This is a genomic window from Rhodococcus parequi, from assembly GCF_046042785.1.
In the GTDB taxonomy this organism is placed as follows: Bacteria; Actinomycetota; Actinomycetes; order Mycobacteriales; family Mycobacteriaceae; genus Prescottella; species Prescottella parequi.
This window is the reverse complement of record NZ_JBDLNV010000002.1, coordinates 627,350-742,692: the sequence shown is the minus strand read 5'-3', so window position 1 is coordinate 742,692 and position 115,343 is coordinate 627,350. Positions and strand designations below refer to the sequence as shown.

The following is a 115,343-nucleotide window of genomic DNA, read 5'->3' as shown; positions in this document are numbered from 1 at the left end:
TGCGGTGGTCAGTACCCTCGAACAGTCACCCGATGGTGAAGGATGCGCGCTGACTCCAGGTCGGTGCCCCGGATGCCGTGAGTGGCCCCCGGATTTTCCAGTGAAATGTTAGACCGACGCCGACCGGCGTCACCGATCTTCGAGGAGTGTTGACCGTGGCCAAGGGCAAGCGGACGTTCCAGCCGAACAATCGCCGCCGCGCGCGCGTTCACGGCTTCCGTCTTCGTATGCGGACCCGTGCGGGTCGTGCAATCGTTTCGGCGCGTCGCCGTAAGGGCCGCGGCGAGCTCACCGCCTGATTCGATCCTGACTTCAGGAGCTCGGGGTGTTACCTGAGCCGTACCGCCTGCGTCGCCGCGCGGATTTCTCCGCGACGGTGCGCGGCGGGCGTCGTATGGGTAGACGGGATCTGGTCGTCCATGCTCTCGAGCGCGGTGCGACCGACACCCTGGTGAGTTTCGGCGGGCCCCGTTTCGGGCTCGTCGTCAGCAAGGCTGTCGGACCGGCGGTGATTCGTCATCGAGTCGCCCGCCGGTTTCGTCATATCTGCGCCGGTCTGGTCGACACGCTCCCCGTCGACACCGACGTGGTGATTCGCGCGTTGCCGGGATCGGCGACCGCAACTTCCCGGGAACTCGACAAACAGCTGCGATCGGTCCTGCGACGGATGGATCTGCTGACTGACGAAGGCAAGCCGGCATGAGTAGCGAACACGATGAGGCGCGGACCGAGCCCGGTCCGCGCTCGTCGTCGTTTCTCGGCACTGTGTGGACCACGCTGCGAAGCTTTCCCGCGCGGGTCCTGATCTTCCTCATCGAGCTGTACCGAACATACGTGTCCCCACTCCGCCTGCCGACCTGTCGGTTCACACCGACGTGCAGCGAGTACGCGGTCGACGCGATGCGAACTCACGGTGCGATCAAAGGCTCGGCACTGACTGTCGTGCGGCTCGCGAAGTGCGCGCCCTGGCACCCTGGTGGATGGGATCCCGTCCCGGAACGACGCGGACGGCACATCCACTATGTGAGCCAGGAATGACGCGTCCCGCTCGCCCGGAACTTGCCCAACTCCACGGCGCGGTGAACGTGGACGAACAGAGGAGTGCTTAGAGTCGTGCTCGACTTCATCTACTATCCGGTGTCTTGGATCCTCTGGGTCTGGCACAAGGTGTTCGGTGCCGTACTCGGCCCGGACAACGGCTTCGCCTGGGCGCTGGCCGTCATGTTCCTCGTCTTCACGCTGCGTGCCATCCTGTACAAGCCGTTCGTGAAGCAGGTGCGCACCACCCGGCAGATGCAGGAGCTGCAGCCGCAGATCAAGGCGCTGCAGAAGAAGTACTCCAAGGACCGCCAGCGCATGGCGCTGGAGATGCAGAAGCTCCAGAAGGAGCACGGCTTCAACCCGGTCATGGGCTGCCTGCCGGTGCTGCTGCAGGCCCCCGTGTTCATCGGCCTGTTCCACGTCCTGCGCTCGTTCAACCGGACCGGCACGGGCATGGGCCAGCTGGGCATGACGCCGGAGCAGAATGCCGCGATCGGCAACTACGCGTTCAGCCCGGACGACGTCCAGTCCTTCCTGAGCGCCCGTCTGTTCGGCGCGCCGATCTCGGCTGCCATCACCACCCCGCAGGCGCAGCTCGAGGCGTTCGGCCTGTACGGCACGGTCCCGACGGTGCTGAACATCGCGGCAGTGGCGATTCCGCTGATGGTCATCGCGTCCGTCGCCACCCACTTCAACTCGCGCGCCTCGGTGGCCCGTCAGAGTGCGGCCGCTGCCGCGAACCCGCAGTCGGCGATCATGAACAAGCTCGCCCTGTGGGTCTTCCCGCTCGGCGTGCTCGTCGGTGGTCCGTTCCTGATGATTGCGATCCTCCTGTACTGGGTCTCGAACAACATCTGGACCTACGCGCAGCAGCACATCGTCTTCCGCCGCATCGATGCCGAGGAAGCAGCCAAGAAGCAGGCCGTGATCGAGCGTCGGGCCGACAACGCGCCCAAGCCCGGAGCGCGCCCCAAGCTCGACAAGAAGAAGACGTCCGCGCAGCAGCCCTCCCCCGTCGTGGACGCGGAGTCCGAGGACGCCGACTCGACGGACGACACGGAGAGCAGTGCGGGCTCGGGTGGAGGTGCGGCCGGTAACCGGCCCAAGCCGAAACCGCGGCCGGCCGCGAACCGTCCCAAGAGCAACAAGCGCAAGCGGCGCTGACCTCGAGAAGAGAGAACGACGATGACCAGTGAGCAGGACATCGCCCGGGAGGGTGAGGACAGGGAGAACACGGACGTGGTAGTCGAGACTCCCGATGTGGCCACCGACGGCGAGGACGACCTGATCGAGGAAGGCGAGATCGCCGGCGACTACCTCGAGCAGCTGCTCGACGTCCTGGACTACGACGGCGACATCGATCTCGACGTCGAGGGCGACCGCGCGATCGTGAGCATCGACGGCGGCGACGATCTGGCGAAGCTCGTCGGCCGCAAGGGCGAGGTCCTGGACGCGCTGCAGGAGCTGACGCGACTCGCTGTGCAGCAGTCCACCGGCGTCCGCAGCCGCCTGATGCTGGACGTCGCGGGATGGCGTGCCGGTCGTCGCGCGGAGCTCTCCGCGCTGGGCAAGGAGGCTGCCGAGCGTGTGCTGGAGACCGGTGAGCGCGAGTCGCTCACCCCGATGACGCCGTTCGAGCGCAAGATCGTCCACGACGCCGTCGCCAAGGTCGACGGTGTGTCGAGTGAGAGCGAGGGCGCCGAGCCCAACCGCCGCGTCGTCGTGCTCAAGGACTGACGCAGCGGGCGCGCCCGTACGCGAAAGGGCCGTGATTCCCCTCCGGGAGTCGCGGCCCTTTTCTCTTGTTGTGTGGTGGTGGGTTGGGGAGGATGTTTCACGTGGAACTGGTTGATGAGCAGTGGGATGTTGTCGGTGCGGTGGCTCGGGTGTTCGGTGAGCGGGGGTCGTTGGCGGAGGCGTATCACGCGTCGTTGGCGTCGGATGGTGTGGTGCGGGGGTTGATCGGTCCGCGGGAGGTGCCGCGGTTGTGGACGCGGCATGTGCTCAATTGTGGTGTGTTGGGTGAGTTGGTGGGGGCGGGTGAGTCGGTGGTGGATGTGGGTTCGGGTGCGGGGTTGCCGGGGATTCCGTTGGCGATTGCGCGTCCGGATGTGCGGGTGACGTTGGTGGAGCCGTTGTTGCGGCGTTCGGTGTACCTGCAGGAATTCGTGGAGTCGGTGGGTCTGTCGAACGTCACCGTGGTTCGCGGCCGTGCGGAACAGGAAGGCGTCGTCAAGGAGGTCGGCGGTGCGGATGTGGTGACGTCGCGGGCGGTGGCGCCGCTGGAGAAGTTGGCGCGGTGGTCGCTGCCGTTGGTGCGGGTGGGTGGTCGGATGCTGGCGTTGAAGGGTTCGAGTGCGGCGGAGGAGATTTCCCGTGACCGCGCGGTGTTGGCTCGTTTGGGCGCCGGGAAGCTCGAGGTGCTCGAATGCGGCGGGAACGTGTTGCCGGTGCCGACGATCGTGGTGAGCGCCGAACGCGTTGCGCACCATCGTCATCGCGGTCAGCGCCGCTGAATCCCCGGACCCCGGGCCCCTCCCCTCCCCCACCGCCGGTTCGGTCGTGGCGGGATCAACCACCCACGAACGGCGCGACGAACACGCACGGTACGGGCCGCGGATGCTCCGGATCCAGGGCGTTGAGCACATGGCCGGCCGTGACGCGGGATGCCAAGAGCGCGATGTGGTCCGAGTAATCCTGCGAACATCCGTCCTGAACCACGATGTTCGTCGCGTTGGGGCCCTCGACGTACCCACTGGTGTACGGCCAGATGCCTTCGTCGTGGCGGGTCATGATGTTGGTATAGGTGACTTCCGGCGCGTACAGGCCGCCCTCGTGCAGTTTCGCGATGAACTGCGACGCGGGCAGGAACTGGGGACACGCCTGGCAGAACGGCAGCACACCGCGGGCATCGTCGGTGCCGAGACCGAGAATCGTTGCGCCGCCGTCCGGTCCGGTGAGGGCACTGCCGTTCCACGCCGGACCGAGTGAAATGTACTTGTCTACCTTGGCCGCGCCGCCGAGATATTTGACGAAGTAGTTGGGCACGACCGATCCCTGCGAGACACCCAGGATGTCCACGCGTGCCGCGCCGGTCGCCGCGAGCACCTCGTCCACGAAGGCGCCGATCTGGACTGCGCTGTCTTCCGCGCGGATCATTCCCCCGATCGCGCTGATCGGGTACGGCTGGTCTGCGTAGTTCCCGAAGGTCGGCGCGAAGACACAGTAGCCCTCGTTGGCGAGCAACGGTGCAAATGTGGTCCAGTTGTTGAGTCGATTGCCGGCAGTGCCGTGCACGAGCACCACGGGGTTCGGGTGTTCCGCGGTCGGCGTGCACTCCCAGTCGTTGGATCCGGCCGCGGATCCGCCGGAGTTGGTGAACTCGTCCTGAACGAAAAGGAAGTAGGGAACCGGGTACGGCTGTCGCGCGCTGGCCGCCGCGGGGGCCGTTCCGACGGTGACGACGGATGCGACGAGCGTAAGCGCCGCCGCGATCACGATCTGCCATCCGCGCGGTTGCTGAGTGATTGTCATCGTGTCTGCCCCCTCGAATGACCCCGGTTTGAACGAAACAGTACGGGTCAGGCGGTTTCTCGGAGGGGATTCGGAAGATCGAGTCGTCGAGAAACCGAATCCTGTTGCACGACACAGTGAAACGATACGGCCGTGCCTGATGTACCGACGACGTCGCCTGCCCGCTCGTGGACGTCCGGTTATTTCGTCACTGTGACAGCAAAAGTCGGCGTTGAGGTCCGTCCTGCTCGCGTCGGGTGTAGTGACTGATCCGACGTCGGACTGTTTCACGTGAATCAACGCGGGTGGCCCTCCCCTCCCCTACGCCGGGAGGGGGTGTCCCGGATCGCGCGCGTCGAGAATGTGGCCGGCCGCGACGCTGGAGGCGATGAGCGCGAGATGGTGGAGCGGTCCTGCGAAGACAGCACGGTGACGCGGAGGGGCCGTGACGCCCAGGCGTGCAACGCGCCCCGGGCACTTTCGTGAGAAGCGTCGAGTCGTGCAGGGTCCGCGCGCATTCATTGCAGAACGGGGCGAGCCGGTATGCGTCGTCGGTACCTGGTCGATCAGGCAACGCCCGCCACTCTCGACCCTCCCCACGGCGCCGATCGGGCCGGGCCTGCCGGTGTTGATCCGATCGGCACTCGTGTCGGGTACGAGCCCAACATGGTCGGGGTTGTCGACGGCCGGCTTGCGCGACGGGGCAACGGATCCGGTCGCCGCCCCCTGGCGTCGTGCTGGGCGCCTCCGCCCCCGCCTCCACCTCCGTTCCGGAGTGATTCTCATCGTCCGCACGTCGAACCGCGGGCCCCCGGCTGACCGAAACGCTACACACCTAGGTCCCCCGCGGGCCCTTTCGGGCGATCTGCGGTATCTCACATGAATATTGTTGCGCAGCAAGGGAATACCTGATTCGAGCAGATCGGAAGGTGTGCGCCTGTCGTACACCCACCCTGGAGTACCGGGCGATTTCGTCACTGTGACAATCAGCCCGACATTCTGGGCGACGGAGCCGCTGGCGGGGGTCATGATCGACCGTTCGCAGACGCCCGAGGGGTGCCGAGGAGCGACCGTTTCACGTGAAACGGATCCTCGACCGGCAGATGGGGTTCCACGTGAAACATCCCGCGGCCACTCCCCCGCTGAATCGGATGACACCTGCGGTGAGTGCCTCCCATCCGAATACCCCCGCCCGGGTTTGTTGTGTGGTGGTGGGTTGGGGAGGATGTTTCACGTGGAACTGGTTGATGAGCAGTGGGATGTTGTCGGTGCGGTGGCTCGGGTGTTCGGTGAGCGGGGGTCGTTGGCGGAGGCGTATCACGCGTCGTTGGCGTCGGATGGTGTGGTGCGGGGGTTGATCGGTCCGCGGGAGGTGCCGCGGTTGTGGACGCGGCATGTGCTCAATTGTGGTGTGTTGGGTGAGTTGGTGGGGGCGGGGGAGTCGGTGGTGGATGTGGGTTCGGGTGCGGGGTTGCCGGGGATTCCGTTGGCGATTGCGCGTCCGGATGTGCGGGTGACGTTGGTGGAGCCGTTGTTGCGGCGTTCGGTATACCTGCAAGAGGTGGTCGACTCCCTCACGCTCGACAACGTGACCGTCGTGCGTGGGCGGGCCGAGGAGCCCGGCGTCGTCAAGGAGGTCGGCGGTGCGGATGTGGTGACGTCGCGGGCGGTGGCGCCGCTGGAGAAGTTGGCGCGGTGGTCGCTGCCGTTGGTGCGGGTGGGTGGTCGGATGCTGGCGTTGAAGGGTTCGAGTGCGGCGGAGGAGATTTCCCGCGACCGCGCTTCCCTTGCGCGACTCGGGGCTGGCAAGCTGGACGTCGTCGAGTGTGGTGGCGAAGCACTGCCGGTGCCGACGATCGTGGTGAGCGCGGAGCGTGTCGCCCAACACGGTCGCCGGCACCGCTGAGTTGCAAGCTTTCGAGGGCTCGAGGGTTGAGAATTACCCCATGAGTGGTCATCAAGTGAAGGAGCAGTAGATGTCGGCTGGATCGGAGTCCGCCGTTTCACGGGAAACGGTTTCACGTGAAACCGCCGCCTCGCCCGACGACGCCGCGAACGGCGACGGCGGCGAAGGCTATGCCCACTCCCCCTATTCCGGGATCTCCCTCGCGGACACACCGATCGGGGCAGCGGCGCAGCGGGCGAGTCAGGTGCTGCATCCGGGTTCGGTCAGTCTGCCGCGGCCGCCCGCTCGCCGCGTCTTCACGATCGCGAATCAGAAGGGCGGCGTCGGCAAGACGACGTCGACGGTGAACCTCGCGTCGGCCCTGGCGATCCAGGGACTCACCGTCCTGGTCGTCGACCTCGACCCCCAGGGCAACGCGAGTACCGCGCTCGGCGTTCCGCACACGTCCGGGACGCCGTCGAGCTACGAGTTGCTCATCGGCGAGGTGACGGCGAAGGAGGCGATCCAGCAGAGCCCGCACAACGAGCGACTCTTCTGCATCCCCGCGACGATCGATCTCGCCGGTGCCGAGATCGAACTCGTATCGATGGTGGCGCGCGAGAACCGCCTCAAGAATGCGCTGTCCGAGAAGGCCCTGGCCGACATCGACGTCGACTTCATCCTCATCGACTGCCCGCCGTCCCTCGGCCTGCTGACGGTCAACGCGATGGTCGCGGCCAAGGAGGTGCTGATCCCGATCCAATGCGAGTACTACGCACTCGAAGGCGTCGGCCAGTTGCTCCGCAACATCGAACTCGTCCAGGCGCACCTCAACCCCGACCTGCACGTGTCGACCGTCCTGCTGACGATGTACGACGCGCGCACCAAGCTGGCGGACCAGGTCGCCGAGGAGGTGCGCAAGCACTTCGGAGACGTGGTGCTGCGGGCGGTCATTCCGCGCAGCGTCAAGGTGTCCGAGGCTCCCGGCTACGGGATGACGGTTCTCGACTACGACCCGGGTTCGAGGGGGGCGATGAGCTATCTCGACGCCGGCCGCGAACTCGCGGCGCGCGGCATGTCCACCAACACTCAGGAGCAGTGAGATGGCGCAGACACGCAAAGGTGGCCTCGGACGTGGGCTCGCCGCACTGATCCCCACCGGCCCCGCGGGCGGCGGCCCGGGGCTCGGGACCGCCGCGGCGGACGTCATCATCGGCACCTCCGCACCGGCCGTCGATAACACGACCGAGACGGTGGCCGAGACCCCTGCTCCGGCCAAGGCGGCCAAGCCCGCCAAGAAGGCCCCCGCGAAGGCCGCGTCGAAGGGCGCCAAGTCCGACGACGTGGTGGCCAGCGCACCCACGCCGACGCCCGCGGTCCGCACCGACGAGGACCCCCTCTCCCCCACCGGCGCGGTCTACCACGAGATCCCGCCGCTGCAGATCGAGCCCAACCCCAAGCAGCCGCGTAGCGTCTTCGACGAGGAGGCACTCGGCGAGCTGGTGCACTCGATCCGCGAGTTCGGCCTGATGCAGCCGATCGTGGTGCGGCGGATCGGGCCGGAGCAGTACCAGCTCGTGATGGGTGAGCGCCGCTGGCGGGCCAGCCAGCTCGCCGGGCTCGAGACGATCCCCGCGATCGTCCGTGAGACCACCGACGACTCCATGCTCCGCGACGCGCTGTTGGAGAACATTCACCGGGTGCAGCTCAACCCGCTCGAAGAGGCTGCCGCGTACCAGCAGTTGCTCGAGGAGTTCGAGGTCACCCACGAGGAGCTGGCGTCCCGGATCGGACGCTCGCGTCCCGTCGTGACGAACATGATTCGACTCCTCAAGCTGCCGATCCCGGTGCAGCGTCGGGTCGCGGCGGGTGTGCTGTCCGCCGGGCACGCGCGGGCACTGCTGTCGCTCGAGGCCGGCGCCGACGCGCAGGAGGTGCTCGCCGCGAGGATCGTCGCGGAGGGCATGTCGGTCCGCGCCACCGAGGAAGCGGTCATGCTCGCCAACCGCGAGGGCCCCTCCCCTACCCCATCGGTGAAGCGTAAGCCGATCCAGATGCCGGGCCTGCAGGACGTCGCCGAGCGGTTGTCGAATTCGTTCGACACCCGGGTCACGGTGAGCCTCGGCAAGCGCAAGGGCAAGATCACGGTGGAGTTCGGCTCGGTGGACGACCTCGAGCGGATCGTGAAGATGATGGAGCAGCAGGCCGGAAACTGACGCAGCTGTGGCGCCCGCCGGCAGTATCGTCACAGTGACGGAACGGGTCGGGGTGGGCGGTCGGCATCCCGACACGGCGATGTCGGGCCCGGGCCGCCGGACGGGCGTACGGCACGAAATTCGGCGGAGGTCACTGGCGCGCCGACGGCGGAACTATCCCCTATTCTGGAAGGGATAGTTCCGTCGAGGCGGGTGAATCTCCCCGAGTGGTCTGGAGGCTGGGGGCATGGAGGCTGGCGTACACGGTGTCGACTAGCGTCACGTCTCTCACCCTCGACGGTCTCGACAAACTGTCCTCACACGCCCGGCGATGCGTCTTCTGGGAGATCGATCCCGCCGCGGTCCGCGCGGCGCGCGATACCGGCAACTTCTACGATCCCGAGTTCGAGAAGGAAGCATGGCTGTCGATGGTCATGCTCGAATGGGGATCCTGCGGTCAGGTGGCCCTCGTCGACGACAAGCCGGCCGGGTGCGCGCTGTACGCACCGCCGAGCATGGTTCCGCGTGCCGACCTGTTCCCCTCCTCCCCCGTCAGTGCCGACGCGGTGCTGCTCACCACGATGCGTCTCGAACCCATCGGCGACGAGCACGGTCTCGGCGCGACGCTGATCCAGGCCGCCGTCGGTGATCTCGTGCGACGCGGTGTGCGCGCACTCGAAGCGTTCGGCATCCGGGGGGAATCGACCAGCGACGTGCCGTCCGCGACCGCGGCCCTGGAGTGTTCCCCGCAGGAGTGCATGATCAGCGCGGACTTCCTCGAGGACGTCGGCTTCGAGGTGGTCGCACCGCACCACCGGTTCCCGCGGCTGCGCCTCGAACTCGATCGCGATCACCTGTGGAAGGCCGACGTCGAGGCGGCGCTGGACCGCCTGCTGGAGAGCGCGGCCCTGTCCATGCTCGATATCGGCGAGAAAAGCCCTGTAGCGGCTCGCTAGAGGGCTTTTCGGGCGTCCCGGGTGGTGTGCCGGACGGTTGGCGAACCGGGCCGGCGGGGAATCAGCGCGCCTGCGGTGCGCTCGACAGTTCCTCGGCGAGCAGCTCGGCGAACGTGAACGTGCCCGTCGGGGCGTCGTCCTGGCCCAGCAGATACAGACGCTTGACGGCGATGAGGACGGCCTCGGCGATCGTGTCCCGCGAGCGCGGATCCGTGAGCACCTTGATGTCGGATTCGTTTGTGAGATAACCGATGTCGACCTGAACGGTGGGCATCTTGGTGAGCCGCAACAGTTCCCACGTACGACCGTGAGTCCTGCAGTCCCGCAACGGAGTTCGCGCAACGATCTCGCGCTGGATGAATCCGGTGAGGATCTGGCCGATCATCGACGTGGAACCGTGCGAGTTGCCGAAGTGGTAGCTGGCCACGCCGCTCGCGGCGGGGCTGGAGTGGCTGTCGCAGCGCAGCGCGATCATCAGGTCCGCGTCGAACCCGTTGGACGTCTCGGCGCGATCGGCCTCGCTGGGATTGGCGTGCTGGGGCCGGGACAGGAACGTCTCCATCCCGGTCGCGGCCATCCGGCCCTCGAGCCGGCTCGCGAGATCCCACAGGATGTCGGCTTCGCTCATCGGGCCGTTCGGGGTCTGCACGATCAGCCCGGTGTCGGCGCCGCCCAGTCCGGGATCGATGACGATGCGCTTGCCGCTCAGCTGCGGGCCGGAGCGGCGGACCAGCTCCTCCTCGCTGATCGCGTGGGGCGAACCGCCGGAGACCCGGGTGCCGAGCAACTCCAGCGAGCGCAGCGTCGCCGGACCACAGATGCCGTCGGCGGCGATGCCGATCTCGCGCTGGAACGAGCTGAGCGCCTCGTGGGTCTGCGGCCCGAAGTAGCCGTCGACGCGTCCGACGTAGAAACCGAGGTCCTGCAGGCGCGTCTGCAGCGCCGCGACGTCGTCGCCGTACAGCGGCGCGGACAGCTGGTAGATGAGGGTACGGGCGCCGAGCCGGTACGACGCCTCCTTGAGGGAGCGGTACGTCGCCGGGCCCACGATGCCGTCTACGAGCAGTCCACGTTGCTGCTGGAACGCCCGGACGGCGGAGTCGAGGTGGTGGTCGAACATCGCGTCGGGGGACACCCAGTGCGAGCCGTTGACGGACTCACGGTGCGTCTCGGCCACCCCGTTGTGGAGGAAACCCAGGCCGGTCAAGGTACCCCGAATCTCGGCGACGGCGGGGCCGTGATCGCCGTGACGGAGTAGCTGCATGCTCGCGGGCCTTTCGTTGCGCGGACGTTTGTCGATTCTTTCAGACGGCGCTCGGCCCCGGAAATCTGCTCAGGCCACAGTGTGACAAGACTGTGGTGCCGGTCTGGTCACACTGTGGCCCGGCAAAGGGTCCAACGGGTCGAACGGGGCGCGTCAGAGGACGTCGGCGAGGTCCTTGAGGAGAGCAGCCTTGCCCTTCGCGCCGACGATGGTCTTCACGGCCTTACCGCCCTGGAAGAGGATCATCGTCGGGATCGACATGACCTGGAAATCGCGGGCCGCGCCCGGGTTCTGGTCGATGTCGAGCTTCGCGACCGTGAGCTTGTCGCCGTGCTCGCCGGCGATCTCCTCCAGGACCGGCGCCACCATCTTGCAGGGGCCGCACCAGGTGGCCCAGAAGTCGACGAGCACGGGCTTCTCGGAGTCGAGAACCTCCTGCTTGAAGGAGTCGTCGTTGATCGTGATGGTGTTCGCCACAGAATCCTCCTGGGATCCGATCCGGTTGGGTGAGGGTGGGGCAGGTCAGGCGTCGACGGCGACGGGCTCGCCCGCGGCGGCGAGGGTGTTCTCGGTGATGTCGCCCTGCTCGGACAGCCAGCGCTCGGCGTCGATCGCGGCGGAACAGCCGGTGCCGGCCGCGGTGATCGCCTGACGGTAGGTGTGGTCGACCAGGTCACCGGCCGCGAAGACGCCCTCGGCGGAGGTGGCGGTGGTCGGCGACTGCACCGTGACGTAGCCGGCGCCGTCGACGTCCACCTGGCCCTTGACGAGCTCGCTGCGCGGGTCGTGGCCGATCGCGACGAACATGCCGGTCACGTCGAGCGTGGACTGCTCGCCGGTGACGGTGTCGCGGATCACGAGGCCGGTGACGCTGTTCTCGCCGAGCACCTCGACCGGCTCGGCGTTGGTGACGAAGCGGATCTTCTCGTTCGCCTTGGCGCGCTCGAGCATGATCCGGGACGCACGGAACTCTTCGCGACGGTGCACCAGGGTGACGGTGCGCGCGAACTTGGTCAGGAAGGTGGCCTCCTCCATTGCAGAGTCGCCACCGCCGACCACGACGATGTCCTGGTCGCGGAAGAAGAAGCCGTCACAGGTGGCGCAGGCACTGACGCCGCGACCGAGGAGCTTCTCCTCGCCGGGGATGCCGAGGTAACGGGCGGCGGCACCCATCGCGAGGATGACGGCGCGCGCGTAGTAGGTCTCGCCGTTCGCGACGACCTTCTTGACCGGCCCGTCGAGCTCGATCTCCTCGACGTCCTCGGTGCGGATGTCCGCGCCGAAACGCTTGGCCTGCTCGCGCATCTCGTCCATGAGATCGGGGCCCATGATGCCCTCGCGGAAGCCGGGGAAGTTCTCCACCTCGGTGGTGGTCATCAGCGAGCCGCCGAACTGGGTGCCCTCGAAGAGCAGGGGCTCGAGCTCCGCACGGGCGGCGTACACACCGGCCGTGTACCCGGCGGGTCCGGAGCCGACGATGATGAGGTCACGGACCGTGGTCGGAGTAGTCATGCGGGCCTTTCCTGTCTGTCCTGCGCTGCGATGGTTCACGTGCTCACACGGATCTGCCGGGGACGGCACGGTTCGCGGAGTCGGTCAGGTCAACAACAGATTAGTGGGTGTTGTTCCCCGCGGGGCTGCGCCGCGGCGGGACCCCGGTGTCGAACGTTTCACGTGGAACCAGGGGTGTGGACCGCGTCATAGGGCGCGGTCCGCGTTCAGTCGGCCCGCCGGACGAGGTCGGTGACGTACGGGCGGACGAGGTCTGCGGCGGTACGGCGGACGAGTTCGAGGTCCTCGCCGCGCTCGACCTGCCGGGTCGCGGCGTGCAGCACCGCGTTGATCAGTTCGGACATGCCCGCGACGTCCTCCGCGCCCAGCTCGCGCAACGCGTCGGCCAGCGGGGTGTAGAGGTCCTCGTGCAGCGCGCGGCTCCGGGCGTCGATCTCGGGGCCGGGTGCGAGCTGCGTGAGGGCGGTCGCGATGGCATGCTCGCCCTCGGCGACGAGGACGAGGTTGGCGTCGATGTAGGCCAGCACCCGACGATCGGGGCCGTCGACCTCGGCCATGGCCTCGGCGACGCGGGCGGACCACCGGGGAAAGGCGTCCTCGATCAGCGCCTCGAGCAGGTGCTGCCGGGACTTGAAGTACTGGTACATGCTCGACCGCGCGAGCCCGGCCCGGGCGGCGACCTCACCGAACGACGGGATGTCGGTGGCCCCCTCGGCGAGAACCTCACGCGCAGCGTCGAGAAGGGCACGTTGCTGGGCGGCTCGATGCTCACCGACGGTGGGTGCATTGATCCGCGGCACGTGCCCTCCTCTCGCTGGGGTGTTCCGGACTACCGGGGCGTGAGCCGGCCGTCCGTCATCTCGACCACGCGGTCGCAATAGTCGAGGACATCGTAGTCATGGGTCACCATGACGGTCCCGACCCTCGATTCCCGGGTCTCGCGGGCCAGCAGCTGCACGATCTCGTGGCTGCGGGCCCGGTCGAGGGCCGCGGTGGGCTCGTCGACGAGCAGCAGCGACGGCGTCGACACCAGTGCACGGGCGATGCCCACCCGCTGACGCTCACCGCCCGAGAGCTGGTCGGGGCGGCGGTCGGCCTTGTGGCCCAGTCCCACCTGCTCGAGCAGTGCGAGCGGGTCGCGGAAGGTGCGGCCCTTGGTGCTGCCGAGGTGCGACACCAGGCGCAGCTGGTCGGCGGCGGTGAGCGACGGGATCAGGTTGCCGCTCTGGAAGACGAACCCGATCTGCTCGAGCCGGAACTTCGCCGCCTCGGCCTTCTTCATCGTCAGCAGGTCGCGGCCGCCGACGCGGACGGTGCCCGAGTCGGGGGCGGTGAGCGCGCCGGCGACGGCCAGCAGGCTCGACTTGCCCGAGCCCGACGGCCCGACGACGGCCACCATCTCGCCGGGGCGGACGGTCAGGCTCACCCCGTCGAGTGCGGTCACGGTCTGCTCGCCGTCGCCCAGGAGCAGGTCGGCGTCGACGATCTCGAGGGCGGCGGTGTCGACGCGGGTGTCCGAGCCTGTGGTCATGGCAGAAGTCCTTCCGGAATCGTTCCGGGCGCTCATCGCTGGCCTCCCAGCGCGTTCAACGGGTTGACGGAGGCGATCCGGACGATCGCGATCGCAGCACCGACCAGGCCGAGGACCATCAGCAGGACGGCTGCGACGGCCACCGCGCCGGGCTCGAGCAGGAACGGCACTCCCCCGCCGATCAGCGACCCGAAGCCGTAGCCGACCGCGGCGCCGACGGCGACCGAGCCGAGCAGCAGGATGAACGCCTGCGCCAGGCCGTCGCGCAGCAGGTAGCCGGTGGAGGCCCCCATCGCGCGCATGACGGCGATCTCGTGCTTGCGCTGGATCGTCCACACGGTGAAGAACGCGCCGACGACGAGTGCGGAGATCGCGTACAGGAACACCTTGATGAGGTTGAGCGTCATGGTCTCGGCGCTGTAGCCGGGCGACGACGCGAACGAGTCCTCGAGCGCGACAGTGGACGTCCCGGCGGCGGCGTCCCCGGCCGCGTAGTCGAGCGTCGCGCCGGGCTCGGTCTTCAGCGCGACCGCGGTGGCCTCCGTCATCGACTGGGCGGGGACGGGTTCACCCGGGCGCACCCCCGAATGCAGCTGGCGCCACATCTCGATCGGCAGGTATGCGACGTCGACGTGGCCGAACGTCTGCTTACCCTCGGTGATGCCGACGATCTTCAGTTCGGTGCCGAGACGATCGATCGTGACGGTGTCGCCGAGTGCGACGCCCTCGTCGAGCGCGCTCTTGCTGACGACGATGCCGTTCGGCTCGCTCAGTCCCGTGCCCTGGCCCGCGGTCGGCGCGAGGAACGAGTCGACCGGGACGCCGAACAGGGCGAGGTCGACCGGGACGTCCTTGTCGTTGTGGGCGTTGACGAGCATGTTGCCGAACGGCGCAGCCTCTTCGACGCCGGGCTGCTGACGCCACGCGTCGACCTGCTCGTCGGTGACGACGCTGCGTGAGAACGCCGAGTCGGTCTTGGTGCCCTCGTTGAAGGCGAATCCGTCGACGGGCGTGGCCTTCAGGCCGGAGACGCCGTCCTCCACGAGGCCGGAGGACAGGCCGGACAGCAGCACCATCAGCACGGAGATGAGCGCGATGACACCACCCATCAGGCCGAATCTGGAACGCGCGAACCGTAGCTCCCGCAGGGCGAGGAACATTCTCGAACTCCTGGGTCGGTGATGTGGGATGACAACCGCCCGCGATGCTCGACGAATCGATATCTTCCCGACGGCCTGTCGGCAAATATACCAACGCCGTGTCGGGAAGAGTCGTGACGTTCCTCTCCCCGCTCAGCGACCGCGACTCGCACGGCCGTTCTCCCTGCCGTGTCGTGCAATGAGGGAACCACTGGTCTCGTAAAACGAGAGGATGGCGCAACGGGGTGTCCGTGGCCGACAATTCGAGGCGATGAGTGCACACGTGAACGGCAGTTCCGTCCAGTCCGGACGGCCCCGGGACCCGAGAATCGACGCCGAGGTCCTCGACGCGACTCGCGACATGCTCGTGGAGGTCGGCTGGGACCAGTTGAGCCTGCGCGCGATCGCGACCCGTGCGGGGGTCAGTCGGGCGGCACTGTCGCGGCGCTGGCCGTCCAAGGCGCACCTGGTGCTGGACTCGATCCTGGGGTCGACTCCCGACCTCGCGCCGTTCGAGGGCACCGACCGGGCCGGCTGGATCGACTGGGTGGTCGCCGGTAGCGCGCAGATCTTCTCGCGCCCCGACGTCCGGGCCGCCGCGCCGGGCCTGCTGGCCGCCCTGCGAGACCACGACGACCTCCGAAAGGCGTTGTGGCAGGGGTTCAGTGGTCCCGCCGCCGAGCTCTTCGCGGCGCACGCGGGTCCGGGTGAATCGGAGGAGGCGCGGCAGCGGGATCTGCTCGACGCCAAGGCGGTACTGGTGATGGCCGCGGGGGCGGCGCTGTTCTCGAGCCTGGTGGTGGGTGACGACGCCACCCCCGAGCTGCGCGCCCGCATCCTCGAGCTGCTCGCTCCGGTCGCCGAACGAGGCGCGTCCGAGGCTGAAAGATAGTTCTGCTCAGCCGATTTCGGTTCTGTTGATCAGGTCGGGGTGCGTCGCGTCGCATCCGGCGCCGACGACCAGCGCCACCAGGGCGGGCGGGGTGGGACCCGCGACCAGGAGCAGCACGGCATCCGCGCCCTGGAATCGCACGGCACGCGTACCCAGGACGGGCCGGGTCGCACCGACACCGATGGCCGCCAGACAGGCCGACTGCACGTCGGGTCGCGCGAGCGCACCGGCGTCGTCGGGCGTGGACTCCGCGTCTCTCACCAGGGCGAGGAGCTGCCCGCGATCCATCTCGCCGGTCAGCTCGGCACGCGCGGGTGCGACGTCGGGCGGCGTCGTGGTGGCCGACGCGACCACCTCGGGCGCCGTCGAGTCGGAACGGTCGATCCCGGTGAGTGCGAACACCACTGCCAGGGCTGCTGCCGTCGCCGCGGCAGCGACGCCGAGCCATGCCGTCCGCCGTCGCCTGGCGGTCGCGTCGGCCAGCGACACGACGGCGGTACCGGAACTCGGAACGTCCAACCCCAGGGACGAATTGATGCGTGCGGCGATCTCGGGAGGAATGGGCGTCTCGACGCTGTGATCGCGGCCCGCCTCGGCGAGACGCGCACTGACCGCGTCCAGCGCGTCGAGCACGGCCACGGCCTCGGGGTCCTGCCGGACCAGCGGCCACAGCTTTTCGCTCACGGAGTGGGGCAGGACGCCGGCGTGCAGGTCGGCGAGCAGGTCGGTGGAGAACGGGGGGCCGAGAACGTCGTCGCCGTCGTGGAGCGTCATCTCACCTCCTACCCGCAGTTTCCGGGACACGATTGTGTCTTCAATCTGTTCTGACGCGGGGGAATCAAGATCGGTTCCCTACATCGCGCAAGTATTCCAAATGAGCTGCGAGCTTCGTACGCGCTCGCGCGCACCTGCTCTTGACGGTCCCCTCGGGCACCCCGAGCCGCCGAGCGGCCTCGGCAACCGAGTAGCCCTCCATGTCGACGGCCACGATCGCCGCCCGCTGATCGGGCGAGAGTCGCTGCAGCGCCTGGTCGACGAGGATCGACGTCTCCCGCTCGGAGATACGATCGCGGTCGTCGCCGGGATCCTCCGCGTCGTCGGTCGACAGCGACACCGTCTGCCGCACCCGGTTGCGCCGGATCCGGTCGAGACACGCGTTGACGACGATCGTGTGCAGCCAGCTGCGCACGGCCGCGTCCTCCCGGAACGAGCCCGCCGTCCGATGGGCCGACAGCAGCGCTTCCTGCAGCGCGTCCGCGGCGTCCTCGACGGTGTAACTCGTTCTCCTCGCAACATGCCAGAGATGGTCGTAGTGCCGGCTCAGCAACTCCGCGAACGCGCCCCCATCACCCGACGCGTGCGCTGCCAAGAGTTCCGAATCCGACAGACCAGCTTTGGCGACCCCCCTGAAGATTCGCACCGGCGGATGCTAGCTGATCAGTTGCCGGTCACACCGTGCCGGATCGGGTCGGACGGTATGTCAGGACGCTGCGGTGAACGAGACCTCGGCGATCCCGGACTGGTTCTTTCCGCTCGTCGCGCTCAGATCCGTGATCCACACGAGGACGTTCTTGGTGGCACCCTCCGCGGTGAGTGGGATTTCCGTCACACCGTCCTTCAGGGTCGCGTTCCCGATGACGCGCGTCTGGTCCAGCGACGTGTTCGGGGACGGCGCGGTGCGGATCTCCACCTGTGTGCCCGGGGTGGGCGAGGTGATCTGCATGCTGGTCAGCTTCGCCGCGTCGGGCAGCGTCACCATCAGTCCCACGCCGTTCTTGAGCGCCGGGAACGGCTGGAAGTACGCATCGGTGTTCCACACCGTCGCCGGGTTGCCGTCGATCGCCATGCCCGCGTTCGCGGCGTTGTCCGGCGTGCCCTGCGGCGAGAACACGGCGGCGTTCACGGGCCGGACCGGCGTGGTCGCGGACGGTGGTGCGGACGGCGATGCCTCCGACGACGACTCCGGAGCCACGGCGGACGTCGTCAGGCCCAGGTTCTGCTTGTTGAGCGGCTCGTCGGAGTTGCCGCCCGTCAGCATGCTCACGAGCCACCACCCGATCAGCGCCAGCACCACCACGGTCAGCACACCGAGGGAGACGAGCGCGATGAGCGTGCGGTCGGACTTCTGCTTCTCGGCGGCCACGGTCTCGGGGTCCTCCGGAAGCGCGTGTCCGGAGCTGCCGGGTACCCGTTGGCCCAGGCGCAGGGCCGGCATGAGGTCGGTCTTCTGGTCGACGACCGTCGCCTGGTCGAGGATGTGCTGCACCGTTCCGGCGGCGCGGATTCCGCTGTCGCCACCGAGCGCGCGGGCCGCCACCGCGGAGATCTCGAACGGCACGTCCGGGCGCACCTCGCGCGGCTCGACCGGACGGCCGGACGCGTCGCGATCGGCCGGAAGCATCGCGTCGCCGTCGTCGGACCGGTTGCCCGGGCCGTCGAGCGGCCAGCGATCGGTGATGAGCGCGTACAGCATCGCACCGAGTCCGCGCACGTCGGAGGCGGGGTCGGCGTCGGACAGTGTGCCGGGGAACGCGAGGACGGCGTCGCCGGCGGCACTGATCCGGATGCGGTCGGGGTCGTCGACGGACAGCGCACTGCCGCCGCGGTGTGCCGCCTCCGCCGCACCCGCGAGGGCGCGGACGGCGCGGGCGGCACCGATCGGGGACGGCTGGGTGGACGCCATCTCCTTGAGCGACCGGCCCGGTGTCCACTCGGCGACGACGATGCCGCCCGAGGATCCACGGACCACGTCGAGCACGCGGGCGAGGCCGGGCGAATTGATGCGTCCCAGACGCAGCGTGCGCGACAGGATCGCCTGCGGACCGTCGGGGCCGGTCGCGGCCGGACCCTCGGCCTGCTGGTCGGCGTCCACGAACGTCAGCGCCACCTCGCGGTCGAGCTTGATGTCGAGGGCCTGCCAGAACTGCAGTCCGCGCGCACCACCGTGCGGTGCGAGCAGCCGGTAGCGGCCGCCGGCGACGGACGCGCCCGGCACCAGCTGCGGTCCGCGCAGCGGACGGCGGGATTCCGGGACCGCACCGGTCACGCGCAGCGGCGGAAGCTGCGGCGAGCCGATCGGGAACACACCCGTGTCGACGTTGAGATCGCGGGCGCGGCGCCGTCGATCGGAGATCCGCTCGGCGTCGTCCGACTGTGGATCCGAGTCCGGCGAATCGGAAGCGTCTGCTGCCGAGTCGAGTTCGTTCGAAGCGGTTGCGCCGGACTGCTCGTCCGGCGAATCCGCCGAAGCTGCACCGGCATTGACCACCTTGGTGGTGCCGTCCTCGACGTCGGTGGACGTACCGTTGCGCTTGTCGGCACCGTCGTCGTCGCTCACACTCGCTCCTTCAATGAACTCGTCGGGAATGTAATCCGCGCCGACGTAGGCCTCGCTGCGTCCAGGGTACGGGAGACCATCTGGCCTATCGAGGGACCGTGGAAGGTCCCGGACAACCGGAATCAGTTCGGTATCAGCCTCGTACGGCCGCGGGGCTGCGGCGGTGTCCTCGTCCGATCCGGCTCCGCGTCCACGCAGCGCCGACACCTTGCGGCCCACCGCGACGGTGACGGCCATGACTTCCGGCACCTTCGCCAGCCACATCAGGACGAACGTGACGACCAACATGATCGCGCCGGTGAGCGCGACGCGGACCATCGCGCCGGGGCCGCCGAACGAGTCGGACAGCTTCTCGAGCCCGAGCAGCTTGTCGGCCGCGAACATCGCGACAGCGCCGGCCGCGGACGCGAGCAGCACCAGCCACACCGTCTTGCCGACGTTCGCCATCCTCAGGTCGCCGAGGCTGCGGTGCAGCAGGAAGCCGCCGATGAACGCGCCCGCGATGAACGCGACACCGTTGGCGGCACCGAGCAGGATCACCACCTGCTGGTTGTTCGCGGCGACGAGCGGGGTCAGCGCCGACAGTGCGATCTTCACGCCGGTGATGCCGAGGATGATCCACGTCGGGGTCCACGCCTGCTCGCGGGCGTAGAAGACGCGCAGGTGGATCAGCACCAGCGAGTACGGGATGAGCGTGAACGCCGACCAGCTGACCGCCTCGCCGAGCCGCTCGGCGTTGCCGGCGCCGAAGTTGCCGTAGCCGTACAGCGCGTGGCCCACCTGGGGACCCGCGAACGTCAGGAACGTGATGACCGGGATGAGCGCGATCATCGTCAGGCGGGTGGCCACCGACAGGTCGTCGACCACGGCGGGGGTGTCGTCGGCTGCCGCGTTCCGGCTCAGCCGCGGCATGATCGCCGTCAGGACGGTCACACCGAGGACGCCGTACGGCAGCTGCAGCAGCAGCCACGCGTTGTTGTAGATCGCCGGTCCGGCCTCGTCGGCGTGCGCCGAAACGCGGGTCGCGAACACCATGCCGGCCTGACTGATCAGCACGTACAGCACGATCGCGACGGCCATGCCGCCGAACTGCTTGAGCCGGTCGTCGAGCCCCCACAGCGGGCGCAGCGAGATGCCGTTGCGCTTGATCGCCGGAATGAGGCTGACCGCCTGCGTCACGACACCCGCCGTCACGCCCAGTCCGAGCAGCAACAGGTGCGGGTCGCTGATCCGGACCGGGTCGAGCGAGATATCCCCCGGGATCAGCCAGTACGCGGCGAGGATGCCGAGTACCACCATGTTGTTCAGGACCGGCGCCCATGCGCCCGGTTTGAAGTCTTGGCGCGTGTTGAGAATCGCCGTGAGCAGCGCCGACATGCCGTAGAACAGGATCGCCGGCAGCAGCAGGAAACACAGCGCCGTGGTGAGCGCGGTGTTGACCTCGCCGTCGTCCGGCAGGAAGACCTGGGTCGTGAGGATCGGCGCGGCCGCGGTAGCGAACAGGGCGGCCGTGCCCAGCAGGGCCAGGGCGGCCGTGAAGAGTCTTCGGACGAACGCCGCACCCTGGTCCGGGTCCTCCCGTTCGGCCCGGACCAGCACGGGGACGACGATCGCGGTGAGCACCGCACCGAGCACCAGCTCGGAGATCATGTTCGGGATCTGGCTGGCGACCGTGAAGGCACTGGCCACGGCCGGGCCGAGCGCGGTCAGCAGCAGCAACTGCTTGAGGAACCCGGTCATGCGGCTGATCAGGGTCGCGATCGCGATCGATCCTGTGGCCGCCAGAAGGCCCTTCTGCTGCTTCTTGGCCGTCGGCTCCGACGGCTGCTCGGGTTCCTTCTCGACCGCCGGCCGCGGCTGGGCCGGTCGGGGAACGGCCTGTGTTGCGGCCGCGCGCGGCGGCATCGGCATCGGGCGGGGCCCGCCCTGGGGCTGCGGGCGTCGCATGCCCGGCGGCACAGGACGCGGTCCCCCGGGCGGCATCGGACGCGGACCCGCGGGCTGACCGGGTCGCTGCGGTCCGGGTGGAACAGGTCGCTGGGCTCCGGGCTGAACAGCTCGCTGGGCTCCGGGCTGAACGGGTCGCTGCGCTCCGGGGGGCACCGGACGCGGTGCGCCCGGCATCGGGCGCGGCGGCACCCGGCGAGGCGCACCCGGCGGGACCGGGCCGTTCTGCGGCGGCGGTACCGGGCGTCGGACGGGCTGCTCGGGGGAGCGGCGATCGGAGCCGGGTCCGCGGTTCCACGGTTCCGGCCGCGCCGACGACCGAGCGCCCTCGTCGCGAGAGTTCTCGGTCATGGACGTTCATACCCTTCGTCGGCTTTATCGGGCTGGCCACGGAACCGGTGCCACAGACGTCGCCCGGCCAGGAACAGCAGAAGTGCACCAGCGCACGCCGTAATTATCGCCAAAGCTTGACCGTACGCATTCGATCGCACCGTGACGGAGGTCTGTTCGCCCAGGCTCTGGCCGCTTTCGGTGGCCAGTGAGAAGTCGACCACCATGGTGCGGGAGTCGGCGATCTCGGCCGGAACCTGCAACGAGCGGCTTCCTCTCGGGGGGAGCTGCTGCGGCCCGATGTCGGTGATACGCATCTCGGCGGGGGCATCGACGCGCAGTTGCACGGTGATAGCGACGGGCAGTTCGTTGCGGGCCACCAGCAGCAGCGGACTCTGCTCCGATGCGAGCGTGTACACCCCGCCCGGCGCGAGGATCGTGACCGACGCATACATGTCGTCGATCGTGGTGGTCACCGCGCTCACCCGCCGCTCCGCGATCGCGTCGGCCGCGATGTCGGCACCGTTCTGGTCGCGGCGCCCGGACAGCGTCATCGCGCGGAGCAGGTCCTCGCGCAGCGGTGCGAGGAACCGGGTGGGCGTCAGTGCCGCCTGCGGATCGTCGACGAGGGCATCCATCAGTTCGTCGAGGCGTGGTTCCTGCCGACCCACTCCCTGCTCGACGGACTGCGGCGTGCCGTCGACGATGGCCTGCTCGGGGTAGGCCAGCGACGCGGGCTCCGGGGATGTCGGCGGCTGCTCGGCCACGCGCGGCAGCGGCTTGGGCGTCGCCAGTCCCGACCGCAGCAGCGTCGACGCGGTCGCCAGCACGGCTGCGGCCTCGTCGCCGTCCGCCGACCACTGCTGCGGCGGCACGATCAGCATCGATCGGTCGGCCGCCCGGGTCGGGCCCTTCGTGGATCCGGTCGACTGCAGCGCCGTCCACGACATCGCGCCGAGGGCGTCCTGCAGGCGGGCGGTGCGGGAGTCACGGTCGACGTTGTAGCGCGCGCGGTCGGGCACGTACGACGGCGTCTGCGGATCGGCGCCGACGGCCGCGAGTGCCGCAGCGGCGGAGACGTCGAACAGTCCGGCGGTGACGGCGTCGGCTCCCCCGCCGGCGACGACGACCTTGCTGCCGGCCTGGACTGTCGACTCGACCGCGTTGGCGGCGAGCAGCGTCGTGGTCGGTCCGATCCCGTGCAGCAGTTGCGCGGACGCGTCGTCGAGCACCCCGGAGTCGGGCCACGTGACGTTTCGCAGCGACGTGACGCCCAGGATGGAGTCGACGATGTCGGCGGGTGCCCGCAGTGCGCTGTCGGTGAGGGTGGTCTCGTCGACGCGGCTCAGCGCGGACAGGTCCACCTGGCCGAACGGCACCGACGTGATGCACATCGTGCGGGCGAGCTTCTCCAGGCGGTCGAGCCACGCGGCCGCGGCGTCGCGCCCCGTGCCCTCGCGAGCAGACCCGTTCGGGACTGCCGGATCGTCGACGACGAGGTAGCCCTGTGTCATGTTGCTGACGGTGATCAGCAGATCCGGGTCGACGGCCAGACACAGGCTGTCGGTGAGACGGCGGTCGCGGTCGACGTCCGGCCCGGTCGCGTACTCGGCGGCGGCGAGGAGTTGGTCGAGGCGGCCACCCGAGGACAAAGAGCCGGCGAGGTCGTCGTCGACGAGCCGGACCTTCTCGGTGACCGATCCCGGAATCCCGGCCGCGAGTCTCGGCCGATCGGCGAGCGGCCACAGCATCGTCAGGGCGACGGGGGCGGACGTGTCGGGCGGTACCGGGGCGGTGGGCGAGTTCTCGGTGACCTGGGGTGCGGTTTCCGCGGGGCTTCCCGCGGCCCGCGGCAGACCGAGCACCGGGAGCAGGAAGCGGGCGTCGTCGAGCCGGGCCTGCCCGCCGTACTCGGGGGTGCCGTTGACGTTCACCAGCAGCGGGTAGACCCCGGGCTCGGTGACGTCGAGCGACCAACCGGTGAGTGAGCGCAGCGGCAGCGACAGCACGAACTGCTTGCGCTCCCCCTCGGCCAGCTCGGAGGTCACCTGCACGAACGGGCCGACCACGTCGAACGCGCCCTGATCCATGTCGAGCGAGGTCCGCAGTTCCTCGCTCGAGTCGACCCGGGGCGCGCGCTGCAGTCGCACACCGACGTCGGTCACCGGACGGTCGCCGATGTTCGCGACCGTGCCGGTGACGGTGACGACCGGCTCGGACGTGGTGGTGACGGTCGACGGGGCGACGTCGTCGATGTGCAGTTCGAGGAACTTGGGCTGGCTGCGCGCCTTCGTGGTCTGCGTGCGGTCCGGGATCGTCGCGGCGTCGGCGCGGCCGAGCGGGCTCGACGGAAGTGGTTGCGCGGACGCCGCACCGATCCCGGCTGCTGCGGTGACGGCGCCGATCAGCATCAGGACGAGCGCCAGCACCGTGTAGATCGCGGCACCGGGTCGTCTCCGTGCGGGACGCGATGCCAGGGTCATTCGGCGCCGGTCTCCCTCACCGGGGCGGCGCCCATCTCGGCGATGAGTTGGCCCGCGATCTCGGCGAGTTTGCGTTCGTCGGCGTACGCGAGCCGGGAATCCAGCTCCGACAGCGGTACCCACGCGACCTCGGTGACCTCGATGTCCGCGTCGGACAGCTCACCGCCGAGGGACCGCATCAGGTAGTGGTGCACGGTCTTGTGGACGCGCCGGCCCTCGGTGACGAACCAGTAGTCGATGCTGCCGAGCGACGCGACGACGGAACCGCGGATGCCGGTCTCCTCGGCGACCTCGCGCATCGCGGTCTGCTCGGCGGTCTCGCCCTGCTCGATGTGCCCCTTGGGGAGCGACCACAGCAGGCGCCCGCGCCGGTCGGTTCGGCCGATGAGGGCCGCGCACAGCTTGTCCTCGGGGCCGCCGAGACCGTCGACGACCAGTCCGCCGGCGGAGGTTTCGCGGACGGTCCGCAGGTGCGGGGTCTTGGATTTGACGGGATCCGCAGTCGTGCCACGACGCCGCGAGGAGCGGCGGTTGCGGTTGGCACGTTCGGCGGCGGACACCTCATCGATCGTAGTTGACCCGGGGCGACCTGCCGGACTCCCACGCCAGAGGCCCGGCCGCCTCGCGCGGCGTCCGCGCTGGAGGTGCGTTCGGTGCCGTGACGACCTCGGTAAGGTTTGCTGACGTGAATGCCCCCACCCCCGATGCCGAGCGGCGCGCCCGACTGCTTGACGGTGCGCACCGAACCCTGAGCAGTCTGTCGGACGTGCTGAATCCGCTCGGTGCGCGTTTCGCCGAGGCCGGGCACGAGCTGTACCTGGTGGGCGGCAGTGTGCGCGACGCGGTTCTGGGCCGCCTCGGCACCGACCTCGACTTCACCACCGATGCGCACCCCGAGCGGGTGCAGCAGATCCTGCGCGGTTGGGCCGACAACCAGTGGGACACCGGCATCGCGTTCGGCACGATCAGCGCGGCCAAGGGCGCCGACCAGATCGAGATCACGACCTACCGCACCGACACGTACGACGGCGTCACGCGTAACCCGGAGGTGCAGTACGGCACGACGCTGGACGAGGACCTGGTCCGTCGCGACTTCACCGTCAACGCGATGGCGGTGCGGGTCGACGGCAGCGGCACGTTCGAGTTCGTCGACCCGTTGAACGGTATGGACGCGCTCCTCGCGGGCGTCCTCGACACCCCCGCGGCGCCGGAGATCTCCTTCAACGACGACCCGCTGCGGATGCTGCGCGCGTGCCGCTTCGTCTCGCAGCTCGGATTCACCCTCGCCCCGCGCGTGCAGCAGGCGATCGTGGAGATGTCGGGACAGATCGAGCGGATCACCGCCGAGCGGGTGCACACCGAGCTCGACAAGCTGATCCTCGGCGAGTTCCCGATCGACGGCATCAACGTCATGTGCGAGACCGGCCTCGCGGCGCGGGTGATCCCGGAGATCCCGCAGTTGAAGCTGGAGATCGACGAGCACCACCAGCACAAGGACGTGTACTGGCATTCGCTGACGGTGCTCAAGCAGGCCATCGACCTCGAGGACGGCGACCCGGACCTGGTGTTGCGCTGGGCGGCGCTGCTGCACGACATCGGCAAGCCGGACACCAAGCGCAACGAGCCGGGCGGCGGCGTGAGCTTCCACCACCACGAGGTGGTCGGGGCGAAGATGGTGCGCAAGCGGATGCGGGCGCTCAAGTACTCCAAGCAGATGGTCGACGAGGTGGGCCAGCTGGTGTTCCTGCACCTGCGTTTCCACGGCTACGGCGAGGGCCAGTGGACCGATTCGGCGGTCCGCCGCTACGTCACCGACGCCGGCGACCTGCTGCCCCGGCTGCACAAGCTGGTCCGTGCGGACTGCACCACCCGCAACAAGCGACGCGCGGCGAAGCTGCAGGCCACCTACGACGACCTGGAACAGCGGATCGCCCGGATCGCCGAACAGGAGGACCTGGCGCGGGTGCGCCCGGACCTCGACGGCAACGCGATCATGGAACTGCTCGGCATCCCGGCCGGCCCGCAGGTGGGCAAGGCCTGGAAGTTCCTCAAGGAGTTGCGCCTGGACCGCGGTCCCCTCGAGCGCGACGAGGCCGAGGCCGAGCTGCTGAAGTGGTGGGCCGACCAGCCGAAGGGCTGAGTGGTCGCATCTGCGGAGTGAAATCTTTGAAGGGTCCGAAGATGCGGATCTAGACTCCTGTCATGCCTGACATCCGAATACGCGACGCGGCCCAGCTACTCGGTGTCAGCGACGACACCGTCCGACGATGGATCGACGCCGGCACGCTCGCCTCGCACAAGGACGACGCCGGCCGCATGGTGGTCGACGGCCGTCAGCTCGCCGAGTTCGCGCGGGCCTACGCGGCCCCGGCGCCGGAGAATCCGCTCGGGGTGGGCAGTTCGGCGCGCAACAGGTTCACCGGGCTCGTGACCCGGGTGGTGGCGGACGGCGTGATGGCGCAGGTGGAGATGCAGTGCGGGCCGTTCAGCGTCGTCTCGCTCATGAGCGCCGAGTCGGCGACCGAGCTGAATCTCGAGCCCGGCAGCATCGCGGTGGCCGTCGTGAAGGCCACGACGGTGATCGTCGAAACGCCGGCGGTGTCGGCGTGAGGCGCGCGCGGGCGACCGCGGTGGCCGGGGTGTTGGCACTGACGACGCTGCTCGCCGGTTGCAGCGACTCCGCCGACTCCGGGACCGCCGACTCCGGCGCCACGATCACGGTGTTCGCCGCGGCGTCGCTGAAGTCGACCTTCACCGAACTGGGCCGGCTGTTCGAGGGCGAACACCCCGACACCCGGGTGGTGTTCAACTTCGCGGGCTCGTCGGACCTGTTCACCCAGATCGACCAGGGCGCGCCCGCCGACGTGTTCGCGTCCGCGGACACGGCGAACATGACCAAGGCGGTCGGGGCGGGGCTGACGGCGTCGGACCCGGTGAACTTCGCGACCAACACCCTCACGATCGTCGTGCCGCCGGGCAACCCGGCCGGCATCACGTCGTTCGCCGACCTCGCCCGCCCGGGCGTCGACGTCGTCGTGTGTGCGCCGCAGGTGCCGTGCGGCAACGCAACCCAGCGGATCGAGGACCTGACGGGGGTGCGTCTGGCCCCCGTCAGCGAGGAGTCGTCGGTGACCGACGTGCTCGGCAAGATCGTGACGGGGCAGGCGGACGCCGGTCTGGTGTACGTCACCGACGCGGCGGGTGCGGCCGGCAAGGTCGAGGCGGTCCCGTTCCCGGAGTCCGCGCGGATCGTGAACACGTACCCGATCGCGGTGCTGCAGAAGTCCGGTGATCACTATGCCGCAGGCGAATTCGCTGCCTTCGTGATCGGCCCCGAGGGGCGGCAGGTGTTGTCCGCCGCGGGATTCGGCGCGCCGTGACGGCGGCGGCGCGGGTGCGGGTTCCGGCCGGACTGCCGGCCTGGATCTACGTGCCCGCGGCCGCCGGTGGCCTGTTGGTGGTGCTGCCGCTGCTCGCGATGCTCGCGGGGGTGGACTGGGCGAACTTCCTGAGTCTGGTCACCTCCGATTCCTCGGTGGACGCGTTGGTGCTGAGCCTCGAGACGGCGTCGGTCAGCACCGTCCTGTGTCTGCTGCTCGGGGTGCCGATGGCGCTGGTGTCGGCCCGGTGCGAGTTCCCCGGCCTGGCGGCGCTGCGCGCACTCGTGTTGCTGCCCTTGGTTCTTCCGCCCGTCGTGGGTGGTCTCGCGCTGCTGTACACCTTCGGCCGCCGCGGTCTGATCGGACAGCACCTCGAGGTCGCGGGCATCCAGATCGCGTTCTCCACGACGGCGGTGGTGCTGGCGCAGACGTTCGTGGCGTTGCCGTTCCTGGTGATCAGCCTCGAGGGCGCGTTGCGCACCGCGGGCCGACGCTACGAGGCCGTCGCCGCGACGCTCGGTGCCCGTCCGACGACCGTGTTGCGCCGCGTCACGATCCCGCTCGTGCTGCCCGGACTGATCTCGGGGGCGGTGCTGTCGTTCGCCCGCGCGCTCGGCGAGTTCGGTGCGACCCTCACGTTCGCGGGAAGTCTGCAGGGCGTGACCCGGACGCTGCCGCTGGAGATCTACCTGCAGCGGGAGACCGACCCCGAGGCGGCGGTGGCGCTGTCGCTGGTCCTGGTGGTGGTGGCCGTGCTGATCGTCGTGGGGGCGCGGACCCGGCGGGTGGTGGGGGCGCTGTGAGTGGCCTGGAACTGCGGGCCCGGGTCGCCGCCCGCGGTCTCGATGTCGAGCTGTCGGTGGCGCCGGGCGAGGTCGTCGCGCTCCTGGGGCCGAACGGCGCGGGCAAGTCGACGCTGCTCGACGTTACCGCCGGACTGCTGCGCCCCGACGAGGGCCGCGTCGTGCTCGGCGGCAGAGTCCTCGTGGATACCGCGAAAGATGTTGCGGTGCCTCCACATCAGCGATCGGTGGCGTTGCTCGCGCAAGAGGCACTGCTGTTCCCGCACCTCACGATCCGGGAGAACGTCGCGTTCGCGCCGCGCAGCGCCGGCGCCGGACGGCGGGAGGCGTACGCCGCCGCGGACCGGTGGCTGGACGAGGTGGACGCGACGGAACTCGCGGGCCGCCGGCCCCGGAAACTGTCCGGCGGGCAGGCGCAGCGCGTCGCGATCGCGCGGGCACTCGCGGCCGGTCCGGAGCTGCTGCTGCTCGACGAGCCGATGGCCGCCCTCGACGTCGGTGTCGCGCCCGCCGTGCGAGCGTTGCTCCGCCGTGTCCTGCGGACCGGAGACCGTACCGCCATCCTGGTGACCCACGATGTCCTGGACGCTGTTTCGCTCGCTGACCGGGTGGTGGTGCTCGACGCCGGCCGGATCGTCGAGGAGGGCGCGGTGGAGCGGGTGCTGGCCCGCCCGCGCAGCGTGTTCGCGGCCCGGATCGCGGGCATCAACCTGGTGGCGGGCAAGGTGCGCGACGGCGTCCTCGACACCGTCGTGGGGGCCGTGCACGGTATCGCGGAGGACGGTTGCGACGACGGCGAATCCGCGGTCGCGGTGTTCAGCCCCACAGCAGTCGCGGTGCACCGCAAGCAGCCGGAAGGTAGCCCGCGCAACGTGTTCCGGGTGCGTATCGCCGAGATCGAGGGGCTCGGACGGCACGGGCAGGCGATCCGCGTCCGCGCCGTCGACCACCCCGACGGGTCGGCCGGCCCGGTCGCCGACGTCACCGCGGCCGCCGTCGCGCAACTCGACCTGGCTCCCGGCGACGACGTGTGGTTCGCCGTGAAGGCCACCGAGGTCGCGATCTATCCGGCCGCGTGACATTCGGCCGAATCGCGGGATCACTCGAGGTGTGCCCGCATGAGATAGACGTTGTAGCTGTCCCACTCGGACATCGTGAAGTACAGCGTGTCCCGGGTCGACCAGGGATGCATGAAGCCGCCGTACATCCGGGGGTACTCGTCGTCGTCGACGAGGGTGGCGCCGTCGGACCACTCGCCCTGCGGGCTCGCGGAGCGGCGCAGGACGATTCGCCCGGCCATGGGGTCGAGGTAGCTCATGAGCCACTGCTTCTCGACGGCGTCGTAGCGGACGGACAGTTCGCTCGCGGCGCCCGCGACGAGGGGCGTCGCGAGGTGCTCGACCACCGGCACCCACGACCCGTTCACCCAGTACTGGTAGGCGCCGGGATCGAGCAGCGCGTCGACCGGGACCCGGGCGAGGCCCACGGCGCCCATGCGCCCGTTGGGGGTGCCGAACATGTACACGTGGTCGCCCTGCGGCACCATCGCCGTCACCTGGAAGCGTCCCAGTCCGAAGATGTTGTCCCACTGAGCCTGCCGTTCCTTGGTCCAGGTGCGGCCGTCGTCGTCGGAGTGGGCGATGCCGCCGTAGTTCGTGTACCACATGCCGGGTACGACGCTCCAGCGTCGCACCGACATGTAGCTGAGGTACTGGCGGTCGCCGATCGCGAACCCGGACGTCGGGATCGTGGTGGTCTCCCAGTTGGGGATGTGCCGGGAGGCGATGATCTCCGCGGCGTGGCAGCGGCTGTCCTGCACCATGGAGTCGATCGTCAGGCCGTCGGAGAGGTCGGTGTCGGTGCTGCGCCCGAGCACGTTGCTGCGCCAGTCCTGCCCGTTCGCGCCGGGCGGGGACCAGTCGAGCCCGAAGGTGTCGCCGAAGACGACGGAGATCTCGCCCGGACGGCTCTCCCACGTGATGCCGAGGTCCGTGCCGCTCACCTGCCAACGCTTGTCGGTGCGGTTCTCGGAGCCCGGGCCGGTCACCTGCGACACCAGATCCACCTGCCGGACCCGAGGCGCGCCGATGGGCGGGGTGAGCGGGCCGGGTTCGATCGCCCCGAACCGGGGCGGCGGCGCCGGTTGCGGTGCGGGGCCGGGGTCGCCGCCCGGCACCGGAATCGGAATCGTCTCCGGCCGGGGCTGGATCTCGATCCGCGGCAACGAGAACGAACCCGAACCGGACGACCCCGGCGGCGTGGCGTCGGGTGCCTCGGGCTCGCCGCCGGGATCGGTGAGGTCCGGACACGGGTCTGCGCACGGGTCGTCCGGCAGCGGATCCTGCGGCACCCGGGTCCGGTCGGGGGCCGGGTCCGGCAGCGGCACGGGAACGAAGTCGGGATACGGCACCGGCACACCGACGACGGGCGGATCGGCTGGGGGCGGTCGAGGATCCCGGACGGACGGGTCGAAGCCCTGCTCTCCGCACGCGTTGGTGAGGGCCGTCGAATCCGGCGTCTGCGCCGCGGTCGGGGCCGCGGCGAGCGTCAGGGCTGTGGCGGCGGCGAGTAGCGACGTCAGAATCCGTGGCACGACCATCAGTTCCGTCCGGCAGCGATGTCCGCCGAACCTAGCACCGGCGGGCCGCTCTGCTCCGCCGCAACGGCGTCGACCGTGACGGAACCGTGTCGCGCCGCGGTGCGTCGAAGAAGGTATGGAGGGACTCGAGTACTGGTTCGGATCCGGGGACGGCGCGACGTCGACGTGGACGTCGCCGGCGGACCTCGACGTCGACGCGGACGGCGGATTCGACGCGGTCCGCCTCGACTTCGACGGCGACGGTCTGCTCGACGACGCCATGTGGGACAGCGACCACGACGGGGTCGTGGACCGCGCGGTGCTCGACGTCGGTGCCCCGGAGGCCCGGTACTTCGCGGATCCGGTGCGCAACGGGGTGTGGGGGCAGCAGGTTCCGGCCTCGGGTGCGATCGAGGGCCCGCGCGAACGGGGTGGCGTCGACTTCGACGACGACGGCGAACGGGACGACGAGATCGTGGACCGCGACGGTGACGGCCTGCCCGACTACGTGCTCGTCACGGCGCGGGATGCACCACGGTACGACACGTTGCTGGTGCCCGAGGAGGACCCGGAGCGGATGACGGTGCGGATGAGCGACACCGACGGAGACGGGCGTCTCGACACGGTGCGCCGGGAGGGCGGCTAGCCGGCGTGCGGGGCCCGGCGCGAGTTGAGCCCGATTCCCGCCAGGCTCAGCGCGTACACGCCACCGGCGGCGAGGACCAGGCCGAGGGAACGGCCGTCCGGGGCGACGACGGTGGCGGCCGCGGCGATGGCCGCACAGAAGGCGACGTTGAAGACGGTGTCCTGCAGCGCGAACACCTGGCCGCGGCGGTCGTCGTCGATCTCGATCTGCATCGCGGCGTCGCCCGTGAGTTTGACGGTCTGCCCGGCGAATCCGAGGAGGAACGCGCCGGCCAGCAGCCAGATCTGCGACAGCGTCGCGATCATCGTGACCTGCACGACGAGGGCGAATGCGATCGCGACGGTGACGGTGCGGGGGCGTCCGAGCCGGGGAATCAGCCACGGGGTGACGAGCGCGGCGAGCAGCAGACCGGCCGCCGTCGCGGCCACCGCCACACCGAATCCGGCGAGCCCTCCCGGCAGTGCTCCGCCGGCCGCCGGGTCCCGCAGGATCAACACGAACAGAAGGGTGTTGACGCCGAAAGCGATGCGGTGCGCCCCGATTCCGAGCATCGCGGTGGTGACCCCGGGCGCCTGCCACACCGCCGTCGCGCCCACGCGCAGACCCTCGAGGATTGCGAGGGCGGTGCCACGGGTGTCCGTGACGGTGTCGGTGGGTCCGAGGGCGTGCCGGGCGAATCCGCGTGTCGCCCAGACGGCGATCACCGAGCCCACGGCGCCGACCGCGACGGCGGTGCCGGACCCGACGTCCCCCGCCCCCACGATGCCGATCACCGCGACCGCCGTCCCCGCGCCCAGCGCCGAGAACACCGAGCCGGCCGTCGCGAGCACCGAATTCGTTGGTACCAACCAACTCTGCCGAACCACGTGCGGCAGCGACGCGGAGATGCCGGCCAGGACGAACCGGCTGACGCCGATCGCGGCGAGTGCCAACAGCAGCAGCGTCGTCTCCCCCGCCCCGGCCACGAGCGTTGCCGCGATCACGAGGATCAGGATGCCGCGCAGGGCATTCGCCCACAGCAGGACGGCGCGGCGGTCCCAGCGGTCGAGCAACGCACCCGCAAAGGGGCCGATCACCGAGTACGGCAGCAGCAGGACCGCGAAGCCGGCCGCGATCGCCAGTGGTTCGGTCTCCCGCTCCGGGTTGAACAGGATCGCACCGCCGAGCGCGGCCTGGAACAGTCCGTCGCCGTACTGGCTGGCAAACCGGACCGCGGTGAGGCGGGCCAGGCCCGGCGAGTGGCGCAGCGTCGTGGCGGCGGCCGCCCACGACCCGCGAACCGAACTCCATCTGCGCACACGGCGACCCTATCGGGACGCCGGCGTGGCCATTTCGTTCCGCCACCACCGCACCGTCGCGCCCGCGGCGTCGGCGAGCGGGGTCGGTGCGAGGCCCAGCGACTGCTCGCTGCGGGCCGAGTCCATCACGAACGGCGACTCGAACTGGTACAGCGTCTCGGCCAGTTCCCGGGTGGGGCGATGCACGACACCGACGGCCCGCAGCAACCACCCGGGCAGCGTTCCGACCTTGGGCTTCGCAACCCCGGCCGCGTCCGCGAACGCGGCGACCATCTCGCGCTGGGTCACCGCGTGTGCCGTGGGGGCATGCAGCACCGTGTTCCACAGTCCCGGGTCGTGGGCGGCGGCGATCATCGCCGCCGCGAGGTCCGGGACGTAGGTGAACGAGTGCGGGACGTCCGCGCGGCCCATCACCCGGATGGTTTTCCCGCCCAGCACCGACGGCACCATCCGCTCCCCCGCATGGGCGGTCAGTACGTGCGGACCGAAGAAGTCGGACGCGACGACACTCACGGTCGGCACGGGATGCGCGGCGCGGGCGGCGAGCAGGCGGGTGCGCACCCCGAGCTTGCCGGTGGACGCGTCGCGTGGGCCGGCCTCGGTCATGGGCCCGGCTGGGCGGCCGTACGCGTACAGGCTCTCCGGGAACACGACGACCGACCCGACCCGCTGCGCGGCGTCCATCACCACCTGCTCGGCGGCGGGCAGCTCCCGCTCCCACGCGCGGGCGTCGTACGCGGAGCCGTGGATGCAGTGGAACACCGCGGTCGCGCCGTCGATCGCCGGGGCCAGGGCGGCGGGATCGGAGACGTCCACCCGGCGGCGTTCGATGCGCGGATGCTCCGGTCCGCTGCCCGAGCGGGTCAGCACCCGGACGTCGTAGCCGGCGTCGGCGAGTTGCTCGGCGACGGTCCAGCCCACCGGTCCGGCCCCGGTCACTACCTGCAGATTCGACATGACGAGCTCGCTTCCTCGAGTGGGATTCCGAAACGAGAGCACTGCTCTCTGTTCTCACCATGCGCCCCTCCGTTCGCGATGTCAAGAGCACTGCTCTCATTTGTTGACAGTGCTCTCGTTTCTCCGGCAGGGTTGGGGCATGACCGTCACCCCGCGCGAACGCGCCCGCGAGCAGACGCTCGCCGAGATCACCCGCATCGGCCGCGAGCACCTCGCGACGCAGGGCGCCGCCGCGCTGTCGCTGCGCGCGGTCGCCCGGGACCTCGGGGTGGTGTCGTCGGCGGTGTACCGGTACGTCGCGAGTCGCGACGACCTGCTGACGTTGCTCGTGATCGACGGCTACACCGAACTCGGGGCCGAGGTGGACGCGGCCGTCGACGCGCTCCCGGCCGACGACCATCGCGGCCGGATGCACGCCCTCGCCCGTGCGGTCCGTGCCTGGGCGGTGCGGGAGCCGGCGCGGTACGCGCTGCTGTTCGGCAGCCCGGTCCCCGGCTATCACGCACCGGCGGAGCGCACCACAGGACCGGGCACGCGGGTGATCGTCGCGCTGGTCGGCATCATCGAGGACGCGGAGCGGGCCGGGGCGCTGGCGGTGCCGGACGGGGTGGTCGACCCGGCGCTGGCCGCGGATCTCGACCGGATCCGTGCCGAATTGGCGCTGACCGTGTCCGACGAACTGCTCGCCCGCGGCGTCCTGGTCTGGGCGGCGCTGTTCGGCGCGGTGAACTTCGAGGTGTTCGGGCAGTACGGCGCCGACACGTTCGCGGATCCGGGCGTGCTCTTCGAGCATCACCTCGCGGTGCTGGACGGCATTCTCGGATTGGAATGAGCGGACGAGCCGTGGCCGACGACACGTCGCCGTCATACCCCTAGGGGTATAAAGTCGCGGGTGGAGAAAGGATCCCCCCAGGGGGTCTGGAGAGAGCGGGCCGGGTGGCCCTACTGTCGACGTTCGTGGGCATCTTTCGAAAGTCGTACGGAACGGTCGACGCGAGCAGGGCGCAGGCCCTCGTCGAGGACGGCGCGCTGCTGCTGGACGTGCGATCGCGTCCGGAGTGGGACACCGGCCACGTGCCGGGAGCCACCCACCTGCCGCTGCACGAGGTGGTCGACCACGGCATCGACGTGGTCGCGGGGCGACCCGTCGTCGTGATCTGCCGATCCGGCGGACGTTCGGCGAACGCGGCGCGTCAGCTGTCCCGGCTGGGCGCCGAAACCTACCTGGTGCGCGGTGGCATCGACGCCTGGCGCCGCGCCGGCCTCGCGATCACCACTCCGGACTGACCACCACGTCATACGAGGAGCAACGAACATGGCACTACCGAAGCATTCCGGTTGGACCGTCGAGCGCATAGTCCCCCTGCTGGGCGGATCCGTCGTGGGCACGAGCCTGCTGCTCGGCCGCAAGCACTCGCCCAAGTGGCGGGGCCTGACCGCGTTCGCGTCCGCGAACCTGGTGCTCTACGGGATCGTCGGCTGGTGCCCGATGAGCCTGCTGCTGCAGAAGCTCGGTGTGCCACGCGGGGCATCCTGCCCCGTGCCCGCGACGCGCACCGACACCGACGCGGCGTAGCCCGTTCGTCGTCGCACCTCCCGTCCCGGTCGCGTCGGTGAGATGATGGCCCGGTGGCGCACTCGGACGAACCTGAGGACCGCACGGCATCGGCGCAGCCGGTGGTGCGGCCGGGCACCCTGCTGGTGTCCTCGACCGAACTCTTCGAGCCGACGTTCCGGCGGACGGTCGTCTACATGCTCGAGCACAACGACGCCGGCAGTCTCGGTGTCGTCCTCAACCGGCCGAGCGAGACGTCCGTGCAGGAGGTGCTGCCGCAGTGGGCGCCGCTCGCGGCCGAGCCGCAGGCGCTCTACATCGGTGGCCCGGTCACCCGGGACGCGGCGCTGTGCCTGGCCACGGTTCGTGCCGGTGTCGAGGTCACTGGGGTGCCGGGTTTGCGGCGGATCGACGGCCGGGTCGTGATGGTCGACCTCGACGCCGATCCGGAACCGATCGCCGCGGTGATCGACGGGCTGCGCGTCTTCGCCGGCTACGCGGGCTGGACCATCGGTCAGCTCGACGCCGAGATCGAGCACGACGACTGGATCGTGCTGTCCGCCTTGGCGTCCGACGTCATCAGCCCGCCCCGCGTCGACGTGTGGGGGCACGTGCTGCGCCGGCAGCCGATGCCGCTGGCCCTGCTCGCGACGCACCCCATCGACGTCGACCTGAACTAGTTCCGCCGCTCAGCCGTGGAGCGCTCGTCGCACCGCATCGACCGCGAGCGTGCGCGCCACCACGGTCGCCCTGCAGTCCCGCAGGCTGTCGAGCATCAGGAAGTCGTGCACCATGCCTTCGACGCGGACGGCGGTGACGTCGACGCCCGCGGCCCGCAGCTTCGCGGCGTACGCCTCCCCCTCGTCGCGCAGGACGTCGGCCTCGTCGGTGATCACCACCGTGGTCGGCAGTGCGGCCAGGCGCTCCTCCGACGCCTGCAGCGGTGACGCGTACACGTCGCCGCGCTGCTCCGGATCCGGAATGTACTGGTCCCAGAACCACTTCATGCCGTCGCGGGTGAGGTAGTAGCCGTCGGCGAACTGGAGATACGACGCCGTCTCGAAGTTCGCGTCGGTCACCGGATACAGCAGCACCTGCGCGCGCAGATCCACGTCGCCGCGTTCGGCGGCCATCAGCGCCAGCACGGTCGCCATGTTGCCGCCCACGGAGTCCCCGCACACCGCGAGGCGGGACGTGTCGAGACCGTATTCGCGGCCCTGTGTCGCGACCCACTGCGCAACGGCGTAGTTCTGCTCGATCTGGACGGGGTACTTCGCCTCCGGCGCCCGGTCGTACACCGGGAAGACGACGGCCACGCCCGCGCCGACGGCGAGTTCGCGCACCAGCCGGTCGTGGGTGTCCTCGTCGCCGAACACCCAACCGGCGCCGTGGATGTAGATCAGCACGGGGGGATCACCGGACGCATCGACCGGACGCACGATGCGGGTCCGCACGGTGCCGCGGTCCCCCGCATCGACATTCACCCACTGCTCCTCGACGAGTGGCTTGTCCACGCCGTCACCGGCCTGCAGGTCGGCGAGGATCTTGCGGCCCTCTTCGGGCGGAACCTCGTAGATTCGCGGATGCCCGGCGGTCGCGTCGGCGAGTTCCTGTGCGGCGGACTCCAGTACGGGATCGGGCGGATCGGGCAGTGAGGACATAGCGGGCTCCTTCGGGTCGGTGTCTCGATTCCGGTACCCGTTCGGATGGCGGCGCAAACGCCGGTCAGTGCGCGAAGTGCTGCGCCTTCGAGTGGATCGCGACGCCGTCCTGACGCAGGTAGTCGAGCACCGTGCGGATGTCGTCGAACAGCAGTCGGGCGAGGTCGGCGCTGAAGCCCTCGCGGACGACGACGCGGAGCACCGCGACGTCGGTGGCATCGGCCGGCATCGTGTACGCGGGGACCTGCCAGCCGCGGGCCCGCAATTCGTGGGAGATGTCGAAGACGGTGAAGTCCTGTTCGCCGGTGAGCTCGAAAGCGAGGACCGGGATGGCCGATCCGTCGCTGATGACGCGGAAGTCCCCCTCGTCGGCGAGCTTGCCGCTCAACCACATCGCGGTGCTCCGCAGCGATTTCATGATGTTGTGATAGCCGGAGCGCCCCAGCCGCAGGAAGTTGTAGTACTGCCCCACGATCTGATTGCCGGGCCGCGAGAAGTTGAGGGTGAAGGTGGGCATGTCGCCGCCGAGGTAGTTCACCCGGAACACCAGCTCCTCGGGCAGGTGCTCGCCGTCGCGCCACACCACGAATCCGATACCCGGATAGGTCAGACCGAACTTGTGGCCGCTCACGTTGATCGAGACGACCCGCGGAATCCGGAAGTCCCACTCCAGTTCCGGATTGAGGAACGGGATGACGAAGCCGCCGCTGGCCGCGTCCACGTGCAGCGGGACGTCGGGACCGCCGCCCGCCGCGACGGCGTCGAGGGCCTCCGCGATCTCCTTCACCGGTTCCAGTTCACCGGTGTACGTGGTGCCGAAGATCGCGACGACACCGATGGTGTTCTCGTCCACCGCCGCCGTCACCTGCTCGGGGGTGATCACGTATCGCCCGGGTTCCATCGGCAGGTACACCGGTTCGACGTCGAAGTAGCGGCAGAACTTCTCCCACACCACCTGGACGTTGCTGCCCATCACCAGTTTCGGCTTGGACGCGTCGAGTCCGTCCCGTTCGCGTGCCTGGCGCCACCGCCACTTCATCGCCAGCCCGCCGAGCATCACGGCCTCACTCGAGCCGATCGTGGAGACGCCCGTCGCCGACGTGGGATCGTCGTCGACCAGGTCGGGGGCGTTGAAGAGCGCGGCGACCATGTTGACGCAGCGTTGCTCGATCGCGGACGTGGCGGGGTACTCGTCCTTGTCGATGAGGTTCTTGTCGAACGTCTCCGCCATGAGGGTGCCGGCCTCGGGGTCCATCCACGTCGTCACGAACGTCGCCAGGTTCAGTCGCGAGCTGCCGTCGAGCATCAGTTCGTCGTGGATGAACCGGTAGGCGGCCCGCGGGTCCATGTCGTCGTCGGGCAGCCGCAGCGCCGGAACAGGATTGGTCGCGATGCGGCCCGTGTAGGCGGGCATGATGACATCGCGGGATTCGTGGTGATGGTGATGGTGGTGGTGGTTGTTGCTCACGCTCGCCTCCGATGGGACTGCGGCTACCTCGGACACACCTGAACTGACCCCATTGAACCCCAGGAGCGTCGCCGGTGTGCGCGAACGCGAGTGCGGTCAGGTGGTGACCGGGTCCGGATCCGTCCGCTTCGCGTAGCGCTGGGCGAGCGCCGCGCACACGATCAGCTGGATCTGATGGAAGATCATCAGCGGCAGCACGATCAGGCCCACGGGCTGTCCCGCGAACAGCACCGACGCCATCGGCAGGCCCGTCGCGAGGCTCTTCTTGGAGCCGCAGAAGATGATGACGATCCGGTCGGGCAGCGAGAACCCGAGCTTTCTGCCGGCAAACGCGGTCGCCCCCAGCACGACCGCGAGGATGCCGCAGCAGACCGCCACCACCGCCGCGACCTCGAGCACCGTCACGGTGCTCCAGATGTGTTCGTTCATCGACTCGCTGAACGCCGAGAACACGACGAGCAGGATCGACCCGCGGTCGACCAGCTTGGTCGGTTCCGCGTACTTCTTCAGCCAGTCGATGACGAGCGGGCGGATGAGCTGGCCGACCAGGAATGGCAGCAGCAACTGCAGCACGATGTCGAGCACCGACGAGAAATCGACCGTCGCCTCACCGGTGGTGTTCATGAGCAGGATCACCAGCACCGGGGTGACGAACACGCCCAGCAGATTCGAGAACGACGCGCTGACGATCGCGCCCGCCACGTTGCCGCGCGCGATCGACGTGAACGCGATCGACGACTGCACCGTCGACGGCACCAGGCACAGGTACAGGATGCCGGTGTACATCTCGTCGGTGATGACCGTCGGCACGAGGATGCGCAGCGCCAGCCCGATGAGCGGGAACAGCACGAACGTGGACGCGAACACCACCGAGTGCAGGCGCCAGTGCTTGAGTCCCTGCAGAGCCTCGGCCGGCGACAGGCGCGCGCCGTAGAGCAGGAACAGGAAACCGATCGCGATCTTGGTGGCCCAGTCGAGTACGGTCTGTCCGCTGCCGGATACGGGGAACAGGCTCCCGAGGATCGCCACCGCGATGATGGCCAGGATGAATCCATCGATGTAGAACCTGCTCAGAAACTTCACCGGTCAACGGTATCCGCACCCGACTTGATCATGAAAGCCGTTCAACCCGTTAACTGTGATCACGTTTCGTGATAGGCAGTTGTCATGTTCGATCCGGTACTCCTCAGGACGTTCCTCGCCGTCGAGCAGACGGGCGGCTTCACCGCCGCCGCCCGGCAGCTGGGTCTGCGGCAGTCGACGGTGAGCGGGCACATCGCGCGCCTCGAGAAGGCCGCCGGGCGCCACCTCCTCAGCCGCGACACCCACACCGTCGAGCTCACCGCGGACGGAACGGCGATGGTGGGCTTCGCGCGTTCGATCCTCGACGCCCAGGACCGCGCCGGCCGCTACTTCGAGGGCTCGACGCTCACCGGACGGCTGCGGTTCGGGGCGGCCGAGGACCTGGTCGCCAAGGGGCTGCCGCAGATCCTGCGGGACTTCCGGCGCACCCATCCGCTCGTCGACCTGCAGCTCACCGTCGGGCTCAGTCGCGCGGTGCACGCGCAGTTGCGGGCCGGTGACCTCGATCTCGCGTTCGTGATGCGTCGGCCCGGTGAACCGCACGGCGACCTGGTGTGGCGGGACCGGCTGGTGTGGGGCGGTACCGCCGAGGCGGAGTGGGACCCGGCGACGCCGGTGCCGCTCGTCGCCTACCCGCCGCCGAGTATCACCCGCGCGTGCGCGCTGGGCGCCCTCGAGGCGGCGCGGCTGCCGAGCCGGATCACGTGCCTGGCGAACAGCCGGGCCGGGCTGCGGGCGGCCGTCCTGGCCGGGCTGGGGTTCATCGTGCACGCGCAGTCGCTGCTGCCGACCGAGCTGCGGCCCGTCGGCGAGAGCCTGGGCCTGCCGGACCCGGGCGACGTCGAGTTCGTGCTGCTGGGGCGCGCGAGCACCCCCAGCGAGCCCGAGGCGGCACTCATGGAGGCGATCCGCGCGTCGGCGCTGTGAGGGATCAGGACCGTGCCAGGCGCCGGTCCGCGAGCGTGTTGAGCGCGCCGGCGATCTCCTCGGCGCGCGCCGTGGTCACGGTGAGCCGGTCGCCGCATGCGAACGTGATCACGACGGCCGGGCCGGTGCGGGTGACGACCCCGCAGTTGCCGCGGCCCTTCACCTTGATCCCCCAGCCGCCGAAGTCCTGGAAGGGACGGATCTCGTCGACCCGCGCGCCGAGCACCTCGTCGGTGCCGTACTCGATCGCGGACATGCCGAGGTTGCGGACGCGGATGCCGTCGGCGTCGACGACGAGCCGGAACTGCAGCAGGCTGACGGCCAGCAGCACCACCGGCAGGTACACGCCCAGCGGCCACCAGGCGTCCGCCAGCCAGCACACGAGGGCGGCCGGCGCGGCGAGGACGAGTGCCGTGGCGAGCAGGCCACCGGCGGTCATCCCCACCTCGTCGGCGACGGGCAGGTCGACGGCGCCGCGCGGCAGGTCCGCAGCGGGCGCCTCGGTGGCCGGGGTGCGCACCCGGTAGTCGCGCAGGGCGGATGCGCCGAGCAGACCCACGGCGGTGCCGACGACCAGTCCCAGGACCACCGCGTCGGCGGACATCGAGGCCCCCGCCGCGTCGGCCAGGTCGACCTGTCCGAAAATCATGGCGAACTCGGCGGCCACGATGATCCCGACGACGGCCGAGCCGATCAGCAGCATCATGCGGCGCGTCATCAGGCGGGCCTGCGCGAGCGCGGCGATGGCGCTGCACCCGCCGCCGACGAGCAGCACCATCGCGGCCATCGACCACGCGCTCGCGGTCGGCGTCATGAACCCGTCGGGCGAGCTACCGGACCAGTGGGTGGCGATCTGCGTGGGCAGGCGGGGGGCCAGGAAGTACGTCGCCACGACGCCGGCCGCTGCGGCCAGCACCGGAACGACGATTCCGAAGACGACACCCGCGGGGTCGACGACGCGCGGGCCGGTTGTGGGTGTGCTCACACCCGGGATTCAACCAGTCAGGCCGGTTCGCACGCGCCCTTGAGGCTGCACGCGCCGCACGAGGTGCCGCAGCCGCTGGTCTCGGGCAGCGCTGCGGCCGCCTTGGAGCCGAGCGTGCCGCCGGCCGCGGCGGTGAAGAGCGCCGCGACGAGGGCGACGACCACGGCGACGATCGGGAGCACTCCGTCGAGCAGGAGGGCGGCGAGACCACCGATCACCAGGACGCCGGCCGCGGCCAGCAGCGTGGGGCCCGCGACCTTGTTGGCCAGCGCGAACGTCTCGTCGTCACGCAGCGATTGGGGGGTGCGGACGCCGAACCAACGGTTACGTTCGAGCCGACCGGTCAGTCCGGCGACTCCGATGGCGCCGAGCGCGAGAGCGGCGATGAACAGCACGACAGCGACGATGACCACGCATCCACGATAGAGCCTGGTGGCGCGGGCGTGGGTTCCCGGGTGTTCCTGGCTGTCCTCGGGCTCCGCCGACGCTTTACCCTGGTTGACGGTATTCCCGTCATCCAAGTAGATAGCGACCACAGTGACCGAGCCAGTTCAGCAAGCCTCATCCCCCGACGACTCGACGCCGCAGCACCGCTACACCGCGGAGCTCGCCGGCCGGATCGAGCAGCGCTGGCAGGACCTGTGGAGCGAGCGCGGGACCTTCAACGCCCCCAACCCGGTGGGCCCGCTCGCGGGTGACGTGCCCGCGGACAAGCTGTTCGTGCAGGACATGTTCCCGTATCCGTCGGGTGCGGGTCTGCACGTCGGCCATCCGCTCGGTTACATCGCCACCGACGTCTTCGCGCGGTACCACCGCATGCAGGGCCACAACGTCCTGCACACCCTCGGCTACGACGCGTTCGGTCTGCCGGCCGAGCAGTACGCGGTGCAGACGGGCACGCATCCGCGCACCACCACCGAGTCGAACATCGCGAACATGCAGCGTCAGCTGCGTCGTCTGGGCCTGGGCCACGACGAGCGCCGCTCCATCGCGACGACGGATGTCGACTTCTACCACTGGACGCAGTGGATCTTCCTGCAGATCTACAACGCCTGGTACGACACCGCGCAGGGCAAGGCGCGCCGCATCTCCGAGCTCGAGGACGAATTCGCTTCGGGCGAGCGCACTCCGGGCGACGGACGGGACTGGGCGTCGCTGGACGCGGTCGAGCGCAGCAAGGTTCTGGACTCGTACCGCCTCGTCTACCACTCGGATTCGATGGTCAACTGGTGCCCGGGTCTGGGCACGGTGCTGGCCAACGAGGAGGTCACCGCGGACGGCCGCAGCGAGCGCGGCAACTTCCCGGTGTTCCGTAAGCACCTGCAGCAGTGGATGATGCGCATCACCGCGTACTCCGACCGCCTGGTCGACGACCTCGAGTACCTGGACTGGCCCGAGAAGGTCAAGTCCATGCAGCGCAACTGGATCGGCCGCTCGCACGGCGCGCAGGTGAAGTTCGATTCGAACGGTCACGACATCGAGGTGTTCACCACGCGTCCGGACACGCTGTTCGGTGCCACGTACGTGACGCTGGCTCCCGAGCACGAGCTCGTCGACCAGCTGGTGGCAGCCGCGTGGCCCGAGGGTGTCGATCCGCGCTGGACCGGCGGGGCCGCCACGCCGGCCGAGGCCGTCGAGGCGTACCGCGCGTCGATCGCCGCGAAGACCGATCTCGAGCGCCAGGAGAACAAGGAGAAGACCGGCGTCTTCCTCGGCGTCTACGCCGTGAACCCGGTCAACGGGCACAAGCTGCCGGTGTTCATCGCCGACTACGTGCTCACCGGCTACGGCACCGGCGCGATCATGGCCGTGCCCGGCCACGACCAGCGCGACTGGGAGTTCGCGACCGCGTTCGGCCTCGACATCGTCGAGGTCATCAAGGGCGGCGACCTGTCCGAGGCCGCGTTCACCGGTGACGGACCGCTGGTCAACAGCGACTACCTGGACGGGCTCGACGTGGCCGACGCCAAGAAGGCCGTCATCGCGCGGCTCGAGGCGGAGGGCGTCGGTACCGGCACCATCCAGTACAAGCTGCGCGACTGGCTGTTCGCGCGCCAGCGCTACTGGGGCGAGCCGTTCCCGATCGTGTACGACGCCGACGGCGTCGCGCATCCGCTGCCGGAATCGGCTCTGCCGGTGGAACTTCCGGAGGTCGAGGACTACGCGCCGGTGTCGTTCGATCCGGACGACGCCAGCTCCGAGCCCTCTCCCCCGCTCGCGAAGGCGTCCGACTGGGTCGACGTCGAACTCGATCTCGGTGACGGCCTGAAGAACTACACCCGCGACACCAACGTCATGCCGCAGTGGGCGGGCAGCTCGTGGTACCAGCTGCGCTACATCGACCCCACCAACAGCGAGCAGTTCGTCGCGCCCGAGAACGAGGCCTACTGGACCGGTCCGCGTCCGGACATCCACGGACCCAACGATCCCGGTGGCGTCGACCTGTACGTCGGCGGTGTCGAGCACGCGGTGCTGCACCTGCTGTACTCGCGGTTCTGGCACAAGGTGCTGTTCGACCTGGGCTACGTCAGCTCCAGCGAGCCGTACCGTCGCCTGTACAACCAGGGCTACATCCAGGCGTACGCGTACACCGACGAGCGTGGCGTCTACGTGCCGGCCGCCGAGGTGACCGAGAGGGACGGCAAGTTCTTCTACCAGGGCGCCGAGGTCAAGCGCGAGTACGGAAAGATGGGCAAGAGCCTCAAGAATTCCGTTGCGCCCGACCAGATCTGCGACGAGTTCGGTGCCGACACCCTGCGCGTCTACGAGATGGCGATGGGGCCGCTGGACACCTCCCGCCCGTGGGCGACCAAGGACGTCATCGGCGCGCACCGCTTCCTGCAGCGCGCGTGGCGCGTCGTCGTCGACGAGGAGACCGGCGATCTGCGGGTCACCGACGCGGAGCCGTCCGAGGACACGCTGCGGGCCCTCAACAAGACGATCGCCGGCGTGGCCGAGGACTACGCGGCGCTGCGGGACAACACCGCGGTCGCGAAGCTGATCGAGTACACCAACCACCTCACCAAGGAGTACCCGGCCGGTGCGCCGCGGTCGGTGGTGGAGCCGCTCGCGCTGATGCTCGGCCCGATCGCCCCGCACCTCGCCGAGGAACTGTGGTCGCGCCTGGGTCACACCGAGTCGCTCGCGCACGGCCCGTTCCCGACGGCCGACGAGAAGTGGCTGGTCGAGGACACCGTCGAGTACCCGATCCAGGTCAACGGCAAGGTTCGCAGCCGCATCAACGTCGCCGCCGACGCGGCCCGTGAGGACATCGAGAAGATCGCCCTCGCGGACGAGAAGATCGTGGCGCTGCTCGACGGCAAGGATCCCCGCAAGGTGATCGTCGTGCCCGGCAAGATGGTCAATATCGTCCTCTAGGCGCTTCGCACCCGTGCGCCTTTTCGGTAGTTCCAGCTACCAAAAAGGCGCACGGGTGGCGCAGCCGCCTCAGCACTCCGACGGTGCGGGTTCGCCGCGCAGGCGGGCGTCGACCCACTCGAAGGCACCGGAGTTGCCGAGTGCTTCCCCCAGGAAGTGCTCGCCGGGCACCTGCCGGTAGACGGCGGCGACACCGTAGCCGCACTGCTCGTCGTACAGGTTGCGGGCGCCGAGGGCGGGGATCCAGAAGTCCTGCCCGCCGTTGTAGATGTACAGCGGGGTGCCGGAGACCAGGTCCGCCATCTTCATCTTTGTGTAGATGTCGTGGGCGACAGGTGAATTCAAAGCGTCGACGACGTTCGCGAGCGCCTCGGCGGGGATCCCGAACACGCCCGACGCGCCGAGGTTGAGCATGCACTGATCCTTGATCGACGAGATGCCGATGCGCTGGCCCAGGCCGTTGATCAGCGGCAGGATCTCGAGGTTCTCCCGGGAGATCCCGAACACCGCGGCGAGGAACAGGCCGCTCGCGAGGTTGCCGTTCATGGTGCGGCCGAGCATCTCGAAGTCGGCCGGCACCCCGCCCATCGCGGCGCCGACGATGTCGGGGGCCAGTTCCGGGGCATACCCGTCGAGCAGTTTGGCCGCGCCGTGCGTGGCGATCGCTCCACCGGAGTAGCCCATCATGGCGATCTTGCTGGTGCCGAACTCGGCGGGGAACACGCTGCGCATGCCGCGGATGGAGTCCAGGATCGCGTGCCCGGCGACGTACGGTTCGCCGTAGGCCATCGAGGGGCCCTCGTGGTCGGGGATGAGGACCGCGTAGCCGCGTTCCTCGGCCTTGGTCGTGACGGGCCGGAGGAACTCGATGAAGTTGGTCGACGGCGTGATCCCGTTGGCCAGGGTGTGGGAGGGCGTACAGGCCCGCCCGAGGCCGTTGATCGGCACGTTGTTGACCAGGACCGGACGCGGGCCCGGGCCTGGCCACACCCCGGCGGGGATGACGAGCGTCGCGGTGGCGAACGACGGTGCACCCGACGCGTCGGTGGTCTTGACCTTGATCTGCTTCACCTCGCGCACCGGCCCGAGCAAAAGATTCTTCGCGACCGGTGTGACGTCGCGGACCTCGACGACCTCCCCGTTCGCCATCCCGGGCAGACCGGGCGGGTAGAGGTCGAAGAACGGTTCCCCGATCGGTGAGGGCAGCGATTCCTGGTGCAGGGTGTCGAGCGGCGGCGGCGCCAGAGCGGGTTCCGGGACCACCGAGCCGACCAGGCCGGGTATCCACGAGCCGAACGCCGACCGGGCCAGCGACGCGGTCCCCCACGACCCGGTGATCGGGGTGGTGCCGTTGGAACCGGTTCCGTCCGAACCTGTTCCGTCGGTCAGGGAACCGGGCCCGATGAACCCCTGCCCGGCCGCGCTGCCCGTCGATCCCACGCCGCCGATGCTCGTGTCCGGAAGCGCGCTGCCGCTCGACTGCGCGGCCGCGGCGCCGGAACCTCCCCCGACCACGACACTCACCGCGAGTACGGTGACCACCATCCGACCCCAGAATCCCCCACGCTGGTTTGGCATGCGCGGGAACCTACCCAAGGCACTTCGTGCCCGTGCGCGTTTTCGGTAGACCCGGCTACCGAAAAGGCGCACGGGTGCCGAAGGCGCCTCAGTAGTAGACGGCGATCGGCCCGTTCGGTCCGGTCATGCACGAGACCGGGGTGTCGAAAACCTGACTGAGTGTCTCGTCTACCAAAATCTCTGCGGGCGTTCCGAACTCGACGACCTGGCCGTTCTTCATCGCGCAGATCCGGTCCGCGTAGTGCGCGGCGAAGTTGATGTCGTGCAGCACGATCACCACGGTGCGGCCGAGCTCGTCGGCGACCTTGCGGAGATGCTTCATCATCTGCACCGAGTGCTTCATGTCCAGGTTGTTGAGCGGTTCGTCGAGCAGGATGTAGTCGGTTTCCTGGCACAGCACCATCGCCACGTAGGCGCGCTGGCGCTGCCCGCCCGAGAGCTGGTCGAGATACCGGCCCTCCAGCTCGGTGAGGCCGAAGAACTCGATCGCGCGGGTGACGGCGTCCTCGTCGACGCGCGTGAGCCGCCCCTTCGTGTGCGGGAAGCGACCGAAGCCGACCAGCTGTCGGACCGTGAGTCGGGTGACGAAGTGGTTCTCCTGGCGCAGGATCGAGACGATCTTGGCCAGCTCCTTCGAGCGGGTGCGGGAGACGTCGTGGCCGCCGATCTCGATGGTGCCCGCGTCCGCGCCCAGCAGGCGCCCGATCATGGTCAGCAGCGTGGACTTCCCCGCCCCGTTGGGGCCGACGAGCGCGGTGATGCCGCCCGCCGGGATCCGGAGGTCGACGGGCCCGATCGTCACCGTCGAGCTGTAGTCCTTGCGGACACCCTTGATCTCGATCACAGTTTGCCCTTTCGCAGAATCACAATGAGGAACGTGGCGCCGCCGACGGCCTCGATGATGATCGACACCGCGCCCTGGGCGTAGAAGACGTTCTTGAGCACGAAGTAGGCGCCGGCGAGGATCACGAAGCCGGTCAGGACGGCGACCGGGAAGATGTAGCGGTGGTCGTGGGTGCCCGCGAACTGGTAGGCCAGCGTGGCGACGAGGAAGCCGAGGAAGGTCATCGGCCCGATCAGCGCGGTGGACACGGCCATGAGCACGGAGACCAGGAACAGCACGAGCATGATCTCGCGGCGGTGGTCCAGACCCAGGTTGGTGGTGACGTCCCGGCCCATCGCCACCAGGTTGAGCCGTCGGGCCCGCCACCACAGCGCGCCGGCGGCGGCGATGCACAGCGGGAGCGCCAACGGCAGGTAGGCCACCTCGGCGTTCGAGATCGAGCCGAACAGCTTGGCGGTCAGGACGTCGAACTCGCTCGGCGTCAGCAGCCGCTGCATGAACGCCGACACCGACCCGAGTCCGCCACCCAGAACGATGCCCACCAGCAGCATCACCTGCATGTTCCCGTACTTGCCGGACAGCAGCCAGCCGTACAGCAGCATCGCGAAGACGACCATGATCGTCAGTTGCAGCGCGAACTGCGGGACACCCTGCAGCGCAACCACTCCGGCCGCGCCGAGGAAGAACACCGAAGCGGTCTGGACGGCGACGTAGAGCGCCTCGAATCCCATGATCGACGGCGTGATGATCCGGTTGTTCGTCGCGGACTGGAAGGCGACGGTGGCGACGGCCTGGCAGACCACGACGATCGCGATGACGACCAGGCTGGTCGCACGCAGCTCGGCGACCCGCCAGAAGCCGGGACTACCCAGCGGCAACGGGTTGTCCCACGCCAGCACGCCGAAGGCGAACGCCACGGCGAGTACCGCGAGGGTGCCCACGACGATCCAGTAGCGACGACGGCCGCCGGCGGTGGCGAAGGCGCCCGTTCCGGTTTGCCGGACCGCGGCCGGTGCGTCGACGACGGCGGGGCTCGGCTGGATCTCAAGCATGGCGGCGGCTCCGGAGCAGCATGGCGACGAACACGATGGACCCGACGACACCGAGGATCAGTGAGACGGGAATCTCGAACGGCGCGATGATCGTTCGGCCCACCAGGTCGCAGACCGTGACGATCGCGATGCCCAGCAGGCACACCCAGGGCAGATTGCTGCGGAGGTCGTCGCCGCGGATCATCGAGACGATGTTCGGCACGATCAGCCCGAGGAAGGGCAGATTGCCGACGACGACGGTGACGATGCCCGTGGCCACCGCGATCAGGCCCGTGCCGAGCAGGATGATGCGGTTGTAGTCGAGACCGACGTTGGTGGCGACGTCCTCGCCGAGTCCGGCGACCGTGAACCGGTCGGCGGCGACGAACACCACCACCGCGACGATCGCCACGATCCACAGCACCTCGTACTGGCCGCGGATGGCCGAGGTGAAGCTGCCGGCGAACCAGATGCCCATGCTCTGCAGCAGGTCGGTGGCCAGCGCGAGGTACGTGGTGACGGCGCCGACGACGGCGCCGAGCATGATGCCGACGATCGGCACGATCAGCGAGGACGTCAGCTGGACGCGGCGCAGGAACAGGAAGAAGATCATGGTGCCGACGAAGGCCGCCACGACGGCGCCGATCATCCGCGGCATGAGACCGGCGCTCGGCGCGACGATCATCATGATCATCAGACCGAGTCCGGCCCACTCGGTGGTGCCCGTCGTGGTGGGTTCGACGAACCGGTTCTGCGTCAGCAACTGCATGACCAGGCCGGACATCGCCATCGCGGCGCCGGCGAGCACCAACGCGACGGTGCGCGGGATGCGGGTGATGTTGAACATCTCCCAGCCGGCGTCGCCGTCGAAGACGTCGAAGACGCCGGTGAAGAGCGAGAGCGTCAGCAGAACGCCGACGCCGAGGAAGCCGAGCATCAGCTTCCAGTCGAACAGGCGACCCTTGTCGCGGGCCGGGGCGGTCGGTGCACTCATCGGAGAAAACTTCCGTACTGCGATCGAGCCTGCGCTACCCCGTGGTCCGGCTCGGGGCCGTCACCACGGGGTAGCCGGGCGCTCAGCTGTTGCTGTTCTTCTCGAGCAGGTCGGCCAGCGCGTCGAAGAACGCGGTGTACGTCTGGATGCTCTCGTTGGTGTACGTGTCGGCGGGCATGTAGATGACGTTGCCCTTCTTGATCGCGTCCACGTTCTGCAGGGCGGCGGAGCCCTCGATCACCTTGGCGGCCGGCATGTAGCCGTCCTTCTTGGCGTCGGTGGTGGCGGCGTCACGATCCATGACGATGATCAGGCCCGGGTTGGACTGCGCGATCGCCTCGACCGAGATGTCGTCGCCCTGATGGTTGTCGGACCCCTGCGGCACCTCGAGTGCAGGCTTGAATCCGAAGATGTCGAACATCGGGCCGATCGTGCGCCCGGTGTGGGGGGCGACGTAGCCGATGTTGCCGCCGGAGACGATCACGCCCATCACGGACGTGCCGGTTCCGTAGGCCGCCTTCACCCGGGCGATGGATGCGTCGAACTCGTCGTTGAGCTGCTGTGCCTCCGACTGCTTGCCGAAGATCTCGCCGAGGACGGTGGTGCCGCGCTTGAGTTCGGCATCCAAAGGCTGGTCCTTGCGGGGCGTGACGTCGACGATCGCCGCGTTGGGGGCGAGCTTCCGGAAGTCCTCGCGGAACTGCGCGAAGCGGTTGCCGTTGAGGATCAGACCCGGATCGGCGGCGACGATCGCCTCCAGGTTCGGTTCGCGGTGGGTGCCGAGGTCGACGATGCCCGAGTCCTGCTTGTACGAGATCGTGTCCGGCATCAACGCCACCGCACCGGCCTTCAGCGGGACTCCCCAGTCCGCGAGGGTCTGGAAGGTGGTGTTGTCGGTGGCCACGACCGACGACGGGGGCACGGTGACGGTCTGCTCGCCGAAGTTGTCCTCGACCGTGACGGTGGTGGTCTCTTCAGCGGCGGCCTCGTCGGAGGTCGTGCTCGAGCAGGCGGTCAGGGCGAGGGCGGCCAGTGCGATGGCAGCCGCGCTGCGGTACAGCCGGGGCGCTTTCATCTTCGTGATTCCTTGCTTCGTGCCGATGGGACGTGCCACGCCGCAGCCCCCCGTCCGCGACGGTGGTGAGCCTAACCTAAGGAGTGTAAAAGGGATGATTCGGGCTGTTGCCCCACGATGTGCCAGGTGGGTGCGAGGTCGACCGGGCCGCCGGTGTCCGGTGGGCGGGATCGAACGGTGTGCGCGCTGTGTGAGCCGGGTTACGCTCCGCCCGAGATTCGTTCCACGAGCAAAGGTCCAGCGAGCATGGCATCCGCAGAAGACATCAAGAACACCGTTGCCTCCTACATGAAGGCACTCGAGAGCAAGAGCGCCGACCGGGTTGCCGCGCTGTTCGCGGAGGGCGCCACGGTCGAGGATCCGGTCGGCACCGAGCCCAAGCGTGGCGTCGAGGAGATCCGCACCTTCTTCAAGGCCATCGAGGCGATGGATCAGACGGCCGAGCTGCTCACGATCCGCGTCGCCGGCAACAGCGCCGCCTTCCACTTCCGCACCGTCTCCAAGGTCGGCGACGCCACCTACGTCATGGAGCCGATCGACGTCATGACCTTCGACGACGATGCCAAGATCACCAGCACCCGCGCGTACTGGGCGCAGGAGGACATGATCGTCAGCTGACGAGTCGTCGCCGCTTCGCTGTCGGTGGGGTGCGGTCCGGTGCCGGGTACGGCACGGGCTGTGCCCCATCGGCGTTTGTTGACCGCCCGAAGTTGTCTATACAAGACTGGACAGGCAATGGTGGGCGATGGCAGCGGAGGAACTGTGAACGACGGACCGTACTCGCCCGGGGCCCCCGCGCTCCGGACCACCCGAGACGACCGCGAATCGGTGCGGTGGCGCAACGGCCAGGGCACCACGCAGGTGGTCGCCGAGACCGAGCTGTGGCGGGTGAGCATCGCGGACGAGCCGACGTCCTCGACCTTTTCGGTGATCGACGACCACGACCGCCTGTTCATGCCGATCGGCGAGGTCTCGATCGAGCTGACGGGCGCGGACGCCGTGCACCACGTCGTCGCGCCGCTCGAAACGATCGAGTTCCCCGGCGAATGGGCGCCGGCGTGCCGCGTGGACAGACCCACCCGCGCATTGAACGTCATGGTCCGGCGTGGCCACGCCACGGCGACGATGCATTTCGGTGAACCGCCACGAGACGTCGATCCCGCGGCGCTGGTGGTTCTCGTCGATCCTGCGACGGAGGACGCGGTGCTGCTCCCGCCCGGGTGCGTCGATGCCGCCGAGACGGCCGGGCCCTGCGCGGTCGTCACCATCACGACTCTCGACCGTCCCTGACGGGACACCGTCAACGGGGTACGGGGCGCAGCACGATCTCGGTGGGGTGGGCGTCCCGCGGCGTCTCGACGGCGCTGCGGACCGCCCGCGCCACCGTCTCGGGGGTGAGGAAGGCGTCGGCGTCGTACTCGCCGCCCTCGGACGCGACGATCGCGCGCTGCATGTCGGTGTCGATGCGCCCGGGATGGATCGAGGTGACCCGCAGCGCCGGTTCCTCGAGGCGCAGCGCGTCGCCGAACGCGCGTAGCGCGAATTTGCTTGCGGCATAAGCGCCCCAGCCGGCGTTCGCGCGCAGCCCGGCACCCGAGTTGACGAGCACCACGTGCCCGTTGGCGGCGCGCAGCGCCGGCAGCAGCAGCCGTGTCAGTTCCGCGACGGCGACGACGTTGGCCTCGAACGTCCGCCGCCACGCGTCGGCCGACGTCTCCTCGATCGTCCCGAGTTCGGCGACGCCGGCGTTGTGGACGAGCACCTCGAGCCGGTCGATGTCGGCGACGGCGTCCGCGACGGCTGCGTGGTCCGTCAGGTCGACCGGCCACGGCGCCGCCCCCAGCTCGCCCACGATCTGCTCGAGCGATTCGGCGCTGCGACCGCCGAGGATCAGCTGGTGGGAGGGGGCGAGTTCGCGGGCGATCGCGGCACCGAGACCGCGACTGCCGCCGGTGATCAGGGCTGTCGGATGCTGGGAGACCATGCCCCCGACACTAGACCGATGATCATCCGGCCGGAGTCGTGAGTGTCGGCTGCACCGCGCCTCGCGCCGGGAGACCGGGGCCGCCCGGCAGAGGCGGACCGGGGTTGTCGAACGGGTTGTCGTTGAACGGCCCCGGGGCGCCCGGCCCGTTTCCGTTGGTCGGCAGCGTCGTCTCGTGTTCGGGGATGTATCCGAAGGAATTGGTCTGCTGCAGACCGGTTTCGTCGCTGGTCGACGTCTGTTCCTGGGGGTAGCCGTGGTTGACCGCCTCGGAGGTCCGGTCGCAACCCGTCAGCCCGAGGGACAGGGCCGCGAGCGCGGCGACGGCGCCGACGGCGATCAACCGGGGAAGCGGTGAGTGGTTCGTCGGGGTCATGGGTCGCCTCCGTTCATCCTGCCGGCGTGGTGAGGGTCGCGTCTGCGGGCACCGGAACGACGACGGCCGGAGCCATGCGCCCGCCACCGAGCTCGAACGGGTCGTCCTCGATGCCGCCACCTTCGGGTTCGATGGGATCGGTCTCGAGGGTCGTCTCGTGTTCGGGGATGTAGCCGAAGGAGTTGGTCTGCTCGAGACCGCTCGGGTCCTCCGGCGAGTCGGTGCCCTCCTCCTCGGTGGTGAGCGTCGCGGGGTTCGATTCGACCTCGTCGTCGCCTCCGGCGACGGCGACTCCGAGCAGCCCCGACGCGACGGTCGCGGCGGCCGCTGCCGCGACCATCCACCCCTGGTGTTCGATCGTCTGCTGACTCATGGCTCTGCCTTCCGTGCATGTCCTCGGCAGCCCTTTCTCCAGCATGGCACCGGCACACGGCATCTGCAGAGGTAGGTTGTGCACAATATTGTTGTGGTCTACATTTGTGAGGTGACCGACGACCTCGCACTGGACCGGCAGGTGTGCTTCGCGCTGTATTCGGCGTCCCGCGCCACCACCGCGGCCTACCGGACGCTGCTCGCCGACCTGGGCATCACCTACCCGCAGTACCTCGTGATGCTGGTGCTGTGGGAGCGCGACGGCCGGGGCGTCCAGGAGATCTGTCACGCGCTCCAACTCGACACCGGAACGCTGTCCCCGCTGCTCAAGCGCCTCGAGTCCGCCGGTCTCCTGGAGCGGCGACGGCTGGGCGGCGACGAGCGGCGCGTCACCGTCGTGCTCACCGATGCCGGGACGGCCCTGCGTGAACGCGCGTCCGACATCCCGGCCCGGCTCGCCCGGGCCACCGGCCTCGGTGGGCCGGATCTCGAACGGTTGCGCGACGTCCTGCTGGCCGTCGGCCGCAATCTGCACGCCACCGAGTTCGGCGTTCCCTGATTCCCCCGCCCCCCTGATTCCCCTGCCCGACAACCGAGAAGAGGCACCGTGAACATCGTCTACACCGCAGAAGCACTGGCCACCGGAGAGGGCCGCAACGGCCGCGCCCGGACGTCCGACGGACGCCTCGATCTGGAGCTCGCCATCCCGACGGAGATGGGTGGCAGCGGCAACGGCACCAATCCCGAACAGCTGTTCGCGGCCGGGTATGCCGCGTGCTTCCACTCCGCGCTCCAGCTGGTCGCGCGGCAGGCCGGCGCCGACGTCACGGATTCGGCCGTGGGTGCGCGGGTCGGCATCGGCCCCAACGGTTCCGGTGGCTTCGGCCTGGCCGTGACCCTCGAGGTCTCGCTGCCGCACCTGGACCGTGACGAGGCGCTCGCGCTCACCGAGAAGGCGCACGAGGTGTGCCCCTACTCGAACGCCACCCGCGGCAACATCGAGGTCACCCTGACCGTGGCCGACGACGAATAGTCGTGCCGTGCGCCGGTCCCGGAGGCACCATGGAGGCATGGTGAATCCGGGGCCGGTCGAGGCGTTGCGGGAGGTCGCGTTCTGGCTCGAGCGCGACCGCGCCGACACGTACCGGGTGAAGGCTTACCGGCGGGCCGCGGACGTCGTGGCCGGTCTGACGGACGAGCAGCGTCGGGCCCGTCAGCGGACCCGTGGGTGGACCGAGCTGTCGGGGGTGGGCGCGAAGACCGCCGCGATCATCGAACAGGCCGCAGCGGGTGAGGTGCCCGATTACCTGCGACAGCTTCGGGATGCCGCCGCACCCATCGGATTCGGCGGCGATTTGCAGCCGGCGCTGCGCGGCGATCTGCACGTGCACTCGGACTGGTCGGACGGCGGCAGCCCCATCGACGAGATGATGCGCACCGCGGCGGTGCTCGGACACGAGTACTGCGCGCTCACCGACCACTCACCGCGGCTGACCATCGCGAACGGCCTGTCCGCGGAGCGGCTGCGCACCCAGCTGACGGTGGTGCGCGACCTCAACCGGGAACTCGCGCCGTTCCGGATCCTCACCGGCATCGAGGTCGACATCCTCGACGACGGTTCGCTCGACCAGGACCCCGAGCTGTTGGCCGAACTGGACGTCGTGGTGGCGAGCGTCCACTCGCACCTGCGGGCCGACCGGAACGAGATGACCCGGCGGATGCTCGGTGCCGTCCGGAACCCGCGGGTGAACGTGCTCGGTCACTGCACCGGGCGGCTCGTCGAGGGGTCGCGTGGTGGCCGTCCCGAATCGACGTTCGACGCCGAGAAGGTGTTCGAGGCGTGCCGCGACCACGACGTCGCGGTGGAGATCAACAGCCGCCCAGAACGCCGCGATCCGCCGAGCCGGCTGATCGACCTGGCCGTCGACATCGGCTGCCTGTTCGCGATCGACACCGACGCGCACGCGCCCGGGCAGCTGTCGTGGCAGGGCCTGGGCTGCGAGCGGGCGATCCGCTGCGGGGTCGAGGCCGAACGCGTCGTCAATACGTGGCCGGCGGACGAATTGCTCACCTGGACGCGCGCGTTCGCCGGGTGAGTCGCAGAATGGGACGATGATCGACCCGGGATTCACGCCCACCCAGCTCGCGGCGCGTGCCGCGTACCTGCTGCGCGGCAACGACCTGGGGACCATGACGACCGCCGCGCCGCGCCTGTACCCGCACATGTGGAGTTGGGACGCGGCGTTCGTGTCCGTGGGGTTGGCGCCGCTGAGCGTCGAGCGCGCCGTCACCGAACTCGACACGCTGCTGTCGGCGCAGTGGAGCAACGGGATGATCCCGCACATCGTGTTCGCCAACGGGGTCGACGGCTACTTCCCCGGTCCCGCACGCTGGCAGTGTCGGGAACTGGCCGGGTACGCGCCCATCGGCGTCGACACGTCCGGCATCACGCAGCCGCCCGTCCATGCCATCGCGGTGCAGCGGATCCTCGATCACGCCCGGAGGCACGGCCGCAGCACCCGGGCGGTCGCGGAGGAGTTCCTGGACCGCCGGTGGCCCGACCTGATGCGTTGGCACCGGTGGCTCGCGCGGGCCCGGGACCGCGACGGCAACGGGCGGATCACCCTGTTCCACGGGTGGGAGTCCGGAATGGACAATTCGCCCCGCTGGGATACCCCGTACGCCAACGTCGTTGCCGGTCCCGTGCCGTCGTATCGGCGCGAGGACGTCACCGTCGTCACCGATGCCTCGCAGCGACCCAGCAACGGCGAGTACGACCGGTACCTGTGGCTGCTCGAGGAGATGAAGAGCGTCCGCTACGACGACGAGGCGCTGCCGGAGAAGATGAGCTTCGCGGTGGAGGACGTGTTCGTCAGCGCGGTGTTCGCTCTCGCGTGCGAGGTGCTCGCCACCATCGGCGAGGAGCACTCGCGCCCCAACGCCGATGTCCGCGAACTGCACTACTGGGCCGACCACTTCCGCAAGGGCGTCGTGGCGACCACCGACGCGCGCTCCGGCGCGGCCCGCGACCTCGACCTGCGGACAGGGCGGTGGATCTCCTCCGACACCATCGCGATGTTCGCTCCCCTGTTGTGCGGTGGCCTGGACCGGCAGGCCGAGCGGGCCCTGCTGCACACGTTCGAGGGTCCACGCTTCTGCACGCACCCCGACCTGCGGTACGCGGTGCCGCCGTCCACATCGCCGGTGTCGGGCGACTTCAGGCCGCGCGAGTACTGGCGTGGCCCGGTGTGGCCCGTCATGACGTGGTTGTTCTCGTGGGCGTTCGCCCGACGCGGGTGGGCCGAGCGGTCGCTGATGCTGCGCGCGGAGGGACTCCGGCAGGCCGCCGACGGCAGTTTCGCCGAGTACTACGAGCCGTTCACCGGGGAACCGCTCGGCAGCATGCAGCAGTCGTGGACCGCGGCGGCGGTGCTGGACTGGCTCGGCTAGTGAACCGCGTCGGACGAAGCTGTGAACTGTCTGTAAGAAACGCGTGATCGGCACGGAATCGGCGCGCGCGGTGAGGGAGTCGTCTAGTCTCGGGCAATGCCGAGGAACCGCCGTCGCTCCCTGTCGCGTGCCGCCGTACTGGCCATTGCCGGGGCGGTGACCCTGGCGGCACCCGCCGTCGCAGTGGCGGCGCCGCAGGGCGTCGACGTGGCGTCGTGGCAGCATCCGAACGGCGCGCCCATCAACTGGGGTGCGGTGCGCGGCGCGGGCTACGAATTCGGTCTGGTCAAGGCCACCGAGGGGCTGTTCTACACCAACCCGTACTTTGCGCAGGACTCCATCGCGATGCGGATCGCCGGCGTGGCCCGCGGCGCCTACCACTACGCGGATCCGTCTGCGTCGCCCGAGGCGCAGGCGGCCTTCTTCGCGGCGAACGCCCTGGCGGTCAACCAGATCGGCGGCCTGCCGCCCGTCCTGGACCTCGAGAGCACCGGCGGGCTCGCCGCGCCGCAGCTCATCGACTGGACGCGCCGCTATCTCAACGCGGTGCAGGCGCTCACCGGCCGTCAGCCGATCATCTACACGTACCCCAACTTCTGGCGCACCGCGATGGCGAATACGTCCGAGTTCTCCAACTACCCGCTGTGGATCGCCGACTACAACGGCGGCAACTACCCGGGCGCGCTGCCCGGGGGGTGGAAGAACTGGGCCTTCTGGCAGTACACCGACAGCGGCCGGATCCCGGGCGTAAACGCCGCCATCGACCTCAACGTCTACAGCGGCGCGATGGGCGACCTCAACATGTACGCGCGCAACTTCTTCGGAAGCTGAGCGTCGGCACATGACGAACAAGCTGAGCGGCAAGACCGCAATCGTGCTGGGCGTGGCCCCCGGCAACGTGGGCCACGCGATCGCCCGGCGCTACGCCGACGACGGTGCCGCCGTGCTGGTCGCGGGGCGGCGCCCGGACGCGGTCGCCGCGGTCGCCGACGAGATCGGCGCGCAGGGGCAGCAGTGCGACATCACGTCGGAAGCCGATCTGGACCGGCTCGTCGAACACGCCCGGAACCTGTTCGGGCACATCGACGTGGGCGTCAACGCCACCGGTTGGGGTCTGCTCGCCCCCTTCGAGGAGACCACACGCGAGGATCTCGAGCGGATGGCGGCGGTCCAGTTCACGGGGCCGTTCCAGTTCTTCCAGCGGCTGGTCGCGAACATGCCGAACGGTGGTTCGATCATCCAGATCTCCTCGGTCACCGCGTCGATCATGTTCGAGAACCACGCCGCCTACATGGGCACCAAGGCCGGGATCGACCACGTGATCCGGTGTATCGCCAACGAATACGGGAACGGGGGGTCCGCGCCAACTCCATCGCTCCCGGCGGCGTCGCGGACGCCCCGATGTCGGGCGGCGGACTGAACTATCCCCCGATTCGTTCGCTCTACCTGCGGGAGATCCCGCTCGGACGGGTCGGTATCGCCGAGGACGTCGCGAACGTGGCGGCGTGGCTGGCGGGCGACGAATCCGGGTTCGTCACCGGCCAGATGCTGCACGTCAGCGGCGGACAGACGCTGCGCCGCAACCCGTCGATCGCGGATCTGATCGGTGCGGCCACGCCCGATCAGGCGTAACTCTCAGCCACCCGGGGTGAGCTGACCGGTCACCCGGTAGAGCCGCCACATCTCGGGTTCGGTGCCGCCGTCGTTGCGCATCTCGAGGACAAGGGCGCCGACGCCACCCGAGCCGGTCTCGAACATCGTGGGGTACCGGCGGTTCACGGCGTCCGCGACGCCGCGCTTGGTGTTCGGGACGGCCAGGATGTACTGGACGCCGTTCCCGGCCGGGTCGTCGAGGATCTCGGCGAAGTCGGTGTCCGACGTGATGACGAACTGTCTGGGGTTGGCCGACGCCGTCACCACCGCGAAACCCTCGACGGTGTCGAGCAGGACCGAACCCTCCGGCAGGTCGAGGCGGTCGAGGTAGTCCGCGATGCGCCGCTCGGCGCCGAAGGTGCGCAGGATCGCCAGCTCGGCGGGATCCTGCCGGCCCGGGACGATCGCGCTCGCGATGGAGTGCTCGAGCGCAGCCAGTCGGGCGTTGCCCATCGCGACGGTCGTCACCGCGGTCGAGCCGACGAGCAGGCACACCGCGAACGCGACCAGCGGTGACGGGCCGGGATACGCCGGGATCGGTCGCGGCTTCGGTGCGAAATGCCCTGGGCGGTGCGAGATCACGGGCGCCCGGCTCGGTGCGAGCAGGACGACGAGGACGAACGCGAACGGGATGATGGTGATGTAGAAGCGCAGGAACGGGAACGTCGAATCCATCAGGTACAGCAGCGACTGCGTGCCGAGGACCGCGCCGAAGATCGTGAACGGAACCAGGATTTCGGCGTCCCGCCGGCGGAAGGCGAGAACCGCCGCGACGATCAGCAACAGCGGGACCGCCGGCCCCAGGACCGCCATCTCCGTCAGCGAGAACACCGCCCGGTCGACGCCCGTGGTCGTGGCGCCGCCGCCGGACTGTTCCAGGATCGCGCTGTTGCCGTACACCGACGAGAACTGTTGGAACGCGGTGCCGGTGATGAGCCAACTCGTGAACGACCACGCGACGAAGGCCGCGATCCCGGGCCCGACGACGATCGACACCTCGACCGCGGCCGCCCACCACCGGTCCCCCCGCGCCGACTGCGCGGTGGGTCGATGGCGGATCACGGTGACCAGGCCGACGAGGGCACCGGCGACGAACATCGGGGCGATCGCGTCGTAGCGGGTGAGATACGCGAGGGCCAGCGCGATGCCCGCTGCGATGAGGTCGTGCACACCGTCGCTGCGCATCCACCGCATGAGCCGGCGGACGGCCCAGCACACGAAGAACACGAACGGCGCCTCGCTCATGCCGTTGGCCGCGTACATGACGATCATGGGGTTGAGCGCGAACAGCGCGGTGAGCACCACCACCAGAACCGTCGAACAGCCACGGTCGCGCGCGATTCCGCGGATCTGGACGACGGCGCCGGCCATGAACGCGGCCGACATCACCACCGCGGTCAGGTTCCAGCGCAGCAACTCCGGCCACCAGTGCCCGAGGAACCCGAGAGGCAACTGCGCGAACGCGGTCAGCGGTGTGAAGACGAATCCGATCGCCGCGAGGTGCGGATCCCGGCTCAGCAGCACACCCGAGACCGCTGCGACCCGGGAGAGCGAATCGGTGAAGATGAAGCCGACACCGACGTTCATCCATACGCCCACCGCGACGTAGGCGGTGAACAGAATCCCGTACAGCGTCCACGGCTTCCGCCGCACGCGGACGCGTGGGGTCTCACGTCCGGTGCCCCCCTGGGAAGGCGCCGGACGCAGGGCCGTCGTCGAGGTCACGACCGGCGCCGGCGCAGCCACACTGTCGCGCCGACCACGATCACGGCGAGGACCGCGGTCCCCGCGACGATCGCGACGATCGCGCCGGCGCCGATACCGGAGTCCTCCTCCGAGTCCGCCTGTGCGGCGACATCGGTGACCTTCACCCCGATCGTGAACGGTTGCGCGTCACGCGGACCGATCAGGACGTCGCCGGTGAGGCGCGGGAACTGCGAGGGGTCGGCGTCGAGCCAGCCGAGCAGTGCGTCGAGGTCCCGGGGTTCGCCGTTGGACGTCGCCAGCACGACCGTGCGGTTGCCCTCCTCGATCACCTGCAGCGTGCCGTACGGGGTGGTCCCGGCGACACCCTGCAGGGCGAGCAGCGCGGGATCGGCCGAGGCGAGGGGCTGCCGCACCGACTGCGGCAGATTGCCGTCGGCGGCGACCAGGATCGCCGGCAACGTGTCGGTGGCGGCCTCCGTGAGCGGTCGCACGCGCGGCTGCAGCGGGAGATAGCTGCTGTGCTGCATCTGGACCAGCAGCTGGTTGGCGCGGCGCAGGTCGCCCAGGTCGTTGTCGCCGAGGCCGACGTCGACGGTGGGCAGCAGCGTCTGCGGCAGCGACGCGAACCCGCCGGGCAGCGGTGGCGTCGCGAGGTGCGAGGAGACGGTGCTGCGCGGATCGACGGTGAGCGACGACGCGTCGCTGGTACCGCACTGGAAGTCGCCCGTGATGTCGAGCGCCACCGTGAGCGTCATGAATCGGGACAGCAGGTTGTTCGGCACGTCGGCGCGGACGTCGAACCTACCCGTCGAGTCGAGCGGCGCGCTGGCCAGCTGGGTCCCACCGAGGCTCACGGTGAGGATGCCGCTGCGGGACGGCGGTAGCGGGACGTAGGTGCCGAACAGGTGTGCCGACAGGTCGCGGATCGGCCGGCCGAGCTGGGTCTGGTTGACCTCGATCGGCACCGCGATGCGGTTGAGGCCGGACGCCGAGAGCGAGCCGATCTTCAGCTGCTCGAGCGTCACCACGTCCTGGGCCACCTCGGGCACCTTCACCTCGGCAGCCGCGATCGCGCGACTCGCGGCCGCGTAGCCGTCGAGATTCGCGACGAACAGGTCCACCTGCGACGACAGCGCGGTTTCGTTGCCGGTGATGCGCAGCACCGGCGCACCGGCCGGCGTCGGCTCCAGCCCGATACCCGCGTCGGAGGCGCCGCCGACGGCGATCGAACGTTCGAACAGCGCCGGGGCCACCGACGGTACGCCGGCACCGGCGGGAGCCTGCGCCACCTCGACGCGGGTGGGCTGGTTGCCGTAGTGGTTGACGACGGCCGTGCTCAACGTCAGTGCCGCGTTCTGTTCGGCCGCCGACGACGGGTCCGCGACGTAGACCGTCAGCTTCCGGAGAATCGGGGGCAGGAACTCGGCCGGGGACGCCGGCTGACGCTCGGCGCCGGCGTAGTCCACCGCCGCGTCCCGCACGGTCAGCGGCGCGAACTGGCTGCGGTCGTAGCAGCGGTTGTCGATGGGAATGTAGTGGCTCGTGATCGTCAGGTTCACGGTCCGGTCGGTCACCGGCAGGCCGTCGAGCGGCACCGACAACGGGATGCCCGCTTCGCTGGCGCCGGGGATCTCGACGCGCTGGACCACGCGGCCGTCGGAGCGGACCTCGAGCCACCCCTGGCGGAAGTCCATTGGGGTCGTGAGAGTTCCGGTGAGACGGCGGGCCTGCAGCCCGTCCGGCACCGGAAGGGTGACGGCCACGGGCGCGGAGTCCGACACGAACTGCAGGTCGGCGGGGCGTCCCAGTTCAGGGAACGGAACTGACTGTCCGGTACCGACGGTCGTGTCGTCGGAGTCCTGAGCCGATGCCGCACCGGCTCCCGGCAGAAGCGCCGCGATCGCGACGAGAGTGCCCGTCACGAGCGTTGCGAGCCTGCGTCGCGGCGCGCGCGAGGGCGCCCCCGTCCTTGCCATGAACTCTCCCCAGATCGTCCTCTACGTACTGCCGGCATCCGGTCGAGTGGGTCGACGACGGTCGGCTGAACGAAGGAACCCGAATCCGAAACTTCTTGTGCGCAGGCAGGGCCCGTGGGAACGGACGTTGCGCTCACCTTCGTCGCGACCATTCAATCACGGGTTTGTACCAAACGCTGGTTCAAAAGTTGAAGTTCCATCCGTGTGATTCGGAGAGGTTGGTCACGGAGCGACACCTGTCACTCGGTGTAACACTTCGATCACCGCCGGGATGAGTCAAGATGGAACTGCAAACGGTCCGGTGTAGACCGCGTCGCTCGACGATTGCGAAATAGTCTCGACTGCACATGTGTTCGAGCGCGCGGGGAGGAAATTCACGATGACGCATGCCACTCCGGGCATCGATGCCTCCCCTGTCGGCGACGGCGAGGACGTCCAGGGTGCCCCGGCGCCGCCGTCGACCGGCGGCGGGAAGTCCTCGGCGCCGGCCCCGTTCACCAGCGCGTCGATCTTGTTGCGGTGGCTGCTCATCGGCGGTTGCTCGCTCGCTGCCTTCTGGCCCTCGGTGCTCCGGACCGTCGACGATCTCCGGGGTGGCGACTTCCTCGGTTACATCCTGGTGATGCCGTTCCTGGCCGCCGTGGCGGCGATCGGCGTCGCCCGCCGCCGCGTCGGTGAGTTGCCCATCCACGACCGGCAGATCGACAGCCTGGTCGGCGGGATGGCCCTGCTGGTCTCCGTCGCCGTCCAGTGGTTGCTGCTGCCCCGATACGAGGCGCAGTTCAGCGTCCTGCGGATCGATCTGCTGTCGTGGCTGCTGTTCGTCATGGGTGCCGCGGTCCTGCTGTTCGGGCTCCGGCCGGTGGGCCGGTTCTGGCCCGTCTGGCTGATGCTCCTCCTCATCGCTCCCCTCCCCTACCGCATGGTGGTGGTGATGCTGGGCGGCCAGTCGCAGCACGTGAGCGTCGTGCTGACGGTGTTCGCGGCGGCCGCCACCGGAATCGCGGTCGGCCGGACGCGTCGACGCGGCATCGTGGGCGCAGTCGCGACGATCGCCGTGGGCCTCGCGGTGCTGGCGTTCATCTGGTTCGTCTTCCCGGACGTGCCTCGCCCGGTCGTGCAGTTCGTGCCCGCCGGCGTCGCGGCCGTGACGGTCGGCATCGGCATGTACGTGCAGCACGGGTACTACTTCACCGACCGGCGTGCCGCGTACTCCGTCGCCCCGCAGCGCCCCACCGCCGTCCGCACCGGGCTGGTCCGCTCCGGCCTGGTCGTCGTCGCGGTCGCCTTCGTACTCTCCCTCATGCCGCTGCCCGATCCCCCGGCCACCGTCGTCGCCGACGGTCCCTCGGGGTCGGGCTCGGAGCTCGCCGTCCCGGCGGGTTGGACGCAGGAAGGCGTCGAGGAGTTCGACTGGGCCGACCGCTTCTTCGGGCGCCGCGCCACGCTCGTGCGGCAGACGATCGTGGCCGACGAGGGGAACGCGGACTGGGATTCGAAGTTGCGGCCGCGGCGCGTCGTCATCGACACGCTCGACACGCATCGCCCCGCGACCCTCACCGTGTACCCCACCGACACGCTCTACCGCCTCAGGGACGCCCGCCGCAGCCCCGTCGTGCCCGTGGACCTCGGTCACGGTGTGCAGGGCGAGTTCTCGACGATCGTCGACGAGGAGGCACTGCTCACGTGGAGCCTGCTGTCGTTCACGTGGACGCGCGGTGACATCAGCCAGCGGGTCAACCTGGTCACCGTCGACGATCATCGCCCGGACGCGATCTTCCCGCAGCCGACGCCGTCGATGGCGTCCGACGTCACCAACACGTTCAACGTGCTGATCCGCGGCAACGCGGTCACCGTCGACGACAACTCCGAGTACAAGGATCGCGACATGCTCGGCGTCGTGGGTGCCGAACTCGTGGACGCACAGTGGAAGGCGGACGAGGCATGAGCGCCGACCGTTCGGTGGCCGTCACCGACGAGTTCAAGGCCGCGGCATTGAACGACGCCGTCGACGGGCTGCGGGAGCGGCACCCGCTCGCGTCCGCCGCGGTGGCGTTCGTGCCGTGGCAGCGCAATCTCGCACTCGTGGTGGCGGCGCTGGTCGTGGTCTGCGCGGTGTTCGTCCCGATCGGCACCTTCACGGTGCTCATCGCGGTGTGCACGATCGCGTACGTCGCCACCATGGTCGACCGTCTGATCATCTTCGCCCGCGGGCTCGACCGGGAAGCCATCGTCACCGTCACCGACGAGGACGCGCGGGCGATCCCGGACGACGACCTGCCCACCTACACGATCCTCGTGCCCGCGTACGACGAGACCGAGGTGATCTACGACCTCGTCGCGGGCATGACCGCGCTCGAGTACCCGCGGGACAAGCTGCAGGTGCTGTTGCTGCTCGAGGAGGACGACCACGGGACGGTGGAGGCGGCCAAGGACGCGATCGCCGTGCCGGGCGGCGAGATCGTGACGGTGATCCTGGTGCCCGCCGCGCAGCCCCGCACCAAGCCCAAGGCGTGCAACTACGGACTGCACTTCGCGACCGGTGAGATCGTCACCATCTACGACGCCGAGGACAAGCCCGATCCGCTGCAGCTGCGCCGGGTCGTCGCCGCGTTCGCGCGTCAGCCCGACGACGTCGCCTGCGTACAGGCGAAGCTCGCCTACGACAACGGCCGGCAGAACCTGCTCACCGGCTGGTTCACCGCCGAGTACGCGGTGTGGTTCAACTTCCTGCTGCCCGGGCTGATGAAGACCAAGTCGCCGATCCCGTTGGGCGGCACGTCCAATCACCTGCAGCGCTGGGTGCTCGACGAGATCGGTGCGTGGGATCCGCACAACGTCACCGAGGACGCCGACCTGGGCGTGCGGATCGCGGCGTCCGGCTACTCGACGGCCGTGTTGGACTCGACGACCATCGAGGAGGCCAACAGCGATCCGATCAACTGGATTCGGCAGCGATCCCGTTGGTACAAGGGGTATCTGCAGTCGTGGCTGGTGCACACCCGACGGCCGCTCGACGCGTGGCGCTCGCTCGGTGCGCTCAGCTTCATCCGATTCACGCTGCTGCTGGCCGGCACGCCGATCATCGCGTGCCTCAACCTGGTGTTCTGGTTCATCACGTTCACGTGGCTGCTCGGCCAGCCGCTGATCGTGGCGGACGTGTTCCCGCCGTACATCTACTACGGTGCGCTGATCTCGCTGGTGTTCGGCAACGCCGCCGCGATCTACATGAACATCGTCGGCTGCCGCGAGACCGGGAACTCGCATCTGTTGCTCGCGTGCGTCACCGTACCGATCTACTGGCTGATGATGAGCATCGCCGCCGCCAAGGGCTGCTGGCAGTTGCTGCGCAATCCGTCGTACTGGGAGAAGACCTTCCACGGCCTGGGGACGCCGTCCCCCGCGGCCCCCACAGCCCCGCCGTCCTCCCCCGCGGTCGAGTCGCCCACCCCCTGACCCCTGACTCCCCCCTGACATCCCTCCGCCCCCCTCCCGCGTTTTGCGCACTTGTCGCGAACTTCCGGCCTCGGCCGGCGCGACAAGTGCGCAAAACGCGAGGGAGATCAGCCGAGGGTGTTGAACCCGGCCATCAGGGGGAAGAGCGGATCGTCGACGCCGACGTCCATCGTGCACTCGTTCAGTCGCGGGTCCGGGACGAACGCCCACAGCAGTGCGCCCGCGGTGCCGGCAGCACGCTGGCCGGTGATCTTCTGTCCGATGCTCGACGCGCGCGCGGACAGCGTCTTGCACGACCCCGCGTTCTCGCCGATCTCGGCCACCAGCAACGGCTTTCCGGCGGCCTCGGCCTGATCGATGCGACGGGCCAGCCCGTTCCACTGGTCACCCGGCAGCGGGATGCCGTCGGCGCCGTAGTCGTGGTACTGCACGAAGTCGACGTTGTCCGATTCGGTGACGAACTGGTAGTCGTCGCCCCCGGTGCCGCACTGTCCGCCGCCGATCAGGCCCGCGGTGACCAGGTGCTTCGGCGCGATCGTCTTGATCTCGCCGCCGGCCTCCTCCATGAAGTCGCGCAGTACCTGCGCGGCGTCGGTCGGGCAGGTGCGCACCCACCAGTCGCAGTTCCCGTTCACACACTCACCGGGATCCGGTTCGCCCACCAGCTCCCACGCCGCGACCGACGGGGAATCCTTCCAGCGGCTCACCGCGGTCTGCACCCAGTCCTCGAAGCTGAGCCGGGTGCCGTTGTCGTCGTCGGTCTTCCAGCCGCCCACGTACCACGAGCGGTCCTTGAACTCCTCGCTCTCGCACGCGCCGTCCTGCGCGGACAGCACCGGGATGATCATCTGATCGGTGCGTTCCGCCTCGGCGAACACCGCGTCCATGGCCGTGAAGTCCAGTTCGCCCGTGAACTTGTTGATCGCGAGTTCCTGGAAGGCGTTGAACCGCGTGAGCGAATGCGGCGGTTGGGATTCGAAGTAATCGGGCAGATTTACCATCCCGCCGCAACCACGGTTGATGCCCCAGTTCGTCGACAGCTGGTAGGCGTTGAAGCCTGCCGGCCACCATTTCTCACCGTCGAGGTACAGGCCGTCCGAGGCGGCCTCGACGCGTCCCTGCGCCTGGGCTTGCGGGGCCAGGCCCGCGCCGCAACTGGCCATCGTCACCACCGACAGCACCGCTACCAGCAACCATCTCAATCTCGGTGTCGTTTTCAGAACTGCCTCGCTTCGTCGACGCGTGGCCGCGGGATGGATCGATTGCCTCTCCCCGACTCCCCGGCGATCCACGGCGTATGGGACCCATTCGCGCCACACTCTAGAGAACTTCGGACAGAAAGGTCTGTAGTCGCGGTGTCTCCGGGTTGTCGAACATTTGCTCGGGAGCGCCCGACTCGACCACCACGCCGCGGTCCATGAACAGCACCGAGTCCGACACCGAGCGCGCGAACCCCATCTCGTGGGTCACCACGACCATCGTCATACCGGTGGTCGACAGGTCGGCCATGAGCGCCAGCACGCCCTTGACCAGTTCCGGATCGAGCGCCGACGTCGCCTCGTCGAAGAACATCACCTGCGGTTGCATCGCCAGCGCCCGGGCGATCGCCACCCGCTGCTGCTGTCCGCCGGACAGGTTGCCCGGGCGGGAGTCGGCCTTGTGCGCCAGGCCCACCAGCTCGAGCTGTTCCAGCGCCAGCCGACGGGCCGCCTCCTTCGACAGCTTCTTCAGCTTGCGCGGGCCGAGCGCGATGTTGTCGGCGACGGTGCGGTGCGGGAAGAGGTTGAAGTGCTGGAACACCATGCCGATCCGCTGCCGCAGCCGATCCGGGTTGTCCGCGAGCACCGACCGGCCGTCGAGCAGGATGTCGCCGGCGTCGGGCTCGTGCAGCCGATTGAGTACGCGGAGCAGCGTCGACTTCCCGGAACCCGACGGCCCGATCACCGTGACGGTCTTGCCGGCGTCGACGTGCACGTCCACGCCGCGCAGCACCTTGTTGGACCCGAAGGCCAGGTGCAGGCCGGTGCCGGTGAGGGAGACGGAATCGTCCACGCGTCAGCCCCTTTCCACGACGATGGACTGCTCGAGATCGTCGAGCGTGCCGGATGTGTCGGCCCGACCGGTGCGCAGCCGCCGGTCGATGTAGTTCACCAGGTGGGTGAGCGGGATGGTCAGCGCCAGGTAGAAGAGTCCGGCCGCGACGAGCGGCGACAGGTTGCCGGTCTGTGCGTTGAGGTCCCGGCCGACGGCGAACAGCTCCCGCTGCGTCACCAGCAGGCCCAGGAAGTAGATCAGTGACGAGTCCTTGATGAGCGAGATGAACTGGTTCATCAGCGCCGGCAACACCCGGCGCACGCCCTGCGGGATCACCACGAGCGCCATCGATCGGCGATACGAGAAGCCCAACGCGCGGGCCGCTTCCATCTGTCCCGGTTCGACGCTCTGGATGCCGGAGCGGAAGATCTCGCCGATGTAGGCCGCCGCGAGCAGGGACAGCGCCGCGGCGCCCAGCCAGTACGGGTTGCTGCCGGTGATCCCCTTGACCACCGGGCCCACACCCAGGCCGACGAGCAGGATGATCACCACCGCGGGCAGGCCGCGGAAGATGTCGGTGTAGACCCGGGCGGGCCAGCGCAGCCAACGGGTGCGGGAGATGCCGGCCACCGCCAGCAGCATGCCGATCACGGTGCCGACGATGCCCGACGACAGCGCGAGGATCAGGGTGTTCGGGAGACCGGTGCGCAGCAGATCCGGGAACGCCCGCTTGTACAGCTCCCAGTCGAAGAACGTCTCGCCCAGCTGTTGCAGCGTCGACTTGGGCTGCGCGGTGGACGGTTCCGCCGTCGCCGCGTTCTGCTCCGCGATGGCCGCGAAGTCCGGCAGCTGCGGTTCGGGCGCGGCCTTGCTGCCCGGTTTCCAGCCCGCGGGTAGTTCCCGCGGTACCCAGTCCGAGTACAGCCGCGACCAGGTGCCGTCGGCGATCACGGCGTCGAGACCCGAGTTCAGTGCGTCGATCAGCGGCTGGCGGTCCTTGGCCACCGCCCAGCCGACATAGTTGTTGAGGCTGAACGTGTTCTGCACGATCGACGCCGGATCACCCGGGGCGATCGCGCCCTGCGCCTGCTGCGACGGCGCCACCCACGCGTCGATCTGGCCGGTCTTCAGGTTCGCGTACGCGGTGTTGTAGTCGGGGAACTTCACCGGGTCGAGGCCCAGGGTGTTCACGACGTAGTCGTCCTGCACGGTGCCCTGCACGACACCGATGCGGACCGACGACGTCAGGTCCGGGAAACCCTTGATCGCACTCCCGTTCGGCACCACGAGGGCGAAGTAGCCGAAGTCGTAGCCGTTGGTGAAGCCGACGAGGTCGCGTCGGGCGTCGGTGGTGGTGATCGACGACGAGCCGACGTCGAACCGGTGTCCCGCCACCTGCGCGAGCAGTCCCGCGAAGTCCGTTCCGACGAATTCGACCTGCAGACCCAGCTTCGCCGCGACCGCCCGCAGCAGTTCGTTGTCGAATCCGGTGAAGACGTTCTGCGAGTTGACGCAGATGCTGGGCGGTGCGTCGGACAGCGTGCCGACCGTCAGCGTCCCGGGTTTGGCCAGGTTCAACTTCGACGCGTCGATGTCGGCGAGCGGCAGCGTGTTCGGTGTCGTGTACTTGTCCTCCGCGGCGGATGCGGTTGCGGAGTCCAGGTTGCTCGGCAGCGCGGTGGCACTGTCCACACCGGGCGGGGCGCACAGGTCGGCCGTCGACTCGGTGCCCGACGAGCAGGCGACGAGCGCGAGAAGGGGCAGCAGTACTGCGAGCAGCACCGCCACGGCCCGGGGGCGGGAGGTGGCGGCGGCGGTCATCGGACTCTCGGGCTACGCGAGGCCGGACAGCTGCGGCGGGGTGTGCTCGTCACGCCAGGCGACGGCCTCACGCAGGGCGGTGAGGTCGTAGTCCGGGCCGCTCGCGTTGACCGTGAAGAGCGTGACCCCGGCGTCGACGTAGGCCGCGGCCTCGTCGACCCCGTGCCACCACGTCGACCGTTCGATCTCGTGCGGATCACGCTGCACGTCGCCGCAGTGTTCGCCGAGGATTGCCGACTTGCGGACGAATTCGTCCCGGTCGCCGAACCCGTGCCAGATGTCGGCGTACTCGGCGACCAGCCGCAGCGTCTTCTTCTCACCGCTGCCGCCGATCATGAGTGGAATGTCCCGCGTCGGTGCCGGATTGAGCTTGTCGAGCCGAGCGGTGATGCGCGGCAGGTACTCTCCCAGCAGTTTGATCCGGGAACCCGGGGTGCCGAACTCGTAGCCGTAGGCGTCGTAGTCCTTCTCGAACCAGCCGGCGCCGATGCCGAGGATCAGGCGTCCGCCGCTGATGTGGTCGACGGTGCGGGCCATGTCGGCCAGCAGGTCCGGATTACGGTAACCGGCGCAGCTCACCAGCGCGCCGATCTCGACCCGCTCGGTCTGTTCGGCCCACGCCCCGAGCATGGTCCAGCACTCGAAGTGCGCGCCCTCCTGATCGCCGTACAGGGGATAGAAGTGATCCCAGTTGAAGACGACGTCGGCGCCGGCGTCCTCGGCGCGCAACACGGCGTCGCGGATCATGCCGTAATCGGGGGCGTGCTGAGGCTGCAGCTGGATGCCGATACGCACGGGACGGGTCATGGGAACTCCTTCGCGGCGAGACTGCATCTCACGGTAGACCCAGGGTCGTGGCACTGCACGATGTTGAACGCCGCAAGGCCGCGAGTGCCGGGCCGAATGCGGCGATGACGTCGATCTGGTTCGTGCGTGGTCGGGCCGGAAGCGGCGTCCGGCAACACTTTCCGGCCCGAGCCCGAAGCTCCTACAGGCGTCCCGAATCGGCGGCCTCGGGTTGCCGGCCGAGCATGCGCCCCGACGCGAGGACGCGTGCGGCGTCCGACACTTCCATCTCCATCAGGGTGTTCGCGGCGAGCCACTGCTCGACGCCGCGGAATCCGAGGGTGTCGAACGAGATGCCGCGCCTGTCGATTTCGGCGACCGCCGCAACCAGCAACACTTCGAGGCGTTCGATCTCCCTGGACATCTCGACCGCCGACTGCAGCAACGAGGTTTCGGGGAGAGCGATCCCCGCGCCGGTCGGCGGCACGGTGGCCGCGACGCCCGCATTGTTCAGTTCCCCCGGTTTCATGACCCGAGCATAGTTCGAACTGGTGTTCGAGTCAATCGCGATCGGGCGCGAGGGCGGAGTGCGTGGAGCACACTGAACACATGCGGAACACGCAGCGCCCCAGCCCGCCGACCGGCGTCAAGCGCCGGTTCCTCCGCGCGCCCATCACGCTGTACCGGTGGCACCTCGGCGGCCTGCTCGGGCACCGGTTCCTGCTCCTCGAACACGTCGGACGCCGCAGCGGCAAGACCCGCCAGGTGGTGCTCGAGGTGGTCGATCACGACGACGCCTCCGACAGTTGGGTCGTCGCGGCGGGCTACGGGACGGCGTCGGACTGGTACCGCAACCTCGCGGCGCACCCCCGGGCGCGGGTGCAGGTCGGCCGGCGCGGTTACGAGGTGGAGGCCGACTTCCTCGGCGCCGAGGAGGGCGGCGACCTCATGGCGTACTACGGCAGCGTGCACCCGAGGATCGGCGTCCGCCTGTGCAAGACCATGGGCTTCGAGGTCGACGGCAGCCTGGACGACTTCCGCGAGGCGGGCCGTCACATCCACTTCGTCCGGCTGCGACCCGTGCGCGCTTGATGGTTCCGGGCACTTCGGACGCCTATGCTGTGGCCCGCACACCCGTGCACCCTGACTCGGATCGTCCGGCACGTTCCTGCCGGTGAAGGGATCGTTCCACCATGGCTTCGGTGACGTTCGACAAGACCACGTGCCTGTTCCCGGGCGCGACGACCCCCGCGGTCGACAAGCTGGACCTGCACATCGAGGACGGCGAGTTCCTTGTGCTCGTCGGCCCGTCGGGCTGCGGCAAATCCACGTCGCTGCGCATGCTCGCGGGCCTCGAGGAGGTGTACGACGGCCGCATCCTCATCGGTGACCGCGACGTCACCGGCCAGGAGCCCAAGGAACGAGACATCGCGATGGTCTTCCAGAACTACGCGCTGTACCCGCACATGTCGGTGGCGGAGAACATGGGCTTCGCGCTCAAGCTCGCCAAGACGCCCAAGGACGAGATCAAGCGCCGCGTGCAGGAGGCGGCGAAGATGCTCGACCTCGAGCCGTACCTCGACCGCAAGCCCAAGGCGCTCTCCGGTGGTCAGCGCCAGCGCGTCGCGATGGGCCGCGCGATCGTCCGCAGCCCGCAGGTGTTCCTGATGGACGAGCCGCTGTCGAACCTCGACGCGAAGCTGCGCGTGCAGACCCGCACCCAGATCGCGCAGCTGCAGCGACGGCTGGGCACCACCACCGTCTACGTCACGCACGACCAGGTCGAGGCCATGACGATGGGCGACCGGGTCGCGGTGCTCAAGGACGGTGTCCTGCAGCAGTGCGCGCCGCCGCGCGAGCTCTACGCCCGTCCGGTCAACCAGTTCGTCGCCGGTTTCATGGGCTCGCCGTCGATGAACATGCTGACGCTGCCGGTCACCGACGGCGGTGTCGCGCTCGGCGACGCCGTGATCCCGGTTTCCCGTGAAACCATCGCCGAGATTCCCGAGGGCCGGGTCGTGCTCGGCATCCGGCCCGAGCACCTCGAGCCGGCCCCCGGCACGACAGGTATCTCGCTGGACGTCGACGTCGTCGAGGAACTCGGTTCCGACGCGTACGTCTACGGACGCACCGGTGTGGACGGCTCGGGCGAACACCAGATGGTCGCGCGGACCGACTGGCGCAACCCTCCGCGGCGTGGTGAGCGAGTGAACCTGCACGTCGACCCGTCCGAGGTGCATTTGTTCTCGGTGACCGACGGTCGTCGGATCGGGTGACCCTGACCGATCCAGTCCGGGGGTAATTCCCGAAACCAACCGTATTTCGTGCCAGAGTAGGCGGCGACATATGCCTCGGTCCGGTCGAAGTTCACGTCCGCAGTGTTCGTTCGTCGGCCCGGAGACGTCTATCGGAAAGGTGGACCATGCGTTCTTTCAACACGCGCTCGCGGGTTGCAATCGCGGCCTCGGCGGTCGCGATGCTGGCACTCGCCGGGTGCTCGAGCGACGACAGCGGCAGCGCCAGTGCTGATGATGCCGTCAAGCAGAATCTCGACGGCCGCGGTGCGATCTCGTTCGCGATGGGCAAGAACGACACCGACAAGCTGCAGCCGGTGATCGACAAGTGGAACGCGGCTCACCCGGACGAGAAGGTGTCCCTCAAGGAGCTGCCGGGCGAGGCCGACGACCAGCGCAACAAGCTGGAGCAGTCGCTGCAGGCCGGCAACGCCGACTACGACGTCATGGCTCTCGACGTCGTGTGGACCGCCGGCTTCGCCGCGAACGGCTGGCTGCAGCCGCTCGAGGGCGGCCTCGCGATCGACACGGCGCCGCTGCTGCCCGCGACCGTCGAGTCCGCGACCTACCGCGGCACGCTGTACGCGGCCCCGCAGAACACCAACGCGCAGCTGCTGTACTACCGCACCGACCTGACGCCGACGGCTCCCGCGGACTGGAAGGCGCTCACCGACAGCTGCCAGATCGCCAAGGACAAGGGCGTTCAGGACTGCATGGTCACGCAGCTCAAGCAGTACGAGGGTCTGACCGCCAACACCACGCAGTTCATCAACTCGTGGGGCGGCTCGGTCGTCGGCACCGACGGCAGCACCCCCGAGGTGGACTCCCCGCAGTCCAAGGCCGGCATGCAGGCCATGGTCGACGCCTACCAGGCCGGCCAGATCGCCAAGCGTTCGACGGGCTTCACCGAGGAGGAGACCAACCTCGCGTTCGTCGGTGGCGAGTCGATGTACGCCTACAACTGGCCGTACATGTGGGACAACACCCAGAAGGACGGCTCGAAGGTGAAGGGCAACGTCGCCGTCGCCCCGATCGTCGGCCCGAACGGCGCCGGTGCATCCACCGTCGGTGGCTACAACAACGGCATCAACGTCTTCTCGAAGAACAAGGCGACCGCGCGTGACTTCATCGCGTTCGTCCAGAATGACGAGAACCAGATGTCGTTCGCTGACGCCGCGTTCCCGCCGGTCCTGAAGTCGGTGTACGACGACGCGGCCCTGCAGGCGAAGTACCCGTACCTGCCGGCACTGAAGGCGGCCCTCGAGTCGGCCAAGCCGCGTCCGGTCACGCCGTACTACACCGCGATCTCGAAGGCCATCCAGGACAACGCGACCGCGGCCCTCAACGGCAAGGTGACCGTCGACCAGGCGGCGACCGACATGACCGCAGCGATCAACAACGCGGCCAAGTAGTCACCGCACACACGAGAGATCAGGTAACGCACGATGGCTGACTCTGCTGAGCTGAGGCGAGCAGACGAGGCCCGCGCCGTGGTCGGGATCGACGATCCCGACCACGGCGGTCGCGCTTCCGGGCCCGGGCCCGGGACGGCGCGCACGGGTCACGACGACGAACCACCGGCGGTCGCTCCGCGCAAGAAGCGCGACTTCCGCCCGATCTGGCTGATCGCCCCGACAATGGTGATCCTGGCCGTCGTCATCGTGTATCCGGTGCTGCGCGCCGTCTACCTGTCATTCCAGGCGAACAAGGGCATCGATCCCGATACCGGCCGCTTCACCGAGGGCGGGTTCGCCGGTTTCAAGCACTACCTGCAGTGGCTGGTGCAGGACTGCGGCGGCGGCGCGGGAACGTGTCCGCCCGGCACCCTGGCGCACGATTTCTGGTCCGCTGCGGGCGTCACGATCTTCTTCGCCGTCGTCACGGTCGCGATCGAGGTGCTCCTCGGTCTGTGGATGGCGACGGTCATGGGCAAGACCTTCTGGGGTCGGTCCCTGCTCCGCGCGAGCGTGCTGATCCCGTGGGCCATTCCCACCGCGGTCACCGCGAAGCTGTGGTTCTTCATCTTCGCCGAGAACGGCATCGCCAACAAGATGCTCGGCACCTCGATCGCGTGGACCACCGACCCGTGGGCGTCGCGGTTCGCGGTCATCATCGCCGACGTGTGGAAGACGACGCCGTTCATGGCGCTGCTGATCCTCGCGGGCCTGCAGATGATCCCGCAGGACGTCTACGAGGCGGCCAAGGTCGACGGCGCCAGCGCGTGGCAGCGGTTCACCCGGATCACGTTGCCGCTGGTCAAGCCGGCCCTCATGGTCGCGGTACTTTTCCGCACCCTCGACGTGCTGCGCATGTACGACCTGCCCGCCATCCTGTCCGGCACCTCCGGCGCGACGCCGAACACGACGTTGTCGATCCTGGTGATGGCCGACATCCGGCAGGGCAACTTCCAGAGCGCGTCGGCGCTGTCGACATTGATCTTCCTTCTGATCTTCGCCGTCGCGTTCGTGATGGTGAAGTTCCTCGGCGCCAACGCCGTGCGCACCCAGGACGAGCAGCGGAAGGGAGCTGATCGCTGATGGGCCGTCACCGCAAGCCCGAGGAACTCGACGACCACGCGACGACGCCCACGTCGTCGGTGCCGACGGCGACGGCCACGGCCGTCGCTCCCCCGCCGGAGCCGGAAGCCGGCACCACCCCGCGTCGCCGCACCGACCGCGGCAAGATGGCCCGCACCTACCTCGGTGTCGCGATCATCCTCATCTGGGGTCTGGCGCCGTTCTACTGGATGGTCGTCACCGCGTTCCGGCGCGTCGATCACACCTTCGACACCACGCCGTGGCCCACGTACCTCACGCTCGACAACTTCCGTGCCGCGCTGTCGACCGACAAGGGCAACGACTTCCTCGGTGCGATCGTCAACAGCCTCGTCATCGGCGTGGTCACCACGGCCGTCGGCCTGCTGCTGGGTGTGTTCGCGTCGTACGCGCTGGCCCGGATCGAGTTCCGCGGCAAGTACATCGTCACGGGCATCATCCTGGGCGCGTCGATGTTCCCGACGGTCGCGCTCATGACGCCGCTGTTCCAGCTGTTCGGCGACTTCGGCTGGATCGGGCAGTACCAGGCGCTGATCATCCCGAACATCTCGTTCGTGCTGCCGCTGACGATCTACACGCTCACATCGTTCCTGTCGGATCTGCCGTGGGAGCTCGAGGAGGCCGCCCGGATCGACGGTGCCTCGCGTTTCCAGGCCTTCCGACTGGTGATCCTGCCGCTGGCCGCGCCCGCGCTGTTCACCACCGCGATCCTCGCGTTCATCGCGACGTGGAACGAATTCATGCTCGCCAGCCTGCTGTCGACCGAGAAGACCGAACCGGTCACCGTCGCGATCGCCCGTTTCGCCGGCGCCAACTCGTGGGAGCAGCCGTACGCGGCGATCATGGCGGCCGGCACGATCGTCACGATCCCGTTGGTGATCATGGTGCTGCTCTTCCAGCGCCGCATCGTCTCGGGCCTCACCGCGGGCGGCGTGAAGAGCTGACATGCCGCCCGGTAGGCCGCCGCGGGGCCGTCAGCCCCTCGAGATGCTGATCGGCATCCTCGGTTTCTTCACGTTCATCGCGTTTCTCGCCGCCGTCGTCCCGATCGTGCGCGGTGAGCCGTCGGTGACGGCGTCCCTGGTGCTCCTGGCGTGCGTCGTGCTGCTGGGCGGCGTCGTCGTCCTGCATCGGCGCACCTGACCGACCCCTTCTTCCGCCCCTCCCCGCGTTTCGCGCACTTATCGCGAGGAATCGGGCTCCGGACTCGCGACAAGTGCGCAAAACGCGAAGTCTGACGGCCTAGAAACCCGATCCGATCTCGATGCTGCCGACGATCGAACCGTCCGCGGCATATCCGGTGAGCGTCGAACTGCCGAGCGAAGGGATCGGGTACCAGCCGAAAAAGCTGCCCTCCGCGAACACGGTGGGAAGCACCTGACCGGTGCTCGTACGGAGGTCGGCGCGCACCGCCGCGCCTGCAGCCGCGTCGAAGTAGTGCGCGTTCAGCCGCTCATCGGTGTCGGCACCGGCGCCTATTGCTCCGACAATCCATGTGCCGGCTCCTTCACCGAAGGCGGCTGTGTCGGTTTTCCGTCGGCACCGGTCGATCGTGCCGCTGAACTCGGACGGGCCGGGCATCGCAGCGCTGGCAGCTGTCTCGAAGACCGGAGCAACGCAGCGCTCGCCGTCGGTGCCGTGCGCGACGAGGACGGTGAAGACGGTGCCGTCCGGCCCGGGAATGGAGCCGATCCGCTTGGCAACGGCCGGATCTACCGGTGTTTCACCCGGTGCCCGGTCCCGCCAGTAGTAGAACGTGTCGGTGAACGCCTTCGGCATCACTCCGGACGCGGCCGCTGCCCCGACTCCGCCGGCAACGACCAGCGCCGCGACGGTGACGACGGAGGCCACCCGCCGGGAGCGGCGCCGTGGCGCAGGCGGCGCGGAGACATCTGCCATGACACGCGCGCACACGGCGGCTCGCTGATCGGCGGGCCACAGCGCGTCGTCGTCGGGCCGCATCCTTTCGAGAGTCCGCAGCAGGTTCTTCGTCATCGGATGCTCCTCGGTGCGGGGACGACCCGAAGCGGGGCCGGTTCGACGGATTCGGTTGCTCCGGCGCGCAGGCGTCGTCGGGCGCGGAACAGTCGGACGTGCATGGCCGGGACGGAGCAGCCGACGACCCGGGCCGCTTCGGAGGCGCCCAGGCCGTCCCACACGGTGAGCAGCAGCGCCTCGCGTTCCGTCTCGGTGAGGGCCGCTAAGGCGGCGAGCACCTCGGCGCGATCGGCAACGGTGATGTCGGCGCCGGGCGCGGATGTGGTGAGTTGCTCGAGACGGCCCACCTTCTCCGTCAAGGCGTCGCGGCGCCGATCGGTGCGGCGACGATTCGACAGGGTGTTGCGCGCGACCACCAGTAGCCAGGGCAGCGCCGGCTCCGGCACCTCGGACAGCCGTCGCCACGCCACCAGGAACGTCTCCGACACCACCTCCTGCGCGTCGTGGTGGTCGACGTGTCGGCTGGCATAGGCGAAGACCCGCCCCGCGTACGCGTCCCACAGCGTCGTGAACCGCTCGCTGTCCCCCGATGCCGGTGGTCCCGGCTGTTCCTCTCCCATACGAAGAAGTGTCCGGGCAGTCGGTATTTCTTACGGAGATCGCCACGACCTCCTTCCGCCCTCCCCGCGTTCTGCGCACTTATCGCGCTTTTCGGGCCCCATTTCTCGCGATAAGTGCGCAAAACGCGGAGGGGCGGCGGAGGGACGGGAGCGTCGGGTATGCCGGGTCCGTCCTCGCACCTCGCGCAATCACATGTTCTCGTGACCTCGAGGTGCGACCATCGGAAGACGACCGGATCCGACCGACCCCGGTTGGGGGACACGGCCGGATCGCCGATTTCGGACCGGAAGTAGTGCGCGTGAGTTCCACGAGCAGCCCGACACCCGAGAAACCCGAGCGGCGGCGTGCGCCGCGATCCCGTCGCAGGACGGTGCTGAGAATCGCCGCCGTTGTCGTGATCGTCCCGCTGATCCTGCTGGGCGTCGCGTATGTGCTGGCGGACGTGCCGAGCCCGTCGGAGATGCGTCCGGCGCAGGTGGCGACGATCCTCGCTTCCGACGGCACCAGCGTCGTCGCGAAGGTGGTGCCGCCGGAGGGCAACCGGACGGAGGTGCCGCTCGATGCGGTGCCCGGATCCGTGCGCAACGCGGTCCTGTCCGCGGAGGACCGGGACTTCTACTCCAATCCCGGGTACTCGATCTCGGGTTTCCTGCGAGCCGGCCGGGACAACGTCCTGGGCCGGGAGAGCGCCGGCGGCGGGTCCACGATCACGCAGCAGTACGTGAAGAACGCGCTGGTCGGCACCGATCGCAATGTGGTCCGCAAGGCCCGCGAACTGGTGGTGTCGGCGAAGATGGCCCGACAGTGGTCCAAGGACGAGATCCTCGGCGCCTACCTCAACACCATCTACTTCGGCCGCAACGCGTACGGGATCGCACAGGGCGCGCGCGCGTACTTCGGCAAGCCGGTCGAGGAGTTGACGCTCGCGGAGGGCGCGGTGCTGGCGTCGGTTATCCAGAGTCCGTCACTGCTCGATCCGACGAACAACCACGACGGGCTGCGAGCGCGGTGGAACTACGTGCTCGACGGCATGGTGGGGATGGGTGTTCTCGCCGCCACCGAGCGCGCGGCCACCGAGTTCCCGGAAGTGCTGCCGGTCGCTCCCCCCGATCCCGACGACGTCGCGCCCGGGCCCGAGGGCCTGATCCGGACCCGAGTGGCCGGTGAGCTCGAGGCGGCGGGGATCAGCGAGCAGGATCTCAACACCGGCGGGCTGCAGATCACCACGACGATCGACGCGAAGGCCCAGCAGGCGGCCGTCGACGCCGTGGACCGCACCCTCGACAAGCAGCCGGACCAGTTGCGGGCGTCGGTGGTGTCGATCGATCCGCGGTCGGGAGCGATCCGCGCCTACTACGGCGGCGCGGACGGCACCGGGTACGACTTCGCGCAGGCGCCGCTGCAGACCGGGTCGTCGTTCAAGGTGTTCGCGGCCATCGCGGCGCTGCAGGACAAGATCCCGCTCAGCGCCCAGTACAGCAGCGCTCCGCTGACCGTGGGCGACCTCACCGTCAAGAACGTCGAGGGCGAGACGTGCGGGACGTGCAGCCTCGCCGAGGCCCTCAAGCGTTCGCTCAACACCAGCTACTACCGGCTGACGCTGTCGATGGAGGACGGCGCTCAGAAGATCGCCGACGCCGCACACCAGGCGGGTATCCCGAAGCAGATCCCGGGCCTGGACCACGAGACGCTCACCCAGGCCGGCGGTCCCCCGGAAACCGGAATCGTGCTGGGGCAGTATCAGACCCGGCCCATCGACATGGCGTCGGCCTACGCGACGCTGGCTGCCGCCGGCAAGTTCCACGAGCCGTATCTGGTGCAGAAGGTCGTCGACGCGGACGGGCGGGTGCTGTTGGACCGGGCGCCGAACGACGGTGAGCAGCGGTTGGATCCGGCGATCGCGGACACCGTGACGCAGGCGATGGTGCCGATCGCGGGGTACTCGCGCAATCACGGCCTCGCGGGCGGCAGGATATCGGCCGCCAAGACCGGCACGACGCAGCTGGGCGACACCGGCGAGAACAAGGACGCCTGGATGGTCGGGTTCACACCGTCGCTGTCCACCGCGGTGTGGGTGGGCACCGCGGACGGTAAGGCCATCGAAACGAGCTGGGGTGGAGCGGTATACGGGGCCGGTCTGCCGTCGGACATCTGGAAGGAGACGATGGACGGTGCTTTGAACGGCACGTCCAACGAGCAGTTCCAGGCGGCGCAGCAGCCGCAGTCGGGCGGTCAGCAGAGCCGCGCCCCCGCCACGACCGGCGGATCCGCCACCACCGAGCAGCAGTACTCGGAGTCCGCACCGACCCGGCAGCGGTCGGCACAGACGCAGCAACAGGAGGCGCCCGCCTGGACGCCTCCCGTGCAAACCTATCCGCAGGACCCGGTGCAGCAGGCGCCGGTCCCGCAGCAGCAGAGCGCACCCCAGCAACAGTGGAATGCTCCTGCGCCCCAACAACAGCAGCAGGCGCCTGCTCCAGTTCCGCAGGCGCCTGCTCCCCCTCCCCCACCCCCGGCACCGGCCCCCGCACCGGCGCCGGGGATTCAGATCCTCCCGGGGGTCACCATTCCCCTACCGGGCTGACTTCTCCTCGGCGCGTAGCCGATTCGTAGTCGTCAGCCCGCGGCGACCAGCTCGTCGCCGTCCGTGGTCCGGCCCGTCATCGAGGCCGGAACCTCGACCTGGGCGATGTTGCGCGGCAGGAGGAAGGCGACGACGGCTCCGATCAGTGCGAACACCGCGCCGATCCAGAAGGCCACCTGGAAGCCGGCGTTGTCGTAGAAGACGGCGCCCTGCAGCGTCGCCTGGATCTCCGGCGGGAACTGGACGATGTGCGAGTTGTTCATCACCGCGAACGCGACCACCGGCAGGATCGCCGGGAAGATCGACTGGGACACGCCGACCATCGAGGCGGAGCTGGCCTGCAGCTGCGGCGGCACGGCCTCGATCAGCAGGTTCGGGATGGAGGCGTAGCCCATGCCCATACCGAAACCGAAGACGGCACAGATGATCATGACGATGCCCTTGGTGTCGTGCGTCTGTGCGATCAGCGCGAACGCAACGGCGTTGAGCAGCAGGCCGGTCACCAGCAGCGGCCGGGGACGCATGTTGCGGCCGACCAGGATGCCGACGAGCAGACCACCGAGGACCACCGCGCCACCGATCGGCACCTGGTACAGGGCGAAGCCCTCGGCATCGACGCCGAAGCCGTAGCCCAGGCCGAACAGGGCCGGGGTCATGACCATCATCGGAAGCAGGATGGTGAACAGGCCCGACGACCCGTAGACCACGCCGGCGCTGATCGTGGTGAGTAGCACGGGACGCTTGCCGAGCACGTCGAGGTCGATGAGCGGTTCCTTGATCATGCGCGCGGACACCACCCAGCCGATCAGCAGCACGATGCCGCCGATGAGGTACGCGAGGGTGCCGCCGTCGGTCCAGCCCCACGAGGGGCCGAAGCTGACCGAGATGAGGATGCCCGCGATGCCGCCGCCGAGCAGGACCGCGCCGACGAGGTCGATCCGCGAGCGCAGGCGCACGTTCGACTCGGGCGTCGTGAGCTGGATCAAACCGCCGAGCACGGCCAGGCAGATGACGAAGAACCAGAAGATGGCGCGGAAGCCGTAGTCGTCGAGCAGCCACCCCGTCAGGAACGGCGCGGCGATCGCGATCAGGCCCATGCCGCTGGTGGCGATACTGACGGCCAGTGCAACGGTCTTCTGCGGGAACACGTCCCGGATGAGCGAGTAGCTCAGGAACAGGGTCGGCACCATCAGGCCGGCCAGGCAGCGGCCGGCGATCATCATCGCGTACGACGTCGCGATGGCCGAGAGGAACGAACCGACGAGCGAGATCCCGACGCAGGCCAGCAGCATCTTGCGCTTGCCGTACATGTCGGCGAGCTTGCCGATGAGCGGCGCCGCCATCGCGCCGACCAGCAGGAATGCGGTGAGCAGCCACGCGCCCTGCGTGGTCTGGTAGTGCATCGAGATCGCCGGCAGGGCCGTCGAGATCATCATGTAGCTGACCGCGAGAAGCTCGAGCAGAAGCACGATCGACAGCAGTGAGAGGGCGAGGCGGGGGCTCCAGCCTTCCTCGGCGTTCCGACCCGACGGGTCGGTGGGCGACGGCGCGGGGCCGCCGGTCGGGGTGGTGACCATCCGTGGAATCCTTTCAGACACCAATAAACAACGGGACCAGAGGTTTTCGGTCCCTGTGAGGTTTCCGGAGACGGCGGGTGCGCAGGTTCCCGCCGTTTGGCACCTTCGGTCTGCCGACGGCGCTCTCACATCACACTGATCGAGAAACCGTGACGCCAGTCACATGCCCGTTCAGTGGGACATTTGTGGCCGGGATCGGAGAGTTGCCCTACTCGACGAATGTGCCTTGTTTGCAGTGCTATTGAGCACCTGAGTGCCACAAGTGGTCGAACTTGGGTGGTTTGTCGGGATTGCCGAACGAGTCGACAACGTCAAACGCTCGACACCGGAACCGGTGTCGAGCGTTCGAATGGTGCGAGACGGGCTCGTCAGGGGCGCAGTCGGCGCACCGCCCACAGCGAGGGAATGATCAACAGAGCCGAGAGCATCAGGGCCAGGGAGGCTTCGATGACCTGGAATCGGCGGAAGAGGCTGTCGGGGTGGTACCGGACCTCGTAGCGATCCAGTCCCTGGGCGCGCTGACATGCCGCGAATTCACGGTCCTGCATGCCGATCATCGTCGCTTCACGCGCCTCGTAGGCGGCCAGCGTCTCGTCGGGGCGCTGACTCCATTCGTAGTTCTCGCCGATCTGATTGCACTTCCGGTAGTCGAACTCGGCCCGCCGACCCTGTGCATCGACGTACCCCTCGCTCAACTGCCAGATGGTTTCGTCGTCCGTCGTGTAGGCGACCCGGTACTGCGAGTCGAGCGACCGCGCCTCGACGACGGGGCTCGCGTAGTGCGGCCGCGCGCCGAGCTGGAACCCCACCATCAACGCCGTCATCGCGATCAGCGTTACCGCCATCGCGCCGAGAAGATTCCGCAGAAGCAGCCCGACGAGGCTGCCGAGGATCAACGCCAGCAACGTGTAGGCCCCGACGGCAAGTCCGCTGGCCTGGAACTGAGGAAACGTGAGCTTCGAGTACCCGTACCACCTGGTCGAGATGTACGCGTAGTCCGGCCCGGCGGCTGCGGACCGGGCCCACTCGAGCGTGAATCCGAGGGCGACCGCGGCGAGGGTGATGGGGGTGAACACCACGAGGACCCGCGACCAGTACCAGCGCAGTCGGCTGACGGACTGGGACAGTCCGAGCACGTGGGTGCCGCGCTCGATGTCGCGTGAGAACACCGTGACGCCGACCAGGGCCCCGAGCACCACGGGCAGAACGGCGGTGGTCAGCGTGGTCAGTGTGATCAGCGACTCGGACCAGCACGCGGCCGAACCGTCGCCCGTTTTCGGACATCCGAATGCGGTGCCGAACGGCACCGCCCTGTCGGACCCCCGGATGCCGAGTCCGCAGATCAGTACAACCACTGCCAGCGCCAGGATCCCCCCGGCGGCTGCGAGGATCGTCGTTCGGAACTGCCGCCAGGTAACCCAGATCATGCTGCCTCTTCGTCGGTGGTGGTCAGGTAGGCGAGGACGATGTCGTCGAGGTTCGGCGGTTCCGCGCGCCACCCGTCGACGCCGGCGGGGCGGGGGCCGCGCACCAGGTGGGAGCGTTGGTACGACTCGACGATCGAGCCGGTGCCGACGATGCTGCGCGGGTCGCCGCTGCCGCTGAGCAGGTAGTGGTCGTCGAGCAGGTCGTCGAGTGCGCCCGACAGCCGGACGCGGCCGGCGCCGAGGATGAGCAGCCGGTCGGCGATCTCGGCGACCTCGGACAGCACGTGCGACGACAGCACGATGGTCGTTCCCCGCTCGGCGGCGTCCTCCATGAGCGTGCGCACGACGGAGCGGCGTGCCACCGGATCGAGCTCCGCGAGCGGCTCGTCGAGCAGGAGGACGTCGGGTCGCCGGCCGAGCGCGACGGCCAGGGCCACGCGGGCGCGGTGCCCCGGGGAGAGCGTCTTGACCCGAGCCGACAGCGGGATCTGCGCGTCGCTCACCAGGCGGGTGGCGTACTCGCCGTCCCACGTCGGGTTGGTCTTCTCGCCGAACAGCAGCATGTCTGCGACGGAGAACCCGCGGTAGAGGGGCTTGTGCTGGGCGACGTACGCGAGTCCGGGGCAGATGCCGCGGCGGTCGGGCCGACGCCCGAGGACGGTCACCTCACCGGAATCGGCCTCGAGCAAGCCGACGGCGATGGACATCAGCGTCGACTTGCCGGCGCCGTTCGCGCCCACCAGCGCGGTGATGCTGCCCCGTTGGACGTCGAACGAACATCCGTTCAGTGCCTCCGTGCGGCCGAACCGCTTGTACACGTCACGCATCGTCAACGCCGACGTCGTCGACTCACTCATGGTTGCCACCCATCTCTTCACCGAATTCGTTGTCCAGCGCCGCTGCGACGAGCGCCTCGAGGTCGGGCCGGTCCAACCCAGCCGCTGCGGCCTGCCGCGCCCAGTCCGCGAGGGTGCTCTGCAGGGCGTCGCGCTCGGCCATGCCCGGCTTGGCCAGCGACTGGGTCACGAACGTCCCCAGCCCGGCGCGCGCTTCCACCAGTCCCTCGTTCTCGAGTTCCCGGTATGCCTTGAGCACCGTGTTCGGGTTCACAGTCACGGCTCCGACCACCTCCTTCGCCGTGGGCAGCTGGTCGCCCGTCTGCAGGTCACCGAGACGCAACGCCTGTTTGACCTGGAGGACCAGCTGCACGTAGGCGGGGATCCCGGAGCGACGGTTGATGTGGAACTCGACCATCGAATCTCCATTTCACTACAACATTAGTGAAATAGAGGTTGCAGGAGCGGGCGCGCACTGTCAACCTGTTGAGGACGTCCCGGGGAGGCATCGGCACACTGTGTGGTGGTCGCTGCGTGTCGCATCAAATGCGGCTCGAAGCCGCTGAGCAGTGCGAAAATTCGTAAGCAGTGCACTGATTGAGACGGAAGTTCGATTGTGAATTCAACCAATACCGGCGGCGCCGGTGGGCGGCATGTGGCCGACCAGGCGCCCAAGGCCCGCACCCGTAAGCCGCGCCGGAAGGGCCGCCGGATTGCGCTCTACGTGAGCCTCGTCGTCGTCCTGCTCCTCGTCGCGACGCCGTTGGTGGTGTTCGGCGTCGCTTACAAGAACGCCGACGTGCCGCGACCGAGCGACATGGTCACCAACCAGGTCTCGACGATCCTGGCGTCCGACGGCACCGAGATCGCTCGTGTGGTGCCGCCCGAGGGCAACCGCACCGAGGTCACGATCGACCAGATCCCCGGGCACGTGCGCAACGCCGTGCTGTCGGCGGAGGACCGCGACTTCTATTCCAACCCGGGCTTCTCGGTCTCCGGGTTCGCGCGTGCCGCCCGCGACAACGTGCTCGGCCGCGACAGCGCCGGCGGCGGGTCGACCATCACCCAGCAGTACGTGAAGAACACGCTGGTGGGGTCGGAGCGGTCGGTGACCCGAAAGATGAAGGAACTCGTCATCTCGTCGAAGATGGCGCGCGAATGGTCCAAGGACGAGATCCTGGCGGCCTACCTCAACACCATCTACTTCGGCCGTGGTGCGTACGGCATCTCCGCCGCCGCCACCGCGTACTTCGGCAAACCGCTCGGCGACCTCACGGTCGCGGAGGGGGCGGTACTCGCCGCGGTGATCCAGAGCCCGTCGAGCCTCGATCCGACGACCGATCCGGAAGCGCTGCAGGCCCGCTGGAACTACGTGCTCGACGGCATGGTGACGATGTCGGCGCTGGCGTCGACCGAGCGTCAGTCGATGACCTTCCCGGCGGCGCTGCCGTCCGCGCCGAACGCCGACGCGGGTGCCGCCCCCGGCCCGGAGGGCCTGATCCGGGCACAGGTGCTGCGTGAACTCGCCGAATCCGGCGTCAGCGAACAGGATCTCAACACCGAAGGCCTGCAGATCACCACGACGATCGATCCCAAGGCCCAGCAGGCGGCTCTCGACGCGGTGGCCGACACGTTCGAGGGCGAGCCCGAAAACCTGCGTACCGCGGTGGTCTCGATCGATCCTGAGTCGGGTGCGGTGCGCGCCTACTACGGTGGCGACGACGGCAAGGGCTTCGACTTCGCGCAGGCCGCGCTGCAGACCGGCTCGTCGTTCAAGGTGTTCGGCCTGGTCGCCGCACTCCAGCAGGACATTCCGCTGTCCCAGACGTACGACAGCTCCCCGCTGTCGATCTACGGGGTGACCATCAACAACGTCGAGGGCGAGTCGTGCGGCAAGTGCACCATCGCCGAGGCGCTCAAACGGTCGCTCAACACCAGCTTCTACCGGCTGACGTTGTCGATGGAGGACGGCGCACAGAAGATCGCCGACGCGGCCCATCAGGCGGGCATCCCGGAGACCGTCCCCGGCTGGCAGTATCCCACGCTCACGCAGGAGGGCGAATCGCCGGAGAACGGAATCGTGCTGGGGCAGTACCTGACCCGGCCGATCGACATGGCCTCGGCGTACGCGACGCTGGCGGCGTCGGGCATGTACCACCAGCCCTACTTCGTGCAGAAGGTCGTGACCGCCGACGGTGAGGTGCTGCTCGACCGACCCGCCTCCGAGGGGGAGCGTCGGCTGGACGCGGCCGTCGCCGACAACGTCTCGCAGGCGATGCTGCCGATCGCCCAGTACTCGCGCAGCCACGGACTCGCCGGTGGGCGCCCGTCGGCGTCGAAGACCGGCACCGCGCAGCTCGGTGACACCGGGAAGAACAAGGACGCGTGGATGGTGGGCTACACGCCGCAGCTGTCCACCGCCGTGTGGGTCGGTACGGCCGACGCCAAGGCGATCGAGAACAGCTGGGGTGGCCTGGTGTACGGATCCGGGCTGCCGGCGGACATCTGGAAGAAGACGATGGACGGCGCGCTCGAGGACGCCCCGGTGGAGAAGTTCCCCTGGCCCGCGCCGATCGGCGGTCAGGCCGGTGTGCCGGCCTTCACCGGCGTCGGGTCCGGAGCCGGGACCGGGACGCCCAGCCCGTCGGGTGCCCCGGCGCCGCCCGCGCCGCCGGCCGCGCCCGCACCGCAGTTGCCGCCACCGCCGGCACCCCGGGTCATCGAGATCCTCCCGGGTGTGAAGATCACGCTGCCTGGATAGCGGGGGCACGCGTCACATTCTTCGGGTGTATTGCTCCGAAGCGGAACGTGCCTGGGGGATATTGGATCGCGTGAGCGATCGAGACAGGCCCCGCAGACCCTCTCGGATCCGCCTCGGTGCAGCGCTTGCCTGCGGCGCGGTGGTGACGCTGGCGACCGCCGCTCCCCCGGCCGGCGCCGAGCCTGCTTCCCGGCCCGCGTCGTGTGTACCGTTCGGTACCGCGCAGCTGCCACCGGGGGTGCCGTCGACCGGCACGCGGGACGGGTTCGCGGCGCTGCCGGAGGCAGTCGGTGTCGCTGCGCCTGCGTCGGTCGAGCTGCGCACGCAGACAACGCAGTTCAACCGGTTCTGGGACTTCGCGCTCGTCGACGGTGCTGTGCTCGCCCGGCCGCGGGTACACGGCGGGACGGAACCGTGGCGGTACGCGCCGCTCCCGGAGTGCCTGCGCGGGATCCTCGTGGGCATCTCGGTCGACGACGACGAACTGGTCGCGATCGACGGCGACGGCTGGATCTACACGCTCGACAACGTGTCGCACTCGCCGCTGCTGTGGAACTGGACGTCGGCGTTCGGCGCCCCGCTGTGGGCGGGCTCGGGCCAACGCGTCGCCGGCCCCGTCCCGGGGACGTGGGCGCTCAGCGTGTCGTCGCCGTGGGACAACCAGACGTATGTGGACGCGGACGGCCGCATCCATCACGTCGGGCTCGGGAAGATGACGATGGTGCCCTCGCTCACCGGGGACGGCAGCCGCATCACATACGCGGACCCGTGGCTGCCCAACGACGACAGCTACGAGATCGGTGGACCGCTCGGCGGCCGGTTCCGGGCGGTGGCGCTGTCGTCCGCCGGATCGACGACATTCGTCACGAACGAGTTCGGCGACATGTACACCCGCAATTTCGATTTCGACGCCGCGGGCTCGGATTCGGTGTTCTTCCGCTACAGCTGGGACAGTCAGGACGGTAAGCCCTCGGCGCCGAACCTGTTCGCGGAGTTGCTGAACCGCGACTATGCGGCGATCCGGCTGCCCGCGCAGGACTGGGTGCACCAGCCCAAGATTCCCGGCGAGATCACGTCGGCCGTCAGTGTGCACTCGACCGGCGTCGGCCCGGGTGCCCGGGAGTTGCGCGTCGCCGGCCGCAGCGGCGGGACGACGGGCTTCTGGCACAAGGATCTGCACGCCGACTCGTGGCAGTTCACCGCGACCGGCGTCGAGCTGCCCGGTGCGCCGCTGGAGAACTCGCCGCACGACCGGTCGGCGGAGACCCTCGCGCCGCCCGCCCCGTGGAACCTGTCGACGTCGCTGCCGGCGCGGGACACCCTCGTCGACGGACAGTTCCTGCTCGATGTCGGCCTGCCGTACTCGCTGGTCGATCCGCGCCTGCTCGACCAGGCCGGACTGCATGCCGGTCCGTCCGGCTACCGGCTCTCGATCGACCACTTCGATCCCGCCGCCACCACGCGGAACGGCGTCGTGACCGCACCCGACGGTGCCGCGATCGATGTACTCGTGCACACCGCGGACGGTCTTCGGTTCGCGCCGCGCGGTGCCGGACTGGACGCGGATCCGCGGCACCTCGTCGGAGCGATCGAGGTCCCCCAGGAGCAGTTCGACGCGCGCGGCGGCGATCCGGCGCTCGACGCGTTCGTCCGGGACTGGATGCGCGGCGAGCGGATCGCACCGATCACGCTGAGCGCCACCGACACCGACCTGGTGGTCCGCTGACTCACCCGCCCGCGTTCACGGGCAACAGCGGCGCACCGAACTGTGCCAGCAGCAGCGCCATCGTCCCGGCCTCCTGGCTTTGCTCGGTGATCATCTCGCGGGCGGTTCGGCGGACCGGCCCGTCCGTCAATCGCTCGTCGGCGGCCTGCGCCATCGCCACGCCGCCGACATGGTGGCGCTGCATCAGCTGCAGGAACAGCATCGCGGCGTCGTGCCCGCGCGCGGCGGCCAGGGCGTCGAGGTCGGCGCGGGTCGCCATGCCGGGCATCGGATCCGACGATTCGGCGTCCGACGCTCCGTGTCCGTGTCCGGGGGCAGGGCGTGGTCCCCGCATCCACGCCATCGGCTCCGGGTTGGTGGGCGTCACCCCCGCCAGGCGCAGCCAGCCGAGCATCGTGCCCATCTCGGTGTTCTGAGCGTCGCGGATCTGCTGCGCCAGGCGGACCACCACCGGATCGGTGCCGGGATCGAGCTGCTGCGCCATGATCAGCGCCTGCTCGTGGTGGGCCACCATGTCCTGTACGAAGGCGATCGCGGTGGCGTCCAGCGCGGCTGGGGAGTCCGGGGCGTCGGCGACCACGAGTGGTCGCAGCGCCGCCCCCAGCACCATCGACAGCAGGACCAACGCGGCGAGGGCGATTGTCCGGAGCCACGCGGGGACTGTGGTCACGAGCCCACCGTCGAACGCTGATCGGCCGGCGGCGTGTAGGTGGACGGGTCCAGGCGCAGCGTCATGAATCCGTTGTCGGCGCAGGTGACCCACAGTTCGTTGCCGCGCCACTCCGGCGGTGAGAAGCACCAGTCGGTGGACAGATCGCCGAACGCGACCATGCCGGAGCGCGGGCTCAGTGCCTCCGCGGGATCGAACACTCCCTGCTGGATTGCCTGCGTGACGGCGCCCGCCTCGAGGACCGGAACGCCGATGATCGAGGCCAGAGCGTGCGGGGAGTTCCACAACTCGGTGTTCTGCCCCTTCTTCGCCGGCGGGTTGTAGTAGGCGATCTCGCGGACGTCGAACGGGTCTCGGACGTCGAAGACCCTGATGCCGGAGGAGATCCAACCGCAGGCCAGTGCCGTCGGGTCGACCGGGCGGTCGGCGGCACAGTAGTGCGAGTCGTACGCGAACAGCGAACCGCCGGAGGCGGACGCGAGCATGCTGTCCTGGTGCTGCGGCAGGTTCACCTCGAGCTTGATCGAATTGACCACCTTCGGCGCGGCGTCATCGGCGACATCGACGAGTTTCACACCGCCCGAGCCGGCTTCGTCCACGGTGAACAGGTAGGGCCGGTCACCGTAGCTGACGGGGACGCTGTGCTGGGTGGCCCAGCCGTCGGACCAGTGCAGTTCCGCGACGACCGGCACCTGCGGATCGGGGTCGCGACGCTGGACCGCCGACGCGTCGAGAACGGTGATGCCGCCGAGGATGTTCGACAGGTAGACCCGATTGCCGTCCGGACTGACCCCGATCCCGTGCATCGACAGGCCGGGCAGTCCCTGCCAGACGACGCGTGGGTTCGCCGGATCGGTCAGATCGACGGCGCTGACGATCCCCGGCGCGGTGCCGGACGCCCAGTACGTGTTGCCGTCCGGGGAGAATCCGCCCTCGTGCGACGTGATCGGCAGCGGCAGACGCAGGTCGCTGCCCGGCCCGGTGTTGAGGAGCCGGGGGTGGGCGCAGTCGGAGATGTCGTACACGGACAGGAGGCCGGCGCCGGTGAGAGCCGGCACACCCATGCCCATCAGTAGCTTTCGTGCCGCGTTGACCTTGAGGCTCTCCCAGGTGCCGGCGAGCATCGCCGGCTCCGTGAGCGTCGCCGTCAGCACCGGGTTCGCCGGGTCGGAGACGTCGAGCACCTGGACGCCCTGCGCGGGGCCGAGCAGATTGCCGGGGAAGAAGCTGCCCATGTACGCGCAATGGTCGTAGCTGGTGGAGGTGATGCCGCCTCCGCGCCCGGCGTAGCCGCCGAGTCGTTCGAGGTTGCACCGGTATCCGGCGGCGCTGCGTCCACTGTCGCGGTCGGCGGCGGGTACGTCGCCCTGCAGACCGGTTTCCGGAGTGGATCCCGGTCCGCAGTCGGCCCGGGCAACGGCGGTGTCGGCGACGTCGTTCGTGGACCGGACGGGGTCGGGGGGACTCGAAACCGACTGTGCCGAAACCATTCCGAACGGCGACATCAGCAGTGCTGCGGCAGCGACGACGAGTGCGCGCCACGACCGTCGAGTGACCGATGCTCTCCCCATGGCGCACCCCCACCTCTCGAGCCGGACAGGTGTCCGGTCACGTAGGGCTGAGTGAACACGACCCCGAGGCGCCGCGTCAACGAAAGTCGGAAACCTCCGAATGCCGCGGGCTCAGCCGATCGGCAGGGCCGCCAGCGCCCGGTCGACGACGTCGTCGACGGTGAAGACGGGGTCGGTGGTGCGGTCGATCGCGAGGCTTTCCACCATCGACCACCACGCGCGCAGCAGCATTCGCGTGCCCGGCGTCGGGTCGGTGCCGGCGGCCGCGAGGGTGCGCTCCACCATGGTGTTCTTCATGTTCTCGCGGATCTCCTGGATCTGCGGGTCGGCGCCGAGGCCGCCGTGGAAGAACGACTGGTAGTTGTCGCCGTGCCGGTCGATGAACGAGACGAACGCGTGCACGACGGCGCGGAGTTGATCGTCGGTCGGCTCGGCCGCATCCGGCACCGCGGCCCGCAACAGCCTCCGGGCGGCCGCGCCGACGACCGCGACGTAGTAGTCCTGCTTGGTCGGGAAGTACCGGAACAGCAGGCCGCGGGAGATCCCGGCCTTCTCGGCCACCTGGTCGATGGACAGTGCGTGGATGGGTCGCGTGGACAGTTCCTGCAGGCCGATCGCGACGAGCTGCCGCTTGCGCTCCTCGGGCGGGAGTCGCCGCCGGGGGGTTGCGGTTTCGATCGACACGAGATGGCACCGTCCAGGTTCTTGATTGCGGGGCAAGTCTACGTCTAGGTTAACTGAGCAATGCTCAGTTAGTCGACGTGACGGAGGCAGGCATGGATTTCGCCCCGAGCGCGCGGTCGCAGGAGTACCTCGACCGATTGCGTGAGTTCATCGCGACCGAGGTCGCCCCCGTCGAGGAGCGGCTGCGAGCCCGACGGGTCGCTCCCTTCGCGCAGCGCGCCGACGTGTCCGCCGCCGCGATGTGGCAGGTCTCCGACGAGTTCCGCGCGCTGCAGGCGAAGGCCAGGGGCCAGGGTCTGTGGAACCTCTTCCTGCCCGATGCCGAACTCGGCGCCGGCCTGAGCAACGTCGAATATGCGCCGCTCGCCGAGGAGATGGGCCGCTCCCCCTTCGCCTCCGCGGTGTTCAACTGCGACGCCCCGGACACCGGGAACATGGAGGTGCTCTACCACTACGGCAGCGCCGCGCAGAAGGAACGGTGGCTGAAGCCGTTGCTGGACGCCGAGATCCGCTCCGCGTTCTGCATGACCGAGCCCGGCGTCGCGTCGTCCGATGCCACCAATATGGCCGCCACCGCGATCGTGGAAGGCGACGAGGTGGTGTTGAACGGCCGCAAGTGGTGGAGCACCGGCGTCGGCAGCCCGGACTGCAAGGTGCTCATCTTCATGGGCCTCACCGACCCGGAAGCGCACAAGTATCAACGGCATTCGATGGTGCTGGTCCCGATCGACACCCCCGGGGTGAAGGTCGAGCGGATGCTGTCCACGATGGGCTTCTACGACGAGCCCGGTGGTCACGGCGAGGTGTCGTTCACCGACGTGCGGTTGCCGCTCGACGCGATCATCGCGGGGCCCGGACGCGGCTTCGAGATCGCGCAGGGCCGGCTCGGGCCGGGCCGCGTGCACCACAGCATGCGTCTGGTCGGTCTCGCTGAGGCCGCGCTCGAGCTGGCGATCCGCCGCGGCACCGAGCGCCTCGCGTTCGGTAAGCCGCTGATCAATCTGGGCGGCAACCGGGAACGGGTCGCCGACGCCCGCATCGCGATCAACCAGCTGCGGCTGCTCGTCCTCCACACCGCGTGGTTGCTCGACACCCAGGGCATCGCCGGCGCCCGGTCCGCGGTGTCGGAGATCAAGGTCGCCGCGCCCCGCGTCGCGCAGCGGGTGATCGACTTCGCGATCCAGATCCACGGTGGCGGTGGGCTGTCGGACGACTTCCCGCTCGCCGGAGCCTGGACCGCGGCCCGGGCGCTGCGGCTGGCCGACGGCCCCGACGAGGTGCACCAGGGCCTGGTGGCCCGCTTCGAGATGGGCAAGTACCAGTGACGGCGCAGCTGCCCGACAACGCACGCACCGTCCGCGACGAGGACGCGTTCGACGTCGACGCCGTCGCTCGGTGGCTGCGCGACAACGCTTCCGGGGATCTCGAAGGCGTTCCCGTGGTCCGCCAGTTCGCCGGCGGCGCGTCGAACCTGACGTACCTGCTGCGCTACCCGGATCGCGACCTGGTGCTGCGGCGTCCCCCGGCCGGCGCGAAGCCGTCGTCCGGGCACGACATGGCCCGCGAATACCGGATCCAGTCGCTGCTCGCGCCGGTCTACCCGCACGTGCCGGCGATGGTGGGACTGTGCACCGATCCGGCCGTGCTGGGCAGCGACTTCTATGTCATGGAACGTGTCGACGGCACCATCCTGCGGTCCGCTCCCCCCGCCGAACTCGGGCTCACTCCCGGCAGTACGCGGGAGTTGTGCCTGCGGGTGATCGACCTGCTGATCGAACTGCACGCCGTCGATCCGGCGTCCTCGGGTCTCGACCAATTCGGCCGCGGCACAGGCTACGTCGCCCGTCAGGTGGCAGGGTGGACCAAACGGTACACGGCCGCCCGCACCGACAACGTCCCGGATTTCGCACGGGTGACGCGTTGGCTCGCGGACAACCAGCCCGCCGACGTCGGGGCGGCCGTGATCCACGGCGACTTCCGGCTCGACAACGTGGTCCTGGGCGACGGGCAGCGGCCGCGCGCCGTGCTGGACTGGGAGCTCGCGACCGTCGGCGACCCGCTCATGGACCTGGGCTCGAGTCTCGCCTACTGGGTGCAGGCCGACGACCACCCGATGATGCTGGCCACCAAGCGTCAGCCGTCCGACCTGCCCGGCATGCTCACTCGCCGGGAGATCGTCGAATACTACGGCGAGCGAACCGGTCTGCCGATCGACAACTGGCGCTTCTACGAGGTGTTCGGGCTGTTCCGGCTCGCGGTGATCGCGCAGCAGATCTACTACCGCTTCCATCACGGACAGACCACCAACCCGGCGTTCGAGCACTTCTGGATCGCCGTGGGATACCTGGACACGCGCTGCAACGAACTGATCGACACGGAGGACAAGTAGTGAGCCGTCGCACGATGCGCAGGAACATTCTCATCACCGGCGCCAGCTCGGGCCTCGGCCGCGGGATGGCCCGCGAATTCGCCGCGCGCGGACGTAATCTCGCGCTCGCTGCCCGGCGCACCGAGAGGCTCGAGGAACTGCGCGACGAACTGCTCGCCGCGCACCCGCAGATCACCGTCGCGATCCGGAAGCTCGACGTGGACGTCCACGACCAGGTGTTCGACGTGTTCCGGGAGTTCGACGAGGAACTCGGCGGGCTGGACCGGGTGATCGTCAACGCCGGCCTCGGCAAGGGACAACCGTTGGGCACCGGTTACTTCCGCGCCAACGCCGCGACGGCCCGCACCAACTTCCTGGGCGCGCTCGCGCAGAGTGAGGCCGCCCTCGAACTGTTCCGGCCGCGCAACGCGGGCCACGTCGTGCTGATCTCGTCGGTGAGCGCGATGCGGGGCATGCCCCGCAACCTCACCACGTACGCGGCGTCGAAGGCCGGGGTCGCGGCGCTCGGCGAGGGTATGCGCGCGGATCTCGCGAAGACCGGCATCGACGTCAGCACCATCTTCCCCGGCTTCATCCGCTCGGAGATCAACGAGAAGGTGAAGAAGGTGCCGTTCATCGTCGATACCGAGACCGGCTGCCGCGCTCTGGCCGCCGCCATCGAGAAGGAACCGGCCAAGGCGTACGTCCCGGCGTGGCCGTGGCTTCCGGTGTCGATGGCGATGAAGGTGCTGCCGCTGTCGGTGGTGTCGAAGATGGCGTAGATGCGCTGGAACTGAGCGGGTGGAGGAGGTAAACCTTCTTCCATGGACAAGCGCCATCTCGTGCACTTTCTTTCCGTCGTGGACGAGGGCTCGATCTCGGCCGCCGCTCGGCGGCTGGGACTGAGCCAGCCGTCGGTGTCCCAGACCGTCCAGGAACTCGAGCGGGAACTCGACTGCACGCTGTTCACCCGCGGACGTGGCATGAGCCCCACGTCGAGTGGTCGGGCGCTCGTCGGACCCGCGCGGGCGGCGCTGCGTGCGATGGACGCCGCCCACTGGGCAATCAAGGAGATCTCCGAGCTTCGTTCGGGGGAACTCGACGTCGGCAGTGCGGTCAATCTCGCGGTGGACCCCCTCGTCGACCTGGTCCGACTACATCGGGCCCGTCACCCCGGTGTGACGATTCGTATTCGGAATGTGCAGCCCGGTGCCCGCGGCTTCGACGCTCTGGCGAGGGGCGAGATCGAACTGCTGCTCGCGGAGCACCCGCCGGCAGCGACGGGCTTTGCCGAGATCCCCCTCGGGGAACGACCGCTCGTGGCGGTGTTCCCACCCGGAACTCGCCTCGCCGAACGCCCCCTGCGGCTCGACGAGTTCGTCTCGCACGATCTCATCACCGCGCCGTCGCCGGGCGCGATCGGACGCTCGCACCTGAACCGGCTGCTCGCCGACCAGGGACTGGGTAGCGTCGTCCCGGTGCTGGAGACCGCGCACCGCCACATGCTGATCCCCCTGATTCTCGCCGGCGTCGGCGGCACCCTCCTCCACGGCACCGAGGCGGAGATCGCGGAGCGGTTGGGGGCGGTCGTGAGACCGTTGGACGCGGACATACCGACCGCCCACGCCTTCTATTTCCGCTCGGAAGATCTATCGCCCTCGGCGAGTTCGTTCGTGGCGCTGATACGTGAATCGACGCCGAAGTTATAAGCAGACCCGATACTTCGTATCGGGCAACTGGGTCTATACCTATGAGCTGTTCGATCGTAGGGTCGTCGAACGAGGAGCCCCCGCATGGTGCATCGGCACCGGCGCGCGGCGGAGTCGCCGCGCGATGCGTGCCGCCTTCTCGACTCCCCTTCGTCGACAGATCGGACGATCATGATCCACAGCCCACTCGAGGGAATCCGTGTACTCGACTTCGGCCAGTTCGTCGCCGCGCCCGGCGCATCGCAGGCCCTGGTGGACCTCGGTGCCGACGTGATCAAGGTGGAACCGCTACAGGGTGACTGGGTTCGCACCGGCACGTCGTTCGGTGAGGCCATTCTTCGCACCTACAACCGGGGAAAGCGTTCGATCGCGGTGGACCTCAAGGACCCTCGCGGCCTGGAGCTTGCCGAACGCCTGATCGCCGACGCGGACGTGCTCATCCAGAACATGCGTCCCGGTGCGATGGCGGCGCTCGGCCTCGGGCCGGAACGGGCCCGGGAACTGAACCCGCGGATCATCTATGCGACGGTCAGCGGGTTCGGACTACGCGGGCCCTCCCGCCACCGTCCCGGTCTGGACATCGCGGCACAAGCCGAGAGTGGTCTGATGTCCATCACCGGAACCGCCGACGGGCCCCCGCTCAAGGTGGGCACGACCATCGTGGATGCCGCTGCAGCGCATGTCCTCACAGAGGCCGTCCTGGCCGCGCTTCTCGACCGGGAACGGTTCGGGCGGGTGGCTACGGTCGAGGTGTCGCTGCTCGAGGTCGCGTTGCACCTGCAGTCCTCCGACTGGACCGGGCACTCGATCACGGGGACGGCACCCCGCCGGCGCGGAAACGCCCAGCCGGGTGTCGCCCCGGCCGCCGATCTGATCGAGACGGCGGACGGCCACATCGTTCTGTCCGGCTACTCCGCGCACCACTGGCCGCGTCTGTGCGAGGTGCTCGGACGTCCGGAGCTCGCCACCGACCCGCGGTTCGTCGACAACGATGCGCGAGTGGCTCACCGCGACGAGCTGCTCCGGGAGCTGTCCAGTGCACTGAGCGGGCGCACGAGCGAGGAATGCGTGCAACTTCTCTCGACCAACGGACTCGTCGTCGGAGCTGTCCGGACCTACGACCAGGTTCGTGCCTCGGAAGACGTCGTAGCGGGTGAGATGTTCACGAGTGGAGAGCATTTCGACGGGTCGTCCTTCGACGTCGTGAGGCTTCCCTTCCGGTTGGGCGCGGACGCCGACCGTAGTGTGCGGAGAGTGCCGCGCCTGGGTGAGCACTCGATCTCGGTGGCCACCGAGGCCGGATACAGTGCTGCGGAGCTTGATTCGCTCGAGCAGGACGGCGTTCTCCGGCGGGATCTCTGACCGCGGACATCGGCGTGGCCGGGCTGTCACGGTGCCCATAACCCCATCCGATGGATCGCATCGCAGTTACGTCTTTGTACGGCACGTGTGGACCTGATTGGTTTGAGTCCGAGACGAATCAAGCAGCACGAAGGAGCAAGCAGTGCGGGACGCAGTCATCGTCGATGCGGTACGAACACCCATCGGAAAGCGCAACGGTTCTCTGGCGGGGGTGCACCCCGCGGACCTGTCCGCGCATGTACTGAAGGCTCTGCCGGAGCGTACGGGAATCGACCCCGGCCTCGTCGACGACGTGGTGTGGGGTTGTGTGGGCCAGGTCGGAGACCAGGCCAACAACATCGGCCGCAGTGGAGTGCTCGCCGCAGGGTGGCCGGTCTCCGTCCCCGCGACGACCGTCGACCGTCAGTGCGGATCGAGCCAGCAGGCGCTGCACTTCGCGGCTGCCGGGGTGATCGCCGGTCACTACGACGTGGCGGTCGCCGGCGGTGTCGAATCGATGTCCCGCGTACCCATGGGCACCAGCCGGCAATCCGGATTTCCCTTCGGGCAGACGGTCCTGGACCGCTTCGCTGTGGACACGTTCAACCAGGGGCTCGGGGCCGAGATGATCGCGGCGCAGTGGGACCTCTCCCGCCGCCGACTGGACGAGTATGCGGCGCGCTCGCACGAAAAGGCCGCCCAGGCAGCCAAGTCCGGCGCCTTCGACTCGCAGATCGTCCCCGTGCCCGGCGCAGCTTCGGCGGACGAGGGCATCCGGATCGGCACCACCGCGGACACTCTCGCGAGTCTGAAGACGCCCTTCCGGGCCGACGGAGTCATCCACGCCGGCAACGCCTCGCAGATCTCGGACGGCGCGGGCGCGTTGTTGGTGACGACCAGCGAGCACGCACGGAAGCTGGGCCTGAAGCCGATCGCGCGGATCCACACCGCCGTGACCGTCGGCGACGACCCCGTGATCATGCTGACCGGCCCGATACCGGCCACCGCGAAGGTGCTCGAACGTTCGGGCCTGGCGATCGCCGGCATCGGCGCCTTCGAGGTCAACGAGGCCTTCGCCCCGATTCCCCTCGCCTGGATCGCCGAAACCGGCGCCGATCCGGCCTTGGTGAACCCGGCCGGGGGTGCGATCGCCCTCGGGCATCCACTCGGCGCATCCGGTGCCGTCCTGACGGCACGCTTGATCAATCACATGCGGGACAACGACATCCGATACGGATTGCAGACGATGTGTGAGGGCGGCGGCATGGCCAACGCCACGATCTTCGAGCTGCTCTGACGGTCGCGATACAGAAAGTCGGTCACAGTGAAGAGAACCATCTACAACGAGGACCACGAGGCGTTCCGAAAGGTGGTCCGCGACTTCCTCGTCAAGGACGTACAGCCGAAGTTCACCGAGTGGGCCGAGGCGGGCAAGGTCGACAAGGCCGTGTTCCGCAAGGCCGGCGAGATCGGCATCCCGGGTCTCCAGATCCCCGAGGAGTACGGCGGGGCAGGGCTGAAGAGCTTCAAGTTCAACGCCGTCGTGGCGGAGGAGCTCGCGCGTTCCGGCGCGAGTCTGGGCGGACTCGCCCTGCAGACGAACGTGGTGCTCCCCTACTTCCTCGAGTATGCGACCGATGCCCAACGAGCGCGGTGGCTTCCGGGCATGGCGGCCGGCAGCATCGTGGGCTCGATCGCGATGACCGAACCCGGTACGGGTTCCGATCTCGCGGGCATGGCCACGACCGCGCGGCGCGACGGCGACACCTACGTACTCAACGGTGCCAAGACGTTCATCACCGGCGGTATCAACTGCGATCTGGTCGTGGTCGTGGCACGCACCGCCAAGGGCGAGGACCGCCGGGACGGCCTGACACTGTTGGTCGTCGAGGACGGCACGCCAGGATTCGAACGTGGCCGGAACCTGGAGAAGATGGGGCTCAAGGCCCAGGACACGGCCGAGTTGTCGTTCGAGGACGTTCGAGTCCCGGTGGAGAACGTACTCGGCGAGGAAGGCAAGGCGTTCGGGTATCTCGGCTTCAACCTTCCGCAGGAACGGTTGTCGACGGCGCTGAACGCGCAGGCATGTGCCGAGACCGCGCTCGCTCTGACGGTCGACTACGTGAAGGAGCGTCGAGCCTTCGGCACCACCATCAGCAGCTTCCAGAACACCAAGTTCGAACTGGCGTCCTGTGCCATCGAGATCGAGGCGGGGCGGACGATGGTGGACCGCGCGCTCGAGGAGCTCGACGACGGCGCGCTCACCCCGGCCGACGCGGCCAAGGTGAAGGTCTTCACCACCGAGCTGCTGTCCAGGGTCGTCGATCGTTGTCTGCAGCTGCACGGGGGCTACGGATTCATGTCGGAGTACCAGATCTCCCGCATGTACGCCGACGCCCGTGTCACCCGAATCTTCGCCGGCACCACCGAAGTATGTAAGTCGATCATCAGCAAATCGCTCGGTCTGTAGGGGTAAGGAAGACCATGATCAAGACACGATTCACCGAAATGTTCGGCGTGGAGCACCCGATCGTCCAAGGCGGAATGCAGTGGGTCGGCCGTGCCGAACTCGTTGCCGCAGTGGCGAACGCGGGTGCTCTCGGGTTCATCACCGCGCTGACGCAACCCACGCCGGAGCATCTTGCGGCGGAGATTGCGCGCTGCCGGGAGATGACGGACCGGCCGTTCGGCGTCAACCTCACGATGCTGCCGTCGATCACGCCCCCGCCCTATGCCGAGTACCGCGACGTCATCATCGAGTCCGGTGTGAAGATCGTCGAGACCGCGGGCAACAGCCCGGCACCGCACATGCCGGCGTTCCTGGCGGCCGATGTGAAGGTGCTCCACAAGTGCACGAGTGTGCGCCACGCGCTCAAGGCGCAGGCGCTCGGTGTTCACGCACTGAGCATCGACGGTTTCGAATGTGCGGGTCACCCCGGGGAGGATGACGTTCCCGGACTGGTGCTGATTCCCCTCGCCGCCCGCGCACTGGGCGTCCCGTTCATCGCGTCGGGCGGCTTCGCCGACGGCCGCGGGCTGGCGGCGGCGCTGGCGCTGGGCGCGGACGGCGTCAACATGGGCACCCGGTTCATGTGCACGGCGGAGGCGCCGATCCATCACACGATCAAGCAGGAGATCGTCGACGCCTCCGAGCTCGATACCGAACTCATCTTCCGGCCCCTGCGCAACACCGCTCGCGTCGCCAGCAACACCGTCAGCCGTGAGGTCGTCGGTCTGCTGGCCGCCGGTGCGGCGTTCGAGGAGGTTCGCGGCCTGGTGTCCGGCGCACGCGGCAGGCGGGTGTACGAGTTGGGCGACCCCGATGCCGGTATCTGGTCCGTGGGCCTGTCGCAGGGCTTGATTCACGACATTCCGACCGTCGCCGAGCTCGTCGACCGAATGGTCGGTGAAGCGACGGAACTGATCCAGGGGCGCCTCACCGCGCTCTGCGACAGCACCGCGCCGGCGCTCCTCGACTCCTGATGACCGCAGCATCGAGAGGGGACGTGCGGGTCCGGCACCACCGGAGCGGTCGCCTGGACATCGAGTTGCACCGTCCCGAGCGGAGGAACGCGCTGACGGTCCCGATGGTGGCTCGGCTCGCCGAGGCGATCCGTGAGGCCCAGGCGGACGACTCCGTCACCTCCGTTCTGCTGTACGGGGCCGGCGGCTGCTTCAGCGCGGGAGTGGACCTCGTCGAGATGCAGTCGGACGGGCCCGCGATCTCGGCGGCGATCGAAGATCTGCACCGCAACCTGTCGCGACTGGACAAGCCCCTGGTGGGCGCGCTCGAGCGAGCGGCTGTGAACGGTGCGGCGGCCGTCGCGCTCGCGTGCGATCTGCTCGTGGTCGGGGAGCGGTCGTTTCTCGAGATCGGCGAGGCCCGGATGGGCATCGCCGCGCCGAACAATCTGCGGTGGCTGCTCGCCAAGTACAGCCCGAACCAGGCGTTGCAGCTCACGCTCGCGTGTGAGCGGCAGTACGGCCCGGACCTTCTGCGCCGCAACATCGCCTACGCGGTGGTCCCGGACGGGGAGGTTCTGGAACGGGCGACGGCGCTCGCAGAGGGGATCGCCGGCTATCCCGCGAATGCGGGAGCCGCGATGAAGAGGTCGATTGCGGCCGGCGGTCCGGGAACCGAGGTGAATCGACCGCTCCCCCGCCCTCCTGCAGATCCCCTGTGTTGTAGAGAATTACGAAGGAATACCGAATGGCTATGACGACAACCGCGGAGCACCGCGCACTCCGTGCGGCGGTCCGCGAGTACCTGTCGCGGACGAGTGACGCGACCGACATGCTGGCCCTGCAGGAGACCGACCTCGGATATCGCCCCCAGGACTGGGCGACGATGGCGGACCAACTCGAACTGCAGGGACTGCTGGTCGGCGAGCAGTACGGCGGCTCGGGCGCGGGCGTCGGGGACGTCGTGGTGGTGGCGGAGGAGTTCGGTCGCTTCGCGACGTGCAGTCCCTTCTTCGCGAGTTCGGTGCTCACGACCCTGGCGTTGGTCGAGTGCGTCGAGGACGAGCGCGCCCGAGATCTGTTGCCGGAGCTTGCGGCAGGAACGCGCATCGGGTGTCTCGCTTTCGCCGACTCCGACGGATGGCTTCGCGCCGGCGCCGAGCCGGTGCGCGCGCATACCGGTGACGGCGGCTGGAGACTCGAAGGGACGGCCCACCATGTGATCTTCGGACACTGCGCCGACACCGTCGTCGTCGCTGCCCGGAGCGAGGACGGGCTCGCGCTCTTCGTCGCGGATCCCGCGGACGCCGACCTCACGTGTCGCCGCGAGCCCTCGTTGGATCAGACCCGGCCGTTGAGCACGATGACCTTCGACGGTGTCGGTGCGCAACGCGTGAGCCGTCCGGGAGATGTCTCCGCCTCGCTGTCGCGCGCCCTCGACAAGGCGCTCGTCGTGCAGGCGGCCGAACGTGTCGGCGGTGCTCGACGGTGTCTGGAGCTGACCGTCGACTACGCCAGGACCCGGCACCAGTTCGGTCGACCGGTAGGGGCCACCCAGGCGGTGAAGCACGGGTTGGCAGACCTGGTTCGTGCGCTCGAGCCGATCGCCGCTGCCGTCGACGTCGCGGCGGAGGCTGCGGACACCGACGGGCCGGACCTGGCGAGGGTGGTGAGCCTCCTCAGCGTCGCGGGGTCGGACCGCTACCTGCAGATCGCGGGAGAAACGATCCAGCTGCACGGCGCGATCGGTTTCACGTGGGAGCACGAGGCCCACGTGCACCTCAAGCGCGCGAAGACGGATCAATTGTTGTTCGGTTCGCCCGCGTGGCATCGCGAACGTGTGATCTCGTCGGTTCTCGACGGCGGGACGAGTACCGCAGCGCCGGCACGGACCGACGAATCCGACGTGCTCGCGCAACTGCGGGAAGAGGTGCGTACCTGGTTGGCCGACAACCTGTCCCAGGGCGCCCCGCTCGAGTACGCGCAGGAACCGTTCGCGCACCGCGAGACGGCCGCGGAGGCGCACTGGATCGACCTGCTGAGGAAGGGCCGATGGCTGTGCCTGTCATGGCCCGAGGAGTACGGTGGCCGGGAATTGTCGCCGGCCGAAATCCTCGTCGTGGAGGAGGAATTCGCTCGGGCAGGGCTCCGACGTCCGCAACTGGGCATGGGCGAGATGCTGCTGGCGCCGTCGCTGTTGGCGCACGGTACCGCGGACCAGAAGCGCAGGTTCCTGCCCCGCATCCTCTCTGGGGAGGACACCTGGTGCCAGGGATTCTCCGAACCCGAGAGCGGTTCGGACCTGGCCTCCCTGCGTGCCACCGGCACCATCGAGGGCGACGAGTTGCGAATTCGTGGTGACAAGATCTGGACCAGCAACGCGGATCAGGCGAACATGATGTTCCTCCTGTGCCGCACCGACCGTGACGCGCCGAAGCATCGGGGTATCTCCTTCGTGCTGGTACCGATGGAGGACAACGGTTTCGAGGTGAGTCCCATCCGCATGGCCTCCGGCGACCGAGGCTTTGCGCAGGAGAAGATCACCGACGCGCGGGCATCGCTGGACGACGTCGTCGGAGGCCTCGGTAACGGCTGGGCGGTGGCGATGACGACACTGGGAGCCGAGCGGGCAGGCAAGGCCGCGACACAGTATGTCGGCTACCGCCACGAGCTGGGAACGTTGATCCGCCGACTCGACGAGAAGGGCAGACTCGGTGACGACGGCGTCCGACAGCGATTGGCGGACCTGGCCGTCGAGGTGGAGCTGATGCGCGCCGTCGGGTCCGTCATCAGTGCCCGCATCGTCGCGGGAGAGAACGTCGAGGATCTGCTGGCGATCGACAAGCTCAATTGGTCGGAGTACCACTGCGAATTCGGTTCGGTCGCGCTGGAACTGCTCGGAGCCTCGGCTCTGAGCCGGCCTGCGGGAGACGGATACGAACTGGACTCGCTGCAACGTGTGTTCCTGGAGAGCCGTGGGCGCCGTATCGCGCGGGGTTCCAACCAGATCCAGCGCAACATCATCGGCGAGCGCCTTCTGGGACTTCCGAAGTAGTGAGGCCCGTCCATTTCGGCGCATAAATGTCCGTTCTCGGGAAGCGATTCTTCGGTGCAATTGACGTGCGTTGTCGCGGCCGAAGTGTTTTCCCGCGAATTTCGGCAGGCTGACCCGAGGCATATCGGCGGCCTATCATTGCGATAGGCCGCCGATATTTGTTCTCTGTGATGCGCACCATTTCAATTGACTGGTATGAGCACAGTCACAATCGACCAGGTGGGAGCGCTGCATGAGCATCACTGACAGACGGAACGCGACGGGCGACGACGCGGCCCCCGCCTCCTCCGCGGGCTCCGCATCCGCGGGAACCTGGACAGCGCGAACTGCTTGGAGCATCACGCTTCTCGTCATGATCCTGCACACCGTGAACTTCGCGGACAAGGCTGTTCTGGGCGTTGTCGCGCGGCCCATGGCGGAAGACCTGGGGCTGTCCAACGCGGACATCGGTCTTCTCGGAAGTGTGTTCTACGTTCTGTTCGTCGTCACCGGACTCCTGGGTGGCTTCATCGCGGACCGCGTGAAGATCGTCTGGGTGCTGCTGACAATGGCACTTCTCTGGTCTCTGGTGCAGATACCAATTCTACTGGTCGGTACTTTCGGCGCCTTGATCGTCAGTCGAATTCTTCTGGGCGCGGCTGAGGGGCCGGCCGCTTCACTCGTCAACGTCGCGGTATTCGGATGGTTCCCGAAGAGCAAGCGCGGGTTCCCCTCCGCCGTCGTCTCGTCCGGGTCCTCGGTGGCCAAGATTCTCGTCGTGCCGGCCCTGACGGTCGTCGTCGCGACGTTCGGATGGAAGTCGGCCTTCTTCACCATGATGGTCGTCGGCGTCATCTGGGCGGTCGTCTGGTTCTTCGTGGGTAAGGACGGCCCCTACTCGGTGAACAGTGCACGGGAGCGTGCGAAGGCGAGCGGTCAGGCGAACGTCAAGCGGGTGAGCATTCTGCGAATCGCCGCGTTGCCCACCTTCTGGGGCGGAGTGCTCGGTCTCTTCGCGATCTACGGCATGGTGACGGTCGTCCTGACCTGGTTGCCTTCCTACTTCGAGGAGGGACTCGGCTACAGCCGCATCAATTCGGGCCTGCTGTTCGCATTGCCGAGCGTCGCCGGTATGGGAGCAATGCTGCTCGGCTCCTTCGTCACCGATCGGCTCTCGGTACGCGGCATGACGGTTCGCGCTTCGCGGGGCATGGTGTCCGTCGCGGCCCTTCTCCTGTGCGGTGCCTGTCTGGCCGTGATTCCGTTCGTCGGGCCGTCGTGGGCGGTCGTGACCCTGCTGGTCACCGGCTACGGCATCGGCGTCGGCGTTCTGCCGCTGATGTTCGTCGCCATCACGCACATCAGTCCGGAACGCCAGGTCGCTTCCACGCTCGGTGTGTTCGTCGCGCTGTTCCAGTCCTCGGGAATCGTCGCCCCGTGGCTCACCGGGTACCTCGTGGACGCCGCACCCACGCCCGTCGACGGCTACACCTCGGCCTTCCAGCTTCTCGGCGTGCTCACCCTCGTGGGTGCAGTGGTCATGTTCCTGACCATCAATCCCGAGCGCGACCGTGCTCGGATCGCGCGCATCGACGCGCTGACGGATGCGGACGGTTCGGTCGAGGACAGCGAGCTCTACGCGGCCTCCAGCCGGCGTGAGCCGGCCGCGTCCGACGAGAGTCGACGCGAAGACTCCTGACCGCCTGGTCGGTCCGATCATCACATCGCTTCACTCGAAAGGTTCCATGTTGTCGACCCACTACGCAGTTACGGGCAACGTCGCGGTCATCTCGCTCGACCATCCACCGGTGAACGGACTCGCCCTCGCGGCGCGTCAGGGACTTCTCCGGGACGTCACCCGCGCACTCGAATCGTCCGAGATCGGATCGATCGTGTTGACCGGCAACGGGAGAATCTTCTCCGCGGGCGCCGACATCACCGAGTTCGGGACACCCGATGCGCTGGCCGAGCCGTCACTTCGTACGTTGATCGAAGCTCTCGAGGACGCGCCGAAGCCGGTCGTCGCCGCCATCGACGGAGTCTGCTTCGGCGGGGGCCTCGAACTCGCCCTGGGGGCGCACTATCGCGTCGCGGCGGCGGCGGCCCGGATCGCGCTCCCGGAAGTGAAACTCGGACTCGTGCCGGGCGCCGGCGGCACGCAACGGCTCCCCCGGGTCCTCGGTCTCCGTGCGGCCGCGGACATGATCACCGACGGTGCGGCGCGCACCGCCGCGGTACTGGCGGAGCTCCCCGGACAGAAGCTCCTCGACCTGGTCGTGGACACCGACGTCGAAAGCGCGGCAGTGCGGTTCGCGGAGAGCCTGGGCAACTCGGTTCCGTTGCCCCGCATCCGCGACCTCACCGTCGATCGGGACGAGGACCTCGCGCCGCTGCGTGCCACCCTCGCCAAGCGAGGCCGGGGACTGCGTGCTCCCCTGGTCGCGCTGGACCTGGTGGAGCAGGCGCGCGGTCCCTTCTCCGACGGAACGAGTGCCGAGCGAGCCGCCTTCACGCAGTTGGTCGACGACGGTCAGTCGGCGGGACTCCGGCACGCCTTCTTCGCCGAACGGGCGGCCCAGAACGTCCCGGGCGTCACGAAGGACACTACGGCGAGAACGGTGAGCAAGGTCGCCGTCGTCGGCGCCGGCACAATGGGCACCGGGATCGCAATGAACTTCCTGAATGCCGGTATCCCCGTCGCACTCTCGGAGTCGTCGCGAGAGGCGCTGCTGCGCGGGGTGGCCACGATTCGCCGGACCTATGAAGCGCAGGTGGAGAAGGGGCGGCTCGCGTACACCGCCTTCGTGGACCGGATGAGCCTGCTCGAGACGAGCCTGGAGTACGCGGACCTGGCGTCGTGTGACCTCGTCATCGAAGCGGTCTTCGAGGACATGGACGTCAAGCGTGCGGTGTTCACCGAACTCGACGCCGTGATGAAGCCCGGAGCGATTCTGGCGTCCAACACCTCGACTCTCGATATCGATCTGATCGCCGAGTTCACACGCCGGCCGTCCGACGTGGTCGGACTGCACTTCTTCAGCCCGGCGAACGTGATGTCGCTCCTGGAGATCGTCCGGCCGAAGAAGGTCTCCGACGAAGTCCTGGCGACGGCTCTGGAGGTGGCGCGGCGGATCGGCAAGGTTCCGGTGGTCGCCGGCGTGTGTGACGGCTTCATCGGCAACCGCATGCTCGCGCGGTATCGGCGGGCCGCCGACGACCTGCTGGAAGCGGGCGCCTCACCGGGGCAGATCGACTCGGCGATCGAGCAGTTCGGTTACGCGATGGGTCCCTACCGGGCGAGCGATCTCAGTGGTGGCGACATCGGATGGGCGGTGCGGAAGCGGCAGTACCTCGAGAACCCGGACGTCCGACGGAACGAGATCGCCGACGAGCTCTGCGAGATGGGACGATTCGGCCAGAAGACCGGCGCGGGTTGGTACGACTACGAGGACGGGCGCCGCGATGCCGTTCCCAGCCCGGTCGTCGCGGAGCTGCTCGCGTCGTACTACCAACGCAACGGCATTCGGCCGCAGTCCTACTCGGCGGAGTCGATCGTGCAGCGACTGGTGTTCTCGCTCGTCGACGAGGGCGCGAGGATCCTCGAGGAGGGGATCGCCCTCCGCGCTTCCGACATCGACGTGGTGTACATCGCGGGCTACGGCTTCCCCCGCTATCGCGGGGGCCCGATGTACTACGCGGAGACGGTCGGACTCTCGACGGTCGAAGCAGCTCTGCGTGCCGACGGAATCGAACCCGCCCCGCTGTTGGTGGAGTTGGCAAGGGACGGAAGGACCTTCGACTAGTTCGCGGCCAGGGTACGAAACGGGCGGGCGGGTCTCTCCGACCGGTGGGTGCGAGGCACCCATCGGTCGCGGAGGCCCGCCCGCCTTCGTGGCGGCGGGATCGCCGGACAGACCTCGGTGGCGGCGGACCTACGATGCACCCTCGGAATCGACGTGCTCGACTGCTCGCAGCGCCGTCTCGAGAAGGGCGCGGGCGGCGGGTGACAGCATGCCGGGTCGATGCATGACCGCGACACCGAGGACCAGTGGCGGGTGCATCGACCGCGCCACCACCTCGGACGAGTCGATGTTGTCGACGACTGCCTGCGACGTCCAGGCCATGCCCGCCCCGGCCGCCACGAGCGGAATGGTGGCCTGTCGATGCTCGGTGACCACGCCGATAGCCGTGCGCCGGGCGGACCGACGGAGGGCGCCCTCCACCGCGACGCGGCCCTGCGCGCCACCGGTCACCGCGATGACCGGGAGGTCGGGAACCTGGTCGAACGGCAGCGGATCGGGGAGCTGCTCCGCGATCCGCCGGGGGAGCGCGATGCAGAGTTCCTCGCTTCCGAGCGAGTGGGTATCGAGATCGTGATCCCCGGTCTCGGGGTCGACGAACCCGAACCCCAACTCGACGCTGCCGTCGCGCACAGCCGCCGCAACGGCCGCCTCCGAGCTGTACTCGCGGATTCGCACGGTCACCGACCGGTAGGTCCGCCGAAGTTCGCCGACCAGCGCGGGCACCCGTGATTCGTAAAGGCCTGCGGTGGTTCCGATGTCGACATGCCCGCCGTGGAGGCCGGAGAACTCGGCAACGGAGGCCTGGGCCGTCGCCACATCGCGCAACAGCTGACGTGCGGGGGCCACCAGGGCCGTTCCCACCGCAGTCGGGACCAGGCCGCGGCCGACCCGGTGGAACAGGGGCGCGCCGAGGTCACGCTCCAGGGTCTGTATGGACTGCGACAGTGACGGCTGCGCGAGATGGAGCGCCGACGAGGCACGGACGAGGCTGCCGTGTTCGATCACGGCGAGAAAATGCTCGGCTTGTCGGAATTCCACATTCACCTCACCGCTGCCGTGGCCCGCGCCCGGCACGTTCGACTCCGGTCGCGAGGCGCCGGTGTCTCCATTTCGAGCTGTCAGCTTATCGCTCGAGGAAGGTTGTATAGGGTTCGGTGGTGGACTCACGTCAGCTGCGCTACTTCTTGGCCGTGGTCGACAACGGTAGCGTCACCAAGGCCGCAGAGGTCCTGTACGTGGCGCAGCCGGCGCTGTCCCAATCGCTGCGGGCGCTCGAGGCGGAACTGGGCGCCGCCCTCTTCCGCCGCGTACCGCGCGGGATGGAATTGACCGGGGCGGGAGCGGCATTGGTCGGCCCCGCCCGTCAGGTGGTGCAGTCGTCCCGGCGCGTGGACGAGACCGTGCGACGACTCGTGTCTCTCGAGCGGGGGTGGCTCGACGTGGCCTGCCCGTCGGACCTGGTGGTGGACCCGTCGGCGTCCCTCATCGCACGGTTTCGGGCACGGCACCCGGGCGTACGGATCAACCTGGTGGACCCCGGTCCGAACGCCGATTCGACGACCGTCCTGAGATCCGCCAGGTGCGAGGTCGCTATCGACTATCTTCCGGTCGACGACGCGAAGCTGGCCACGCACCCGCTCGGCCGCCGCCGGTTGGTGCTGGCGCTGCCGGAGGACTACGAGACCATGCCTGCCCCGACCTTCCCGATCGAGTCGCTCGCCGACCTGCCGCTGGTGGCGGGCGGTCGCGGGACGGTGGTTCGCGAGGAGCTCGAAAGAGTGTGCGGCCAGCACGGTTTCGCCCCCCGTGTCGTGGTGGAGGTCGAGCACGAACACAACGTGCACCTTCTGGTTGCCGCGGGCGCCGGCGCGGCTTTCGTCACCGAGCCGGAGGCGCGCCTCGCCGAACGTCGCGGCCTCCGAATCGTGCGAACGACACCCGAGCTGGGACGTGACTTCGGGCTGGTCTTCCGCACCGGCTCCCTTTCCCCGGCCGCGCTCGCCTTCGTCACGTTCGTCACCGCGTCCGGTGACGGTCACGATCTCTGATCGTCGGCAGGCGGCCCGCGCGTATCGGGTGGCGGGCGGAATCTGTCGAGGTATTGCCGAAACCGATCGCTCCTGGTGGAAACCGATCTTTGACTCGAGGTCAACGATCGTCGACGGTAAAACGTATGCGCCCGAGGTAGATCGGCCGCACGCGTCACTGCGCCGTCGACGCCCGACCGTACGGCGGCGGCAAATCAGAGGGAAGGGCCTGTCCATGCAGTTCGAGACCATCCGCCTCGATGTCACCGGCGGCATCGCCACCATCACGCTCGATCGTCCGGATCGGCTCAACGCGTGTTCCATCGAGATGAAGGACGAGATCATCCGGGCCTTCGACCACACGGATGCCAGCGACGAGGTTCGCGCGGTGATCGTCACGGGGGCGGGTAGAGCGTTCTGTGCCGGTGCCGACCTGTCCGAGGGCGGTTCGCGCTTCGACGTACCGAACGACGACGACGGTGGCGTTCCGCGCGACGGCGGTGGTGAGATGACGTTGCGCATCTACGATTCGGTGAAGCCCGTGATCGCCGCGGTCAACGGTCCCGCGGTCGGGGTCGGCGCGACGATGATCCTCCCCATGGACATCCGGCTCGCGTCGGAAGACGCGAAGTTCGCGTTCCCGTTCACTCGCCGCGGCATCGTTCCGGAGAGCTGTTCGAGCTGGTTCCTGCCGCGCCTGGTCGGCGTGGACCGGGCACTGGAATGGCTTTACACCGGAAGGCTGTTCACGGCGGCGGAGGCGGCGGACGCCGGTCTCGTGCGTGCTGTGTACCCGGCCGACGAGTTGCTCGGTGCCGCCCGCGCGCTGGCCGCCGAGATCATCGACGAGACGGCGCCCGTCTCGGTGACGCTGACCCGACAGTTGGTGTGGCGCATGCTCGGCGCCGGACACCCGATGGAGGCTCACGTCGCGGAGTCACGCGGTTTGCGCGCGCAGGGTTCGAGCAGCGACGCGTACGAGGGCGTCACATCCTTCCTGGAGAAGCGGCTCCCCAGATTCGAGCGGACCGTGGGTTCGGACCTGCCGGACATCTTCCCCGACTGGAATCCCCCTCGATACAGCTGAGCGCCGCAGGCCCGTTGTGGCGGCGAACGGCGTTGCATCGACCCGGTGATCACAGCGCCAGATGCTCGCCCCGGAACCGCTGCCGCAGCCGACGATCGTGCGTGACGACGACCACCGTGCCCGCGAACGCGTCGAGCGACTCCTCGAGTTCCTCGACCAGTGCGGGCGACAGGTGGTTGGTCGGCTCGTCCAGGAGCAGCAGGTCGGCACCGGAGGTGACCAGCAGGGCCACGTCCAGGCGTCGGCGCTGCCCGTAGGACAGGTCCGAGACCGGGCGGTGCAGGTCGTCGGGGCGGTACAGGCCGAGCGCGAGCAGTTCGTCAGCCGCGTCGTCCGTGCAGCCGTGCCGGCGACTCGCATACGCCTGCAGCAGCGTCGCCGTGGCGGGCCACGTGCCGCAGGTCCGGCGCAGGAAGCCGACCCGCGACGGTGCCCGCACCGAACCGGCGTCCGGCACGATCTCCCCCGCCATCACTCCGAGGAGCGTACTCTTCCCGGCCCCGTTCCTGCCGGTCACCAGTAGTCGGCCTCCCGGTGCCACGTCGAGTTCGGGGATCGTCAGCCGGGCCTCGACACGGACGTCGCGTAGTGACACCGCCGGCCCGTCGGCCGCGGCCGTGTGCAGCGGCGAACGGAACCTCAGGGGATCGGGCGGCGGTGCAACCGGATTCCGGGTGAGTCGCTCGATCCTCTCCTTGGCGTTGCGAATTCGCCCCATTGCGCCATGTGCGCGTCCACGCGCCCGGAACGCCCCGTGCCCGAACCCGGCCTTGTCCTGCTTGCGCGGAATCGCATCGAGCCTCGACGCGTTGACGTCGACCAGGTGCGCGCTGCGGTCCAGTTCGTATCGCCACTCCTCGTACTCCTGCACTCGCCGTTGACGTTCCGCAGCTTTCGCCGCGAGGTATCCGTCGTAGCCGTCGCCGTAGCGGCGCACCCCGTGGTCGACGACCTCGAGGATCGTCGGAGTCAACCGGTCGAGGAACACCCGGTCGTGGGTCACGGCCACCACCGTGCCGCGGTGGCCGGCCAGTCGCTCCTCCAGCCAGGCGACGGTGTCGTCGTCGAGGTCGTTCGTCGGTTCGTCCAGCAGCAGCAGTTCGGCATTCGACGCCAGGGCGGCGGCCAGCGCGATCCTGGCCCGTTGCCCACCCGACAGTGTGCTCGTCCGCCGGGTCCGGTCGAGGTACGGCAGTCCCAGCGCATGCAGACCGACGTCGACGCGGTCGTCGGCGGTGTAGCCGTCCAGGCTTTCGAAAAGCGCTGTCGCATCCGTGTATTCGTTCAGCAGGACGTCGAGATCGTCCGCGGACGCGTCGGCCAGGCGCTGCTCCAGGTCGCCTATCCGGCCCTCGAGGGTGCGGAGGTCGCGTAGGACGTGATCGATCGCGTCCTGGACGGTCGCACCCGGCGGAAGGTCCAGGGACTGTGCGGCATATGCGATGCCGCCCGGGGCGACGACATGCACCTCGCCGTTGTCGGCGGGCGTGTGGCCGGCGAGCAGTGCGAGCAGCGTCGACTTGCCGGAGCCGTTGTCGCCGACGACGCCCACCCGCGTGCCCGGCGGGATCGAGAGGTCGACATCGTCGAGGACGACACGGTCGCCGTATCGCTTGGATACGGAACGGAGGGAGAACTGGGAGACAGGCATGAGAGCGCTCCTTGTACCCGGAACGAAGCCGGGGAGATCGGGGAAAGGTGCCCTCGCGCAACCCGGCCCGGCCGAGCCGGACCAGATGTCTGCGCGCTCAGGACCCGCCGCGGAGCCAAGCTCGACGCGGCGTCCCGATCTACTGATTCAGAGTGCCCACGAAAGCCACCGTAGCAGCGGTCGATTCGCGACACCACCGATTTATCCGGAGAGCTCCCGGATACACCTGTGGCGGTGGTCGAAGGAATCGACCACCGCCACAGGAGGTTTACGCGGAGACTCAGGCCTCGATGATGAAGGCCTCGAGCTCGGCGCGAGCCTTGTCGTCCGCCATCTGGACCGGCGGGGACTTCATCAGGTACGCCGACGCCGGCAGGATCGGGCCGCCGAGGCCGCGGTCCTTGGCGATCTTCGCCGCGCGGATGGCGTCGATGATGATGCCGGCCGAGTTCGGGGAGTCCCAGACCTCGAGCTTGTACTCCAGGTTCAGCGGGGCGTCACCGAACGCGCGACCCTCGAGGCGGACGTACGCCCACTTGCGGTCGTCGAGCCACTCGACGTAGTCCGAGGGGCCGATGTGGACGTTGCGGTCGTGGACCTTGCCGGCCAGCGGACCCTCGAGGTTCGAGGTGACGGCCTGCGTCTTCGACACCTTCTTGGACTCCAGACGCTCACGCTCGAGCATGTTCTTGAAGTCCATGTTGCCGCCGACGTTGAGCTGGTACGTGCGATCGAGCACCACACCGCGATCCTCGAACAGCTTCGCCATGACGCGGTGCGTGATGGTGGCGCCGACCTGGCTCTTGATGTCGTCGCCGACGATCGGGACACCGGCCGCGCGGAACTTCTCGGCCCACTCCGGGTCGGAGGCGATGAAGACGGGCAGCGCGTTGACGAACGCGACACCGGCGTCGATGCAGCACTGCGCGTAGAACTTGTCGGCCTCTTCCGAGCCCACCGGCAGGTAGGACACGAGGACGTCGACCTTGGCGGCCTTCAGCGCGGCGACGACGTCGACGGGCTCGGCGTCGGAGACCTCGATGGTCTGCGCGTAGTACTTGCCGATGCCGTCGAGCGTGGGGCCACGCTGGACGGGGACGTCCAGCGGCGGGACGTCGGCGATCTTGATGGTGTTGTTCTCGCTGGCGTTGATGGCCTCGGAGAGGTCGAACCCGACCTTCTTGGCGTCGACGTCGAACGCGGCGACGAACTGGACGTCGCGCACGTGGTACTGGCCGAAGGTGACGTGCATCAGACCGGGAACCGTCGAGTTCTCGTCGGCGTCCTGGTAGTACTGCACGCCCTGGACCAGGGACGAGGCACAGTTACCCACGCCCACAATGGCTACACGCACCGCGGTGCTGTTCTCACCCATGGTCGGGTTCTCCTTCTTTATTCTTGGGTGCTGCTGCTGTTGATGATTGTTCGGCGGCGATCAGCTCGTTGAGCCACCGCACCTCGCGCTCGCTCGACTCGAGACCGAGCTGGTGGAGCTGGCGGGTGTAGCGGTCGAGTGATCCGGTGGCCCGCCCGACGGCGTCGCGGAGGCCTTCTCGACGCTCCTCGACCTGACGTCGCCTGCCTTCGAGGATCCGCATCCGCGCCTCGGCGGGGGTGCGGCTGAAGAAGGCGAGATGGACGCCGAACCCGTCGTCGGTGTAGTTCTGGGGCCCCGTGTCCGCCACCAGCTCGGAGAAGCGCTTCCGACCGGCGGGGGTGAGCTCGTACACGCGGCGCGCCCGACGCTTCACGGTGCCGACCTCGCCCGAGTCCTCGGCGATCAACCCGTCGGCCTGCATGCGGCGCAGGGTCGGGTAGAGCGAGCCGTAGGAGAAGGCGCGGAACGCACCGAGCAGCCCGGTCAGCCGCTTGCGCAGCTCGTATCCGTGCATGGGTGACTCGAGGAGCAGCCCGAGAATTGCGAGCTCGAGCAAGACCACACCCCCTGAGTGTCCCGAACATAACCGATAGATGCGATTGCCAACTATATCGCACCGATATATACGAACGCACGGGTCATCCGAGATTTTCGGGGGAAGACCTACTGATCGGCTCGGTAGACCGAGCGGACCTCGCCGTCGAAACCGACCGTCATGAAGCCCTGCGCGCCGCTGTTCTCGTTCCACAGGTGGATGCTCACGACCGGGCCGTCGTCGTCGTCGCGCTGCGCGTTCAGGTAGACCCGGGTCGGGTCGCTCACGCCCAGCGTGCGGTCGGCGCCGTGCAACAGTCCGATCAGCCGTTCGGCGTTCGGGCGGAGTTGCCGCAGGTCCACCGGCACACCGGCGTCGCGACCCGGCGAGCGTCCCTCGTCCGTGAGCTGCCCGTCCTCGTACCGGTACGACTGCTCGCTGCCGGCCGCACCGGGCACCGGGCGCGAGATCGATGCGTACCCGGGATGGATCGTCAGACGGTCGACCTCGGAGTTGCCGAGGTTCCGGTCGATGTCGTCGAGCATTCGGCCGAATCCGGCCACGGTCGTCAGCTCCACCGTCGATCGATGCGCGGCGGGAGCGACGTCGTTGCTCGCGTCGGCGACCACGACGAGGCCGCAGACCACGACGACGGCGGCCGAGAGCGCGACGATCCAGCGCGTGGTCGACGACGATGGTGGCGTCGCGGCCGGCGCGTCACCGGGAAGACGATTCGGCATACTCACCTGCCCTCGGCCCGCGAGACGTCGACGACGGTGCCGTCCATCCGGGTGTCGATCATGCCCGTGCGTTCGTCCTGGTCCTGGAACAGGACAGAGACCAGTGCGTCGTCGGACGAATCCGGGCGCACGAAGATGTGCTCCACTTTCGCCGAAGGGAGGCCGACTCGGCCCGGCCCGGTCGCGAGCACCTCGGCGAGGCGGTCCACGTCGACGGTCGCGAGGTCGACGGTGACGGTGTCCAGCGTCCGCGCATCGGGCGCCCCCGACGTCGAGAACCCGCCCCGGAAACTCCAGTCCTGTTCGCGATGCGGTTGGTCGGGGAGCGCCCTGGTGAGGAACACGTAGGTCCGGTAGAAGATCACATCGTCCACCTGCAGGTCACCGAACTGCTGCTGGTATCGACGGAGGAAGTTGCGGACCCCCTCGGGTGACACGGGGTCGAACGCCTCCACCACGATCGGCTCCGGCTCGCCGCCCGCGATCGGTGCCTGCTCGGCCGCGACGACCGTCTGCGGTGGGGTGTCGTCACCCCGGTTCGTGTACACCGCCGTCGCGCAGACGGCCGCGACCGCGACGGCGATCGCGGCCACGGCGCGACCGGAAAGGCGGGTGCGAGGTGCCGGCGTGGATTCGCGCGCCGCCTCGGCGAGGTGTTCGGGAATCTGCAGGTCCGCGACGAGCGAGGCGAGTTCCCCGAGGGTCTTGGCCGTCATGGCCTGCGCGGTCCGGTTCTGATACTCGGCCGGGTCGAGCTGCCCCTCGCCGTAGCCGGCGTCGAGAAGTGCGCAGGTCTGCGCGCGGTCGATGTCGCGCGCGCGCTTTCTGGCGGGGGCTCGCTCTGGCACGCGGTGATCATAGGGAACCGGTCGGAATGTTGCGCGTCCGCGGGTCCGGGGGTCCGGCTGCGGTGTCTACCGGTCGGCGCTGCGCACCTTGCGGACCTCGCCGTCGAAACCCACGGTCAGGAAGCCGCTCGTATCCTGCTCGTCGTTGCTCAGATAGATCCCGGCAGTCGGTCCGTGCTCGTCCTGTTCGATCGAGATGTGCGTGGACGTCGGATCGGTGACGGCGAGCGTGCGG

General features: G+C 68.8%; 106 protein-coding genes and 1 pseudogene (1 of these 107 cut by a window edge). 56 read left to right on the top strand and 51 right to left on the bottom strand.

Translation table 11 applies throughout. The features are described 5' to 3' along the window. Positions 1-155: 155 nt before the first annotated feature. The 6 genes from rpmH to rsmG (ABEU20_RS07635) all read left to right on the top strand — a co-directional run bounded on the left by rpmH (position 156) and on the right by rsmG (ABEU20_RS07635) (position 3,557). Entirely contained in the window at positions 156-299 is a 144-nt protein-coding gene (rpmH, locus tag ABEU20_RS07660) for a 50S ribosomal protein L34 (protein ID WP_081880771.1), read from the top strand. A gap of 26 nt (positions 300-325) precedes the next feature. Beyond that, complete coding sequence (gene rnpA / locus ABEU20_RS07655; RefSeq protein ID WP_420163790.1) at positions 326-703, top strand: ribonuclease P protein component; 378 nt, start codon at positions 326-328, stop codon at positions 701-703. After that, positions 700-1,038 (top strand): membrane protein insertion efficiency factor YidD, encoded by a 339-nt coding sequence (gene yidD, locus ABEU20_RS07650; RefSeq protein ID WP_420163789.1) that lies wholly within the window; start codon positions 700-702, stop codon positions 1,036-1,038. The genes rnpA and yidD overlap by 4 nt, the downstream gene beginning before the upstream one ends. Positions 1,039-1,113: 75 nt before the next feature. Next, on the top strand, positions 1,114-2,205 hold the full coding sequence (gene yidC, locus ABEU20_RS07645) for a membrane protein insertase YidC (RefSeq protein ID WP_420163788.1): 1,092 nt from the start codon (positions 1,114-1,116) through the stop codon (positions 2,203-2,205). 21 nt (positions 2,206-2,226) lie between these two features. Further along, positions 2,227-2,778: a Jag family protein gene (locus tag ABEU20_RS07640; protein ID WP_420163787.1), complete on the top strand. Its 552-nt coding sequence runs from the start codon at positions 2,227-2,229 to the stop codon at positions 2,776-2,778. A gap of 92 nt (positions 2,779-2,870) precedes the next feature. Next, entirely contained in the window at positions 2,871-3,557 is a 687-nt protein-coding gene (gene rsmG, locus ABEU20_RS07635) for a 16S rRNA (guanine(527)-N(7))-methyltransferase RsmG (RefSeq protein ID WP_420163786.1), read from the top strand. 55 nt (positions 3,558-3,612) lie between these two features. Here rsmG (ABEU20_RS07635) and ABEU20_RS07630 read toward each other — a convergent pair whose 3' ends face one another. Further along, positions 3,613-4,575, bottom strand: a complete 963-nt coding sequence (locus tag ABEU20_RS07630) for an esterase/lipase family protein (protein WP_420163785.1) — start codon at positions 4,573-4,575, stop codon at positions 3,613-3,615. Positions 4,576-5,779: 1,204 nt separating this feature from the next. Between ABEU20_RS07630 and rsmG (ABEU20_RS07625) the strand changes: the two genes are divergently transcribed. From rsmG (ABEU20_RS07625) to ABEU20_RS07610, 4 genes are all read left to right on the top strand, one after another. Next, positions 5,780-6,460 (top strand): 16S rRNA (guanine(527)-N(7))-methyltransferase RsmG, encoded by a 681-nt coding sequence (gene rsmG, locus ABEU20_RS07625; RefSeq protein ID WP_420163784.1) that lies wholly within the window; start codon positions 5,780-5,782, stop codon positions 6,458-6,460. Positions 6,461-6,530: 70 nt separating this feature from the next. Continuing rightward, the gene (locus tag ABEU20_RS07620) at positions 6,531-7,541 is read left to right on the top strand and encodes a ParA family protein (RefSeq protein ID WP_420163783.1); all 1,011 of its coding nucleotides are present in this window, start codon (positions 6,531-6,533) and stop codon (positions 7,539-7,541) included. 1 nt (position 7,542) lies between these two features. Further along, positions 7,543-8,655 carry a ParB/RepB/Spo0J family partition protein gene (locus tag ABEU20_RS07615; protein ID WP_420163782.1) on the top strand — a complete coding sequence of 371 codons (1,113 nt, stop codon included), beginning with the start codon at positions 7,543-7,545 and terminating at the stop codon, positions 8,653-8,655. Positions 8,656-8,900: 245 nt separating this feature from the next. Then, positions 8,901-9,590 (top strand): GNAT family N-acetyltransferase, encoded by a 690-nt coding sequence (locus ABEU20_RS07610; protein WP_420163781.1) that lies wholly within the window; start codon positions 8,901-8,903, stop codon positions 9,588-9,590. Positions 9,591-9,651: 61 nt separating this feature from the next. Here the strand turns inward: ABEU20_RS07610 and ABEU20_RS07605 are convergent, their stop codons facing one another. The 6 genes from ABEU20_RS07605 to ABEU20_RS07580 form a co-directional block, all read right to left on the bottom strand. Beyond that, positions 9,652-10,854, bottom strand: coding sequence for an N-acetylmuramoyl-L-alanine amidase (locus tag ABEU20_RS07605; protein WP_420163780.1), 1,203 nt, complete (start codon positions 10,852-10,854; stop codon positions 9,652-9,654). 153 nt (positions 10,855-11,007) lie between these two features. Beyond that, positions 11,008-11,331 carry a thioredoxin gene (trxA, locus tag ABEU20_RS07600; RefSeq protein WP_420163779.1) on the bottom strand — a complete coding sequence of 108 codons (324 nt, stop codon included), beginning with the start codon at positions 11,329-11,331 and terminating at the stop codon, positions 11,008-11,010. 45 nt (positions 11,332-11,376) lie between these two features. Then, on the bottom strand, positions 11,377-12,366 hold the full coding sequence (gene trxB, locus ABEU20_RS07595; protein WP_420163778.1) for a thioredoxin-disulfide reductase: 990 nt from the start codon (positions 12,364-12,366) through the stop codon (positions 11,377-11,379). A 206-nt stretch (positions 12,367-12,572) separates the two neighbouring features. Next, on the bottom strand, positions 12,573-13,166 hold the full coding sequence (locus tag ABEU20_RS07590; RefSeq protein ID WP_420163777.1) for a TetR/AcrR family transcriptional regulator: 594 nt from the start codon (positions 13,164-13,166) through the stop codon (positions 12,573-12,575). 29 nt (positions 13,167-13,195) lie between these two features. Then, the gene (locus ABEU20_RS07585) at positions 13,196-13,897 is read right to left on the bottom strand and encodes an ABC transporter ATP-binding protein (protein WP_420163776.1); all 702 of its coding nucleotides are present in this window, start codon (positions 13,895-13,897) and stop codon (positions 13,196-13,198) included. 32 nt (positions 13,898-13,929) lie between these two features. After that, positions 13,930-15,057: an ABC transporter permease gene (locus ABEU20_RS07580; protein ID WP_420163775.1), complete on the bottom strand. Its 1,128-nt coding sequence runs from the start codon at positions 15,055-15,057 to the stop codon at positions 13,930-13,932. Between the two features lie 250 nt (positions 15,058-15,307). Between ABEU20_RS07580 and ABEU20_RS07575 the strand changes: the two genes are divergently transcribed. Beyond that, positions 15,308-15,928 carry a helix-turn-helix domain-containing protein gene (locus tag ABEU20_RS07575; RefSeq protein ID WP_420163774.1) on the top strand — a complete coding sequence of 207 codons (621 nt, stop codon included), beginning with the start codon at positions 15,308-15,310 and terminating at the stop codon, positions 15,926-15,928. Between the two features lie 6 nt (positions 15,929-15,934). Here the strand turns inward: ABEU20_RS07575 and ABEU20_RS07570 are convergent, their stop codons facing one another. From ABEU20_RS07570 to ABEU20_RS07550, 5 genes are all read right to left on the bottom strand, one after another. Then, positions 15,935-16,702, bottom strand: a complete 768-nt coding sequence (locus tag ABEU20_RS07570) for a hypothetical protein (protein ID WP_420163773.1) — start codon at positions 16,700-16,702, stop codon at positions 15,935-15,937. A 64-nt stretch (positions 16,703-16,766) separates the two neighbouring features. Continuing rightward, the gene (gene sigM / locus ABEU20_RS07565; protein WP_420163772.1) at positions 16,767-17,348 is read right to left on the bottom strand and encodes an RNA polymerase sigma factor SigM; all 582 of its coding nucleotides are present in this window, start codon (positions 17,346-17,348) and stop codon (positions 16,767-16,769) included. A 60-nt stretch (positions 17,349-17,408) separates the two neighbouring features. Continuing rightward, positions 17,409-21,170 carry a murein biosynthesis integral membrane protein MurJ gene (locus ABEU20_RS07560; RefSeq protein WP_420163927.1) on the bottom strand — a complete coding sequence of 1,254 codons (3,762 nt, stop codon included), beginning with the start codon at positions 21,168-21,170 and terminating at the stop codon, positions 17,409-17,411. Positions 21,171-21,559: 389 nt separating this feature from the next. Continuing rightward, the gene (locus ABEU20_RS07555) at positions 21,560-24,025 is read right to left on the bottom strand and encodes a glycoprotein (RefSeq protein ID WP_420163771.1); all 2,466 of its coding nucleotides are present in this window, start codon (positions 24,023-24,025) and stop codon (positions 21,560-21,562) included. After that, positions 24,022-24,585, bottom strand: a complete 564-nt coding sequence (locus ABEU20_RS07550) for an NUDIX hydrolase (protein WP_420163770.1) — start codon at positions 24,583-24,585, stop codon at positions 24,022-24,024. The genes ABEU20_RS07555 and ABEU20_RS07550 overlap by 4 nt, the downstream gene beginning before the upstream one ends. A 125-nt stretch (positions 24,586-24,710) precedes the next feature. On the opposite strand from ABEU20_RS07550, the gene ABEU20_RS07545 reads away from it, so the two are divergent. The 5 genes from ABEU20_RS07545 to ABEU20_RS07525 all read left to right on the top strand — a co-directional run bounded on the left by ABEU20_RS07545 (position 24,711) and on the right by ABEU20_RS07525 (position 29,287). Next, positions 24,711-26,165: a CCA tRNA nucleotidyltransferase gene (locus ABEU20_RS07545; protein ID WP_420163769.1), complete on the top strand. Its 1,455-nt coding sequence runs from the start codon at positions 24,711-24,713 to the stop codon at positions 26,163-26,165. Between the two features lie 62 nt (positions 26,166-26,227). Then, positions 26,228-26,635, top strand: coding sequence for a TOBE domain-containing protein (locus ABEU20_RS07540; RefSeq protein WP_420163768.1), 408 nt, complete (start codon positions 26,228-26,230; stop codon positions 26,633-26,635). After that, complete coding sequence (gene modA / locus ABEU20_RS07535; protein ID WP_420163767.1) at positions 26,632-27,405, top strand: molybdate ABC transporter substrate-binding protein; 774 nt, start codon at positions 26,632-26,634, stop codon at positions 27,403-27,405. The genes ABEU20_RS07540 and modA overlap by 4 nt, the downstream gene beginning before the upstream one ends. Next, entirely contained in the window at positions 27,402-28,208 is an 807-nt protein-coding gene (locus ABEU20_RS07530) for an ABC transporter permease (protein WP_420163766.1), read from the top strand. The genes modA and ABEU20_RS07530 overlap by 4 nt, the downstream gene beginning before the upstream one ends. After that, the gene (locus ABEU20_RS07525; protein ID WP_420163765.1) at positions 28,205-29,287 is read left to right on the top strand and encodes a sulfate/molybdate ABC transporter ATP-binding protein; all 1,083 of its coding nucleotides are present in this window, start codon (positions 28,205-28,207) and stop codon (positions 29,285-29,287) included. The genes ABEU20_RS07530 and ABEU20_RS07525 overlap by 4 nt, the downstream gene beginning before the upstream one ends. A 20-nt stretch (positions 29,288-29,307) precedes the next feature. On the opposite strand, the gene ABEU20_RS07520 is transcribed toward ABEU20_RS07525, so the two are convergent. Then, a complete protein-coding gene (locus ABEU20_RS07520; protein ID WP_420163764.1) occupies positions 29,308-30,807 on the bottom strand; it encodes a DUF4185 domain-containing protein in 1,500 nt (499 codons plus the stop codon). Between the two features lie 115 nt (positions 30,808-30,922). On the opposite strand from ABEU20_RS07520, the gene ABEU20_RS07515 reads away from it, so the two are divergent. After that, positions 30,923-31,432 (top strand): hypothetical protein, encoded by a 510-nt coding sequence (locus ABEU20_RS07515; RefSeq protein WP_420163763.1) that lies wholly within the window; start codon positions 30,923-30,925, stop codon positions 31,430-31,432. On the opposite strand, the gene ABEU20_RS07510 is transcribed toward ABEU20_RS07515, so the two are convergent. Further along, positions 31,429-32,730, bottom strand: coding sequence for an MFS transporter (locus tag ABEU20_RS07510; protein ID WP_420163762.1), 1,302 nt, complete (start codon positions 32,728-32,730; stop codon positions 31,429-31,431). The genes ABEU20_RS07515 and ABEU20_RS07510 overlap by 4 nt on opposite strands. A gap of 9 nt (positions 32,731-32,739) precedes the next feature. Continuing rightward, on the bottom strand, positions 32,740-33,687 hold the full coding sequence (locus tag ABEU20_RS07505; RefSeq protein WP_420163761.1) for an NAD-dependent epimerase/dehydratase family protein: 948 nt from the start codon (positions 33,685-33,687) through the stop codon (positions 32,740-32,742). A 139-nt stretch (positions 33,688-33,826) separates the two neighbouring features. Between ABEU20_RS07505 and ABEU20_RS07500 the strand changes: the two genes are divergently transcribed. From ABEU20_RS07500 to ABEU20_RS07485, 4 genes are all read left to right on the top strand, one after another. Further along, positions 33,827-34,519 carry a TetR/AcrR family transcriptional regulator gene (locus tag ABEU20_RS07500; RefSeq protein WP_420163760.1) on the top strand — a complete coding sequence of 231 codons (693 nt, stop codon included), beginning with the start codon at positions 33,827-33,829 and terminating at the stop codon, positions 34,517-34,519. Between the two features lie 125 nt (positions 34,520-34,644). Next, a complete protein-coding gene (locus tag ABEU20_RS07495) occupies positions 34,645-34,974 on the top strand; it encodes a rhodanese-like domain-containing protein (protein WP_420163759.1) in 330 nt (109 codons plus the stop codon). 28 nt (positions 34,975-35,002) lie between these two features. Beyond that, positions 35,003-35,263, top strand: coding sequence for a YgaP family membrane protein (locus tag ABEU20_RS07490; RefSeq protein ID WP_420163758.1), 261 nt, complete (start codon positions 35,003-35,005; stop codon positions 35,261-35,263). A 53-nt stretch (positions 35,264-35,316) separates the two neighbouring features. Beyond that, positions 35,317-35,922, top strand: coding sequence for a YqgE/AlgH family protein (locus ABEU20_RS07485; RefSeq protein ID WP_420163757.1), 606 nt, complete (start codon positions 35,317-35,319; stop codon positions 35,920-35,922). A gap of 9 nt (positions 35,923-35,931) precedes the next feature. Here ABEU20_RS07485 and ABEU20_RS07480 read toward each other — a convergent pair whose 3' ends face one another. From ABEU20_RS07480 to ABEU20_RS07470, 3 genes are all read right to left on the bottom strand, one after another. Beyond that, entirely contained in the window at positions 35,932-36,903 is a 972-nt protein-coding gene (locus tag ABEU20_RS07480) for an alpha/beta hydrolase (RefSeq protein ID WP_420163756.1), read from the bottom strand. 64 nt (positions 36,904-36,967) lie between these two features. Further along, positions 36,968-38,317: a glutamate decarboxylase gene (locus tag ABEU20_RS07475; protein ID WP_420163926.1), complete on the bottom strand. Its 1,350-nt coding sequence runs from the start codon at positions 38,315-38,317 to the stop codon at positions 36,968-36,970. Between the two features lie 150 nt (positions 38,318-38,467). Further along, the gene (locus ABEU20_RS07470) at positions 38,468-39,454 is read right to left on the bottom strand and encodes a bile acid:sodium symporter family protein (protein WP_420163755.1); all 987 of its coding nucleotides are present in this window, start codon (positions 39,452-39,454) and stop codon (positions 38,468-38,470) included. A gap of 84 nt (positions 39,455-39,538) precedes the next feature. On the opposite strand from ABEU20_RS07470, the gene ABEU20_RS07465 reads away from it, so the two are divergent. Then, positions 39,539-40,381 (top strand): LysR substrate-binding domain-containing protein, encoded by an 843-nt coding sequence (locus tag ABEU20_RS07465; RefSeq protein ID WP_420163754.1) that lies wholly within the window; start codon positions 39,539-39,541, stop codon positions 40,379-40,381. Between the two features lie 4 nt (positions 40,382-40,385). Here the strand turns inward: ABEU20_RS07465 and ABEU20_RS07460 are convergent, their stop codons facing one another. Together ABEU20_RS07460 and ABEU20_RS07455 are read right to left on the bottom strand one after the other, a co-directional pair. Further along, positions 40,386-41,366, bottom strand: a complete 981-nt coding sequence (locus ABEU20_RS07460; RefSeq protein WP_420163753.1) for a DUF1648 domain-containing protein — start codon at positions 41,364-41,366, stop codon at positions 40,386-40,388. Between the two features lie 17 nt (positions 41,367-41,383). Then, on the bottom strand, positions 41,384-41,779 hold the full coding sequence (locus ABEU20_RS07455) for an SdpI family protein (RefSeq protein WP_420163752.1): 396 nt from the start codon (positions 41,777-41,779) through the stop codon (positions 41,384-41,386). 124 nt (positions 41,780-41,903) lie between these two features. Between ABEU20_RS07455 and leuS the strand changes: the two genes are divergently transcribed. Next, the gene (gene leuS / locus ABEU20_RS07450) at positions 41,904-44,744 is read left to right on the top strand and encodes a leucine--tRNA ligase (RefSeq protein ID WP_420163751.1); all 2,841 of its coding nucleotides are present in this window, start codon (positions 41,904-41,906) and stop codon (positions 44,742-44,744) included. A 69-nt stretch (positions 44,745-44,813) separates the two neighbouring features. Here leuS and ABEU20_RS07445 read toward each other — a convergent pair whose 3' ends face one another. The 5 genes from ABEU20_RS07445 to ABEU20_RS07425 all read right to left on the bottom strand — a co-directional run bounded on the left by ABEU20_RS07445 (position 44,814) and on the right by ABEU20_RS07425 (position 50,266). Beyond that, the gene (locus tag ABEU20_RS07445; protein WP_420163750.1) at positions 44,814-46,322 is read right to left on the bottom strand and encodes a lipase family protein; all 1,509 of its coding nucleotides are present in this window, start codon (positions 46,320-46,322) and stop codon (positions 44,814-44,816) included. Between the two features lie 88 nt (positions 46,323-46,410). Then, the gene (locus ABEU20_RS07440; protein ID WP_420163749.1) at positions 46,411-47,166 is read right to left on the bottom strand and encodes an iron ABC transporter ATP-binding protein; all 756 of its coding nucleotides are present in this window, start codon (positions 47,164-47,166) and stop codon (positions 46,411-46,413) included. Further along, entirely contained in the window at positions 47,163-48,218 is a 1,056-nt protein-coding gene (locus tag ABEU20_RS07435; protein ID WP_420163748.1) for an iron chelate uptake ABC transporter family permease subunit, read from the bottom strand. The genes ABEU20_RS07440 and ABEU20_RS07435 overlap by 4 nt, the downstream gene beginning before the upstream one ends. Next, a complete protein-coding gene (locus tag ABEU20_RS07430) occupies positions 48,211-49,191 on the bottom strand; it encodes an ABC transporter permease (protein ID WP_420163747.1) in 981 nt (326 codons plus the stop codon). The genes ABEU20_RS07435 and ABEU20_RS07430 overlap by 8 nt, the downstream gene beginning before the upstream one ends. A gap of 82 nt (positions 49,192-49,273) precedes the next feature. Continuing rightward, entirely contained in the window at positions 49,274-50,266 is a 993-nt protein-coding gene (locus ABEU20_RS07425; protein ID WP_420163746.1) for a siderophore ABC transporter substrate-binding protein, read from the bottom strand. Positions 50,267-50,512: 246 nt separating this feature from the next. Between ABEU20_RS07425 and ABEU20_RS07420 the strand changes: the two genes are divergently transcribed. Further along, positions 50,513-50,884 (top strand): nuclear transport factor 2 family protein, encoded by a 372-nt coding sequence (locus ABEU20_RS07420; protein ID WP_420163745.1) that lies wholly within the window; start codon positions 50,513-50,515, stop codon positions 50,882-50,884. A gap of 144 nt (positions 50,885-51,028) precedes the next feature. Further along, a complete protein-coding gene (locus ABEU20_RS07415) occupies positions 51,029-51,556 on the top strand; it encodes a HutD family protein (protein WP_420163744.1) in 528 nt (175 codons plus the stop codon). Between the two features lie 10 nt (positions 51,557-51,566). Here the strand turns inward: ABEU20_RS07415 and ABEU20_RS07410 are convergent, their stop codons facing one another. From ABEU20_RS07410 to ABEU20_RS07400, 3 genes are read right to left on the bottom strand one after another with little or no spacing between them, the layout of a single operon-like run. Continuing rightward, positions 51,567-52,250, bottom strand: a complete 684-nt coding sequence (locus tag ABEU20_RS07410) for an SDR family oxidoreductase (protein ID WP_420163743.1) — start codon at positions 52,248-52,250, stop codon at positions 51,567-51,569. A 22-nt stretch (positions 52,251-52,272) separates the two neighbouring features. Next, positions 52,273-52,626, bottom strand: a complete 354-nt coding sequence (locus ABEU20_RS07405; protein WP_420163742.1) for a hypothetical protein — start codon at positions 52,624-52,626, stop codon at positions 52,273-52,275. A gap of 13 nt (positions 52,627-52,639) precedes the next feature. Continuing rightward, the gene (locus ABEU20_RS07400; protein WP_420163741.1) at positions 52,640-52,999 is read right to left on the bottom strand and encodes a hypothetical protein; all 360 of its coding nucleotides are present in this window, start codon (positions 52,997-52,999) and stop codon (positions 52,640-52,642) included. A 111-nt stretch (positions 53,000-53,110) separates the two neighbouring features. Here ABEU20_RS07400 and ABEU20_RS07395 point away from each other — a divergent pair, with 111 nt between their 5' ends. From ABEU20_RS07395 to ABEU20_RS07370, 6 genes and pseudogenes are all read left to right on the top strand, one after another. After that, the gene (locus tag ABEU20_RS07395; protein WP_420163740.1) at positions 53,111-53,557 is read left to right on the top strand and encodes a MarR family winged helix-turn-helix transcriptional regulator; all 447 of its coding nucleotides are present in this window, start codon (positions 53,111-53,113) and stop codon (positions 53,555-53,557) included. Positions 53,558-53,605: 48 nt separating this feature from the next. Beyond that, positions 53,606-54,031, top strand: coding sequence for an organic hydroperoxide resistance protein (locus tag ABEU20_RS07390; protein WP_420163739.1), 426 nt, complete (start codon positions 53,606-53,608; stop codon positions 54,029-54,031). Between the two features lie 37 nt (positions 54,032-54,068). Further along, a complete protein-coding gene (locus ABEU20_RS07385) occupies positions 54,069-55,094 on the top strand; it encodes a PHP domain-containing protein (RefSeq protein ID WP_420163738.1) in 1,026 nt (341 codons plus the stop codon). 16 nt (positions 55,095-55,110) lie between these two features. Further along, the gene (ggh, locus tag ABEU20_RS07380) at positions 55,111-56,448 is read left to right on the top strand and encodes a glucosylglycerate hydrolase (RefSeq protein ID WP_420163737.1); all 1,338 of its coding nucleotides are present in this window, start codon (positions 55,111-55,113) and stop codon (positions 56,446-56,448) included. Between the two features lie 96 nt (positions 56,449-56,544). Beyond that, positions 56,545-57,279 carry a glycoside hydrolase family 25 protein gene (locus tag ABEU20_RS07375; protein WP_420163736.1) on the top strand — a complete coding sequence of 245 codons (735 nt, stop codon included), beginning with the start codon at positions 56,545-56,547 and terminating at the stop codon, positions 57,277-57,279. A 10-nt stretch (positions 57,280-57,289) separates the two neighbouring features. Continuing rightward, positions 57,290-58,080: pseudogene (locus ABEU20_RS07370) on the top strand (SDR family NAD(P)-dependent oxidoreductase). A 3-nt stretch (positions 58,081-58,083) separates the two neighbouring features. Here ABEU20_RS07370 and ABEU20_RS07365 read toward each other — a convergent pair. Further along, positions 58,084-59,688, bottom strand: coding sequence for an ABC transporter (locus tag ABEU20_RS07365; protein ID WP_420163925.1), 1,605 nt, complete (start codon positions 59,686-59,688; stop codon positions 58,084-58,086). A gap of 134 nt (positions 59,689-59,822) precedes the next feature. Further along, positions 59,823-61,784 (bottom strand): hypothetical protein, encoded by a 1,962-nt coding sequence (locus ABEU20_RS07360; RefSeq protein WP_420163735.1) that lies wholly within the window; start codon positions 61,782-61,784, stop codon positions 59,823-59,825. Between the two features lie 379 nt (positions 61,785-62,163). On the opposite strand from ABEU20_RS07360, the gene ABEU20_RS07355 reads away from it, so the two are divergent. After that, positions 62,164-63,732 (top strand): hypothetical protein, encoded by a 1,569-nt coding sequence (locus ABEU20_RS07355; RefSeq protein ID WP_420163734.1) that lies wholly within the window; start codon positions 62,164-62,166, stop codon positions 63,730-63,732. Next, positions 63,729-65,240 carry a glycosyltransferase gene (locus tag ABEU20_RS07350; RefSeq protein ID WP_420163733.1) on the top strand — a complete coding sequence of 504 codons (1,512 nt, stop codon included), beginning with the start codon at positions 63,729-63,731 and terminating at the stop codon, positions 65,238-65,240. Before ABEU20_RS07355 ends, ABEU20_RS07350 begins: the two co-directional genes overlap by 4 nt. Positions 65,241-65,347: 107 nt before the next feature. Here the strand turns inward: ABEU20_RS07350 and ABEU20_RS07345 are convergent, their stop codons facing one another. The 5 genes from ABEU20_RS07345 to ABEU20_RS07325 all read right to left on the bottom strand — a co-directional run bounded on the left by ABEU20_RS07345 (position 65,348) and on the right by ABEU20_RS07325 (position 70,410). Beyond that, positions 65,348-66,403, bottom strand: a complete 1,056-nt coding sequence (locus tag ABEU20_RS07345) for a beta-mannosidase (RefSeq protein WP_420163924.1) — start codon at positions 66,401-66,403, stop codon at positions 65,348-65,350. A 157-nt stretch (positions 66,404-66,560) separates the two neighbouring features. Continuing rightward, positions 66,561-67,292, bottom strand: a complete 732-nt coding sequence (locus ABEU20_RS07340; protein ID WP_420163732.1) for an amino acid ABC transporter ATP-binding protein — start codon at positions 67,290-67,292, stop codon at positions 66,561-66,563. A 3-nt stretch (positions 67,293-67,295) separates the two neighbouring features. Further along, positions 67,296-69,095 (bottom strand): ABC transporter substrate-binding protein/permease, encoded by a 1,800-nt coding sequence (locus tag ABEU20_RS07335; RefSeq protein WP_420163731.1) that lies wholly within the window; start codon positions 69,093-69,095, stop codon positions 67,296-67,298. Positions 69,096-69,107: 12 nt separating this feature from the next. Further along, a complete protein-coding gene (locus ABEU20_RS07330; RefSeq protein WP_420163730.1) occupies positions 69,108-69,902 on the bottom strand; it encodes an LLM class F420-dependent oxidoreductase in 795 nt (264 codons plus the stop codon). Positions 69,903-70,083: 181 nt separating this feature from the next. Then, positions 70,084-70,410 carry a hypothetical protein gene (locus ABEU20_RS07325; protein ID WP_420163729.1) on the bottom strand — a complete coding sequence of 109 codons (327 nt, stop codon included), beginning with the start codon at positions 70,408-70,410 and terminating at the stop codon, positions 70,084-70,086. 80 nt (positions 70,411-70,490) lie between these two features. On the opposite strand from ABEU20_RS07325, the gene ABEU20_RS07320 reads away from it, so the two are divergent. The 6 genes from ABEU20_RS07320 (at position 70,491) to ABEU20_RS07295 (ending at position 75,873) form a co-directional block, all read left to right on the top strand. Then, positions 70,491-70,973 carry a nitroreductase family deazaflavin-dependent oxidoreductase gene (locus ABEU20_RS07320; protein ID WP_420163728.1) on the top strand — a complete coding sequence of 161 codons (483 nt, stop codon included), beginning with the start codon at positions 70,491-70,493 and terminating at the stop codon, positions 70,971-70,973. A gap of 101 nt (positions 70,974-71,074) precedes the next feature. Beyond that, positions 71,075-72,157, top strand: coding sequence for an ABC transporter ATP-binding protein (locus ABEU20_RS07315; protein WP_420163727.1), 1,083 nt, complete (start codon positions 71,075-71,077; stop codon positions 72,155-72,157). Between the two features lie 146 nt (positions 72,158-72,303). Beyond that, positions 72,304-73,587, top strand: a complete 1,284-nt coding sequence (locus ABEU20_RS07310) for an ABC transporter substrate-binding protein (protein WP_420163726.1) — start codon at positions 72,304-72,306, stop codon at positions 73,585-73,587. 33 nt (positions 73,588-73,620) lie between these two features. Beyond that, positions 73,621-74,712: a carbohydrate ABC transporter permease gene (locus tag ABEU20_RS07305; RefSeq protein WP_420163725.1), complete on the top strand. Its 1,092-nt coding sequence runs from the start codon at positions 73,621-73,623 to the stop codon at positions 74,710-74,712. 146 nt (positions 74,713-74,858) lie between these two features. After that, positions 74,859-75,674 carry a carbohydrate ABC transporter permease gene (locus ABEU20_RS07300; protein WP_420163923.1) on the top strand — a complete coding sequence of 272 codons (816 nt, stop codon included), beginning with the start codon at positions 74,859-74,861 and terminating at the stop codon, positions 75,672-75,674. 1 nt (position 75,675) lies between these two features. Beyond that, complete coding sequence (locus tag ABEU20_RS07295; RefSeq protein ID WP_420163724.1) at positions 75,676-75,873, top strand: hypothetical protein; 198 nt, start codon at positions 75,676-75,678, stop codon at positions 75,871-75,873. 99 nt (positions 75,874-75,972) lie between these two features. Here ABEU20_RS07295 and ABEU20_RS07290 read toward each other — a convergent pair whose 3' ends face one another. Both ABEU20_RS07290 and ABEU20_RS07285 read right to left on the bottom strand, forming a co-directional pair. Then, a complete protein-coding gene (locus tag ABEU20_RS07290; RefSeq protein ID WP_420163723.1) occupies positions 75,973-76,725 on the bottom strand; it encodes a hypothetical protein in 753 nt (250 codons plus the stop codon). Continuing rightward, complete coding sequence (locus ABEU20_RS07285; protein ID WP_420163722.1) at positions 76,722-77,288, bottom strand: RNA polymerase sigma factor; 567 nt, start codon at positions 77,286-77,288, stop codon at positions 76,722-76,724. Before ABEU20_RS07285 ends, ABEU20_RS07290 begins: the two co-directional genes overlap by 4 nt. A gap of 299 nt (positions 77,289-77,587) precedes the next feature. On the opposite strand from ABEU20_RS07285, the gene ABEU20_RS07280 reads away from it, so the two are divergent. Next, complete coding sequence (locus ABEU20_RS07280; RefSeq protein WP_420163721.1) at positions 77,588-79,873, top strand: transglycosylase domain-containing protein; 2,286 nt, start codon at positions 77,588-77,590, stop codon at positions 79,871-79,873. A gap of 32 nt (positions 79,874-79,905) precedes the next feature. Here the strand turns inward: ABEU20_RS07280 and ABEU20_RS07275 are convergent, their stop codons facing one another. The 4 genes from ABEU20_RS07275 to ABEU20_RS07260 all read right to left on the bottom strand — a co-directional run bounded on the left by ABEU20_RS07275 (position 79,906) and on the right by ABEU20_RS07260 (position 84,131). Beyond that, a complete protein-coding gene (locus ABEU20_RS07275) occupies positions 79,906-81,450 on the bottom strand; it encodes an MFS transporter (protein WP_420163720.1) in 1,545 nt (514 codons plus the stop codon). A gap of 368 nt (positions 81,451-81,818) precedes the next feature. Next, complete coding sequence (locus ABEU20_RS07270) at positions 81,819-82,877, bottom strand: ABC transporter permease (protein ID WP_420163719.1); 1,059 nt, start codon at positions 82,875-82,877, stop codon at positions 81,819-81,821. Continuing rightward, positions 82,874-83,734 (bottom strand): ABC transporter ATP-binding protein, encoded by an 861-nt coding sequence (locus ABEU20_RS07265; protein WP_420163718.1) that lies wholly within the window; start codon positions 83,732-83,734, stop codon positions 82,874-82,876. Before ABEU20_RS07265 ends, ABEU20_RS07270 begins: the two co-directional genes overlap by 4 nt. Then, complete coding sequence (locus ABEU20_RS07260; protein WP_420163717.1) at positions 83,727-84,131, bottom strand: GntR family transcriptional regulator; 405 nt, start codon at positions 84,129-84,131, stop codon at positions 83,727-83,729. Before ABEU20_RS07260 ends, ABEU20_RS07265 begins: the two co-directional genes overlap by 8 nt. Positions 84,132-84,329: 198 nt before the next feature. Between ABEU20_RS07260 and ABEU20_RS07255 the strand changes: the two genes are divergently transcribed. Then, entirely contained in the window at positions 84,330-86,474 is a 2,145-nt protein-coding gene (locus ABEU20_RS07255; RefSeq protein ID WP_420163716.1) for a transglycosylase domain-containing protein, read from the top strand. Positions 86,475-86,613: 139 nt separating this feature from the next. Further along, positions 86,614-88,200 carry a hypothetical protein gene (locus tag ABEU20_RS07250; protein ID WP_420163922.1) on the top strand — a complete coding sequence of 529 codons (1,587 nt, stop codon included), beginning with the start codon at positions 86,614-86,616 and terminating at the stop codon, positions 88,198-88,200. Position 88,201: 1 nt separating this feature from the next. Here ABEU20_RS07250 and ABEU20_RS07245 read toward each other — a convergent pair whose 3' ends face one another. The 3 genes from ABEU20_RS07245 to ABEU20_RS07235 all read right to left on the bottom strand — a co-directional run bounded on the left by ABEU20_RS07245 (position 88,202) and on the right by ABEU20_RS07235 (position 91,125). Beyond that, positions 88,202-88,870, bottom strand: a complete 669-nt coding sequence (locus ABEU20_RS07245; RefSeq protein ID WP_420163715.1) for a DUF305 domain-containing protein — start codon at positions 88,868-88,870, stop codon at positions 88,202-88,204. Continuing rightward, complete coding sequence (locus tag ABEU20_RS07240; RefSeq protein WP_420163714.1) at positions 88,867-90,441, bottom strand: LVIVD repeat-containing protein; 1,575 nt, start codon at positions 90,439-90,441, stop codon at positions 88,867-88,869. Before ABEU20_RS07240 ends, ABEU20_RS07245 begins: the two co-directional genes overlap by 4 nt. A 111-nt stretch (positions 90,442-90,552) precedes the next feature. After that, positions 90,553-91,125, bottom strand: coding sequence for a TetR/AcrR family transcriptional regulator (locus tag ABEU20_RS07235; RefSeq protein ID WP_420163713.1), 573 nt, complete (start codon positions 91,123-91,125; stop codon positions 90,553-90,555). 92 nt (positions 91,126-91,217) lie between these two features. Between ABEU20_RS07235 and ABEU20_RS07230 the strand changes: the two genes are divergently transcribed. From ABEU20_RS07230 to ABEU20_RS07175, 12 genes are all read left to right on the top strand, one after another. Beyond that, positions 91,218-92,450: an acyl-CoA dehydrogenase family protein gene (locus ABEU20_RS07230; RefSeq protein WP_420163712.1), complete on the top strand. Its 1,233-nt coding sequence runs from the start codon at positions 91,218-91,220 to the stop codon at positions 92,448-92,450. Further along, positions 92,447-93,514, top strand: coding sequence for a phosphotransferase family protein (locus ABEU20_RS07225; RefSeq protein ID WP_420163711.1), 1,068 nt, complete (start codon positions 92,447-92,449; stop codon positions 93,512-93,514). The genes ABEU20_RS07230 and ABEU20_RS07225 overlap by 4 nt, the downstream gene beginning before the upstream one ends. Positions 93,515-93,528: 14 nt before the next feature. Then, on the top strand, positions 93,529-94,275 hold the full coding sequence (locus ABEU20_RS07220) for an SDR family oxidoreductase (RefSeq protein WP_420163921.1): 747 nt from the start codon (positions 93,529-93,531) through the stop codon (positions 94,273-94,275). A 42-nt stretch (positions 94,276-94,317) separates the two neighbouring features. Beyond that, complete coding sequence (locus tag ABEU20_RS07215) at positions 94,318-95,202, top strand: LysR family transcriptional regulator (protein ID WP_420163710.1); 885 nt, start codon at positions 94,318-94,320, stop codon at positions 95,200-95,202. A gap of 171 nt (positions 95,203-95,373) precedes the next feature. Beyond that, the gene (locus tag ABEU20_RS07210) at positions 95,374-96,564 is read left to right on the top strand and encodes a CaiB/BaiF CoA transferase family protein (RefSeq protein WP_420163709.1); all 1,191 of its coding nucleotides are present in this window, start codon (positions 95,374-95,376) and stop codon (positions 96,562-96,564) included. A gap of 142 nt (positions 96,565-96,706) precedes the next feature. After that, the gene (locus ABEU20_RS07205; RefSeq protein WP_420163708.1) at positions 96,707-97,840 is read left to right on the top strand and encodes a thiolase family protein; all 1,134 of its coding nucleotides are present in this window, start codon (positions 96,707-96,709) and stop codon (positions 97,838-97,840) included. A 27-nt stretch (positions 97,841-97,867) separates the two neighbouring features. After that, positions 97,868-99,013: an acyl-CoA dehydrogenase family protein gene (locus ABEU20_RS07200; RefSeq protein WP_420163707.1), complete on the top strand. Its 1,146-nt coding sequence runs from the start codon at positions 97,868-97,870 to the stop codon at positions 99,011-99,013. Between the two features lie 14 nt (positions 99,014-99,027). Further along, the gene (locus ABEU20_RS07195) at positions 99,028-100,026 is read left to right on the top strand and encodes an NAD(P)H-dependent flavin oxidoreductase (RefSeq protein ID WP_420163706.1); all 999 of its coding nucleotides are present in this window, start codon (positions 99,028-99,030) and stop codon (positions 100,024-100,026) included. Continuing rightward, the gene (locus ABEU20_RS07190) at positions 100,026-100,763 is read left to right on the top strand and encodes an enoyl-CoA hydratase/isomerase family protein (protein WP_420163705.1); all 738 of its coding nucleotides are present in this window, start codon (positions 100,026-100,028) and stop codon (positions 100,761-100,763) included. The genes ABEU20_RS07195 and ABEU20_RS07190 overlap by 1 nt, the downstream gene beginning before the upstream one ends. Further along, positions 100,754-103,060: an acyl-CoA dehydrogenase gene (locus ABEU20_RS07185; RefSeq protein WP_420163704.1), complete on the top strand. Its 2,307-nt coding sequence runs from the start codon at positions 100,754-100,756 to the stop codon at positions 103,058-103,060. The genes ABEU20_RS07190 and ABEU20_RS07185 overlap by 10 nt, the downstream gene beginning before the upstream one ends. A gap of 352 nt (positions 103,061-103,412) precedes the next feature. Further along, positions 103,413-104,738, top strand: coding sequence for an MFS transporter (locus ABEU20_RS07180; protein ID WP_420163703.1), 1,326 nt, complete (start codon positions 103,413-103,415; stop codon positions 104,736-104,738). Positions 104,739-104,784: 46 nt separating this feature from the next. Next, complete coding sequence (locus ABEU20_RS07175; protein ID WP_420163702.1) at positions 104,785-106,842, top strand: 3-hydroxyacyl-CoA dehydrogenase NAD-binding domain-containing protein; 2,058 nt, start codon at positions 104,785-104,787, stop codon at positions 106,840-106,842. A 129-nt stretch (positions 106,843-106,971) separates the two neighbouring features. On the opposite strand, the gene ABEU20_RS07170 is transcribed toward ABEU20_RS07175, so the two are convergent. Further along, on the bottom strand, positions 106,972-107,880 hold the full coding sequence (locus tag ABEU20_RS07170; protein WP_420163701.1) for a LysR family transcriptional regulator: 909 nt from the start codon (positions 107,878-107,880) through the stop codon (positions 106,972-106,974). Between the two features lie 119 nt (positions 107,881-107,999). Here ABEU20_RS07170 and ABEU20_RS07165 point away from each other — a divergent pair, with 119 nt between their 5' ends. Both ABEU20_RS07165 and ABEU20_RS07160 read left to right on the top strand, forming a co-directional pair. After that, positions 108,000-108,890, top strand: coding sequence for a LysR family transcriptional regulator (locus ABEU20_RS07165; RefSeq protein ID WP_420163700.1), 891 nt, complete (start codon positions 108,000-108,002; stop codon positions 108,888-108,890). A gap of 214 nt (positions 108,891-109,104) precedes the next feature. Then, entirely contained in the window at positions 109,105-109,956 is an 852-nt protein-coding gene (locus ABEU20_RS07160; RefSeq protein ID WP_420163699.1) for a crotonase/enoyl-CoA hydratase family protein, read from the top strand. A gap of 49 nt (positions 109,957-110,005) precedes the next feature. Here ABEU20_RS07160 and abc-f read toward each other — a convergent pair whose 3' ends face one another. The 6 genes from abc-f to ABEU20_RS07130 form a co-directional block, all read right to left on the bottom strand. After that, positions 110,006-111,607, bottom strand: coding sequence for a ribosomal protection-like ABC-F family protein (gene abc-f, locus ABEU20_RS07155; protein WP_420163698.1), 1,602 nt, complete (start codon positions 111,605-111,607; stop codon positions 110,006-110,008). 280 nt (positions 111,608-111,887) lie between these two features. Further along, complete coding sequence (locus ABEU20_RS07150; protein WP_420163697.1) at positions 111,888-112,982, bottom strand: inositol-3-phosphate synthase; 1,095 nt, start codon at positions 112,980-112,982, stop codon at positions 111,888-111,890. Next, complete coding sequence (locus tag ABEU20_RS07145; RefSeq protein WP_420163920.1) at positions 112,975-113,541, bottom strand: PadR family transcriptional regulator; 567 nt, start codon at positions 113,539-113,541, stop codon at positions 112,975-112,977. Before ABEU20_RS07145 ends, ABEU20_RS07150 begins: the two co-directional genes overlap by 8 nt. Positions 113,542-113,648: 107 nt before the next feature. After that, positions 113,649-114,260, bottom strand: coding sequence for a DUF1707 domain-containing protein (locus ABEU20_RS07140; protein WP_420163696.1), 612 nt, complete (start codon positions 114,258-114,260; stop codon positions 113,649-113,651). Between the two features lie 2 nt (positions 114,261-114,262). Further along, positions 114,263-115,108 carry a DUF1707 SHOCT-like domain-containing protein gene (locus ABEU20_RS07135; protein WP_420163695.1) on the bottom strand — a complete coding sequence of 282 codons (846 nt, stop codon included), beginning with the start codon at positions 115,106-115,108 and terminating at the stop codon, positions 114,263-114,265. A 66-nt stretch (positions 115,109-115,174) separates the two neighbouring features. Beyond that, positions 115,175-115,343, bottom strand: the 3' portion of a protein-coding gene (locus tag ABEU20_RS07130; protein ID WP_420163694.1) for a hypothetical protein. 494 nt of this gene lie beyond the right edge of the window; only the last 169 of its 663 coding nucleotides appear in the window; the start codon falls outside the window, past its right edge — the gene reads right to left on this strand; the stop codon is at positions 115,175-115,177.

Bases quoted from the DNA above. Each gene is read 5' to 3' on its own strand.
- yidD (WP_420163789.1), top strand. From the start codon at position 700: ATGAGTAGCGAACACGATGAGGCGCGGACCGAGCCCGGTCCGCGCTCG.
- ABEU20_RS07640 (WP_420163787.1), top strand. From the start codon at position 2,227: ATGACCAGTGAGCAGGACATCGCCCGGGAGGGTGAGGACAGGGAGAAC.
- rsmG (WP_420163786.1), top strand. From the start codon at position 2,871: ATGTTTCACGTGGAACTGGTTGATGAGCAGTGGGATGTTGTCGGTGCG.
- ABEU20_RS07630 (WP_420163785.1), bottom strand. From the start codon at position 4,575: ATGACAATCACTCAGCAACCGCGCGGATGGCAGATCGTGATCGCGGCG.
- rsmG (WP_420163784.1), top strand. From the start codon at position 5,780: ATGTTTCACGTGGAACTGGTTGATGAGCAGTGGGATGTTGTCGGTGCG.
- ABEU20_RS07620 (WP_420163783.1), top strand. From the start codon at position 6,531: ATGTCGGCTGGATCGGAGTCCGCCGTTTCACGGGAAACGGTTTCACGT.
- ABEU20_RS07615 (WP_420163782.1), top strand. From the start codon at position 7,543: ATGGCGCAGACACGCAAAGGTGGCCTCGGACGTGGGCTCGCCGCACTG.
- ABEU20_RS07605 (WP_420163780.1), bottom strand. From the start codon at position 10,854: ATGCAGCTACTCCGTCACGGCGATCACGGCCCCGCCGTCGCCGAGATT.
- trxB (WP_420163778.1), bottom strand. From the start codon at position 12,366: ATGACTACTCCGACCACGGTCCGTGACCTCATCATCGTCGGCTCCGGA.
- ABEU20_RS07585 (WP_420163776.1), bottom strand. From the start codon at position 13,897: ATGACCACAGGCTCGGACACCCGCGTCGACACCGCCGCCCTCGAGATC.
- ABEU20_RS07580 (WP_420163775.1), bottom strand. From the start codon at position 15,057: ATGTTCCTCGCCCTGCGGGAGCTACGGTTCGCGCGTTCCAGATTCGGC.
- ABEU20_RS07575 (WP_420163774.1), top strand. From the start codon at position 15,308: ATGAGTGCACACGTGAACGGCAGTTCCGTCCAGTCCGGACGGCCCCGG.
- ABEU20_RS07570 (WP_420163773.1), bottom strand. From the start codon at position 16,702: ATGACGCTCCACGACGGCGACGACGTTCTCGGCCCCCCGTTCTCCACC.
- ABEU20_RS07560 (WP_420163927.1), bottom strand. From the start codon at position 21,170: ATGCCGCCGCGCGCGGCCGCAACACAGGCCGTTCCCCGACCGGCCCAG.
- ABEU20_RS07555 (WP_420163771.1), bottom strand. From the start codon at position 24,025: ATGACCCTGGCATCGCGTCCCGCACGGAGACGACCCGGTGCCGCGATC.
- ABEU20_RS07540 (WP_420163768.1), top strand. From the start codon at position 26,228: ATGCCTGACATCCGAATACGCGACGCGGCCCAGCTACTCGGTGTCAGC.
- ABEU20_RS07520 (WP_420163764.1), bottom strand. From the start codon at position 30,807: ATGGTCGTGCCACGGATTCTGACGTCGCTACTCGCCGCCGCCACAGCC.
- ABEU20_RS07515 (WP_420163763.1), top strand. From the start codon at position 30,923: ATGGAGGGACTCGAGTACTGGTTCGGATCCGGGGACGGCGCGACGTCG.
- ABEU20_RS07505 (WP_420163761.1), bottom strand. From the start codon at position 33,687: ATGTCGAATCTGCAGGTAGTGACCGGGGCCGGACCGGTGGGCTGGACC.
- ABEU20_RS07500 (WP_420163760.1), top strand. From the start codon at position 33,827: ATGACCGTCACCCCGCGCGAACGCGCCCGCGAGCAGACGCTCGCCGAG.
- ABEU20_RS07490 (WP_420163758.1), top strand. From the start codon at position 35,003: ATGGCACTACCGAAGCATTCCGGTTGGACCGTCGAGCGCATAGTCCCC.
- ABEU20_RS07480 (WP_420163756.1), bottom strand. From the start codon at position 36,903: ATGTCCTCACTGCCCGATCCGCCCGATCCCGTACTGGAGTCCGCCGCA.
- ABEU20_RS07475 (WP_420163926.1), bottom strand. From the start codon at position 38,317: ATGCCCGCCTACACGGGCCGCATCGCGACCAATCCTGTTCCGGCGCTG.
- ABEU20_RS07465 (WP_420163754.1), top strand. From the start codon at position 39,539: ATGTTCGATCCGGTACTCCTCAGGACGTTCCTCGCCGTCGAGCAGACG.
- ABEU20_RS07445 (WP_420163750.1), bottom strand. From the start codon at position 46,322: ATGCCAAACCAGCGTGGGGGATTCTGGGGTCGGATGGTGGTCACCGTA.
- ABEU20_RS07435 (WP_420163748.1), bottom strand. From the start codon at position 48,218: ATGCTTGAGATCCAGCCGAGCCCCGCCGTCGTCGACGCACCGGCCGCG.
- ABEU20_RS07430 (WP_420163747.1), bottom strand. From the start codon at position 49,191: ATGAGTGCACCGACCGCCCCGGCCCGCGACAAGGGTCGCCTGTTCGAC.
- ABEU20_RS07425 (WP_420163746.1), bottom strand. From the start codon at position 50,266: ATGAAAGCGCCCCGGCTGTACCGCAGCGCGGCTGCCATCGCACTGGCC.
- ABEU20_RS07420 (WP_420163745.1), top strand. From the start codon at position 50,513: ATGGCATCCGCAGAAGACATCAAGAACACCGTTGCCTCCTACATGAAG.
- ABEU20_RS07410 (WP_420163743.1), bottom strand. From the start codon at position 52,250: ATGGTCTCCCAGCATCCGACAGCCCTGATCACCGGCGGCAGTCGCGGT.
- ABEU20_RS07405 (WP_420163742.1), bottom strand. From the start codon at position 52,626: ATGACCCCGACGAACCACTCACCGCTTCCCCGGTTGATCGCCGTCGGC.
- ABEU20_RS07400 (WP_420163741.1), bottom strand. From the start codon at position 52,999: ATGAGTCAGCAGACGATCGAACACCAGGGGTGGATGGTCGCGGCAGCG.
- ABEU20_RS07385 (WP_420163738.1), top strand. From the start codon at position 54,069: ATGGTGAATCCGGGGCCGGTCGAGGCGTTGCGGGAGGTCGCGTTCTGG.
- ggh (WP_420163737.1), top strand. From the start codon at position 55,111: ATGATCGACCCGGGATTCACGCCCACCCAGCTCGCGGCGCGTGCCGCG.
- ABEU20_RS07375 (WP_420163736.1), top strand. From the start codon at position 56,545: ATGCCGAGGAACCGCCGTCGCTCCCTGTCGCGTGCCGCCGTACTGGCC.
- ABEU20_RS07365 (WP_420163925.1), bottom strand. From the start codon at position 59,688: ATGAACGTCGGTGTCGGCTTCATCTTCACCGATTCGCTCTCCCGGGTC.
- ABEU20_RS07360 (WP_420163735.1), bottom strand. From the start codon at position 61,784: ATGGCAAGGACGGGGGCGCCCTCGCGCGCGCCGCGACGCAGGCTCGCA.
- ABEU20_RS07355 (WP_420163734.1), top strand. From the start codon at position 62,164: ATGACGCATGCCACTCCGGGCATCGATGCCTCCCCTGTCGGCGACGGC.
- ABEU20_RS07350 (WP_420163733.1), top strand. From the start codon at position 63,729: ATGAGCGCCGACCGTTCGGTGGCCGTCACCGACGAGTTCAAGGCCGCG.
- ABEU20_RS07345 (WP_420163924.1), bottom strand. From the start codon at position 66,403: ATGGCCAGTTGCGGCGCGGGCCTGGCCCCGCAAGCCCAGGCGCAGGGA.
- ABEU20_RS07335 (WP_420163731.1), bottom strand. From the start codon at position 69,095: ATGACCGCCGCCGCCACCTCCCGCCCCCGGGCCGTGGCGGTGCTGCTC.
- ABEU20_RS07330 (WP_420163730.1), bottom strand. From the start codon at position 69,902: ATGACCCGTCCCGTGCGTATCGGCATCCAGCTGCAGCCTCAGCACGCC.
- ABEU20_RS07325 (WP_420163729.1), bottom strand. From the start codon at position 70,410: ATGAAACCGGGGGAACTGAACAATGCGGGCGTCGCGGCCACCGTGCCG.
- ABEU20_RS07320 (WP_420163728.1), top strand. From the start codon at position 70,491: ATGCGGAACACGCAGCGCCCCAGCCCGCCGACCGGCGTCAAGCGCCGG.
- ABEU20_RS07315 (WP_420163727.1), top strand. From the start codon at position 71,075: ATGGCTTCGGTGACGTTCGACAAGACCACGTGCCTGTTCCCGGGCGCG.
- ABEU20_RS07310 (WP_420163726.1), top strand. From the start codon at position 72,304: ATGCGTTCTTTCAACACGCGCTCGCGGGTTGCAATCGCGGCCTCGGCG.
- ABEU20_RS07305 (WP_420163725.1), top strand. From the start codon at position 73,621: ATGGCTGACTCTGCTGAGCTGAGGCGAGCAGACGAGGCCCGCGCCGTG.
- ABEU20_RS07300 (WP_420163923.1), top strand. From the start codon at position 74,859: ATGGCCCGCACCTACCTCGGTGTCGCGATCATCCTCATCTGGGGTCTG.
- ABEU20_RS07295 (WP_420163724.1), top strand. From the start codon at position 75,676: ATGCCGCCCGGTAGGCCGCCGCGGGGCCGTCAGCCCCTCGAGATGCTG.
- ABEU20_RS07290 (WP_420163723.1), bottom strand. From the start codon at position 76,725: ATGACGAAGAACCTGCTGCGGACTCTCGAAAGGATGCGGCCCGACGAC.
- ABEU20_RS07285 (WP_420163722.1), bottom strand. From the start codon at position 77,288: ATGGGAGAGGAACAGCCGGGACCACCGGCATCGGGGGACAGCGAGCGG.
- ABEU20_RS07275 (WP_420163720.1), bottom strand. From the start codon at position 81,450: ATGGTCACCACCCCGACCGGCGGCCCCGCGCCGTCGCCCACCGACCCG.
- ABEU20_RS07270 (WP_420163719.1), bottom strand. From the start codon at position 82,877: ATGATCTGGGTTACCTGGCGGCAGTTCCGAACGACGATCCTCGCAGCC.
- ABEU20_RS07265 (WP_420163718.1), bottom strand. From the start codon at position 83,734: ATGAGTGAGTCGACGACGTCGGCGTTGACGATGCGTGACGTGTACAAG.
- ABEU20_RS07260 (WP_420163717.1), bottom strand. From the start codon at position 84,131: ATGGTCGAGTTCCACATCAACCGTCGCTCCGGGATCCCCGCCTACGTG.
- ABEU20_RS07240 (WP_420163714.1), bottom strand. From the start codon at position 90,441: ATGGGGAGAGCATCGGTCACTCGACGGTCGTGGCGCGCACTCGTCGTC.
- ABEU20_RS07230 (WP_420163712.1), top strand. From the start codon at position 91,218: ATGGATTTCGCCCCGAGCGCGCGGTCGCAGGAGTACCTCGACCGATTG.
- ABEU20_RS07220 (WP_420163921.1), top strand. From the start codon at position 93,529: ATGCGCAGGAACATTCTCATCACCGGCGCCAGCTCGGGCCTCGGCCGC.
- ABEU20_RS07215 (WP_420163710.1), top strand. From the start codon at position 94,318: ATGGACAAGCGCCATCTCGTGCACTTTCTTTCCGTCGTGGACGAGGGC.
- ABEU20_RS07210 (WP_420163709.1), top strand. From the start codon at position 95,374: ATGATCCACAGCCCACTCGAGGGAATCCGTGTACTCGACTTCGGCCAG.
- ABEU20_RS07195 (WP_420163706.1), top strand. From the start codon at position 99,028: ATGATCAAGACACGATTCACCGAAATGTTCGGCGTGGAGCACCCGATC.
- ABEU20_RS07190 (WP_420163705.1), top strand. From the start codon at position 100,026: ATGACCGCAGCATCGAGAGGGGACGTGCGGGTCCGGCACCACCGGAGC.
- ABEU20_RS07185 (WP_420163704.1), top strand. From the start codon at position 100,754: ATGGCTATGACGACAACCGCGGAGCACCGCGCACTCCGTGCGGCGGTC.
- ABEU20_RS07180 (WP_420163703.1), top strand. From the start codon at position 103,413: ATGATCCTGCACACCGTGAACTTCGCGGACAAGGCTGTTCTGGGCGTT.
- ABEU20_RS07175 (WP_420163702.1), top strand. From the start codon at position 104,785: ATGTTGTCGACCCACTACGCAGTTACGGGCAACGTCGCGGTCATCTCG.
- ABEU20_RS07160 (WP_420163699.1), top strand. From the start codon at position 109,105: ATGCAGTTCGAGACCATCCGCCTCGATGTCACCGGCGGCATCGCCACC.
- abc-f (WP_420163698.1), bottom strand. From the start codon at position 111,607: ATGCCTGTCTCCCAGTTCTCCCTCCGTTCCGTATCCAAGCGATACGGC.
- ABEU20_RS07150 (WP_420163697.1), bottom strand. From the start codon at position 112,982: ATGGGTGAGAACAGCACCGCGGTGCGTGTAGCCATTGTGGGCGTGGGT.
- ABEU20_RS07140 (WP_420163696.1), bottom strand. From the start codon at position 114,260: ATGCCGAATCGTCTTCCCGGTGACGCGCCGGCCGCGACGCCACCATCG.